Origin of the sequence: Pseudomonas purpurea, assembly GCF_039908635.1 — a bacterium.
GTDB classification, from domain to species: Bacteria; Pseudomonadota; Gammaproteobacteria; order Pseudomonadales; family Pseudomonadaceae; genus Aquipseudomonas; species Aquipseudomonas purpurea.
In genome coordinates this window covers 4,201,549-4,316,891 of record NZ_CP150918.1, presented here as the reverse complement: position 1 = coordinate 4,316,891, position 115,343 = coordinate 4,201,549, and the positions used below count along the sequence as shown (strand labels likewise).

The window sequence follows — 115,343 nt, the reverse complement described above, 5'->3', positions numbered from 1 at the left end:
CAGCAAATCCCACAAGGGACCTTCGGGCTGATCCCAGTGGCGGCTGCACAGCAAAACCAGCTCGCCCAGATGACACATGAACGTGGTGTGCAAGAGCTTGTCGCGCACAAAACCGGCGTCGTCATAAAGGGTCATCAGCGGGTCATGCAACAGCAGGTCCAGGCCTTGGTGGTGCAAAGTCTGGCGTTGGATCCGGATGTCGCCGAAGTCGCGGATCAGCAAACGATCCAGGCGCCCGGACGCGTCCATGACCATGAAGCTGTTCTGCTGATGGGCCTCCAGTGCCACGCCATACAGCAGGTACAGGCCGAGCAGGCTTGGGACGGCAATCGATAGATAGTCCTGGAAAAAACGCAGCATGGCGGGCTGGTCATGAGTGCCTTCGGCCTGCGCCACCCACTGGCGCAACAACGGCTGCCCGTACTCGTCGAGAGAAAACAGGCTGCTTACAGGCACGGCCATTTCGTCGGGATGTAGCAGGCTCAGCGGGTTGTCTCGAAACAGCGCGGCCAGGTGCCGGGCGCGCGGGTCATCCGCAGGTTGCGATGAGTAATGCAGGCCGATGCGCTCGGGAAGGATGCTCAGGCGTTTGCGGATATCGGGTTCTTGCTCAAGTATTTTCAGCAGCAAGGCACTGACCCTGGGCCCCATGCGCGCCGAGCGGGGTGACAGGGTGCGTTGTACGCTGGTCAGGCGAAGCGCCACGGGGAGTTTGACCATCGGCGAGCCCGCATTGCCGCCCGGCATCAGTGTTCGGAAGGAGAGGGTGGGGTGACCGCTGAAGGCGACGATCCTGGTCATCACTAGTAAGTTGTCGGTGATTTCTTGAGCGAATTCGTTGGGCAGCAGTTCATCGGCCTGCCAGGGATGGACGGGGATGGGCAGATAGTTCGCAGGGCTCAGGCCACGTTCACACAAATGCTCAATCAGTTGTTCAGTCGCCAACGGAAAGTGCGCTTGCCACTCACTCACGTAATCCTGGGTGTTTTCCAGCATTTCGACATGGGCGATGTGTCGATGCAGGGCACAGAGGCGCACGGGGACACGAGCCTTGAACTCAGGTGAAAGGGCGATGACCTGTGTAGTGTTCAGGCCCAGTTTGGTCTTGAAATCAGGGTGCCACGGATGACCTTGGGCACCCCATTGTTCCAGTAACGCGGTGGGGTTCACGATTGCGCGGGTGGTTCTGAGCCAGGCGAGCAGCGTGGTGCTTCCCTCACGTTTGGCGAGTTCGCGCAGGTGCTGGCTCCAGCCAAGGTGAAAGGCCTGGCAGAGTGTGGCATTAGCGAGGCTGTCATCGAGTTCAAGCACCAGGCGCTGTTCGACTTCCATAGAGGGTGGAGGCTCAAGCAAAGGGCCAAGCAACGTCAGCAGCCGGGAGGGGAACAGCAGCTTTTGCGGGTCATGTCCCTGACGATGCAGCGTGATGCTGCCCTGGATGTCCCAACTGCCCATTCTTGTGGGGATGAGGTGTGAGAAACACAGACGGGCACCATCGGGCAATGTCAGCCAATGATGCGAACCATCGGGTTCCAGCCTGTTGAGGTCCAGCAGCCCTTCACGGAGCAGTGCCTGCAACAGCCGCTGGAAGCTTTGTTGAGCGGCCTGTTCGAAGGTGTCGAGCAAATGACCGAGGGTGATGGTGTGTGAGGTGAAGGCCTCGGTGCCGAGGGCTTCGCTCCAGGATGAGAGCAGTCGCTGCTGTTTTTGCAGTTCTGTGTGCATCGCTTTCGACTCCTTGGGCTTAAAAAAACCAGCTCCAAAAAAACTACGGCAAATGCACAGGAATTGATGGCAAGCGTTTCTGTCTGGTGTGTGGGAAGTGTCTTGGGATCAGTGGGGGGAGATCCGTAGGCGAGTTCGGCACTTAAACCTTCTGGGTCAGTCAGGGGCGAGGCCGATCAGTCTATACGCTGCTCAGGCCGGGTCCGGCAGCGCTGAGGCTGGTAGACCGAAGGTGCGGTCGAACAGCCAGTTGAAGGCAAAGGTGTAGCAGGGAATGAAGACGATCAGCGCCAGGTCCAGCAGAAACGCCTGCACCAGACTGATGTTCATCCACCAGGCGATCAGCGGGATCAGGAACACGACCAGCGTCAATTGGAAACCGACCGCGTGAGCAATGCGGCGCTTGACGGTGCGGGTGCGCGACACCTGGCGACTTTCCCAGCGCTCGAACAGTAAGGTGTAAATGAAGTTCCAGGTCACGGCGATGGTAGTGATGATCACCGCCAAGGGACCGGTGCTGCTGGGCGCCGTGCCTGACAGCAACGCCAGGCCGAGGGCGGAGAAGGTCATGCCGATGATTTCGTACAACGAGACATAGACCAGTTTGCGTTTCACGCCTTGCATGGGGGTTCCTCTTTCGGAATGCATTGGGCGCCAGCGATTTGTTGAGGGGGGCTGGCGAAGGCGGCGAAAGATAGCTTCAATAGGGCTGATAGAAAAAGTCAGTAGATGTCAGTTTTATTGATAGGTAGGTGCATGAGCTTTTCCAGCGACAACATCCACTTGTTCCTCGCCGTGATCGAGCGCGGTTCGTTTTCAGCGGCCGCCCGGTCATTGGGCAAGGTGCCTTCGGCCGTCAGCATGGGGATTGCCAACCTTGAGGCTGAACTGGGTTACCCGCTGTTCGACCGCAGCCATCGCGAGCCGGTGCCGACGGCGATGGCCAGCGCATTGGTGCCCCATGCACGGTTGATCGCCGAGCAACTCAAACAACTGCAAGTGCATGCCGTGGAGTTGTCCTTGGGGCTGGAAAGCAGACTGTCGATCGGTGTGGTGGCTGACCTCGACAAGACGCCATTGCTGGCGGCAATCAAGCACCTCGCCGAGCGTTACCCCTTGCTCGATATCGAAGTGCTCAGTGCGCCGCAGGACGATGTGTTGCAGTTGTTGCACAGCGCTCGCGTCAGCGTTTGCCTGGCGTTCGCCGGGTTGAGCGTGAACGTGCTGGAGCGTTTTCAGTTTGTGGGCACCGAACGGATGATCGCCACCATTTCACCGGACAACGCCGCGTTTCAAACGTTGGGTGAGGCGCCGTACCTGGAAGACCTGGTGCAAGTGCGGCAAATCATCGTCGCCAGCCGTGATTTGCCGATCAGCGAAACCCGGCCGCTGCTTGGCGAGTCTCATTGGCGTACCGATACCCTCGCGATGGCCCTGGAAATGGTCGAAGCCGGTATCGGCTGGGGCAATTTCCCGTTGTCGGTGGCAGGGCCCGCTGCTGGCGACCGGACGGCTCAAGCGCCTGAGTTTCAAGAACATCGAAAATGGCCTGGTGCTGCCCGTGCACGCGGTGTGGCTCAAGAACCAGCCGTTGCAGAAAGCCGCCCTCGCGTTTGTCGAGTTGATGGCCAATCAACCCTGAGCCGCGGGGGCATTGCCCCGCGCACCTGAGGGGTTAATGCTAGGTACTCTCGCGAACCTTCAGCTCGAAACCCATGTCCTGTACCGGTTGGGCGACCTTATTGCCGGCCAGCAAGGTCAGCATCTGCTCGGCAGCGCGGCGGCCGATGGCTTCTCGCGGGGTGCTGATGCTGCTCAGGCGCGGCACCATGTGAGCCGAGGCGGGCAGGTCGTTGAAACCGAGGATAGCCACTTGTTCGGGGATCTTGATCCCGCAGCGCATCGCTTCAAGCAGCGCGCCCTGGGCGAGGTCGTCGTTGCCGAAGAAAATCGCGTCGACCTGCGGATGGCTGGCCATCATTTGCAGAAACAACTCGCCACCCAGGCCGACGGAGGAGGGGCGCGGGGTCAGCAGTTCAAGGTCGGGGTCGTACAGGTCGGCCTGTTGCAGTGCCCGGCGATAGCCTTCGCCGCGCAGCAACGTGCGTTGGTCCAGTTGTGCACCAATGTAGGCCAGGTGCCGCCGCCCTCGTGAGAGCAGATGCCGGGCGGCCGTTTCACCGGCGCTCAGTTGGGAGAAACCGACGCAGTTCACCCCGGCGCCAGCGTCCAGTTCCATCATGTACACGCAGGGAATGTTACTGGTCTCGATCATGCGTCGAGCGCTTTCCGTGCGGTCAAAACCGGTCAGCAGCAGGCCGCGAGGCTGATAGGCCATGTAGTTGCGCAGCAGGTTTTCTTCTTCATCGCGCGAATAGTGGAAGTTGCCGATCAGCACTTCGAAGCCTTTTGGCCGCAGCACCTGATGAATAGCTTCCAGGGTTTCGATGAACAACAGGTTGGACAGCGACGGCACCAGCACGACCACCGAGTGGCTTTGGGCCGAGGCCAGGGCGCGGGCGGCCGGGTTGACCACATAGTTCAGCTCCAGCGCGGCTTTCTGGACTTTCTCCACCAGTTCGGTGGCGACCGTGCTGATACCGCGCAACGCTCGGGAGGCGGTGATCGGGCTGACACCGGCCAGGCGTGCTACTTCATTAAGGGTAGGGCGGCCAGTGGTACGGGTATTTTTATCGTTTTTAGAGGAGGTCATCGGGCGGCTTGCCAAACAAAAATCAAGGCACTAAGGTAGCGCTGTCTCGGCGCAGCTGCAAATGCGTGAGCAGGGCGTGCCTGATCCCTGCTTTTTGGTGTTGAGAAAGAACCCGTTCCAACCCATAAAAATGACAAGAAGGCGTCGGCAATTTCTGCTTTTGCACTAGAGTTTCAAGGAGCAAAGGTAGCGCTGTCTGCGTGCTGAGGTGTTTCATGAGTCAACCCATCACCGCCCTGGTCATCATGGGCGTGGCCGGATGCGGCAAGTCCAGCGTCAGCGAGGCCCTGTGCCTGCTCAGCGGCGCGACGGCCATTGAAGGCGACACGTTTCACCCCGCCGCCAATATCGAAAAGATGAGTGCCGGCATTCCCCTGGATGACAACGACCGCGCCGGCTGGCTCGACAGCCTGTGCGATGAATTGCGCCGTGTCGATGCGACGGGCCAGCGCCCGGTGCTGACGTGTTCTGCACTTAAACGCAGCTACCGCGAACGCCTGCGCAGTGCCTTGCCTGGCCTGGGCTTCGTGTTTCTGGAACTGACGCCAGCCGTGGCCGCCGAACGTGTGGCTCATCGTCCGGGGCATTTCATGCCGTCGACGCTGATCGACAGCCAGTTCGCGACCCTCGAATCCCCCATCGGTGAACCGCTGACCCTGGCGCTCGATGCGAGCACCCAAAGTGTCCAGCACCTTGCTGCGTTGGCCAATGCCTGGTGGCAGGAGCATGGTTTGAAATGCCCGGTTTGAAGTGTGCTTTTACAGATAGCGCTGTCCCGTTGGCAGTCAAATTAAACCCGCTTTTATAAGAACAACAAACAGGAGACACCCCATGTTTGGTTTGGCCCACGATACGTTCCTGCTGCTCGATGCAGTGGTCACCATCATCGGGTTGATCGTGCTGATCACCCGGTTCAAGTTCCACCCCTTCATTGCCCTGATTATTGCGGCCGGTTTCCTCGGGCTGACTTCGGGCATGCCGGTCGGGCAGATCATCAAGGCGTTCCAGGACGGCTTTGGCGGTGTGCTCGGCTTTGTCGGGATCATCCTGGCACTGGGCACCATGCTCGGCAAAATGATGGCCGAGTCGGGCGGGGCGGATCAGATCGCCCAGACCCTGATCCGCGCCTTCGGCAAAGAGCGCGTGCAGTGGGCGATGATGTTCGCGGCGTTCCTGGTGGGGATTCCGCTGTTCTTTGAAATCGGCTTTGTGCTGCTGATTCCGCTGGTGTTCATTGTGGCGCGCCGCACCGGTGTGTCGCTGATCAAGATCGGCATCCCGCTGCTGGCCGGTCTGTCCGCCGTGCATGGCCTGGTTCCGCCTCATCCGGGGCCGTTGCTGGCCATTGGCGTGTTCGGTGCCGACATCGGTAAAACCATCCTTTATGGCCTGATCGTTGCGCTGCCGACTGCCATTATTGCCGGCCCGCTCTACGGCACGTTCATCGCCAAGTACATCCCGGGCCATCCTAACCAGGAACTGGTGGATCAGTTGGCCCGCGAGCCGCAGTCCAACACGTTGCCGAGTTTCAGTATCACGTTGATCACCGTGCTGTTGCCGGTGTTCCTGATGTTGCTCAAGACCTTCGCCGATGTGGCGCTGCCGGAAGGGCATTTCTTCCGCATCTGGATGGACATGATCGGCCACCCGATCACCGCGCTGTTGCTGGCGTTGCTGCTGTCGCTCTACACCTTCGGGCACCGGCAGGGCATTGGCTCCAAGCAGATCCTCAAGTTGCTCGACGCCAGCCTGGCACCCACGGCGGCGATCATTCTGATCATCGGTGCTGGCGGCGGCTTCAAGCAGATGCTGGTGACCAGCGGTGTGGGTGATGTGATCGGCCACATGGCGGTGAACGCGCAGATCTCGCCGATCCTGCTGGCCTGGCTGGTGGCGGCGGTGATTCGTATCGCGACCGGTTCGGCAACCGTGGCTACCATCACCGGCGCGGGCATCGTGGTGCCGGTGGTCGGGATGATTCCGGGCGTCAATCGTGAGCTGTTGGTGCTGGCGACAGGCGCGGGTTCGTTGATTCTGTCTCACGTCAACGATGCCGGGTTCTGGCTGGTGAAGCAGTATTTCAATATGACCGTGGCCGAAACCTTCAAGACCTGGACGGCCATGGAAACCATCCTGTCCATCGTCGCGCTGGGGTTCATCCTGCTGCTGTCGCTGGTGGTCTGACGTACTGCGGATGCCCGCGCCTTGTGCGGGCATCTGGCCGATTTTCGGGCCGCAAGCGCCCGTGTTTTTGGCTTGCCAGCGACAGCGACGCAATGCGCTGATCGCCTGTAACACCTTCGTAGATGGGCTTCTCTCTCCCGCTACCGTTCGTCGCTACTGTCAACTTTGACAGGTAGGCGCAGTGTCGTGTCCGGCGTAAAAGTGGCGCATGACGTTGTGCCCACGTCATGGGTGGCTCTTGTGCGGTGATCCAGAAACTGCCCGGCTGAAGCACCTCGATGCTGGGCATTCTTCGCCACTCACTTGAACGTGCAGGGAGAGAAATCATGACCGCCAAAGAAAAGGGAATCACAAACGTGGGTCGGGAGGGCAGGGAGAGCAAACTTGTTTTTCCATCAGATCCGGGGACGAAAGTGGGTGCAGGCACGGTTAACTGGGGTGTCGGTGCGGCTGAAAAGACCTATGTCGTCAATGGGTTCTCTCCCAGTACCAAAGATGATCAGTTGTCCTGGACCCCAGGGCGGGTGACAAAGAACCTCTTCAATCAGTATGAAAAAAACGAATTCGAGTCGTTCTGCTATTACAGCGATTGGGGGATCGGTGATCCTCGCTACGGTAATGGTCCATCAGAACCTGATCCAAGTTATGCCATCGGAGGGCGCGGCACCGACATCATGAGGCTGTTTGGCAAAACGGGGACCTTTGACAAAATCGTGCTTGGTTTTGCAGCCATTGTCGGAGACCTGGGCGTCAATAAAACCGTCATCGCCAGAGCGGCACACTACTGGGACCATGAACCGGTGCCAGGCACCCCACCGACTGATGCACAGCTGGAAGCAGCAGAGAAACGCTGGATGTCCAAGGCAATGCTCACCGATCCTTGGGGGGACGTCGGGGCCTACATCAATTGTGGTTTTCCGGGTTATGTCGGCGAAAAATACAATGAGCTATTTGACCCCACCAAGGCACAAGGCACCTTGGGTGCGTTGGTTAAACTCAAAGCAGCCAACAGCGACTTGAAATTTTCCCTCAGCTTAGGTGGCTGGTCGATGAGCCATGGTTTTTACGCGGTTGTGCGTGATTCAGCCAAGCGAGCCATTCTTGTCGATTCCATTGCCGTTATCTTTCAAAAGTTTCCCATGTTCACGGGCATTGATATCGATTGGGAATACCCTGCGGTTTCCGGTAGCGAACCTGGAGAGGGTGAAACCTGGAAGCCCAATGATTACGATGACGACGACCCTGCTTACTTCGCCGTGCTGATCCGCGAGGTCAAGGCCAGGCTGCCCAGTGTAAAAATCAGCATTGCTTCCATCGCCGATCCGGTCAAATTGGCCAAGTCCAATATTCCTCTGCTGATTGAGGCGGGTGTCGAAGGCATTAACTTGATGTGCTATGACTTCTTCGGCACGCCATGGGCAACGAAACTTCAGCACCATTGCAACCTGTACCGCAGTGACCCGACTGATCTTACCGAAAACTCTGCTGATTCCGCCGTGCAGTACTTGTTGGGCCTGGGCGTGGACTCGAGAAAGATTCTCTTGGGGTATGCGGGCTACAGCCGAAATGCCCAACAGGCAAAACTGACCAGTGTTTCTCCTCTGGTAGGGACGTACACCCCACGCGCCGGGATAGTGACGGGAGGTTCATTTGAAAGTGGCGTCACTGAATGGCCAGACATGATTTACAACTACCTGGACCTGGAGACCAAGCAGCCACTTAATGGCTTCATCTTCTACACCGATGAGAAAGCGGATGCCGATTTTCTCTACAACCCGGACACAGAGCTGTTCATTTCTTTCGATACGCCTCGCACGATCAAGGCTAAAGGCGAGTACGTTAAAAAATGGAATCTGGGCGGCCTGTTCAGTTGGATGGGTGATTATGACAACGGCCTGTTGAACAACGCAGCGTGTGAGGGGGTAGGGCGCACGCTGAAAACATCGACTATTGATATGACACCGTTCTACTACAAAGGCGCAACGACGTTGCCTTAGCCCCCATCACTGGAAACGAAAATGCCCCTGTCAGCGCAACACGCTGACAGGGGCATTTCCTTGTTTCGTTCAAAAAATCGCGCTATCAGCCCGCAGCAGCATCCGCCCGGAACATCCCGCGAATCCCGCGCACTGCCTGACGAATCCGGTCCTGGTTTTCGATCAGTGCGAAGCGCACGTGGTCGTCACCGTACTCACCAAAGCCCACGCCCGGCGAGACGCATACCTTGGCGTCGGCCAGCAGTTTTTTGGCGAACTCCAGCGAGCCCATGTGCGCATAAGCCTCGGGGATCTTGGCCCAGACGTACATCGAGGCTTTTGGGTTTTCGACCATCCAGCCCAGTTCATGCAGGCCCTTGACCAGCACGTTGCGGCGTTGCCGGTATTGCTCGGCGATGTCCTTGACGCATTGCTGATCGCCTTCCAGTGCCGCGATGGCTGCGACCTGCAACGGGGTGAACGTGCCGTAGTCGTGGTAGCTCTTGATCCGCGCCAGGGCGTTGACCAGTTCCGGGTTGCCGACCATGAAACCGATCCGCCAGCCCGCCATGTTGTAGCTCTTGGACAGGGTGAAAAACTCCACCGCGATGTCCTTGGCGCCCGGCACCTGCATGATCGACGGCGCTTTCCAGCCGTCGTAGACGATGTCGGCGTAGGCCAGGTCGTGAACCACCAGCACGTCGTACTGCTTGGCGAGGGCGATCACCCGCTCGAAGAAGTCCAGCTCCACGCACTGCGCGGTCGGGTTGGACGGAAAGCCGAGGATCATCATTTTCGGCTTCGGAATAGAACCGCGAATGGCCCGTTCCAGTTCGGCGAAGAAGTCCACGCCCGGAATCAGCGGCACCGAACGCACTTGCGCGCCGGCAATCACTGCGCCGTAGATGTGGATCGGGTAGCTCGGGTTAGGCACCAGCACGGTGTCGCCCTGATCGAGGGTGGCGAGCATCAAGTGTGCCAGGCCTTCCTTCGAACCGATGGTGACAATGGCTTCGCTTTCCGGGTCGATATCGACCTCGTAACGGTCCTTGTACCAACGCGAAATGGCCCGACGCAGGCGCGGAATGCCCTTGGACGTGGAGTAACCGTGGGTGTCTTCGCGCTGGGCAACGGTGACCATTTTTTCGACGATGTGCGGTGGGGTCGGGCCGTCGGGGTTGCCCATGCTCAAGTCGATGATGTCTTCGCCACGACGACGGGCGGCCATCTTCAGCTCGGCAGTGATATTGAATACGTAAGGGGGGAGTCGATCTATGCGCGCAAAGCGGCGCGGCGAACCTTGGTCGGCCATTGTTGCCTCGAATAACGTGAGCGCCCGGAACCGTCCGAGCGACGTTGGCCACTGCGGTGGCCTGCGGCGAAAGATAAAGGCGCGGATGGCCGATTGTCCAGTAGCGGCGTTCAACTATTTTCGACGACACTCGGCGTTTCACTTCAACGATTTTGTCGCATCGCCCGCGTGCGCACGCTTTTTGCTTGAGTCGGCGCTCACTCGAACACGACCCTCAAACAGGATGAAACATGGAGTTTTCCAGCGGATTTTTGCTGAGCCTTTCACTGTGCCTGGACATTGGCGTGGCTAACATTGCGATGATTACCCTGGCCATGCAGCGCGGGTACTTTCAAGGCTTCGCATTGGGGCTTGGCACCTGCGTCGGCGATCTGGTCTACGCGGTGCTGGCGCTGGCGGGCATGACGGTGCTGTTGCAGTACTCGGCGGTGCGCTGGGTGTTGTGGGTGGGTGGCTCGGTGTTGTTGCTGTATTTCGCGGCCAGGATGATCTACTCGGCGATCCATCACAGTGCCGTGTTGGCTGAGGCCGGTGAGGTGAAGGGCGGTTCTCATCGCCGGGAGTTTTTCCGTGGGATTTTTCTGGCGATGTCGTCACCCAGTGCCATTTTGTGGTTCGCGGCGGTGGGCGGGACGCTGATCGCCCGCTCCGGTGGTGGCAGCCTGGCCAGCGCCGGGCTGTTTCTGGCAGGGTTCTTTTGCGCGGGGCTGCTGTGGTGTGTGGCGCTGTGCCTGGCGGCGACCCAGGGTGGCAAGTTGCTGGGCGACAAGCTCCTACGCTACTCTTATCTGGCATCTGCAGCGATCTTCTGCTATTTCGCGGTGTACGTGATTATTTCCGGTTATCAGGAATTTGTCGGGACGAGCGGTGTGGTTGAACTTCCCGGTCTTTGACTGGGGGAATCCGGTTTGGCTTCTATACTCCCAGCCGAACCCTCTTTACTGTCGCAGGAGTCTATTCATGGATGAGCATAAAAAGGGCGCCGTCGCCGCACCGCGCTTCGAAACCGGGCATTTTTTGCTGATCGCGGGCCTGGGCGGGCGGTTCAGTTCCGATACCACGCAAGACATTCCCAAGCTCTGGGACACATTCATTCCGCACATCGGCAAGGTGCCGGGGCAAAAAGGCGATGTGACCTACGGCATCTGCTGCAACCCGGATGGCAAGGGCGGGTTTGAGTACATCGCGGGCGTTGAAATCAGCAAGCTCGATGACCTGCCCGAACTCTATCGCTGGATCGAAGTGCAACCCCAGCACTACGCGGTCTTCACGCATAAGGGGTCGCTGGATACCCTGGCGCAAACCTTTCAGTACATCTGGAAAACCTGGCTGCCGGCATCTGGCCATGAAGCGGCCGATGCGCCGGAGTTCGAGCGTTACAGCGAGGACTTCAACCCGCAAACCGGCGATGGCGTGCTGGAAATCTGGCTGCCGCTCAAGGAACGTTGATCGGTCGCAGTGGCGGGATTGGCTTATGCTACCCGCCCTTTGACCGTCGAGATGCTCAAGCAATGATTACCCGTTGCACCCACCTCCAACAGACCGGCTGGCTGACGTTGCGTCAGGCGCTATGGTCCGACAGCCCCCCGGACCAACACCTTGGGGAAATGGCGAGCATTTTATCCAGCCCCCAACGTTACATCGCCCTGACCTTCAGTGATCAGGCCGGTCAGGTGCTGGGCTTTGCCGAAGCGTCGATTCGCAGTGAATATGTCAACGGCACGCAGACCTCTCCAGTGGGGTTCCTGGAGGGGCTGTTCGTGACGCCAGCCAGCCGCGGGCAAGGTGTCGCCCGCGCGCTGGTGGCGGGGGTGGAACAGTGGTCGCAGGCATTGGGCTGTACGGAACTGGCTTCCGATGCGGCGCTGGACAATCAAGCCAGCCATGCCATGCACCAGGCGCTGGGTTTTGCAGAAACCGAGCGGGTGGTTTATTTCCGCAAGGCTATCGACTGAGCCTCGGGCTTTTTGCCCTTGTTCAATCGTCGTGCGCGCAGCACGTCGACCGACAGGGTGATGAAGCCAAAGGCACTGATGGTGAACAACATAAGAAGGCCGATCTGAACGCTACTCATGGTGAGTTTCCCTATTCATGGAAAAAGACAGGGACACAAATAGTACGAACCGGCGGCCAATGACAGCGGCTATACGCAAGCTTTACGCGGTGGCGGATGATCGATATGCAGGCCTTATTCCTCTATGATCGTGGGCCCTTTTTACTCGTCGAACGTGCCTGCCATGAACTCATCCTCGACCGTCATTCGCCAGGTATTGCCCGCTGACCTGGACCGTTGTTTTGCCATCGAAACCCAGGCCTACGAAGGTGACGAAGCGGCGACCCGGGAAAAGATCGCCGCGCGCATCGCCACCTGGCCTCAGGGCTTTATCGTCGCCGAGGTGGACGGGGTGGTCGCCGGGTTTATCAATTCCGGTGCGGCGTTTGTGGTGGAAATGGCCGATGAAGCCTTCAAGGAGTTGATCGGTCACGACCCGCAAGGCCCGCACGTGGTCATCATGTCGGTGGTGGTGCACCCGGACTTTCAAGGGCAGGGCCTGGCCAGGCACCTGATGCAGGCGTTCATCGCCCGGATGCGCGAGCAGGGCAAGGCGAGCATCCATTTGATGTGCAAGGAGCGACATGTGCCGCTCTACGCCGGGTTTGGTTTCGTCTACCTCAAGGCTTCGGATTCCGACCACGGCGGCATGGCCTGGCATGAGATGGCACTGACACTCTGAATCAGGACAAGGGCTGCTTTGGCAGCCCTTTTTGTTGCGTGCTCAATAGAGGCTGTTCAGCGCTCTGATCGGGGCTTCCCGATCGTAGGCTTCGGCATCGAACTGGCCGTCGTTCAGGCGCTTGTGGAAGGCGCCCGCCGTTGGCAGGGCGGAGCGGTCCAGGTAGTTTTCCGGGTTCCACAAGTCCGAGCGGACGATGGCTTTGGAGCAGTGGAAATACGCCGCTTGCACGGTCACCAGAATCACCGTGCGTGCCGGTTTGCCGTTGACGGCAAAGCTCTCCAGCAGCTCGGGGTCATCGCTGATAGTGGCCGTACCGTTGACCCGCAAGGTTTCGCCGATCCCCGGAATGATGAACAGCAACCCCACCCGTGAATCGACAATAAGGTTGCGCAGGGTGTCGATGCGGTTGTTGCCGGGGCGATCCGGGATGGCCAGGGTCTGGTCGTCGATGATCCGCACGAAACCCGGCGCATCGCCCCGTGGCGACGCATCCATGCCCTCGGGGCTGACCGAACTCACAATCACCAGGGGCGAGGCTCGCACCATGGCCTGGTAGTCCTGGTTCAAAAAGGGGATTTGCTTGCGCACCGCGCGGTCGTGGGGCAGGCCGTAGATGGCTTCCAGTTGTTCAAGGGTGGTCAGCATTGTTCATCTCATCCGTTGAAGATTTGCTGTGGGTTCAGAAGGCCAGGGCCATGCGTCGCTCGTAGCCGATCCGGCCCTTGTAGGCTTCGCCGCGATCAACCCAGCCTTGCTTGAAGTACAGCCCCAATGCCGACTCGTTGTGGGCGTCCACCGACAACTCCAGCCCCTTGATCTGCGGCCAGGCCTGGCGGGCCACGTCGGGCAGGGCTTGCAGGCAGGCTTTGCCCAGGCCCTTGCCTTGCAGGCGATGGTCGACTTGCAGGGCGTGCAGGGTGGCGGTGTCTTCACTGGCCCAGTCCGGCAGGAACGGCGGGCGCTTGAGCAGCAGAAACGCGACGGGAACGTCTTCGTGAAGGAGGGCGAAGCCCTTGATGCTGTCAGTGGGCGTGCCGCCCAGTGAGTGCAGGGCGCCGTGAATGTCACCGGAAAACTGCTTTTGCTGCGGATGGATTTCGATGGCTTCGACTTGCAGGCGCTGAACGGCGTTCAGGTGTTCGTAGGGAACGAGCTGGGTAGTCACTGGCGGTGTCCATGGTCCGACAAAGGTGAGGCACGGATTCTAGCGAGTTTGGCGCGTTGGAATTTATTTTATTTGGGCTGTCGATTGGGCTTTTTGCCAGACGACTAAGGGTGTCTTCACGCTAAAACACTCGGAGTTCCATCATGAATGCGCCAACCGAAAACACTGAAATCCAGGCCCTGATCGAGACCTACCGTCAGGCGGTCATCACCAAGGATGTGGAAAAAGTCATGGGTTTGTACGCCGACAACATCGTGTCTTTCGACGCGGTCTCGGCGCTGCAATTCAAAGGCAAGGTCGCCTATCGGGCGCATTGGGAAGCCTGCATGACGATGTGCCCCGGCCCGCATGTGTTCGAGTTTCATCAGATGGACATCGTCACCGCTCAGGACATGGCCTTCGCCCATTGGCTGGCCCACTGTGGCGGCACTGACGACAAGGGTGAAACCAAGGCCTGCTGGATGCGCGTGACGGCGGGGTATCAGCGGGTGGGCGGGCAATGGCGAATCGTCCATGAGCACTGGTCGGCACCGTTCGACATGGTGAGCGGCGCCGTGCTGTTCGACCTGCACCCCTGATCGTCGGGATGTTCGCCAAACCTCCAATCTGCGGCCATAGTTGATCAGCCTGATCACGGAGACTTTCATGAAATACCTATGCCTGGTCTACAGCGACGAACACCTGCTGCACAGCTTGCCCGAGAGCCCGCATGACGCCGAGTGCATGGCCTACGCCGAGTCGGTCCAGGGCAGTGGGCGGATGCTCGCCGCCGAGGCGCTGGAGTCGGTCCAGACGGCCACCACGGTGCGCATGCGCGGCGGTAAATTGTCGATCACCGATGGCCCGTTCGCCGAAACCAAGGAGCAGTTGGCCGGCTTCTACCTGATCGATGCCAAGGACTTGAACGAGGCGATTCAGGTAGCTGGCAAGATCCCGGCGGCCCGGGTCGGCAGCGTTGAAGTGCGCCCGGTTCGCACGTTGAATCCCTGATAACCGTCATAAACAGGAGTATCGCCATGAGTCTTCCCGGAGCAGGCCGCCAGCCTGCCGAGCATGAGTTGTCCATCAGCCGTTTGATTGATGCGCCGCGCCGCAAACTGTTCCGCGCCTGGACCGAGCCTGCGCTGCTCGCCCAGTGGTGGGGACCTCACGGCATGACCACACCGGAGTGTGAAATGGACCTGTGGGTCGGCGGTCAGTTTCGCACCCTGATGCGTGCGCCGGACGGCAGCGAGTACCCGACCAGCGGCGTGTTTCTGGAGATCGTCGCGCCGCAACGGCTGGTCTTCACCGATGCGTTCACACCAGGCTGGACTCCCTCGGGCAAGCCGTTCATGACCGCCGAAGTGACGTTTGAGGAGGTCGACGGCAAGACCCTCTACACCGCCCGCGCCATGCACTGGAGTGAAGAGGACCGCCAGGCCCACGAAGCCATGGGGTTCCATGAGGGCTGGGGGCAAAGCCTGGACCGCTTGGTGACGCTGGTAACCACGGGCATGCCCGACTGATGCCGGGCGATCCGGTCAGGGCGCTGGTCGAGACGGTTTACCGCAACGAATCGCGGCGCATCCTGGCGACGTTGATTCGTTTGCTGGGCGATTTCGACCTCGCCGAAGAGGCCCTGCATGAAGCCTTCTTCGTCGCGGTCGAGCGCTGGCAGCGCGATGGCGTGCCGGATAACCCGCGTGCCTGGCTGGTGTCCACCGGGCGTTTCAAGGCCATCGACGGTTTACGCCGTCGAGCGCGATTCGCCGCTGCGCAACCGGCGTTGGTTGCGCAACTGGAGGAACTCGAAGACAACGATTGGAGCACCGACGATGTGGAGGACGACCGTTTGCGGCTGATCTTCACCTGCTGCCACCCGGCGCTGGCGGCGGACGCACAAGTGCCGTTGACGCTGCGGGAAGTCTGCGACCTGACCACCGAAGAAATCGCCCGGGCCTTTCTCTCGGCGCCAGCCACCATCGCCCAGCGTATCGTGCGCGCCAAAGCCAAGATCCGCGATGCAAAGATCCCCTATCAAGTGCCGTCCATGGGCGAATTGCCCGAGCGCCTGGACAGCGTGTTGCGGGTGATTTACCTGGTGTTCAACGAAGGCTATTCGGCGTCGGGCGGCAGTGAGTTGACCCGCGAAGACCTGACCCGCGAAGCAATCCGTCTCGGCCGCTTGCTGATGGAGTTGCTGCCGGAGCCCGAGGTGATGGGCCTGCTGGCGTTGATGCTGCTCAATGAGTCGCGTCGCCTGGCCCGGACCTCGGCAAGCGGTGAGTTGATCGTGCTCGATGAGCAGGACCGTTCACTGTGGAATGCCGAGCTGATGGCCGAAGGCTGCGGGTTGGTCGAGCGGGCGCTGAGTACCCGTGGTTTCGGCCCCTACTGCCTGCAAGCCGCGATTTCGGCGGTGCATGCCGAAGCGTCCAGCGCGCAGGAAACCGACTGGCCGCAAATCGTCGGGCTGTACGATGTCTTGTTGCGAGCGGTGCCGTCGCCGGTGATCGAACTCAACCGCGCCGCCGCCCTGGCACGGCGCGATGGGCCGTTGGCAGGGCTGCTGCTGATCGAAGGCATTCTGGCGCGGGGCGACTTGCTCGACTATCACTTGGCGCACTCGGCGCGGGCCGAATTTTGTCGACAGTTGGGGCGCACTGAAGAGGCCCGGGCGGCGTATCGGCGCGCCCTTGAACTGACCCGGCAAGCGCCGGAGCGGCGCTTCATCGAGCGGCGCTTGAGTGAGTTGGCGTAAGCGCAAGGTTGCGACCGTGGCCGTCACTCAAGCATCTTGGCCAGCAACCAACTCCCCGCCGCCCCCGGTGGGTGCAGCCGTGACCAGAGCGCATCGATCGCCACCGGTTTCGGCCAGCCACGCACCTTGAGCTCCAGCAGCGTCCCTGCGCCGAAACGTTCCACCAGCCAGCGCGGCAAGGGTGCCCAACCGAAACCGCCCTGGGCCATTTCCAGCAGCATCAAGTAACTCGGCGCCGACCAGACTCGTCCGCGAGCGCGGGTTTCGTATGGGTTGACGATGGTTGCCAGACGCAACTCGCGGTGCTGTTGCAGGACCTGTTGGTCGATCGTCGCCACGCTCGCCAGTGGATGTTCGCGGGAGACGAACAGGGCGATTTCCGTGCGCTCGTCGAGGGTCGCGCTGTTCAGGTCCGCGGGGTAAATGGCCTGCATTTCGGCAAAGGCGATCTGCGCTCGACCGCGTTGGACCAGCGCCACCAGGTCATCGCACTCGGCAATCAGGCATTCGAGTTCCAGGTCCGGGTAACGCTGTTCGAAGGCGCTGAGTACGGATTCGAAACGGTCCGATTGGTAAGTGTCGGAAATCGCCACGGTCAGTTTCGGTTCGACCCCGCCGGACAGCTGGGCGGCGGTCATTTCCAGGCGGCTGGTGGCGGCGAGGATGTCTTCGGCGCGTTGCAACATGACGTGGCCGGCCGGGGTCAGGCCGGGCTTGCGGCTGCTGCGGTCGAACAGCGTCACGTTCAGGTCGATTTCCAGGCTGGCAACGGCCGCGCTGATGGTCGACTGGCTTTTGCCCAGTTTGCGCGCCGCCGCTGAGAACGAGCCTTGGGTCGCCGCCTGGACGAATGCCAGCAGGACTTCATGTGAGGCCATAAACTATCGCCTTGGTCGATGGTTATTGGTTATGAAGTATCGTCATGGTGCTAGATGATGGCAACCACATTCACCCATGGAGCTTGATCATGAGCACCCAGAAATCTTTTTCCGAACGTGTTTTTCAAGCCATTGGTTTCGAGCTGTTGGCGGTCTTGTTGTGTACGCCGCTGCTGGCGTGGCTGATGGACAAACCCGTGGTCGACATGGGCGTCGCGACGATTGCCATTGGCTTGATCGCCCTGGCCTGGAACGTGGTGTTCAACGGTTTGTTCGACCGTCTGCTCAAACGCCTGGCGCTGGCCCCGAGTGCCTGGACCCGGGTCTTGCACGCCTTGCTGTTTGAAGGCGGGCTGGTGGCGGTCAGTGTGCCGCTGATTGCCTGGTGGCTGAACGTCGGCCTGATGCAGGCGTTGATCCTGGATATCGGTGTGTTGCTGTTTTTCCTGCCGTACACCTACATCTATCACTGGGCGTATGACGTGCTGCGGGCGCGGATGCTGGAACGGCGGATGGCCTGAGGCGGGAGGGTTTGCGCAGGTAGGCAAACAGAGCGGCGCCCGACCCGCTCCCATGGCGGGAGGGGCGGGCGGCTCGGGTTCGATCAAACGTGGAAGTAGCCCACGCAGGAGTCGAATGGCAGGCGCTTGAGTTCGATCTTGTTCAGGTCGAACACTTCGCGCAGGGCTTTGGTTTCGCCCGGGAAGTTGCGGTAGGCCACTTCGTCCAGTACGACGATGGCGCCTTTTGGCATGTAGGGCAGGAAGGTTTCCAGCGCGACTTTGGTCGACTCGTACAGGTCGGTGTCGAGGATCAGCATGGCCACGACCAGGTCCGGACGGGACTTGACCCACTCAGGTGCAGTCTTGCAGATGTCGCCCTTGACCAGCTCGCAACGCGGGATGCGGTTGACCGGACGCAGCAGGTCGTTGGCGTCGATCATGTCCTGGATCAGCGACTGGTCGGTGTCGGAGAACATGGTCTCGTTGACGTCGGCCGGGTCTTCGTCCTTGTTGATGCTCTGGAAGCCTTCGAAGGTGTCGAAGCCGACGATCGAACGGTTGATCGCGTAGGGTTCCAGGATCATCGACAGGTGCATGTAGAGCATCAGCGAGTTGCCCTTGTACACGCCGCACTCGACGATGGCACCCGGGATCTCGGCCACTTTCTTGAACAGTTCCATGCGCGACAACGCGGCAGTCACGCCGATGCGGTTGGCGAACACGAAAGGGGCATCGGCCACGTACTCGGCGTCGACCCGCTTGAGAACGCCGGCGCGGGTTTCGTTGTATTGGGCCTCGGCAGGCGTAATGCGACGCTTGGTCATTATTTGGTTCCTTGGAAATTCGAGAAGTCGTGGGCGTGGAAATAGTCTTTGAAACCGGCGCCGACATCCGGGCACGCGCTGTCGACGTTGATTGCGCCGCGCTTGTGCTTGAGGTCGTCCAGGTGCATCAGGCGGAAGTCCACGCTGAAGCGGGTCTGTTGCGTGTAGTTGGGCACGGTGCCGTGCAGGTGCGAGCCCGAGAAAATCAGCATTTCAGCGGTGTTGCCAGCGATGCGGATTTCCGACGCGGTGTTGATCGCTTCAGTGGGCACCGGGTGCTGGCGCACCTCTTCCTTGACGTTGTCCTTGGCGCGTTGACGTTGCACGTCAATCCAGTCCGACAGGCTCCATTGCGCCGAGGTGTTTTTCACCGGGGCATCGAAGTAGGCCGGGTTGATCATCATGGTCTGGTCAGGCTGAATCGTATAAACCGGCATCCAGGTGTTGATCTGGCAATCGACGCCGCCGTACCAGGTATCGCGATGAGGTTTGTAGGCATAGCTGACGCCCGCGTGCAGGTAGTCGTAGTTAGGCACGACGCGGATACGCGGTACGTCGAAGATGAATTCTTCGGGGGCTGCGCCAATCTCGTCGGTGAAGCTGCGAATGAGCTCTTTGGCACGCAGGCTGTTGGTGAACTGGCCCTTGAGGCGAGTCACCAGTACCACGAATTCTTCCACCGGCATCAGCGTATGCAGCGCCTGGTGGTTGGTTTCGCCGTCAAACGCGGCGGTAATGCTCTCCTGGGCAAAGGCACAAAGCTCTTTGGCCGCGGTGAGCTGGGTATTCAGGAAAATGTCACCGGCGTAGATGGCTTCTTTAAAGTCAGCTTTCTTCTGAAGCTGATTGATGTACAGATTCACGGTTCCCCTCCTGAGTGCATCGAGTCTTATCTAAGTCGGCATGAGGCTAACAAACTGAAGTCCGATTGCTTTTGTGTTGAGTCAATAACGGTCAGGGACAGCGGGTTTTCGACGAAAGGCCGGCGTTGGCTTTTCGACGGCGCAAAAAAATCCCGGGGCGGTGCTCCTTCCCGGGATTTTCCAATGGGGCGCAGTTTAAAGCAGTTGCGTGAACAGGTGCAGCTTGCCAGTGGTGTCGGCGCCGAAGTGGTCGACCTGGTTCTTGTCCGTCAAACGGATGGTTTTGCAGCAGGACTACTCAATAATCCTGGCGCTTGCGAAACGCCCAGCGTCCCGCCAGCACGGTGAAGGTCGCCACCAGCGCGACCAGGATCCAGAAGCCTTGTGGGTCGCCGGAAAGCGGAATCCCGCCGACGTTCATGCCGAAGAAACCGGCAATGATGTTGATCGGCAGCGCCAGCACGGTGACCACAGTCAGGGTGAACAGCGTGCGGTTGCTCTGTTCGTTGAGGTTGGCGGCAATTTCTTCCTGCAACAGTTTGATCCGCTCACTGAGGGCCGTGAGGTCGTTGATGATCAGCGCAAACTCCTCGGTGGACTTGCGCAGCTCCTTGACGTCGTCCTTCTGCAACCAGGGCGGCGGCCGGTTCAGCAGTCGTAGCAGCGAACCGGGCTCCAGCGCCAGCAACCGCTGCAACCGCACCAGCACCCGACGGTTGGCGCCCAGTTCGGCGCGGTTGGTGGACAGGCGCGAGGACAGCAACTCATCCTCGATCTGATCGACGCTCTGGCTGGTCTTGCGCACAATCTGCGTCAGCACTTCGCCCTGGTCGCGCAGCAAATGCACCAACAATTCCAGTGGCGAGCGAAAGCACTCGCCGGCCTTGACCGAGGAACGCAGCTTGTCCACCGAGTGCAGCGGTTGCAGGCGCGCGCTGACAATCAACCGACTGCGGGCGCAGACCCACAGGGTCGAGACGTCCGAGGACACCATGCTGTTGAGGTTGAACACCACATCGTTGACCACCGCGAGCAACGCGGAATCGACGTGTTCAATGCGGGTTGAACGTGAGCCTTCGTGCAGCGCCTCGAAGAATTCGTCCGGCAGCGCCAGGTGGCTTTTCATCCAGCGCTCGCACGCAGCGTGGGCCAGGTTCAAATGCAGCCAGAGGAACTGCTCGGGGTCGTCCGGGGCCTGCAAATACTGCAACGCCTTGGCCGAATCGATCTCGCGGCCGCGCTCGCCAGGGCGAAAACTGAAGCCGTAAAGCAGGCCGAACAGGTCAGAATCGCGGTGACGGTGGTCAATGCTGTGGTTCATTGAGTCTCGCTGGCAGGAAGTGCCTGTCAGAACGTTCACAGGCTCACTTGAGCCGCATCATTGCAAGGCTGTTTGACCGTTTTGTGACAGTTTGACGGCGCCGGTAAATTGCCTTCGACCGGTGGTCGGATGGCCTCAAGAAAGCCCCCGCAGCGCCGATGGCATAGACGTTAACTTGCGCGCTCTTGGCCGTGGGCCAGAGCGTTGCTGACAGGGATGTCCGGACACTTTGCATGCCCGTGCGGTGCGTGCCTCATCCCTGTCATGAGTATCACTCGATGTTTTTGCACAAATCCCTGAGAGCTCAAATCCTGGCACTGCTCAGCGGCAGCCTGTTTGCGATGCTGTTGATCGCATTGGCCTGCTTTCACTTCCTCTCCAACGGGGTGCAGAGCTATAGCAACCTGATCGAAGGCCCGCTGCATACCTCGCAACTGATCGATGAGGCCAACCTGCAATTCAAGGCCCAGGTTCAGGAATGGAAAAACGTCCTGCTGCGCGGCAAGCAGCCGGCCGAGCGGGACAAATACTGGAAGCAATTCGAAGAGCGCCAGGCGGATGTCCAGAAGATCCTCGGTGAGCTGACCCGCGAGCGGGGCATCGACGCTTCACTCAAGAATCGCCTGGAAAGCCTGCGTGAAGCCCACCGTGTGTTGGGTGGCGCGTACCAGAAGGGCCGTGACGCTTACGTGGCCGCCGGTGCCGACGCAGCAGTCGGGGACAATGCCGTCAAAGGCGTGGACCGTGCTGCCAGCGAACAGATGAGTGAATTGGTCCTCGACCTGCGCAAACAAGGTGTCGAGCAATCGGCGTTGATCCGTGCCAGTGCCGACCGCACCGTGCTGCTGGGCGTCGTCGTGATGCTTGTCTCGGGCCTGCTGATTGGCCTGCTCAGCCTGTGGCTGGTCAACCGTCAACTGGTCGAGCCGATTCGCAAGCTGATCGAGTACGTCGCGCAACTGAGCCAGGGCCGTTTCGCCGAGCGCGTGAGCAGCGACCGTCAAGACGAACTGGGCCGGTTGGCCGTTGCCGCCAACACTCTGCGTGATTTCCTGGCCGAAACCTTCAGCCGTCTGCAGCGCAGCGCCACCGACCTGAACAGCGCCAGCGGTGAGTTGAACTCGATTGCCGGGCTGATGGCCAGCGGCACCAACGAGCAGTTCAACCGCACCGACCAGGTGGCCACGGCAATGAACGAGATGTCTGCCACCGCCCAGGAAGTGGCGCGGCATGCGGCCGACGCGGCGAAAGCGGCCGACGACGCCGACCATTCGGCCCAGCAGGGCGAAAAGGTCATGCAGGGGACGATTTACACCATCACCCAGATGCGCGGCGAAATCGCCAACACCGCCACGGTCATCCGTCGTCTGGAAGCCGACAGCGGGCGTATCGGCAAGGTGCTGGAAGTGATCCGCGGGATCGCCGAGCAGACCAACCTGCTGGCGCTGAATGCCGCCATCGAAGCCGCCCGGGCCGGTGAAGCCGGACGCGGGTTTGCCGTGGTGGCCGATGAAGTACGCAGCCTGGCCCAGCGCACGGCGGCGTCGATCATCGAAATCAACCAGATCATCCAGAGCGTACAGACCGGCGCCGTGGACGCGGCGCAGGCCATCGAAAGCGGTCAGTCGCGCAGTGAAGAAAGCGTCGAGCAGGTGACAGAGGCCGGCGCCATGCTGGAGCGCATCACCGCGTCGGTGGAAGCGATTCGCGACATGAACCGTCAGATCGCTACAGCCGCCGAAGAACAGACCTCGGTCGCCGAAGACATTTCGCGCAACCTGACCGAGATCACCAGCATCGCCAGTACCAATCTGAACAACGTGCAACGCACCGAGGCCGCCAGCCATAACCTGCAAGGCTTGTCGGGGCAGTTGAACGAAGTGACGGCGCGCCTGAGCGCCTGATTCAACCCGCCTGCGCCATCGTGTAGCGACCCGTTTGCGCGTCGCTACACGATGACGCTCAAGCCCGGAACCAGCCTCGGGTTCATCGCAGGTGTCTACCGCCGAGTTGCAAAAAAGCCGCGAGACCCGAAGGTCACGCGGCTTTTTGTCGGGCGCGTTACTTGTCTTGCTTGTTGCTCAGTACCTGGCCGGTCTTGGCGTCCAGTTTCACGTCCCACTTAACATTCTTGGCGTCACGGATTTCGACTTCGTAGGCATAAGCGCCAGTCGTGGCGTTGTGCTCGAGTTCGGTGTCGGTGATGTTTGCCGCTGTAGCGCCAGGGTGCTGGGCCAGGGCGGCCTCATTGAGCTTCTGCATGTCCATGATGATGCCGTCCTTGAGCAGGCCCGGGATCAGGTCCGGACGCACATCGGCCATGGCGAAACCGGCGGTCAGGGTCAGGGCAGCGGCGGTGAACAGGGTGGTCAATGTCTTCATGGGGTCAGTCCTTGTGTGAGCTGTTTAAGTGGCCTCAGGTTAGCCTGCGCAACTTAATTCATCCTTAACATTGCCCGAACCCGGCGGACAGGTAGGTGATGCCGGTCAGTAAACGATTGCTGGGCGACGGATCGCCGGGCTTGCCCGCGATGGGAACACCTCGGTGTAACGGATACACCGCGTTATTGTTCTTCGCGGGCAAGGACTGGGCGTCCACCGTTCTCCTACGGAAAGCGACACACCCAGCCCGCACGCCCGTGACGCTCCCGCATGGGAGCGATCAAACAGCGGGCGACACCTCAATAACCGTTTTTCTCAAGCAACTGCGCAACGCTGGCGGTGGCCGGGCGCTGGTAATACTTGAGCAGCTCCGAGGCACGGTTGGTGAAGATACCGTCGACGCCTGCGTCCATCACTTTCTTGTAATCCACGGCATCGTCGATGGTATAGACGTGCACCAGCATGCCCTTGTCGTGGGTGTACTGGTTCATCCAGGGTTTTACCAGGTCGAAATAGCTTTGATCGCCGCCGTTGGTCAGCGCTGCCGAAGGACCGGTGCCGATGGCGCCCTGTGCCTTGGCGTAGTCGACCCACTGCTCGAACTCAGCCTTGTCCTTGGGTTCCTGCCTGGCGTAGTAGGCGGCTTTGTCCTTGTCACCGGATTCGGCGAAGCTCACCTTCGACTTCGGTTCCATGCCACCTTCACCGACCCACAGCAGCAGGATTTTCGGCACTTGCGGCATTTCTTTTTGCAACAGCTCCAGGCTGCTCTTCTCGAAAGTCTGCAGGATTACCTTGCCTTTGCCCTGGCCGACGGCCAGTTCACTCTTGGCCAGTTTGGAACCGGCCGGGCTCAGCCAGCCGCGGTCTTGCAATTTGTCCTTGAGGTCACGTTCGAGGCCGGGAAACTGCTTCGCCTCCTTGGTTTCGATGTACAGGCCAGGCTTGTGCTGCGGGTTGCCCTGGGCGATGTCGATGATCTCGTCCAGGGTCAGGATTTGCAGGCCAGCGTACGCAGGGCGGGCACGGTCCGGGTGGGCGGCGTTGAACCAGCTGCCGGCGTCCAGGGTTTTCAGTTCTTTGATCGTGAACTCGTTGGCCGGGCTGTCCTTGCGCTCAGGGAATTTGGTCGCGACGTCGGTGGTGCGTTGCAGGTTGTTGTCGTGCAGGGCGAACAGCACGCCGTCCTTGCTGCGTTGCAGGTCCATTTCCAGGTAATCGGCACCCAGGTCGCGGGCCAGCTTGTAGGCGGCGGCAGTGGATTCCGGTGCATCGAAGGACGCGCCACGGTGGGCAATTACCGCTGGGTGCGGGATGCCGTTGAGGCTGGCCAGAGCGTTCTGGGTCGGCTGGCTGGCGGCCTGTGCCTGGCCGAGGCCGAGCAACAGGCTCAGCAGCAGGGCGCTTTTGGTGTAGGTGACAGGCATGGTCGAGGTCCTTTTCTGGAGGGCGATTTTAAAGGAGTACCTTTTAACAATTGAGCGCCGCTTGTGCTATCGCCAGACCGACATAAACGTGCGTAATGCCTCTTTTTTCAGCACATTTGTGCGGTTCTTTGCAGTACTCTTGCCTCCAGCAGTTTCCCCGCCAGAGGGAAACCCCAGAACAGTCGACATCCAGCCCTGCGTGTAAACCATCGATCCGCGGTCCCTTGGGACCCTTCCGTGAGGTTTACCATGCGCATCACTTCCCAGCTTATCTGCCAGGCTGCCGACCAACTCAAAGGCTTCGTCGGCCTGAACCGCAAGACCGGCCAATACATCGTACGTTTCAGCGAAGATTCCTTCGGCATGGACGTGGCCGATGACGGCATCATCCCCACCAGCGAGTTCGTCTGGGCCGCGCAGGACGGCCAGACCATGACCCTCAAGCGCGACTTGATCCAGTTGCTGCTGGACCAGAATATCGACGACCGCATCAACATCACCGAACCCTTGCGGGTCTACATGAACCGGCGAGAAGTGCCGGAGATCGCGGCGATGAGGAGCCTGGTACAGAGTTGAATTTTTGTGTTGGTGCTGGCCGCTTTCGCGAGCTTGATTCGGGCGTCGATCCGACGATAGCGGCCAGAAGCGCATCACAACGGTTACTGCTCAAACCCATACGCCCGTTCGACTTTGCACACCCGTGTATGACAGGACGAGTACCAGGTCGAACGCCCGCGCTCACGAATCGCGCTGTGCTCGGGATGGTGCTTCCAGGCCAGGATCGCCGCTTCGCTGGCCCAGTAAGAAACGGTAATCCCGAGCCCGTCCGCGCCCCGGGCTGACTCCACTCCCAGGAAGCCGGGTTGCTCACGGGCCAGTTCCACCATGCGCTCGGCGGCTTCCTCGTAACCGTTATCGCCGTGGGTGCGTAGCGAGGTGAAAGTCACGGCGTAATAAGGGGCTGCGGGTGTGCGGGCGATCATGTGCGGTGCTCCGCGCAGGCGTTGAAAAAGGCACGGACCAGTGGCGGCAGTGTGCCGGCCAGTGCTGCCCGTTCTGGCTGGAACAGCGTGGCGACGAAGAACGGATGACCACGCAGTTCGACGGCGCGCAGCTCGCCTTGGGCATCATGCCCGCAAGCGCGCAGGGACTGCTTAAACAGTGCGTGCTGGAAGTCTGGATTGACCCCGTATCGGCAGTGATAGCCTTCGCTGATCTCCCGCGTGCCGTAGGCCTTGGCCATCAACGAACCACCCTGCAAACGAATGCGGTCGACCGCCTCCACCAGTGAACACGACAGCGGTGTGAGCAGTGCGCGGGTTGCGTCAGGTGCGGTCTCGCCATGTTCGGCATCGGCCCAGCCCAAAACGTTGCGCGCATATTCCAGAACCGCGTGTTGAAAACCGCCGCAGGTGCCAAGGAACGGGCGTTGCTGTTCGCGAGCGTAACGGATCGCGAGCAGTGCGCCTTCGGCGTTGCGATAAGGGCTGGCGGGTACGCACCAGATGCCGTCGAAGCCTTTCATTTGCACGGGTGAGGTCAGCGAGTCGGTCGCCAGCCAGTGGTATTCGACCTTGAGCCCGGCGTGGGTCGCGGCCATGTCCAGAGCAAGGGGAATGGCCTGGTGGGCGGTGACTTGAGGGTCGTAATCGCCAATCAAGGCAATGTGAACGCTGGGTCTGACAACAGTTGGCTGCATGGCGATGTCCTTGCGGGGATGGCTTGTCGATTCCTGGTGCGGACTATAGATTGGCGTTCACGCAATCAATATTGGCATCAGCCCAAATGTTCAATGCAGCCACGCACTATCAATTGGAATACGCTGACCTTTCGCTGATCCTCGCGCTGGTGCGTGGCGGCGCTCTGGCACGGGCGGCGGCGTTGTTGAAGGTCGATGTCTCGACGGTGTTTCGCGGCGTTCGACGGCTGGAAGCGTCGCTGGGGCAACCGCTGTTCGAAAAAAGCCGCGCCGGTTATCTGCCGACCACCCTGGCGCAAGCCTTGGCCGAGCAGGCCGAGCGCGCCGAACAGGCGTTGGAAGCGGCGCGGATCGGGGTCGAGCAGGGCGGCGAAGTCATCAGTGGCACCGTGCGCCTGACGTGCAGCGATTCAGTACTGCAAGGTTTGCTGCTGCCGGCCCTGGCGCAGTTCATGCCCGGCTATCCGGCGCTGAACCTGGAACTGAGCACCTCCAACGACTTCGCCAACCTCAGCCGCCGTGACGCCGATATCGCGTTGCGCCTCACGCGGACACCGCCGGAACATCTGGTCGGACGTTGCCTGGGGACGGTCTCCTACCGGGTGTGTGCCAGTGCGGCGTACCTGGAGTCAGTCGACGCCAGTGATCTGGCGCGGCTGAACTGGATCGCCCCGGATGACTTTCTACCCGACCATCCCACCGTCGTCTGGCGTCGCCAGCAGTGGCCCGGCGTGGTGCCCGGCTATCGCTGCAACAGCATGCTTTCGGTCACTGAACTGGTACGCGCCGGGTTGGGCGTTGCGGCGCTGCCGGACTTTCTCATCGGCGACAGCCAAGTGCTTGAACCCTTGAGCGCGCCGCTGGCCGGTTATGACACCGCGCTGTGGCTGCTGACCCGGCCGGACTGCCGCGCCCTGCGCTCAGTGGTGACCTTGTTCGATGAGTTGGCCCGTTGCGTTCGATTGCCTGAGTAACGCGCCTACGTCTGGGGGGCATTCTTGCGCACAAAATGCTGATGCATTTCGCTCGTCAGATTTTCGATGCGCTCGGTGAGGGTTTTGGTCATTTCGGTCAGACGCGTGTTTTGTTCAAGCAATGTCATTAACTGTGCGGTGTTCTGCGCCGCCTGTGCCTGACGTTCGCTGTTGGCAACGGCCAGGGCTTCGCGGTGTCGCGCATCGGCGTCGGACTGGGCTTTGTCGCGCGCGGCCTGACGGGTTTGCGCCAGCAGAATCAGTGGCGCCGCATAAGCCGATTGCAGGCTGAATGCCAGGTTGAGCAGGATGAACGGGTAAACGTCGAAATGCGTCACGCCGAACAAGTTGAGGCAGACCCAGACCACCACGATCAGGGTTTGCGCGCCAAGAAAGGTCGGTGTGCCGAAGAACCGTGCAAACGCCTCGGCGCGCAGGGCAAAACGGTCATTACCGAAAGTCGGTTCGAGGTGGGCGTGAGGACGATGGAAACGCAGGTGGTCGACGGGGGCGGCAGGTTCGTTTTCGGGTTTGGTGGAATTCATGGGGATCTCTGCAACAGGCTGGGACTGAGTTTCACTATAGCCCCGCCAGCCTTTGCGCGACGCCGGTTCCGGCGCCGCGTGTACAGTGGCTCAGCGAGGAGCCTGCATTCGTACAGACCTCATTAAACGGGTACGAAAAAAAGGCTTTCTGTCGATTCGTGTAAGGCGTTCATGCGGGAAGGGCCAGTGCCGATTCGGCAAACGGCTCGTTCATCGCGATGTTGATTTTGTTGCGGCCGGTTTTTTTGGCGGTGTACAGCGCTTTGTCCGCTTCATTGAGCCAACTGGCGGCGTCCTCGAAGGTCGGCTGGTAGGTGGCCAGGCCTATGCTCAAACTGACTTGCAGCTGCGGCACGTTCGGGTTGCGATAGTTGCTGAACACGTGACGCAAGCGCTCCATCACCTCCCGGGCCTGCTCAAGGGGCATGTCCGGCAGGATCACGCAGAACTCATCGCCGCCGTATCGCCCGGCCAGGTCGCTTTCGCGTAGGTTGCGCTTGAGTTCGGCGCTCAACTTGCGCAGCACCGAATCGCCCACGATGTGTCCGTAGGTGTCATTGATGGCCTTGAAGTGATCAATGTCGATCAACGCGATGGTCGCTTGAATCTGTTGCTGCTGGCACAGGTGAAACTTGATGTGCAGCAGGTCTTTCCAGGAGCCGTGGTTGAGCAGGCCGGTCAGGCTGTCGGTACGGCTCAACGCGCTCAGCGCCCGTTTGTGTTCCGAAAGCTTGATCGCCAGTTGATAGCAGACCATGCCCACCGCCAGTGGATACAGCGTGAGCATCGGCAGGCATGCGTACACCTGAATCTGTGTGACTGTGGTCGTAAACGCCGCACCGAACAGCAGCCATGAAAGCAGCACGCCGCCGAATTGGGCGAGGATGCCGCGAACAAAGAGTCGGTAGCCGCCCGCGGCGACGTTGTTCATGGCCATCATCGAAATGATCGTGACCGTCGTAAGCGGCGTGAACTGCATGGTCGCGACCCAGAAGCCGCCCAACAGCGAATCGTAAAGCAGGTTTCGACGCTCGGCATGGTAGGGGAAGGTTGCGCGGGTCGACAACTGGTAGGCCACGTGGGGCCAGATGAAACCGTTGAACAGCAACAATGCCCAAATCCACAGGGGCATTTGCAATGGGTACAGCGCAGCAAACACGCTGATGCAGCCAATACCCAGGCCGATAATCCTTGGCATGTAAATACGTTTGGCAAAGGACAGCCCTTTGCCGCGTTTGTTTTCCATATATCCCTGCACCAGATGGGTTCCGAACACTTCGTTGTGTTTTTTTATCGCCGTTCATCGGATCAATTGCGTGAATATTGTCATTTATTCCACGCGCAATAATCAGTGTCCTTCGAAGCCATTTATTGGGAACAGAGGGCTTGGGCCGTCGCGGCGACCGTGCGTTGCCGCATTCCCAGGCAGGTTTCAACAGCCGCAGATGTTCAGGGCTTGAGCTGGTAGCAGGCCAGGAACATGTCCAGCGCCGACTCGATCACCTGGGTCTGCTGGTCGACATCAAGGGCCGCCTGCCCCATGGAGACTTGCGGCCAGAACGCAAAGGCCTTGAGCAACCCCTGCACCTGCTGGGCGGCGAAACCCGGGTCGACGGCCTTGAGTTTTCCGTCGGCCTGGGCGGCGCGAATCCACAGGGCGAGGCCTTCTTCACGTTCGCCTAACCGGGCGACCATATCCCGGGCGCGCTCCGGTGAATGGATCGTGGCGGCAATGGCTACGCGGGCCAGGTCGAGAAAGTTGTCGTCCGCCAGCATCTGCAACTTGGCCAGCAACACCTGTTGAAGCTGTTCGCGCAGCGGCAGGTCGCTGCGGTAGGTGTTTTCCTGTTGGGCGGTAATGCCGCACCAGAGTTTGTTGAGGATCTCGGCAAACAACTCTTCCTTGCTGGGAAAGTGGTTGTAGACCGTGCGCTTGGACACACCAGCGGTCGCTGCGATCTTGTCCATGCTGGCAACGTCGAAACCGCAGGCGCGGAACTCAGTGATTGCTGCCTGGACAATGGCGTGGCGTTTACGGTCGGTCAGGCGCTGTGGAGCTGTCATAAATAGGCTTCGGTAAAGTAGGCAGGAATTACACTCGGCAGTTTACTTGTCCGAGGATTTGTTGCAATCTCGGAACTACACTGTGCAGTGTAGTTGTTCGGTGCCCAAAAAATATGTTCCCGGCTGATGCGTGCGTGCCTTGGCCATTTATTGTCCTGATAACAAAGCCGCGACCTCCGCGGTTTTGCTGGAGCCTCCCAATCATGGCCATTTACTTGACCGGCGCTAGTCGCGCCCCTGAGCTTGAATCGTCCCGGCAGGAGCAAGGGCACTTCCGCAATCATGCTGCCGTCCGGCGCGAGGGATTGGGCAAGACCTTGCGGATCTTCTGGAACATGGTCTTTCACAAACCGCGCAACACTCGGCCGAGCGGGGTGATTCCGGTTCAGGCACTCACCCGTGAACAATTGCTGGCGGCGGCTGATGGCAGTGTATTTCGCCTGGGCCATTCCACGGTGCTGCTCAAGTTGCGTGACAAGTTCTGGCTGACCGATCCGGTCTTCGCCGAACGCGCGTCGCCGGTGCAGTGGGCCGGCCCCAAGCGTTTCCATCAGCCGCCGATCAGTCCGGAGGCATTGCCACCCATTGAGGCGGTGATTCTGTCCCACGATCATTACGATCACCTGGACCATGAGTCCATTCTCAAACTTGCCGACAAGGCCCGTTTTTTCCTCGCGCCGCTAGGTGTCGGCGACACCTTGATCAAGTGGGGAGTGGATGCCGACAAGGTCCGGCAACTCGATTGGTGGCAAGGCACCGAGGTGGAGGGCATTCGTTTCATCGCCACGCCGTCGCAGCACTTTTCCGGCCGGGGTCTCTTCGATGGCAACAGCACGTTGTGGGCCTCATGGGTGATGATTGATGGGGGCAGGCGAATCTTTTTCAGTGGCGACACCGGCTATTTCGATGGTTTCAAGCGGATCGGCGAGCGCTATGGCCCCTTTGACCTGACACTCATGGAAACAGGTGCCTACAACGTCGACTGGCCCCATATCCACATGCAACCGGAACAGACCCTGCAAGCGCACATCGACCTGAAAGGTCGCTGGTTGCTGCCGATTCATAACGGTACGTTCGACCTGTCGATGCATGCCTGGCACGAGCCGTTCGACCGCATCCTGGCGTTGGCCTGGGAGCGTAATGTTTCCATCACCACGCCACAGATGGGGGAGGCGTTCAACCTGATGCAACCTCAGCGTGGTGGTGCCTGGTGGTTTGAGGTTGAGCATCAGGTATCTGAAGGTCAGCACAGCGTCGGGTGATGTCACTGTAGATGGCGTCGAAAAGTCGAGAGCATAATGGCCCGGCATCGTTTGCGTGAACCTGTGGGTCAAGGCCGACAGGTTCACGAACATCAGCCATTGGCATGAGCCCGATTTCTTCGTTATGACGCCTCGCTTTCGGGCTCACTCGATCATGGCGTAATCCGCTCGTTCAAGAGGGCTGGGCGTTGAGCCTCGCACGTTCATGCCTCTACCCGGCGCAAAGCCTGGAAAGAACACCAGCCCCTCGGCCTCAAGCCGAAACGCGAGGGCCAGGCGGGTGACGTCGAGCAAATCACCTCCCGCCTCAAATCGTGCAATGGCCTGTGCGGAAACGCCCGACTCTTCGGAAAACCGTTCCAGGCTCCAGCCCAGCAGCTCACGGGCCTGTGCACTGTGAGTGGAGGTGAATTGAAAAAGGGCGATACGTTCCAGGGTGATTTTCATCGCGAGAGAGGCCATGGTTTTCTCCGGGCTCGAGAGTGGAAATTCAAATGACTGTGTTTTTGTACAGTTGTTTTGTGCCCGGATCAAACTCATTTTTTTGATTGGTTCGGCAGGGTTTCTGTCTGTTAGGTTGTCGGTGCATCCACAGGGCTATCGCGACCGAATACTCCAGGGCGGGCTTCACCTGGCAGGCGCAGCAGCTTCCATGCTCGGCTTGTCGATTCCCGTCATCAACCTCGTCATAATCCGCCACCGTTTCCACTCGGGCAGTGTCTGGCTTCTGGTTTCGATGCTGCTTTGTCTTCACTCAAGGACTGTTCAATGTTCAAAGGATTGTTGCGTCTGGCAGGCTCGGTTGCACTGTTGTTCAGCGTGTTGTCGAGCGTGGCGTTTGGCGAGGATGACCGTTTTTTCACTGGTACCCTGGGCAAGATGCCGATTGTGCTGGAGATGAACTTGGGGGCGCCGAGCAATGTCAGCGGTCGCTATCTCTACCAAAAGTATCACCGCGATATTCCGCTCTCGGGCGCGTTTGATGGCCAGACACTGGTGCTCAACGAGGGTCAAGAGCGCTACGGTGAAGACACGCCGCGACCGGAGTTACGCCTGCAAGAAACCCCCAACGGCTGGCAAGGCGAGTGGCGCAGTCCCAAAGGTAAAACCCTTAAAGTCAGCCTGGTCAACGCCCGGCTTCCTCCCGTACCCGCGGACGCGGTGCCTTACATCGCCTCGCTGCGTAACACCGCGCCGTACGACTACTTGCGTCTGCAAGGCCTGACACTCAAACCCGGCAAAAAACAGGACTTCATGGGCTACACGCTGCAATGGTGGTCTGAGCCTGAGTCGAAGATCTCACTGTTCGAGATCGTTTCAGGGTATTCGCCTCAGGAGCGCAAACGGCTGAATCAGCAACTGATGGGACGGTTGTGGCAGGAGGTGACGAGTTATCACAATTGTCTGTTGGGTAGCGCTCAATGGGCGTATGTCAATTTGGTTGCTCAGCCGCAGCTGCTGACGTCCAGCGTCGTCAGCATCAACATCAGCATGGAATACAGTTGCGGTGGCCAGCACCCGGACTACAGCGAAAAGCCGCTTAACCTGGATGCCAAAACCGGTAAAGTCTTGACCCTGGAAGACGTGCTCTGGGTAGGGCAGGGTAAGCCGTTGCATTACGAGGAACGTTTGGGTGACTCCGATGAACAAAGCCCGGAGTTACGCGAGGCTTATTCCACTTATCGTCGGCAAGAATTTGCCCCCTGGCTGATCCGGCAGTTCACGGTCCTGCACCCGACAGAGATGCAGGCGTCCGGTACGGACGATGGCATGTGTGTCTACGCCAATGCAGAACCTTGGCAGTACGCGTCCTGGTACTTCACCGATCAAGGTATTTACCTGAACCCCTATTTTCCCCATGCCCTCGCACCGTGCAGCAGCACCGAATGGAGCGTCTTGCCTTACAACCTCATCAAGCAACAGCCGGGCGGCGTGAGACTGCAATTGCCTTGACCGGGTCCGTCAGCGCGAGGCGCGCAGGTCACTGCGCCTCCAGCCCTGGTACTTCGCGGATGATGAAGTGATCCAGGTTCTCGATATCCCCACTGAACACCCCGAACGTCTGCTCGGGATTCTTTTTGCTTGGCACCTGCTTCAACTCGGGTGTCACGCCATAGAAGAAACAATAGAGTTCCCGCTCGCTGCCGATGGCACTTTTGATTTCTTCCAGGAACGCTTTGCGCTTGCGGTAGTTCTCGATCAGGCTTTTGCTCAGGTAGACATTGACTGAGTAAGACTTCTTGTCGAGCCAGACCTTCTTCTCGAAATCAATGCGGAAGCTGGTTTTGTAGTCCTTGATCTCTTTGATCTTGCCCCAGTAAATCAGCCCCTTGTTGTCTTGCAGGTACTCGATTTTCTTGAAGAACGCGCCGTAAGACGCCGTGTGCTCGCCGATTTTGAGCGGCATGCGTTTGAGCAAGTCTTTGTCATCGAAGTTCGACACAAAGCACTCGACCGGGTGCGCGAAGACACTGGTTTTGTCCGGTGCCGACTCGCGGGTCGGGTGCTCAACGGTTTTGGTTGCTGTTGCAGGTTTTGGTTCTTCCCCAGGTGCGTCAACCTGAGAGGCCGGGGCAGGCGACTTGCGCACATACTCACGCCGGGTCAGCAACAACTCCGACGGGAAATGCTCTTCCGGTCCGTCATCCGCTTCCGCGCCTTCTGCCGCCGCAGCCCTGAGACTGACATAAGGGCAGCCCTCGACATGCTGGGTGCCGGGCAGGTTCTTGAAGTGCGGTGTACGCACATAGTTGACGTTCTTGGCATTGAAGGTGCCCAGCCCGTTGGTTTCATCGAATGCTGCCCGGCAACCATCGTTGGGGCACTGGAAGCGTTCTTTCGCCGAATCGAAGTCCATGATTTCGTCGAAGTTCAGGTCGCGCACGTCATAGATCGACAGCTTATCGTCGAGACTGATGCAGTAGGCGGTGTCGAATTTCATAAACGCTCAGGTCCTTGAGAGTGGGGTGGCGTATTAATAGCCGGTGACGCGCTCTGGCGCACGCATTCATTCACGTTCGTCGCTTGATCACACCTCTGCGTTGGACAAGTGCCCAGGGCCTGACTAGCGTTGTGGGACAGGTCGTGTGAGGTGCCGTTCCGGGCTGACTGCTTGTTTTGCCGTTCACCGCGTGTACAAGGAGGTCAGGGTGTTTGGATCGGTCGTTCTGGATACGATTATCGGGATGCTGGCGCTGTTCACCGTGCTGGGCATTTGCGTCACCACGCTGACTGAAATCGTTCTGTCGTTCTTTCAGAGAGTCAGGGCGCGTTACTTGTATGAGGCGTTGGAGTTGCTGTTTGTCGGCAAGTTGAAAACGCTGGGCACCCAGGACGCCGAGTTCCTGCAACAGGTGCTCGATCATCCGGTGATCAAAGCCATGGCGCCGCCCGGCCAGCGCCCCAGCTACCTGGACCCGGCCATGCTGGCGCAGGTGGTGATTGATCTGCTATTGCGCAAGGACGATGCCACGCCCCTCGATATTTCCCTCGAAGAACTCAATGCGGCCCTGGCCAAGGGCATTGCGCTGATCCCCTCTGAACACCTGCGTCGTGCTCTCTCGAGCCTGCTGGCCGCCGCCCAGGCCAAGGTCACCACGACTCAGGATTTGCTCTGCGCGTTCAAAACCCGGCTGGAGCGCTGGATCAACGCGGTCATGGACCGCGCCGAAGGCTGGACGCGGCGTCATGCCAAAGCCGTGTCGCTGGGTTGTGCACTGCTGCTGTGTCTTGCCCTCAACGTCAACGGTTTCGACCTCATGAAAGGCATGGTGCGAGGCGATGCCCTGCATGAAGTGAGCATGAAGATGGCCGCGGACCTGGTGAAAAACGGTCCCGGACTGAATCAAGGGCAAGCCTGCGCCGACAACAACGACAAGTCCCAATGCCAATTCAATGCCGCCCTGAACAGTTTGCAGGCGTTGCCTCAAGGCGCAATCGGCTGGAACACCCTGCCGATGTTCTTGCAGAAAGATCAGCCCAACGCGCCTGCATGGTTCCTGTATTGGTTGTTTGGGGTCATGGCCGCGGCGCTGGCCGCCTCGTTGGGCGGCGACTACTGGTTCAAGATACTGAGCCAGGTCATTCGCCTGACCGGCAGTAAAACACCGCCGGACCCCAAGCCATGAGCCATTGTTGTTCCGCGAGCTCCCCGTCCCGTCCTGACAACCACCGTTAGCTCTTGCATAGGCCTCTTGGGCCATGGAGGCAAACATGTCCAACAATTGGCCTGCCGATATCAAGCATGTCGTTGTACTGATGATGGAAAACCGTTCGTTCGATCATTTGCTGGGCGACTATAGAAACAAAGTCGACAGCGCCTGCGAAGGTATCGGTTCTGTGCCCACACCCAGCAACTCGGTGACGCTGGCCAGTGGCGGCAGCGTGGTGATTACCCAGCAGCAAGAGAGCACCGACGACTTCAGTTTATGGGCACCTCCACCGCCGCCACTTCCGGCCAAACCCGCCAAGGACAGTGAAGGCTTCGACCTGGGCCATGAGTTCGACGACGTAGTGGTACAGCTGGACGTAACCGGCGTTGACAGCCTCACCGCGCCATTGATGAACGGCTTTGCGCAAAATGCCTACACCAAGGCGCGCGCAGACCTGAAAACCTACAAGACCTACGCCCAGTCCATGGCCCAACGGGCGATGAACTACATCCCATTCGGTGAAACGCCTGCGGGTGATCCGCTGCCGGCGATTCAGGGGTTGGCCCGTCATTACACGGTGTGTGATCGCTGGTTTTCCTCGGTGCCCGGACCGACCTGGCCGAACCGGTTTTTTGCCATGCTCGGCAGTTGCAACGGGCATCTGCTGATGCCCGATGTCAAAAACAAAACCGTGGTTTCCGGGATCAAAAGCCTGATTGCCCAGTTCACCAGCGAGAGCATTTTCTCGCTGCTCAGAAGCCACGGCCATGATGTGCGGATCTATTCCGACGGCGCCATTCCACTGGCTGCGCTGGTCAGGGGAGGGCGACAACACTCCAGTATCAAGAGCTTCAAGCAGGACATTCACGATCAGGCACTGCCGGCGCTGTCCTGGATCGAACCCAGCTACGGCCTGCTCAACGGGACCCTGGGGCCGAACGTGTCCCATCATCCCCCGGAGGACATTCGTTTTGGCGATCAGTTTGTCGGTGACGTGTTCAATGCGTTGTCCGCCAACAAAGCCGTGTGGGACAAGACTCTGTTCGTGTTGCTCTATGACGAGCATGGCGGTTTCCACGATCACGTCGTGCCACCTGCCGCGGTGCAAACCGACACGACGTCGGATGTGAACTGGAACAATCCATTTACCCTGTTGGGCGTTCGCGTACCGGCGATCTTTGCCTCGCCCTGGCTCAAACCCGGGCTGGTGCCTTGGGCATCGAGTTCTATCAACCGGCAACATTACGACCACACCAGCCTGCTGGCGTTTCTCTGCGACCACTTCAATGTGCCGCGCAGTGCCCTCGGCCCGCGGGTGGTGGCAGCCGATCACTTCGGTAACGCGCCGATCTGGCGGAACGCGCCACTCACGGCGCCGATCCAGCTCGACGCCACTGCCGTACCTTCGCGTGACGGATTGCCATTGACGGAGTCCGGGCTGGCGACCCTCAGCCGGCAAGTGGTGGACACGGCCACGGGCTACCTCAATGGTCTGGACCCGGTGCAGATCTGGCAAAACAGCGCCCACAATGTCCGAGCCTTCCTGGCGGAGCACATGCGAGGTCTCGCGGCCCCCGCCGATACCGTGACGCTTGCAGCCCCTGGCGAGGACAACCTCGAAGCCAAACTGCGCAACCTGCAAGACCTGATGGACACGGCTTACCCGTTGCCGGCCGCCACCACGTTGCCGAGAGCGACGAGGGCCTTGTTGGCCGAGCGACAGCAAGCCACTGCGCCTCTGAAAGTGCTGTGCTTGCCCGGTGTGGGCTATACGCAGGCGTTCAATGAACAGGGCGGCACAGACGCGAACTGGCAGGACCAATGGCGCTCGCTGATTCACGGTCAGTTGGCGCAAAACGGTCGCCATGTCGAAGGTGACGACATCGAGTTTCTGTCCTTCGACGATCAGCTCAAGGGGGGGCCAGACTTCGCCCAGATCACCCGTGGGCTTGCGATTTTGCGCGCCGACGCCACCGACAAGGACAATGAGGTCTTCGGCAGCTGGGGCCTGCCGGTCAATCAGATGCTGCGCACCACGGTGGGTGCCACCGTGCAATGGATCGAAGACCCCGACTTGCGCACCGATCTGGTCCAGCATTTGCTGGAAAAAATCGACGAGTTCGACCCGCAGATCATCTTTGCCCAAGGGCTGGGCAGCCTCATCGGTTATGACGCCTTGCGTCGTTCGGTGGCCAAAAAAGGCTCGGCGCTCAAGCGCATCGACGGCCGGGTATTCGTCAGCTTCGGCTCACCCATCGCGCTGCCGTTGGTGATGCGCGAAGTGTGGGGCGGGCGCGTCATGCGCTTGAACGATAACGGCCGGGGCATTCGTCGCTGGTTCCACCTGTACAACCCGAACGACGGCTTGCTGACCCGGCCGATCACTTCGCCGGACTCTGCGCGCATCGACCTGCAAACCGAATTCACCGTGCCGCTGCGCGATGACCTGCTGGACCTCAATCATGCGGCCCAGGCCTACTTGTCGTCACCCACCAGCCAGACCGGCCTCTGGCCACAACTGGCCCGTGACGTGGTGGCGGCGCGGATTCTTGAAGTTCCGGCATTCCTGTCCCGTACCGGTCAACGCAAACGCCGCGCACTGGTGGTCGGCATCAACGACTACCCGGACCCGGGCGCACGCCTGGATGGCTGCATCAACGACACCTACCTCATCAGCCGCATGCTTCAGGAAAGCGGCTACGACGCCGGGGACATACGCCTGCTGCACAACGAACGGGCGACACGGGCAAACTTCGTCGAACGCCTGGAATGGTTGGTGGAAGGCGCGAGAGCGGGCGACGAACGGATGCTGTTCTATTCCGGCCACGGTACTCAACTGCCAGCCTACGGCGCGAGCCAGGAAGCCGACCGCATGGACGAAACCCTGGTGCTCTACGACTTTGACTGGGATGACGAAAACACTCACTTCACCGACAAACTGTTCCGACAGTTCTACAGCCACTTGCCCTTCGACCCGGACGGCCACGGCGCCAAACTCACCGTCATGCTCGACTGCTGCAACGCGGGCGGCATGACCCGCGGCGCCGGCCGCGTGCGCGGCATCACCCCGCCCAGCGACATCCGCCACCGTTTGCTGCGCTGGGACCCTTACGCCGGCGACTGGGACCGCCGCCCCTACGCCGCCGACAGCGATGGTCGCGACTTCAGCGCCCACGCCGACAGCAGCAAACCCCAGGCGCTCACCCGGACCCGCCGCGCCCAAGGCGCCTGCATCGGCCTACGCCCCGACAGCACCGCCCAACTCCTGCGCCAAGGCAAACTCTACGGCCACCACGGCCCGTACATGCCCCTGATGCTCTACGCCGCACGGGAAAATGAAAAAGCCAGCGAATACCAGGTCGGCGCCAACACCTACGGCGCCTTCACCTACGCCATGGTCGAACAACTGCGCAAACTGCACCAGGAGGACGCGAAGCTGGGCTTTGACGAACTGATCAAACGGATTGGCGGCGTACTGAACGCCCGGTCACTGGGCCAAACCCCAGAGATCGTCGGGCCGAGCGGGGTGAGGGAGGCGGTGTGCCCGTGGCAGATAAGCGGGTTGGGGCGCTGAGCCAGTAGCCTTGTTACAACCAAAGAAAAGGGCCGCAGGACAAACCTGCGGCCCTTTCAACACCGCAATTCCCAAACCTGCCGCAGATCCCCTGTGGGAGCGAGCTTGCTCGCGATGGCGATCCCCCAGCCAACGACAACCTCAACATGTGCAATGGGGCCGAACAGCGGACGACTATTACTCGGGTCTCAACCGCTCCACCTTCGTATAAAGCGACAAGGTGAACTCATCTTTATCGCTCGAATGATGACAACGCCGATGACAATTCGGGCAGAGTGCCACGGAATTGCTAATCCGATCCGAACCGTTCTGCGCCAAACGCTTAACGTGGTGAACTTCAAGAAACGGCAAACCGTTGATTTGCTTGAATGGCGCGAGTTCGCCGCAGCCTTCGCATTTCCCCTCAGCGTTTTTTAGTACCCAGGCTTTTACCAACGGGTCACGTAAAAACGAAGAGGCAGTGCCGTTTACTCGTTGAGGTTTTTCGATACCACGAGGGGTGCCCAACAAGCCTTGCTGTTCAAGCTTCAGAACCTTGGCGTCCAGAGCTTGATCATCCGCAGTAGGTGCGTAGTCGTCAGGATTGAAAGCACCTTTTGCAATCAACGCCGCACGTATGCGCGGGGCGACACCGGGGCCAAGATGTTTGGCCGGTAAATAACCAATAATGTACGGCAGACACAAATCATTGAATTCGGTGGAGATATTACGCATTCGGAATTCGATGGAGCCTCTGCTGCGTTTGTTCAACACTCCCTCGCGTAACAGACGGTTCTCGTGGGCCTTGTTGAGCTTCTGGCCACTTCTTTCAATCGCCAGCATCTTCAAATATCCGTCAACCGCAGCTTCTAGCTCCGCGTCACTCCAGTCGTTTTTTTCGTTTTCAGTGTCCATACAGTCGCCGAGGGTTGGAAACCCTCGGACGATACTGAGTGGCCATTACGACGTCTACGAAATTTCCTACAGGAAAGACCAATTTTTCGCTTGGTTGGTCCTACGCAAGACTCCGTCGCCTAACCCGCCGAAGCTTTGGACCACTGAAACCAATCCACCACCTTCCGCCACCAAGGCCGAACCACCGGTACCCGCCGCCGAGTCCGGTTAAGCAGCAAATAAGGCATATCCCGCAACCGAATCCAGCCTTCATCTTGCCAATGCAACAGACTCAACGACATCTCCGGCCAATCCAACAAACTCAACATTGGTCGATCTGCGTTTTTCGACTGCCGCGCATCACGCATCGCTGGCACCACCTGATGAGTCAACCACTCGCGTAACAATCGATGCCCCGGCGCGTAGTGATACACCAACAATGCATACACCCCGGACTCGCTGAGCATTAGCCTTTTCTCCGGCTGCCCGTGGTAACGAATCGTCAGCGTATGCCGCTGATCCTCGTCCAGCTTGCTGACTATCCGTTCGTTCAGATCAACGCCCATCAACCGACCCAGATCGCGGGCGCAGAACCATGGTTGGTTTTCCAGGAGGAGGGCATGAAGGTGGAGGTTGTGGCGAGTGAAGACTAGGGGAGTGTAGGGGTCAGACATGGCGAGCCTCCTGGGATGGAAGCGCATGGACTGTGAAGCTGTAGCAGCAAAGCACCTTCGGTGAGAAGGAGAGATTTTTAGGCATTTCTTTTTACCTCTGTGTGATGTCAGCTTTCTTAGGGCTGGGTGCCGGGAGTTAAGAAACCCCACACAGAGGGCCGGACATATTCCCCTTTCGGGTCTTGTATTAGCCCACTCCCGGCATAACAGAGATCTTTTGATGCGCACGGGGAAACCGTAGGCACAAAAAAGCCGCTACTGTCGGGGGCGGTCAGTCCGCTGTGTGAGGTGTTTCTTAGGCACCGGCACGGAGACTATGATTTTTTTCGGTGATAAGTCAATCATTAGATGTTTCGACATGTTGTTGATTGGGTAAAAAAACAGATGAGCAAGCGTGTAAAAATAAAGTAGGCTTTGTTGTGTCCTCAGTCGCTGCTGGCGATTTCAGATTTTTAGGCCAAAAAAATATTAAAAGGAGTTGGTATGTTGAATTGGAAGTGTCTTTTAAATGATGGGCGCCGTAAAACTAAAGGGCAGAAGAGTGGAGGGGGCGAAAGTGGAAGGTTTGAGTTTGAGCGTGATTATGATCGAATTCTATTCGCTGCTCCAACCCGGCGTTTAGCAGATAAAACACAAGTGTTTCCATTAGATCGAAATGATAGTGTCCGTACGAGGCTGACCCACTCTCATGAAGTCTCAACTTTGGCAAGAAGTATCGGTTTAAGATTGGTTTATGAGAAGGAAAGCATTTTTGAGGGTGCGGAACGTGGTCCGTTTCTTCAGCGTGGTATACCCGCGATGCTCGCTGCTATTGGGCTAGTGCATGATTTGGGTAATCCTCCGTTTGGGCATCAGGGTGAATATGCAATTCAAAGTTGGTTTAAAAGTAAGTCGGAAATATTTTTAAATGGAATGAGTGCTGACGAGGCAGGAGACTTTTTTGCTTTTGATGGTAACGCGCAAACCGTCAGGCTTGTTACAAAGTTGCAAATATTAAATGATAAATTTGGCTTGAATCTTACTTATGGAACTCTCGCTGCACTAATAAAGTATCCAGTTTCTGTTTGTGGTGTTGACGAAAAAGAATGGAAAAAGCAAGGGTTTTTTAAGTCTGAGCAGGAAATAGTAGAGGATATTTGGAGCGAGACAGGGCTTTCTCATGGGGTGAGGCATCCGCTTACTTATGTAATGGAGGCCTGTGATGATATTGCCTACTCTGTTCTAGATGCAGAGGATACCGTTAAGAAGGGGTTGGCATCTTACTATGATTTGTTGCGTTACCTTAAGAGTGCGTGTGGAGACGATGAGGTAGCGAAAGACGTTTTTGCGAAATCTGAGCACAGTAGTTCTTCTTTTGAGGTGTCAGGATTGAGCCCTCAGGAGCTAAATGAGTGTTCAATGCAAATGTTTAGAGTTTTCTCGATAACCGCAATGGTTAACTCTGTCGTGGATGAGTTTTCGAGCAAAGTAGACTCACTGATAAGTGGTGGAAGCCTTTATAAAGGTTTAATCAGTGTCTCTGGCTCGGCCGTTCTGTGTAAGGCGCTAAAGAAATTTGACCTTGAATATGGGTTTAAGCATAAAAGCGTGCTTGAGTTGGAGTTGCGAGGGAATACATATATCACTGAAGTAATGGATATGTTGTGGGTAGGAGTGTATGGGCGGCTTGATAAAACTCAGGAGTCTGACAAGCCATTTGGGAAGTATGTTTATTCGAAGATATCAGAGAATTACCGAAGGATTTTTGAGGATGATAAAAATGAGCTTCCTGTTAGATATAAGGAAGCACAATTGTTAGCTGATTCTATATCTGGTATGACTGATAGTTATTTGATTGCTTTGCACTCGGAGTTAAAGCCTTTGTATGATAGCCATTGCAAGTAATTTGGAAGCCCTGAAGAAGAGAGTTATAAGGTTCTTTGATTCTCCAAAACGATTGGAGGTGAAGAACTTTATAAGGATTCTTTCCGGAAGTGGGGAGGTCTTGGTCTTTGGAGGGCTGCTAAGAGATATTGCTCTGTATGGTAGTGGAGAGTTTAACTCTGATATTGATTTGGTTGTAGATTGTTCGCCTGAGACTCTGTTTTATTTCTTTCAGGAACGAGGAGCCCTTTCAGGGCGGAATCACTTTGGCGGGTACAGAGTTAAAGTTGGGGGGTGGAGTATAGATGTTTGGCCTATGAGGGAGACCTGGGCATTTGCTAGTGGGAATGTAGAGTTTGTGGACAGAAGAAGTTTGCTTCTTACTACTATAACGAATTGGGATTCGGTAGCATTTTCATTTATGGATAATGCGCTGATTTCTGATCTTTATTATGTGGATAGCCTGAAGCGAAGAGAGCTAGATATCGTGCTTGTTGAGAATCCTAATAGGCTTGGGGCTTTGTTAAGAGTGCTTAAGTTGATTTTTGACAAGCAGGTTGAGGTATTGCTTCCCAAAGCTTTGATGTATTTGAAAGATGGCTTTTCTGAGTTTTCATCAGCGGATCTTTTTAGATTTCAGATAAAAGCTTTCAATAAAATTTACTTTTCTGAGCAGGAGCTTGAGAGTTTTCGGATGGAAATTTACTCTCTCGATCCCAGTCTTTTTGGGCGTTCGATTTGTCTAAAAGGGACTACATTTGATATTGGCTTTGATTAGTTTGAAGATCGGTACTGTATTTTTTCGCTAATAAAAAAGCCCTGCATATATGCAGGGCTTTTTTATCTGGAAAAAATAAAAGTTAATCCCAGCTCAAAGCCCCACCCGTCTGATACTCAATAACCCGAGTCTCAAAGAAATTCTTCTCTTTCTTCAAGTCCATGATCTCGCTCATCCAAGGGAACGGGTTAGTCGTCCCCGGATACTCTTCCTTCAGACCAATCTGGCTCAAACGACGGTTAGCGATGAACTTCAGGTAGTCCTCCATCATCGCCGCATTCATGCCCAACACCCCACGAGGCATGGTGTCGCGGGCGTATTCAATCTCCAGTTGAGTGCCTTGCAGGATCATCTGCGAAGCTTCTTCCTTCATTTCAGCATCCCACAAATGTGGGTTTTCGATTTTGATCTGGTTGATCACGTCGATGCCGAAGTTCAGGTGCATGGATTCGTCGCGCAGGATGTACTGGAACTGCTCGGCGACGCCGGTCATTTTGTTGCGGCGACCCATGGAGAGAATCTGGGTGAAGCCGCAGTAGAAGAAGATGCCTTCCAGTACGCAGTAGTAGGCGATCAGGTTGCGCAGCAACTCTTTGTCGGTGTCGACGGTGCCGGTTTCGAACTTCGGATCGGAGATCGAACGGGTGTATTTCAGGCCCCAGGTGGCTTTTTTAGCGACCGACGGGATCTCGTGGTACATGTTGAAGATCTCGCCTTCATCCATGGCCAACGATTCGATGCAGTACTGGTAGGCGTGGGTGTGGATCGCCTCTTCGAATGCCTGGCGCAGGATGTACTGGCGGCATTCCGGGTTGGTGATCAGGCGGTACACGGCCAGTACCAGGTTGTTGGCAACCAGGGAGTCGGCGGTGGAGAAGAAGCCCAGGTTGCGCATCACGATGCGGCGCTCGTCGTCGGTCAGGCCTTCCGGGTCTTTCCAGAGGGCGATGTCGGCGGTCATGTTGACTTCTTGCGGCATCCAGTGGTTTGCGCAGCCGTCCAGGTACTTCTGCCAGGGCCCAGTCGTATTTGAACGGGACGAGTTGGTTGAGGTCGGCGCGGCAGTTGATCATGCGCTTTTCGTCAACGGCTACACGGGCGGAGGCGCCTTCGAGTTCAGCCAGGCCTTCGGCGATGTCGAGGTTGTCCAGGGCAGCCTTGGCGCGAATGATCGCGGCGGAGTCGGTGGCGGTTACGGCACGGGCTTCCAGTGCGGCGGCACCACCAGCGGTGTCGAGGCGGTCCATGTTGGCTTCGGTCGCGTGACCGGCATTGGCGCCTTTGGCGACAACTTCGCCGTCTTCTTTGTCGAATTCGTCCCAGCTCAGCATGACGTGTCGTCTCCTGCGTGAGGGCCAGTCGTCCGTGTGAAAACTCTGAAAGTCGGTTTTTCACACGGCCTGGTGGCCGCGTTGGATCTAAAGGAATCGTTTTGATGCGTAAAACGCAGGCAAAAAACAGAAATGTCTACGGGTGTCCTGAAGTCGCTGAAGGGCGGAGTTGACGTGGTCAGCTCCTGCGGAGACTTCAGCATGGCTTTCATCCTCCTGTAAGGGGATGTTGCAGGCCCGATTTACCGGCGCATTATAGGTGTTTTTTCATGCTTGTGGTGCGGCGAAATGGCTCAGCGATCCCTTCGCAGGGGACGTTTTCGCGGCGGACCAAGGGTTTGCAGGGCTTTGGCCGATGAAGATTTTTTTTGTGCTGGCGTGGGTGGTTTTTGGCGGCGGGGGAGTGCTGATGCGCTCGACGTTAGCAGGTAAGGCGGTGTAACCCCGATGGGGCGGGACTTGCAGCGGTATCGAGGCGGTTTTGTGGGCAAAATTGTGTTCAGTTTTGAGTGGACATTGTCGATGGGCTTTTCTGTTCAAAAAATAGCCAAAAAACGGGTTTTTCACTACATGTTGTGTTTTTGATCATGTTTCGATGGTCGTGGACACAACGCAGTGCTGGCCTGATGAGTCCATCAAGGTTGGCGAAAAAGAGGTGGGTTGGGGCGATCGTCGAGCGATGCAGGGCAATGATCCCTGTAGGCATCATTGCCGCAAGAATGATTTCTTGCGGCCGGCAATGAGAGAGGCTTCAGCGTTGAGTATCAGCCGTTAGAGCAGCCATTACCCATGATGCTGTAACGCAGAATGTGCCGTTGCCCTGTCGAGTCTTCGTATTCCATTCGCGCCGGTACAACTTCGCAAACATTCGGAACTTCGCTCATGGAGATCACTTTGGCGATGTCCAGGTGAGTGGAGTAAGTGTATTCCTCTACCGGTACTGCTTTGCTGGCGACATCAGTCGGGACCTCGTTTGCCATGGCGGTTGCGCACAGACTGCTGAGGGCCAGAACCAATAAAGCTTTCATTTCAAATTTACCTTTCTGAGGTCGAATGGGGTCACGCAACCTTTTTGGGGTTGCGTGTGGAACTTGATTAAAGGGTCTTGGATTAACTGCCTTCGTGGGGGCTGCAACTGGGTTAATCACATTGCCTGGTTGGCGAGGCTGATTTTAGGCGTCGGGGTGACACGCATATAGGCGTGCTTTTGATAAAGACTATTGGCATATCTTGTAACAATCCCTCGAAAACGACCTCCAGCGCTTCAAAGCCACCTTTCTTGAAAGGGCTACAGCCCGCTTAAACCGAGGCCCCTGGGCCATTTCGCCGGTAATCGCAGCGTTTTGTAGGGGCTTGTTACTACCATCGTCGAATGGTTCTATAGCCCCGGCCCGGCTACAACGAGGTCATACAAAAACAACTATTTCACCGAGGTAAGAAAGATGAGTGCGGCTTCTCTGTATCCCGTTCGTCCCGAGGTTGCGGCTACCACGCTGACTGATGAGGCGACCTACAAGGCCATGTATCAGCAGTCGGTCGTCAACCCGGACGGCTTCTGGCGCGAACAAGCCAAGCGCCTCGACTGGATCAAACCTTTCACCACGGTGAAGCAGACGTCTTTCGACGATCACCACGTCGACATCAAGTGGTTTGCCGACGGCACCCTGAACGTTTCCTACAACTGCCTCGACCGCCATCTCGCCGAGCGCGGCGATCAACTCGCGATCATTTGGGAAGGCGACGACCCTGCCGAGAGCCGCAACATCACCTACCGCGAGCTGCACGAAGAAGTCTGCAAGTTCGCCAACGCCTTGCGCGGCCAGGATGTGCATCGCGGCGACGTGGTGACTATCTATATGCCGATGATTCCCGAAGCCGTGGTCGCCATGCTGGCCTGTACCCGGATCGGCGCGATTCACTCGGTGGTGTTCGGCGGTTTCTCGCCGGAAGCCCTGGCCGGCCGGATCATCGACTGCAAATCGAAAGTGGTGATCACCGCGGACGAAGGCCTGCGTGCCGGCAAGCGTATCCCGCTCAAGGCCAACGTCGACGACGCACTGACCAACCCGGAAACCAACAGCATTCAAAAGGTCATCGTGTGCAAGCGCACGGGTGGCGACATCAAGTGGAACCAGCATCGCGACATCTGGTACGAAGACCTGATGAAAGTGGCGGGCACCGTGTGTGCGCCGAAAGAGATGGGCGCCGAAGAAGCGTTGTTCATCCTCTATACCTCCGGCTCCACCGGCAAGCCGAAGGGCGTGCAGCACACCACCGGCGGTTACCTGTTGTACGCCGCGCTGACTCACGAGCGCGTGTTCGACTACCGTCCGGGCGAAATCTACTGGTGCACCGCCGACGTCGGTTGGGTCACCGGCCACACCTATATCGTCTACGGCCCCGCTGGCCAATGGCGCGACCACTTTGCTGTTCGAAGGGGTGCCGAACTACCCGGACATCACGCGGGTGGCTAAGATCGTCGATAAGCACAAGGTCAACATCCTCTACACCGCACCGACCGCGATCCGCGCCATGATGGCGTCGGGCACCGCAGCTTGTGAAGGCGCTGATGGCAGCAGCCTGCGTCTGCTGGGCTCGGTGGGTGAGCCGATTAACCCGGAAGCGTGGGACTGGTACTACAAGAACGTCGGCCAATCCCGTTGCCCGATCGTCGATACCTGGTGGCAGACCGAAACCGGCGCCACGCTGATGAGTCCACTGCCGGGCGCTCACGCGCTCAAGCCGGGCTCGGCGGCGCGGCCGTTCTTCGGGGTGGTGCCGGCCTTGGTGGACAACCTGGGTAACATCATCGAGGGCGTTGCCGAGGGCAACCTGGTGATTCTCGATTCGTGGCCAGGTCAGGCGCGCACGCTGTATCGCGATCACGACCGTTTCGTCGACACCTACTTCAAGACCTTCCGTGGCATGTACTTCACCGGTGACGGTGCTCGCCGCGATGAAGACGGTTACTACTGGATCACTGGGCGTGTGGATGACGTGCTCAACGTATCCGGCCACCGCATGGGCACCGCCGAGATCGAAAGCGCGATGGTTGCGCACCCGAAAGTCGCCGAAGCGGCGGTGGTCGGTGTGCCGCATGACATCAAGGGGCAGGGCATTTATGTCTACGTCACCCTCAACGGTGGCGAAGAGCCGAACGAAGCGCTGCGCCTGGAGCTGAAAAACTGGGTGCGCAAAGAGATCGGTCCGATTGCTTCGCCGGATGTCATTCAGTGGGCGCCGGGCCTGCCGAAAACCCGCTCGGGCAAAATCATGCGTCGCATCCTGCGCAAGATTGCCACGGCTGAGTATGACGGGTTGGGTGATATCTCCACCTTGGCTGATCCGGGTGTGGTGCAGCATCTGATAGATACTCACAAGACCATGAATGTCGCGTAAGCGTTAATTCAGAGTCACTGAAAGCCCCGTCGGGTGTTGAGTCCGGCGGGTTTTTTTGTGTCTGGGATTTGTGTTGGTTGTGCGGGCCTCATCGCGGGCAAGCCCGCTCCCACAGATTTTGTGGTGTGGTTCAGATTGCATACACACCACAAATCCTTGTGGGAGCGAGCTTGCTCGCGATAGCGATCTGTCAGACACCGCTTAAACACCGGCCAATAATTATCGGCTTCCTCCGTAGGAGCATTCCTACTGTTACCCACGATCGTTCAAGTTACTGAATGTGTAACCGCGCTGCGCCGAGACGGGGCGTAGGGAAACGCAAAGGCCCGTTTTCAGGGCTTTTCAGGGTTGCTGAAAAATAAGGGATAACGCTGCGCTTGCCGGATTAGAAGGGTTTGCGAATAATAGGCCCGCAATTTGCAGCATAGATCGGTTCATCGTCTTTTGCTCTTGCATGAATTTCAAGGGCTGTCAATGTGCTTGGGCGGGTTTCTCAGTGCTTCTGTAATTTGTTGTCGCATTGAAGAAATATCGGCTTCGGGCCTGTCGTTAGAATGCCGATCACTCGCTCGTCGTTGCCTGCTTTGAAATCAGTGTTGAATTCAACGCAAGAGTCCTAGGACGCTGCGCCGCTTTCCGGTTTCACCCATTCGCATATTGGGCTGTCGCTCACTCTGCCGTTTTCGCCCTTTACCGATGGAGTCCTAAGATGAAGAAACTCGTGCTTCTTGGCGCCCTGGCACTGTCCGTGCTGTCCCTGCCGACATTTGCCGATGAAAAGCCTCTGAAAATTGGTATCGAAGCGGCGTACCCTCCGTTCGCCTCCAAGGCCCCGGACGGCAGCATCGTTGGTTTCGACTACGACATTGGCAACGCCCTGTGCGAAGAGATGAAGGTCAAGTGCGTGTGGGTCGAGCAAGAGTTCGACGGTCTGATCCCGGCACTCAAAGTGCGCAAGATCGACGCGATCCTGTCGTCCATGTCGATCACCGATGATCGCAAGAAGTCCGTGGACTTCACCAACAAGTACTACAACACCCCGGCACGTCTGGTGATGAAGGCTGGCACGTCGGTCAGCGACAACCTGAGTGAGCTCAAGGGCAAGAAAATCGGCGTACAGCGTGGCTCGATCCACAACCGTTTCGCTGAAGAAGTCCTGAAGCCGCTGGGTGCTGAAATCAAGCCGTACGGCTCGCAGAACGAAATCTACCTGGACGTGGCTGCCGGTCGCCTCGATGGCACCGTGGCTGACGCCACCCTGCTGGATGACGGCTTCCTGAAAACCGACGCCGGCAAAGGTTTCGCGTTCGTTGGCCCTGCGTTCACCGACGTCAAATACTTCGGCGACGGCGTAGGCATCGCGGTGCGTAAAGGCGACAAGGCCGAGCTGGACAAAATCAACGCTGCCATCGCGGCCATCCGCGAAAACGGCAAGTACAAGCAAATCCAGGACAAGTACTTCAACTTCGATATTTACGGCAAGTAAATCGTCGCAGCTGTCTGTCCGAAATGGCGCAAGCAACAGGATCTCTGAGGTTTGCGCCATTTTTTCATCCCAATTTTCGAGGACCTGAATCATGTTGAAAGGCTACGGGGCTGTCATCCTCGATGGCGCATGGCTGACGCTTCAGCTCGCCTTGTCGTCCATGGCCCTGGCCATTGTTCTGGGTCTGATCGGGGTCGCGTTGCGCCTGTCGCCGGTACGCTGGCTGGCCTGGCTGGGCGACCTGTATTCCACGGTCATTCGCGGTATTCCTGACCTGGTGCTGATCCTGCTGATTTTCTACGGCGGTCAGGACCTGCTCAACCGCGTGGCGCCGTTGCTTGGCTATGACGACTACATCGACCTGAACCCGTTGGTGGCCGGTATCGGCACCCTGGGCTTCATCTTCGGTGCGTACCTCTCGGAAACCTTCCGCGGGGCGTTCATGGCGATTCCCAAAGGTCAGGCCGAAGCGGGCGTGGCGTATGGCATGAGCAGTTTTCAGGTGTTCTTCCGGGTATTGGTGCCGCAGATGATTCGCCTGGCGATTCCGGGCTTCACCAACAACTGGCTGGTATTGACCAAGGCGACCGCGCTGATTTCGGTTGTCGGTCTGCAAGACATGATGTTCAAGGCCAAGCAGGCGGCAGATGCCACCCGCGAGCCTTTCACCTTCTTCCTCGCAGTGGCGGCGATGTACCTGGTCATCACCAGTGTCTCGTTGCTGGCATTGCGTCACCTTGAGAAGCGCTACTCGGTAGGCGTAAGGGCGGCTGATCTATGATCTTCGACTACAACGTCATTTTCGACAGCCTGCCGCTGTACTTCGGCGGTTTGCTGACGACTCTGAAACTGCTCGCGCTGTCGCTGTTCTTCGGTTTGCTGGCGGCCCTGCCGCTGGGGCTGATGCGCGTTTCCAAGCAGCCGATCGTCAACATGAGCGCCTGGCTGTTCACCTACGTGATCCGCGGCACGCCGATGCTGGTGCAGCTGTTTTTGATCTACTACGGCCTGGCGCAATTCGAAGCGGTACGCGAAAGCTTCCTCTGGCCGTGGCTGTCCAGCGCGACCTTCTGTGCGTGCCTGGCGTTTGCGATCAACACCAGCGCCTACACCGCTGAAATCATCGCCGGCAGCCTGCGCGCCACGCCGAACGGCGAGATCGAAGCGGCCAAGGCCATGGGCATGTCGCGCTACAAGATGTACAAGCGCATCCTGTTGCCGTCGGCCCTGCGCCGGGCGCTGCCGCAGTACAGCAACGAAGTGATCATGATGTTGCAGACCACCAGTCTGGCGTCCATCGTGACCCTGATCGACATCACCGGTGCCGCACGTACCGTGAACGCGCAGTACTACTTACCGTTCGAGGCGTACATCACCGCCGGCGTGTTCTACCTGTGCCTGACGTTCATTCTGGTGCGCCTGTTCAAGTTGGCCGAGCGCCGCTGGCTGGGCTACATGGCCCCGCGGAAACACTGATATGGAACGCATCGATCACGTCTTGCCGTGGAGCCACCTGGGCAGTGAACGCCGGATTTCGGTGTTCCGCTTCGGCCAAGGCGAACGTAAGGCCTACATCCAGGCGAGTCTGCACGCCGATGAGCTGCCGGGGATGCGCACGGCCTGGGAGCTGAAACAGCGCCTGGCCGAACTCGAAGCCCAAGGCGCCCTGAACGGCGTGATCGAGCTGGTGCCGGTGGCCAACCCGTTGGGCCTGGGTCAATTGCTGCAAGGCAATCACCAGGGCCGTTTCGAGGCGGGCAGCGGCAAGAATTTCAACCGTGATTTCGTTGAGTTGAGCGAACCGGTGGCGACGCAACTGGAAGGGCGGCTGGGGGATGATCCTCACGCCAATGTCCGCTTGATCCGCCAGGCCATGAGCGATGCGCTGGTCGCATTGCCGCCCGCCGCCAGTGAGTTGCAAGGCATGCAGCGTGTGCTGCTGAGCCACGCATGCACGGCGGATGTGGTGCTCGACCTGCATTGCGACACGCAAGCGGCGCTGCACATGTACGCCTTGCCGCAACACTGGCCGCAGTGGCGTTCGCTGGCCGCGCACCTGGATATGCGGGTCGGGCTGCTGGCGGAAGATTCCGGTGGCAGCTCCTTCGATGAGGCGTGCTCGCTGCCGTGGTTGCGCTTGTCGCGCCGGTTCCCGGACGCGCAGGTTCCGCTGGCCTGTCTGGCGACTACGCTGGAACTGGGCGGTCAGGCGGACACCACGCGCCCGCAGGCCGAGGCTCACGCCGCAGGCATTCTGGCATTCCTTGCGGAGCAAGGGTTGATCAGCGGCGAATGGCCCAAGCCTGCGCAAGAGCCTTGCGAAGGCGTGCCGTTCGAAGGCACCGAGTTGCTGTTTGCACCGCACCCCGGCGTGGTGAGTTTTCTGCGCGAGGTGGGCAGTTGGGTGGAACCCGGCGAGCCGATTTTTGAAGTGATTGATCCTTTGGCTGATCGGGTCAGCACCGTGTGTGCTGGTACGGCCGGCGTACTGTTTGCCGTGGAGCGGCTGCGGTATGCCCAACCCGGTTTCTGGCTGGCCAAGGTGGCGGGGCGCGAAGCGCTGCGTCACGGGCGCTTGCTCAACGACTGACTGACTGTTTTTGTGAGAACCGACCGCATGTACAAACTTGAAGTCCAAGACCTGCATAAACGCTATGGCAGTCACGAAGTGCTCAAGGGCGTGTCCCTGGCAGCAGCGGCGGGTGATGTCATCAGCATCATCGGCTCCAGTGGCTCCGGCAAAAGTACCTTCCTGCGTTGCATCAACCTGCTTGAGCAGCCGCACGCGGGCAAGATTCTGCTGAACAACGAAGAACTCAAGCTGATCCCGAACAAGGACGGCGCGCTGAAGGCGGCCGACCCGAAACAGCTGCAACGCATGCGTTCGCGCCTGTCGATGGTGTTCCAGCACTTCAACCTGTGGTCGCACATGACCGCGCTGGAAAACATCATGGAAGCGCCGGTCCACGTACTGGGCATGTCCAAGGCTGAAGCACGCGAGAAAGCCGAGCATTACCTGGCCAAAGTGGGCGTGTCCCATCGTAAGGACGCCTACCCTGGGCACATGTCCGGCGGCGAGCAGCAACGTGTGGCGATTGCCCGTGCGTTGGCGATGGAACCTGAGGTGATGCTGTTCGACGAACCGACCTCGGCACTCGACCCGGAGCTGGTAGGCGACGTGCTCAAAGTGATGCAGGCCCTGGCCCAGGAAGGTCGGACCATGGTGGTGGTGACGCACGAAATGGGCTTTGCCCGTGAAGTGTCCAACCAACTGGTGTTTCTGCACCAGGGTGTCGTCGAAGAGAGCGGCAACCCGCGTGAAGTGCTGGTCAATCCGCAATCCGAACGCCTGCAACAATTCCTCTCGGGCAGCCTGAAGTAATCAGGACTGCCGTTGCGCACCGGGATAGTGCATGCTTCGCAGCCTAGAGGCTGGCTCCGACCCCCTGTGGGAGCTGGCTTGCCTGCGATGGCGGTGTGTCTGTACCAGAGATGCAATCTGGCCTACCGCTATCGCAGGCAGCCAGCTCCCACATTTGATCTCTGTTGGTTTTGAGATTTGCGTTCATTTACGGGCTAGCATTGGCCCATGCCTTCATCACTGTTTTCGTTTCGGATTGCCCGCCATGACTGCCCATCGAATTGGTTTCCTGATTTGGCCCAGCACTAAAGCCTTGACGCTGGCGCTGGCCGAGGAGGCCTTGCGTGTTGCTCAGCGCGTGCATCCAGACGTTGTCTACGAACTGTCGTTCTTGCAGGCCGAAGCGCCTGGCGAAGGGGCCTGGCAATTGCCGGGCGAGCCTTGGGCCGGCAAGCTCGAAGGCTTGCAGAAGCTGTTTTTGCTGGCCGATGAGCCACCGACGGCGCTGGCGCCGGCCCTGAGCAGCGCGCTCAAGCAACTGGTTCGCGCTGGTTGCGTGATTGGCGGTTTGTCGGCCGGTGTCTATCCGCTGGCCCAGTTGGGCTTGCTCGACGGTTACCGCGCGGCGGTGCACTGGCGCTGGCAGGACGACTTTGCCGAGCGCTTCCCGAAAGTCATTGCCACCAGCCACCTGTTCGATTGGGATCGTGATCGCCTGACGGCTTGCGGCGGGATGTCGGTGCTCGACTTGCTGCTGGCAGTGCTGGCCCGCGATCACGGCGCCGAACTCGCCGGCGCGGTGTCTGAAGAGTTGGTGGTGGAGCGCATTCGCGAGGGCGGCGAGCGTCAGCGGATTCCATTGCAGAATCGTTTGGGCTCCAGCCACCCGAAGCTCACGCAAGCCGTGTTGCTGATGGAAGCCAACATCGAAGAACCGCTGACCACCGACGAAATCGCCCAGCACGTGTGCGTGTCCCGTCGGCAGTTGGAGCGGATTTTCAAGCAGTACCTCAACCGTGTGCCGAGCCAGTATTACCTCGAGCTGCGCCTGAACAAGGCCCGGCAGATGTTGATGCAAACCAGCAAGTCGATTATCCAGATCGGCCTGTCCTGCGGTTTCTCCTCGGGGCCACACTTCTCCAGCGCTTATCGCAACTTCTTCGGTGCCACGCCGCGTGAAGACCGCAATCAGCGGCGCAGCAGCAGCCCGTTTGAATTGTCGTCAGTCCCTTCAGAGCGCGGTTGATCGAGCCCGTCACCCGGGTTGATAAGTTCTTCAATGCCGAAATGCACGCCTGTGCGTTCGAAGTAGGCAATCAGGTTTTCCAGGCTCTGCCCTGAAAAGCGATTGCCGCTGAAGTTGAAGCCTTCAGCCCTCTCCAAAGGCAGTTCCAGCAGCGTGCCGGGGATTTCGGTGAAGGCGTTGTCACTGAGGTCGACCCATTCCAGTTCCGCCAGGTGAAACACGCCGTGCGGGACTTCCCTGATCCCGGTGTCATTGAGCCGCACGGTGACGAGTGTCGTCATTTGGCTGAGGTCGGGTGCCTGCCCCAAAGGGTTTGAGCCCAGGTCGAGCGTATCGAGCTGTTCCATTTGCGCCAGTGCGGCCGACGTGCGGGATGACAGGCTGATACGGCAGTGCGCCAGTGACAGCGCCCGCAGCTGACTCATCGTGAACAGGGCGTCGGGGAGATTGCCCAGGTTGCAGTCGCGCAGGGTAAGGCTCCTGAGGTTGGGAAAAGCCTCCAGAAAACCTCCGATACCCGTCACGCCCTCGGCACTGTGGACCTCCAGCGCAGAGACGTGGCTGAAGTCGCCTTTCAGGGTTGGCAGGTCGCCATGAATGAGGGTGTTGACGATGAGCTCATAGGTCGGCTCAAGCGCGTCATTGAAGTCGTCCTGCCCGGTTTCGCGCCGCCAGCACTGCTCCAGCCGTTGCTTGAGTGCGCTGCGGTACTCACGCTCGATTCGTTGTTGTGGTGCATTGAAGGGTTCGCCACTGCGCGGATGCAGGGCTGGCAGGTCGGCAACCCAGGCTGACAGGTCATCGCCGAGTTGGGCGAGTTCAGTTTCCAGTCGTTCCAGTTCGAACCGACCGTCCTCCAAAGTACCGGGCAAGTCGTACACAAAATCACTCGCCTGCCTGGGCTCTGTATTGGGGTACAGCGCGGTGACGCGTTCGATGTCCGCCTCGGGGGCGTAGACCCCCACGTCATAGGCGCTGCTGAAATAGTGGTGCTTGATGAGTTCCCGCGCGGAGCTGGAGAGCGGGTTGTGCCCAAGTTGCACGCCGTGTTTGTGGTAAACGGGGCTGTCGAACAGTTCGCTGGGGAGCTCACTGATCTTGTTGCCCGACAGTTTGGCGGTGTTGAGCTTGGGGTGGCGTATTACACCGACAGGAACTTCGGTCAGACCGGTGTGGCTCAGGTCCAGGTGAACCAGTTCGGGCAGCGATTCGAGATTCGGCACCGCAGTGAAAGGATTGCTCGACAGATCCAGCATGACCAGGGTGTTCAAGGAGGCCAATTTCGCCTCGTCGCTCGCATCGAACCGGATGCCGCAATCGCTGAGAATCAGCGTGTCCAGATGGGGCATCCGCGTCACGGCGTCGGGGAAACGTGGCAGGCAAAAACGTCGTAGCTCCAGACGTTGCAGCCCTTTGAAGGACTGGAGAAATTCGGGGACGCCCTGCATCGCCCGACTCCCTTCCAGGGACAGATGCGACACATGGCTGAAATCGGCATTCAGCGTCGGCAAGTCGCCGAGTATCGGTGAGGTGAAATCCAGCGTGTATCGGTCGGCGTCGTCGGGGGTATTGAAATCCCGTTCGGATTGCCGGCGCCAACTGCGCAGGATTTCCTGGGCCAGTAACCGGCGATTGTGTTGCGCGGCCTGGTGTTCCAGATCACTCAGCAGGGCCCGCGTTTCGGGGGGGGCAATGGGGGGCTCGGTCAGCCAGGTGCTCAGGTCTTCGCGCAGTCGGGAGAGATCGCAGGCCCGACGTGAGAGTGCAGCGTGGGGCCCGTTAGGGTCACGTTGCAACTCAAGGGCAATGCGCTGGCGTTCATCCGGCGCAAGGCTGGGGTAAACCTCGCGGACTCTGCTGTCGAGGGTGGGGACCGTGGCGTGATTGCGCGGGTAACCCTGATGGCCGCCCGGCAGGCGCAGGGTCGTCGGATCGTAGAACGGTTTTCGACGGGGATGTTTTGCAAACAGTCGACGCAGTGTCGGTTGATCGGTGATGTGCTGTGCGATGCGTTGCTTGAGGGTTTGTCCTTCGTCGATGGCAAGGTTCGGCTCCACGTACTGCGCGTCGGGTAATGCCTGAAGCAGGGCTGCATAAAAGTCGCCGGGGTGCCGTACGGGTTGATTGCCGTCATAAACCTGGTACGTGGCGTCCTCGGCACGTATCAGAATGCCCAGGGCTGGCGCGTCAATCGGGCCGATGCTGTCGCGCAGCGGGCCGTCATGGGAAAAATCCCGAACTTCGATCCGCAGGTCGGCGGGCCAGCCTGGCAGTGAGTCAAGGCTGTGCAAGGCCAGTCGGTGGGTGTCTGCGGTTTCCAGCGAGGCGCGATAAAAACCCTCGCAGGCTCGCGCGGCGCGCACTGCCTCCATGGCTTTCAGTGCGGCCTCCTTGAGGCGTTGGGGCGCTCGCCCCCCGTGCAGTTGCAGCCATTCGCTGCCGGTTGCATTGCTTAGCAGTTCTTGCGCGATGTCTGTCGGCAATCCCTGGGCTTCGACGAGTAGCGGCTGAACCTTGAGGTCGTGCGTGTTCTCAAGTGCCCGGTATCGGGATTCAAACAGCGATTTGCGCGTGTTCGGGGCGATTGCTGAGTGAAGGTCGCGGTCGAGCCTGAAGCGTTTGATGCAGTCGGTCAGCAGTGAGGGCGGGGGAAGGCTCTCGACGTGCATTTCGCGCAACACGTCGTCGTGGTAGCCACTGATGCACAGGATCTGCTCACGCTCGGCGCTGGAAAACGATTCGACGCTGTGGCCGAGGCGACGCATGACGGTCTCGCGGTCCCAGCTCAACGGTTGCTCGAACTCTGTGTGCCAGGCGCCATGGTGGTTATGCCGCAGGCGAGGTTGACGGGCGTCGGCGCGGCCGGGGTGTTCAATGTGAAACTGGCCGGTGCGGCGGTTCAGGCGCACGGCGTAGAGGCTGCCTTCCAGTGGCAGGAAGTGTTTGCCCAGGTGTTGATACAAACCCAGGGCGTCGGGTTTGGCATCGGTCGGCAAGGTGAGGGGCTGAGCGTATTCGTACAGGTTCATGTGCAGGTTCCCTGGTGTGTGGAGTAGGTCCAAGGAAAACAGGCGCTGATGGGCGCTGTGCGGTACATAGTTGCCGTGTGGCGGCGTGTGTCATGCAGCAAACCCGGCCGGTGCCGGGTTTGTGCAATCGAGCGTTACTGTCGGGTTGTCAGGCCGTGGTCGAGTGGCCTTGGTCGCGTTGGATCATTCGTCGACTTCGCTGCCCTCGGAAGATGAAGTCGCCAGTTCTGCGTTGTCGATGACTTGATCAATGCCGAAATCCTCTCCGGTTCGCTGAAAGTAGGCGATGAACAATTGCAGGCTTTCCTGGGAGAACGGATTGCCCCGAAAGTTAATCGCTTGAGCCACCTCGACCGGCAGTTCCAGGATGTCGCTGGGGATGCCGGTGATGGCGTTGTCGCTGAGGTTGGCGATCTCCAGTTTCGTTCGACTCAGCAGGCCGGGTGCAATGGCTGAAATACCGGTGTCGTGGAGGATCAGGTGCTTGAGTTTCGGCATCTGGCTGACATCGGCAGGCAGCCCCAGCGGGTTGCCGCTCAGGATCAGGCGCTCAAGATGTTCCATGCCGGCCAATGCCGCCTGTGTCTGCGTGGTCAGGGTGATGTCGCAGTCGGGAAGTTCCAGTGTTATCAATTCACTCAGGTAAAAAACTGCCTCGGGAATGGTGCGTAACGCGTAGTCGCTGAGGGTCAGGTGCAGCAGGTTGGGGAAGCAGCGTAAGAATCCCTGGACGTCTGATGTGACGGCCTCTTCACCATCCAGATAAAGACGTGAGACATGACCGAAGTCCGCCGTCAGCGTCGGCAACGTTCCATTGATGATCTCGTCGGTGTACAGCTCGTAGCGGGCCTCGCCTGCTTCATTGAACCCTTCCAGGTCGGACTCGCGCCGCCAGCATTTCTCTACGGTTTCCTTGAACGCGTCACGAGCAAAGTGTTCCTCCGTCAGTTCTTCAAGGGTGAAGGGCTGGCCCGTTCGCGGATGAACGGCGGGAACATTGGATGTCCACACGGCCAGATCGTTGCCCAGCTTGGTGTACTCGGTTTCCAGGCGCGTCAGTTCGGTGCTGCCGGCTTCCAGGTTTCCGGGCAGTTGGTAGATGAAGTCGCTGGCTTCTTCCCTGTCCAGAAGCGGGTATAGCGCCTGGATCCGGTCAATCTCGGCGGGGTTGGCCATGACGCCGAAGTCTTGGCGGTTTTTGCCAAAGTAGGCCTTGATCTGTTCGCGGCTTGTCTGCGAGAGAGGGTTGTTACCAAAGTCCATGCCTTTGCTGATGCGGGTGGGCAGATTGAAAAAACCCGGCGCCAGGTCGGTGATCCGGTTGTCATTGAGAATCGCTGTATGCAACTTCGGGTGGCCGAGGAGGCCCTCCGGCATGCTGCTGATGCCTGTGTTGGAGAGGTCGACGAAGTTGAGTTCAGGCATCCCCCGCAGATTGGGCGAGAACCCCAGCGGGTTGTTGTAGAGATCCAGCGTCACCAGGTTGCCGAGGGATGAAAGCGTTGCCTGCGTCTCGGGTGTCAGGGCGATGCCGCAGTCGCTCAGCAGCAATTGATTGAGCGCGGGCATGGCGGATAGCGCTGGCGGGAGTTCGCCGAGGGCAACATTTCTGAGTTCGAGGCGGGTCAGGCCGCTGAAGTGTTGCAGAAAGCGTGTGATGCCCTGTGGGGCGCCGCTGTCCGTCAGCGACAGCGTCGAGATGCGGCTGAAGTCTGCCGTCACGCTCGGCAATTCGCCCACGAGCGGTTTGGAGAAACTCAACAGGCATTCGACACCGTCAGCGGCGTCGGTAGTGCGGGCAGTGATTTGCCGACGCCAGCCACGCAGCATTTCGGCCCTGAACCCAATGCGCGCTTCTCTGTTCTCCATCACCTGCGCGGCGCTGAACCTGTGACCGGTTTGAGGGTGAAGGTGGGGCAACTGGTTGGCCCAGGCATGCAGCTCATTACTCAGTCGCGTGTATTCGCCTTGCAGCCGGGCAATTTCCATATGGGCGCCAGCGGGGTGGTTGTGCAGTTGGCGGATGACCTCCAGCACTTCTTGCGGGTCGAGCGCCGGGTAGAGCTGACGAACTTGTTGATTGAGCTCCGGCCCTCCTGGCAGCAGGCGATCATAGCCGTCGGCCCCGCCGAGAAGGCGCATGGTGCGTGGGTCATAGGCGGGTTTGAGTATCGGGTTTCGTTCCAGGATGTTGCTCAGTTCACTGCGCTCCAGGGTGTGGTCGTGCAGCATCTGTTTGAGTGTTTGCCCTTGGTGGATATTGATCTTCAGCGCATTGCGTTCAGTGTCTGGCAAGGCATGAAGCAGCGCGCTGTAGAGGTCTGTCGCGCCGCTCAAGTGCAGGCCTTTGTCGTCATAGGCCTCGTACTCTCCATCCTCGCGCTGCACCAGCACTTTGCGAAGGGGGGCGTCTTGTTTGCCGATGCGGGTACGCGTGTGGCCACCGAATGAGTAGTCCTGGAGGTCGATGCGAACATCGGACGACCATCCCGGCAGGCGTTCAAGGGAATGGAACATCAGCAGGTCGGTGTCCGGGTTTTCCAGTGACGACAGGTCAATGCCTTCGTAGGCTCGCGTCACGCGGACCTCTTGCATCGCCCAGCGGGCCAGTTCCTTGAGGCGTTGCGGTACGACCCCGCTATGCATCTGTTGCCGCTCGGAACCACTGGCGTGCTCCAGCAGTTCGGTTGCCACGCTGAGCGGCAGATCCGTGGTGGTGTCGATCAGTTTTTGAACCCTGGCGTCATGGCTGTGTTCAAGGGCGCGGTATCGACGCTCGAACAGCGATGCTCTTTGGCGGGTGGCGGTTCGGGCGAGTTTTTGTCTGAGTGTCGCGGTGCGTGCGCTCAGTGACAGGGGCGGCATGCCCGGGTCTTCTTCCAGCAGGGTTTTCTGCTCGGTTTCGCTCAGGTGGGCCAGCAGGGTTTTGAGCAGGTCGCCGTCGGTCAGCCGGCCCTCCTGAACCTCAATGCCGGTTCTTGCGGGGTTCGTGGTTTCCCAGGCGATGTTCCCCTGTACATCGAGCAGGCTGAGGCCTGTGCTTTCGGGCCATAGGAAATGTTCGGTGAGTAACTGGAGTTGGGTCTTCGCATCGGCGTTTGAGTACTGTTCATGATGCTCGCTGCCGAGGCGCTCGATAAAGGTTTGCAGGTCTTTGTCGATGTTGACCCGTTTGAGGGTGTCGGCCAGCAGCGACGGCAGCGGTTCATGCTCGACATGCATTTTGCGCAGGGTGTTCTCGTGCAGGCCGCAGGCCTTGAGCGCACGCTCGCGTTCGGCAGGGGAGAGCCTTTCGCTCAGAGGCCCCAGGCGACGCAATACGGTGTGGCTGTCCCATTCCAATGGTTGGTCGAGTTCGGTCTGCCAGGCGCCGCTGCCGTTGTGTTTGAGCGCCGGGCGGTAGGCGTCGGGGCGGCTGGGATGCTCAAGGCGATAGTCGCCGGTCGGGTCTTGCCTGACGGCGAAGCGCTTGCCGTCGATGTGCACGAGGGTTTTGCCGTGGTGCTGATGCAGCCCTGACGCATCGGGAATCGAGGGCAGTGGCAGGGCCGCGGTTTGTTCGTAGGGCGCCAGGTCGGGCTTCCAGTAAAGGGTTTTGCCGTTCGGCGCCTGTACCGGTTTGAACCGGTCAATGAAGGCGACAACCTCAGTGGGAAGTGCACTGCGAAACTCCCCGGCGGCGATGACGCCACCTGCGGCGAAGGCCCCCAACTGGACCAGCGACTCAACGACCGTCATCAGGTGCTCGAACGCTTCGACAGTCTGCCCTTGCGCCCAGTCGATGACCCCTTCGAAGGCATCGTTGACCAATTGATAGGCCATGTAGGCCAGCATCAATTCCCCAAGAAACGGCACAAAGGGCAGGGCGACGAACGCGGCGATCTGCACAATGGCGGACACCACGCGGGTAAAGGAATCCCAGAGTGCCCAGCGGGCCTGTCGGTCTGCGGCGGCGGTGGAAACGGCGATGACGCGGGCGTCGTTGAGGATCTTGTTCAGCTGTTCCCGGTAGAGATGGGGCCAGGGGCCGCGATGGATCGGCGTCATGGAAAACTGCAGCTCGGGGCGCTCGACCGGCGTTTCACGCCATGACGGCAGCGGGTCACCGTAGGGGCGTTGATGCCAGGTCACCTGGTCCAGGCGATCAGCCAGGTTGCCAAAAAAATGCCCTCGGTCTTCGTGGGCCACAAAGCGGCTGAAAAACTGTTGGTAATCGGATGTACGCAGTTGGCGGGTGAGGGTTCGCATCAGCTCGGCCGTCGAGGTGTATTCCTTGATCGGGTGTTCCGGGTCATCGGGGAGGTAGGCCACGATGCGTGCGGCATGGCGTGAGCGTTCCAGATTCGGTGCAAACACCACGATGCCCGTCAGTTTGGCGGACATGATCGTCAAGTCGTGGCACAGCAGGGGTTCGTTGCCGAGTTTGATGCCGTGCGCGCCGTCGGCCAGTCTCTGGATCAACTGAAAGAAGTCGTCCTGAATGTCGCCATTCATCCGCGCCAGTTGCAGTGCCGCTTTCAGCGCGGCTTTCTGGCTGGCCTCGATCCGGGGGCGCAGCACCGCCGCGACCACCGGATTGGAGACACCCAGGTTTTCCTCAAGGTAGGTGCGGTACTGGCCGCCAATGTCCAGTTCCCGACACAGGCGGGTAAAGGCCTGGACGGTGATCTTCTGGTTGAGTGCGGGCAGGGTGTCGAACTGTCCGGTCGAAGTCGGCGCGGTGATGAACGTCGAGTCGGGTTCGTAGGCGTCCTTATCGGTTTCCTGCTCTTCGAAGTTGTGCAGCGCTGCATTCAGCAGTGAAACCGTCCAGGTGCGGGCAGCGCCTGACTGGATCGGGAACCAGGGAATGGTCGCGGGGATGTACAGGCGCAAGAAGGTGCTTTTAACGTCCAGGTCCACGCTGAATCGTTCTTTCAGGGCGTTTCTGAGCAGGGGCTCGGCGAAGGCGTAGGCGTCTTGCAGGTTTTCCAGGGTTCGGTCGACAGGGTTCTGGGCCATCCAGTGCGCGGCATTGAGTCGCCCGAGTTCGGCATGTTGCGGGGCCGGGGCCGTGCGCAGTCGATGTGTCAGGAGGGGGCGTGCCTTGCTCAGTGCCAGGCGCCTGGCGGGTGAGGCGTTGCCGAGCCAGTGTGCGAACGTGTGTGCGAGCGGGGGGAAGTGAGTGTCGGTGTGGGCGAAATAGGTCGCGTCAGCCAGGGCTGCGTGCGCCGGTTCGTCGGGTAATTGCATGGTGCTGATCCGTTAGCGCTTAAAGGGCGTCAAAGGAAACAGGATGAGCCGATGGCGGTGCGGTACATATTTAGGCGCGCGGGCATTCATCTCGCGCCAAGCCTGCCGCAAATCCGCGCCAGCAGTTTAAACTGCGCCTTTGCGACGCTATTTGTCGCATTGCCGTAAACCCGGAGAAATCAGGGTTTTGCGCTATAAGAAGTTGTCGCTTGGCGGCAAGGCCGGGCTGAAAACTGTCCTTACAATCCTCACCAAGCCCGCCAGTTTCCGGCGGGTGTTTCTCATCAGGAGACTCCGATGTCCGTTGAGCATGCTGCGGTACAACGCGCCGATTTCGACCAGGTTATGGTTCCCAACTATGCACCTGCCGCTTTTATTCCTGTCCGTGGCGCCGGTTCCCGCGTTTGGGACCAGTCCGGTCGTGAATTGATCGACTTCGCGGGCGGCATCGCGGTGAACGTATTGGGCCACGCGCACCCGGCGCTGGTCGGTGCCTTGACCGAGCAAGCGAACAAGCTGTGGCATGTTTCCAACGTGTTCACCAATGAGCCGGCCCTGCGCCTGGCCCATAAGCTGATCGACGCGACATTCGCCGAGCGCGCATTCTTCTGCAACTCCGGCGCCGAAGCCAACGAGGCCGCTTTCAAGCTGGCCCGTCGTGTGGCTCACGATCGCTTTGGTCCGGAAAAATACGAAATCATCGCCGCGCTCAACAGCTTCCACGGTCGCACCCTGTTCACGGTGAACGTCGGTGGCCAGTCGAAGTACTCCGACGGTTTCGGTCCGAAAATCACTGGCATCACCCACGTGCCGTTCAACGATCTGGCGGCGCTTAAAGCGGCCATTTCCGACAAGACCTGCGCGGTGGTCCTGGAACCGATCCAGGGCGAGAGCGGCGTCATCCCGGCCGAACTTGAATACCTGCAAGGCGCCCGCGAACTCTGCACCGCGCACAACGCGCTGCTGATTTTCGACGAAGTGCAAACCGGCATGGGCCGCACCGGCGAACTGTTCGCCTACCAGCATTACGGCGTGACCCCGGACATTCTGACCAGCGCCAAAAGCCTGGGCGGCGGTTTCCCGATCGCGGCAATGCTGACCACCGAAGACCTGGCCAAGCACCTGGTCGTCGGCACCCACGGCACCACCTACGGCGGCAACCCGCTGGCGTGCGCGGTGGCTGAAGCGGTGATCGACGTGATCAACACACCTGAAGTGCTGAGCGGCGTCAAAGCCAGGCACGACAAGTTCAAGACCCGCCTGGAGCAGATCGGCAGCAAGTCCGGCCTGTTCACTGAAGTGCGTGGTCTGGGCCTGTTGCTCGGTTGCGTGCTGAGCGATGCCTGGAAAGGTCGCGCCAAGGAAATCTTCAACGCCGCCGAGAAAGAAGGCCTGATGATCCTGCAGGCCGGTCCGGACGTGATTCGTTTCGCGCCAAGCCTGGTGGTTGAAGATGCCGACATCGACCAGGGCCTGGAGCGTCTCGAGCGCGCCGTGACCAAACTGACTCAAGCCTGATAGACCTTTCGACGCCTGACTGCTCAGGCGTCGAACCCGATTTTATGTTCCAGACCGGACCAAATGTGGGAGCGAGCAAGCCCGCTCCCACAGTGTTCAGTGGTCTGTCTGGATTATTTCTTATGTGTAATTTTTCAAGAAAGGAGTGACACCATGCTGGTGATGCGCCCCGCGCAAATGGCTGATCTGGGCGAGGTACAGCGTCTGGCTGCGGACAGCCCGATTGGTGTCACTTCCTTGCCGGATGATGTCGAACGCCTGAGCGACAAGATCGCAGCAAGCGAAGCCTCGTTTGCCGCCGAAGTCAGCTTCAACGGTGAAGAAAGCTATTTCTTTGTCCTCGAAGACACCGCCACCGGAAAACTGGTGGGCTGTTCGGCCATCGTGGCCTCGGCCGGTTATTCCGAGCCGTTCTACAGTTTCCGTAATGAAACCTTCGTGCATGCGTCTCGCGAGCTGAAGATTCATAACAAGATTCACGTGCTCTCCCAGTGCCACGACCTGACCGGCAACAGCTTGCTGACCAGTTTCTATGTACTGCCGGAACTGGTGGGTTCGGCCTGGTCGGAACTCAACTCCCGTGGTCGCCTGTTGTTCGTTGCCAGCCACCCGGAGCGCTTCGCCGATTCCGTGGTCACCGAGATCGTCGGCTACAGCGACGAAAATGGCGACTCGCCGTTCTGGGACGCCATCGGGCGCAACTTCTTCGACCTCAACTACGCCGCGGCCGAACGTCTGTGCGGGCTCAAGAGCCGGACCTTCCTCGCTGAGCTGATGCCGCATTACCCGATCTACGTGCCGCTGTTGCCGGACGCCGCTCAAGAAGCGATGGGCCAGGTACACCCGCGGGCGCAGATCACCTTCGACATCCTGATGCGCGAAGGCTTCGAGACCGATCACTACATCGACATCTTCGACGGTGGCCCGACCTTGCACGCACGCGTTTCGGGGATCCGTTCGATTGCCCAGAGCCGTGTGGTGCCAGTGAAGATTGGCGAAACGGTCAAAGGCACCGGTCGTCAGTACCTGGTGGCCAACGCCCAGTTGCAGGATTACCGCGCCGTGTTGCTTGAGCTGGACTATGCGCCAGGCAAACCGGTGACCCTGGACCTGGAAGCCGCCGAAGCCCTGGGTGTTGGTGAAGGTGCCAGCGTGCGCCTGGTCGCGGTTTAACTAGAAAGCAGCGAGTTTCACGGGTGGCGTTAGCGGCCCGTTTGAGGAGATAGCATGATCGTTCGTCCCGTACGCAGCAGCGACTTACCCGCTCTGATCGACCTGGCCCGCAGCACCGGCACCGGCCTGACCACCTTGCCGGCCAACGAAGAGCGTCTGGCGCATCGGGTTGGCTGGGCTGAAAAGACCTTTCGCGGCGAAGCGGGGCGCGGCGACGCGGATTACCTGTTCGTGCTCGAAGACGACAACGGCCGCGTGGTGGGTATTTCCGCCATCGCTGGTGCCGTCGGCATGCGTGAGCCCTGGTACAACTTCCGCGTCGGCCTGACTGTCAGCGCCTCGCAAGAGCTGAACATCTACCGTGAAATCCCGACACTGTTCCTGGCCAACGACCTGACCGGCAACTCCGAGCTGTGCTCGTTGTTCCTGCACGGCGATTACCGCACCGGCCTCAACGGCCGCATGCTGGCCAAGGCGCGGATGCTGTTCATCGCCGAGTTCCCGCAGCTGTTCGGCAACAAAATCATCGCAGAGATGCGCGGTGTGTCCGACGCGGCCGGGCGTTCGCCGTTCTGGGAAAGCCTGGGTCGGCACTTCTTCAAAATGGAATTCAGCCAGGCCGATTACCTGACGGGCGTGGGCAACAAGGCGTTCATCGCCGAGTTGATGCCCAAGTTTCCGCTGTACACCTGCTTCCTTTCGGAAGACGCGCGCAATGTCATCGGCCAGGTCCACCCGGACACCGAACCGGCGTTGGCGATGCTCAAGAGCGAAGGCTTCAGCTACCAGGGTTACGTCGATATCTTTGACGCAGGCCCGGCCGTTGAATGCGAAACCGGCAAGATCCGAGCGGTGCGCGACAGTCAGGCGCTGGTGCTGGCCATCGGCACGCCGGGTGACGACGCCACGCCATTTTTGATTCACAACCGCAAGCGTGAAGACTGCCGGATCACCGCTGCGCCGGCACGCTTTGCTGCCGGTACCCTGGTGGTCGATCCGCTGACCGCCAAACGCCTTCAACTCAACGCCGGCGATCAGGTTCGCGCCGTGCCGTTGTCCGCTGCCCGGGAGTCGAAATAATGAATTCGCTATACATCGCAGGTGAGTGGCTGGCGGGCCAGGGTGAAGCGTTCGAATCGCTGAACCCGGTGACCCAGCAAGTGCTGTGGTCGGGGCAGGGCGCCAGCGCCGCTCAGGTCGACAGCGCCGTGCAAGCTGCGCGTCAGGCGTTCCCGGCCTGGGCCAAGCGTTCCCTGGAGGATCGCATCGGCGTCCTGGAAGCCTTTGCCGCCGCCCTGAAAAACCACGCGGACGAACTGGCTCACTGCATTGGTGAGGAAACCGGCAAGCCATTGTGGGAAGCGGCGACTGAAGTGACCAGCATGGTCAACAAGATCGCCATTTCGGTGCAGAGCTACCGCGAACGTACCGGCGAGAAGAGCGGCCCGCTGGGCGACGCCACCGCTGTATTGCGCCACAAGCCACATGGCGTGGTGGCGGTGTTCGGTCCTTACAACTTCCCAGGGCATTTGCCGAACGGTCACATCGTTCCGGCGTTGCTGGCCGGTAACAGCGTGCTGTTCAAACCGAGCGAGCTGACCCCGAAAGTCGCCGAGCTGACGGTCAAGTGCTGGATCGAAGCCGGTCTGCCGGCGGGCGTGCTGAACCTGTTGCAGGGCGCACGTGAAACCGGGATCGCGCTGGCGGCCAACCCAGGTATCGATGGTCTGTTCTTCACCGGTTCAAGCCGTACCGGCAACCACCTGCATGCGCAGTTCTCCGGGCGTCCGGACAAGATCCTCGCGCTGGAGATGGGCGGCAACAACCCGCTGGTGGTCGATCAGGTCGCGGACCTCGACGCGGCGGTGTACACCATTATTCAGTCGGCCTTCATTTCGGCCGGTCAGCGTTGCACCTGCGCCCGTCGCCTGCTGGTCCCGCAAGGCGCCTGGGGCGATACGCTGCTGGCGCGTCTGGTGGCGGTCAGCGCGACCATCGATGTCGGCGCATTCGATCAACAACCGGCGCCGTTCATGGGCTCGGTGGTGTCTCTGGCGGCTGCCAAAGCGTTGATGGATGCCCAGGAACACTTGCTGGCCAACGGCGCTGTGTCGCTGTTGGAAATGACTCAGCCGCAGGCCAATGCCGCGTTGTTGACCCCAGGTATTCTGGACGTGAGCGCCGTCGCTGATCGTCCTGACGAAGAGCTGTTCGGCCCGTTGCTGCAAGTGATTCGCTACGCTGATTTCGACGCGGCCATCGCTGAAGCCAACGACACCCAATATGGTCTGGCGGCGGGTTTGCTGTCGGATTCCGAGGCGCGTTATCAGCAGTTCTGGCTGGAAAGCCGCGCCGGTATCGTCAACTGGAACAAGCAACTGACGGGCGCTGCGAGCAGCGCGCCATTCGGTGGCGTCGGCGCCTCGGGCAACCACCGCGCCAGTGCCTATTACGCGGCGGACTACTGCGCGTACCCAGTGGCCTCGCTGGAAACCCCGAGCCTGACCTTGCCGACAGCCCTGACGCCCGGTGTACGGATGGCGTAACGCCCATTCGCGAGCAGGCTCGCTCCCACAGGCTTTGCACAATCCCTGTGGGAGCGAGCTTGCTCGCGATGGCCGCGCCGCGGTGTTATTGAACAGTTACTGATGCCTATAACAACAGATTCTCGTGGAGCCTCGCTGATGAAATCCTATGAAGTCAACTTTGACGGTTTAGTGGGGCCGACCCATAACTACGGCGGTCTGTCGTACGGCAACGTCGCGTCCCAGAGCAACAGTCAGCAGTCTTCCAACCCCAAGGAAGCGGCGCTGCAAGGCCTGGCGAAAATGAAAGCGCTGATGGAAATGGGTTTCCAGCAAGGCGTACTGGCCCCGCAAGAGCGCCCGGATGTGGCTGCCTTGCGCAACCTGGGTTTCAGCGGCACCGACGCACAAGTGATCGAGCAGGCTGCCAAACAGGCGATGCCGCTGCTGGTTGCCAGTTGCTCGGCGTCGAGCATGTGGGTGGCCAACGCCGCCACCGTCAGCCCAAGTGCCGACACGGCCGATGGCCGCGTGCATTTCACCGCCGCCAACCTGAACTGCAAATACCACCGCAGCATCGAGCACCCGACCACCAGCCGCGTGCTGGGGGCGATGTTCGCTGACCAGAAGCACTTCGCCCATCACGCCGCGTTGCCGGCAGTGGCGCAGTTCGGCGACGAAGGTGCGGCCAACCACACCCGTTTCTGCCGTGAGTACGGCGAGGCCGGTGTCGAGTTCTTCGTGTTCGGTCGTAGCGCGTTCGATACCCGCTACCCGGCGCCTCAAAAGTACCCGGCGCGTCAAACCCTCGAAGCCTCGCAAGCGGTTGCCCGTCTGCATGGCCTGAGCGATGACGGCGTGGTGTACGCCCAGCAGAACCCTTCGGTGATCGATCAGGGCGTGTTCCACAACGACGTGATTGCGGTCGGTAACGGCGAGGCGCTGTTCTATCACGAGGACGCGTTCGAAGGCACCGAGCAGATGCTGGCAGAGCTCACGACCAAACTGACCAAGTGTGGCGGCAACTTCAAGGCGATCTGCGTCCCGCGCTCCAAGGTCTCGGTCGAAGACGCCGTGCGTTCGTACCTGTTCAACAGCCAGTTGTTGTCGCGCGCCGACGGTTCGATGCTGCTGATCGTGCCGCAAGAGTGCCAGAACAACGAACGCGTCTGGCAGTACCTGCAAGAGCTGACCAGCTCGGGCGGCCTGATCCGTGAAGTGAAAGTCTTCGACCTCAAGCAGAGTATGCAGAACGGCGGTGGCCCGGCGTGCCTGCGGTTGCGCGTCGCACTCAATGAAACCGAACTGGCGGCAGTCAACCCAGGGGTTATCATGACCCCGCCGTTGTATGGCACGCTGACCCAATGGGTCGACAAGCACTACCGTGACCGCATGACCGAAACCGATCTGGCGGACCCACAATTGTTGCTTGAGTGCCGGACGGCACTGGATGAACTGACGCAAATCCTTAAACTGGGCGCGGTTTATCCATTCCAGATCAATTGAAAGAGGGTGCGTCGTTGATGGCGCGCCGCTTTATCTCCAGATGAGAACGTAAAAATGACCGATACCCTGAAGCTGATTCTTGAAGACACCGACGGCACTCAACTGGAAACTTCCTGCACTCGCGTTGCGGTGATGTGGCAGGGCAAAGAGTTGTGGATCCAGCACGATGGCCGTGGTCAGCTGCTGATCGGCGTTGACGTTGAAGAAGGCGATGCTGAATACGCCAACCTGTTGCTGCGCCCATTGGCCACCAACCTGGTCAGCCTGCAACTGGAAATGGAACCGGCTGAAGTCGGCGACGAAGACCACGTGCATGGCCCAGATTGCGCCCACGATCACTAAGGAAGTCGCGCTATGCTCGCCCTCGGCAAACTGCTTGAACTGACCCTCGCCGGTCGTGAACCGGCGGAGAAGACTCAACTGACTGTCGACGGCGTGCGGATGCGCTGGCTGAGCGAAGGTGCGCTGGAAGTCCGGCCACCTGAGGCTCGCGACAATGGCCTGGACCTGCTGCTGTCAGCCGGCATCCACGGCAACGAAACAGCGCCGATCGAGTTGCTCGATCGCCTGTTGCATGACATCGCCCGTGGTGATTTGAAGCCGCGCGCACGTATTCTGTTCCTGTTCGGTAACCCGGCGGCCATGCGCTGCGGGGAGCGTTTCATCGAGCAGGACGTCAATCGGCTGTTCAACGGTCGTCATGAGTTGAGCAGCGGTCCCGAGGCATTACGGGCCTGTGAACTGGAGCGCCTGGCGGCGAGTTTCTTCAGCGTGCCGGACCGTGACCGCCTGCATTACGACCTGCACACCGCAATCCGTGGCTCGAAAATCGAGCAGTTCGCGCTGTACCCGTGGAAGGAAGGTCGCCAGCATTCGCGCCAGCAACTGGCTCGCCTGCGCGCTGCCGGCATGGACGCGGTGCTGTTGCAGAACAAGCCGTCCATCGTTTTCAGTTCCTACACCTACGACAAGCTTGATGCCGAGTCCTTCACCCTGGAGCTGGGCAAGGCCCGGCCATTCGGGCAGAACGAAGGTGTCGACGTTTCGCGTCTTGAAACCCGCCTCAAGCAGATCATCGAAGGCAGCGAACCGTCATTGACCGAGGCGGGCCTGGACGGTTTGCAGCTGTTCAGCGTGGCGCGGGAAATCATCAAGCACAGCGACAGCTTCCACCTGCATCTGCCGGCGGACGTCGAGAACTTCTCGGAACTGGAAGTGGGTTACTTGCTGGCCGAAGACATCGCCCAGACCCGCTGGATCATCGAGGAAGAGGGCGCCCGGATCATCTTCCCGAACCCGAAGGTCAAGAATGGCTTGCGCGCCGGAATCCTGATCGTGCCGACTACCGGTGAAAACCTGGCCTGATCGGGATCCCAAGCCAAACCGAGAACCAATGTGGGAGCGAGCTTGCTCGCGATAGCGGACTGACAGTCACCACCAGGGTTGACTGTGCAACCGCCATCGCGAGCAAGCCGGCTCCCACAGGTTTTGTGTTTAGACGGCTATCGCGCGAGGCTCGCTACGGCGAAAAGTACGCACCTTGTGCAGCGTATCCGCGCAGGTCTTCGCCGCTTCCTCGCCCTTGTGCACGAAATGCTCGAAGAAGAACTTCTGATGTTCTTCGCCGGCGTGGAAGTGGTGCGGGGTCAGTACGACCGAGAACACCGGAACTTCGGTTTCCAGCTGAACCTGCATCAAACCGCTGATCACGGACTGGGCGACGAACTCGTGGCGGTAGATCCCGCCGTCGACGACCAGGCCCGCCGCGACGATGCCGGCATAACGACCGGACTTGGCCAGCAGCTTGGCGTGCAGCGGGATTTCGAAAGCACCGCCGACTTCAAAAAAATCGATATCCGATTCCTGGTAGCCCTGAACGAGCATCTCGGCGACGAAGCCTTTACGGCTCTGGTCGACAATTTCCTTGTGCCAGCAGGCCTGAATGAACGCGACACGTTCGTTTGCGTGGGTTTTGCTTTTGCTGTCGATTGCGGTGGGTTGCATGTGTTCTGACTCCTGTTTGTGTGAAAAACAGGGCATATGAATCGAATGGGATTTAAGGGTGCGCACAGGCCAGGCGCGCAAGTCTCTGCACGAATGTCCACGGGCGGCCCTATGGCGCCAATCCCGTTCTCTCTTCATCCGGACTATGACCGTCGGCCCCGGGATCACACCGGGTCTGCTGACCTTGTCGCTATCCACCGCCAAAGCCGTGAACATCGCCAAGCGCTCGCGGGCTATACGCATTGCGCGCAATTACCGCCGGTGGGGAATTGCACCCCGCCCTGAGAACGTTTGCCGTCAGATTTTCTGGCGGCGCAGCGTTTTTAACACATATTGTTGGGCGATGCATTGCGCCTTTCTGATGATTGTCATCGGTTTTTTCGTTGGCACTCATCGTCTTTTCCTGCATCGAGCCTTGATTAATTGCGCCGATGACCGCAGTAATCCTTATGGACAACACTGTCCCCTTTTGCCGGCGCGGCTGGCGCCCCCTTCCGAGGCCTGATTCATGAGTGTTATCGATCTTCGCAGCGACACCGTCACCCAACCGACCGCAGGGATGCTCGACGCCATGGCCACGGCAGCCACCGGGGACGACGTCTACGGCGAAGATCCAACCGTCAATCGCCTTGAGGCCGAACTGGCCGGGCGCCTGGGCTTTGCTGCCGCGTTGTTCGTGCCAACGGGCACCATGAGCAACCTGCTGGGCTTGATGGCCCATTGCGAGCGCGGCGACGAGTACATCGTCGGGCAGCAGGCCCACACCTACAAATACGAAGGCGGTGGCGCAGCGGTACTGGGTTCGATCCAGCCGCAGCCGCTTGAAGTGCAGGCCGATGGTTCGCTGGACCTGACGCACGTCGCGTCGGCGATCAAACCCGATGACTTTCATTTCGCCCGTACCCGGTTGCTGGCGCTGGAAAACACCATGCAGGGCAAGGTGCTGCCGCTGGAGTATCTGGCGCAGGCCCGCCGTTTTACCCGTGAGCATGGTTTGGCGCTGCACCTGGACGGTGCGCGGTTGTACAACGCAGCGGTGAAACTGGGCGTCGATGCCCGGGAAATCGCGCAGCACTTCGACTCGGTGTCGGTGTGTCTGTCCAAGGGGCTTGGTGCGCCCATCGGCTCGGTGCTGTGCGGTTCGGCCGAGTTGATCGGCAAGGCCCGGCGCTTGCGTAAAATGGTCGGCGGCGGCATGCGTCAGGCCGGCATCCTTGCGGCGGCGGGGCTGTATGCGCTGGATCACAACGTGCAGCGCCTGGCGGACGACCATGCCAACGCGCAGTTTTTGGCCGAAGGATTGCGTGCGGCGGGGTATGAGGTCGAGCCGGTGCAGACCAACATGGTCTACGTGCAAATGGGTGACAAAGCCCATGCGATCAAGGCTTTTGCCGACGAGCGCGGGATCAGGCTCAGCGCGGCCCCGCGCTTGCGCATGGTGACGCACATGGACATCAGCCGGGCGCAGATCGAACAGGTGATCGCGACTTTCGTCGAGTTTTCCAGTCAGTCGCCCCGTAAATGACAATGCAGACCGTCCAATTGACCGTTTCTATCGTATAAACACGCTGTACCGCGCGCGCGGGGCCGATATAATGCGGCCCTTTGCCGTCGCTTCGTCCGTTGACGATTCGCACAGGCCTTTGGCCGCAGCCTCCGTGGAAGAACCTAATGAAAAGCGCAGAAATCCGTGAAGCCTTCCTTCGCTTCTTCGAAGAGCAAGGCCACACCCGTGTAGCCTCCAGCTCTTTGATTCCGGGCAACGACCCAACCCTGCTGTTCACTAACGCGGGGATGAACCAGTTCAAGGACTGTTTCCTGGGCCAGGAAAAGCGCGCGTATACCCGCGCCACCAGCAGCCAGAAGTGCGTCCGCGCCGGCGGTAAGAACAGCGACCTGGAAAACGTCGGCTACACCGCTCGTCACCACACCTTTTTCGAGATGCTGGGTAACTTCAGCTTCGGCGATTACTTCAAGCGCGATGCCATCACTTACGCCTGGACCTTCCTGACCGGCGTGCTGGAACTGCCCAAAGAAAAGCTCTGGGTCACGGTCTATGCCAGCGACGACGAAGCCTATGACATCTGGACCCAGGTCATTGGTGTCCCGGTCGAGCGCATGATTCGCATCGGCGACAACAAAGGTGCGCCGTACGCATCCGATAACTTCTGGACCATGGGCGATACTGGTCCGTGCGGTCCTTGCACCGAGATTTTCTACGATCACGGCGCCGACATCTGGGGCGGTCCGCCGGGCTCGCCGGAAGAAGACGGCGACCGTTACATCGAGATCTGGAACAACGTATTCATGCAGTTCAACCGCACCGCCGATGGCGTGTTGCATCCGTTGCCAGCGCCGTCGGTCGACACCGGCATGGGCCTGGAGCGGATCAGTGCGGTGATGCAGCACGTGCATTCGAACTATGAAATCGACCTGTTCAAGAACCTGCTGAGCGCATCGGCCCAGGCCATTGGCTGCAGCAATGACGACCAGTCGTCGCTCAAAGTCGTCTCCGACCACATTCGTTCGTGCGGTTTCCTGATTGCCGATGGCGTGCTGCCGTCCAACGAAGGTCGCGGCTACGTGCTGCGTCGGATCATTCGTCGTGCGTGCCGTCACGGTAACAAGCTGGGCGCGACCGGCAGCTTCTTCTACAAGATCGTTGCCGCGCTGGTTGCCGAAATGGGCGAAGCCTTCCCGGAACTCAAGCAGCAACAGGCCAACATCGAGCGCGTGCTCAAGGCTGAAGAAGAGCAGTTCTCCAAGACGCTGGAGCACGGCCTGAAGATCCTGGAACAGGATCTGGCTGAACTCAAAGGCACCGTGGTGCCGGGCGACGTAGTGTTCAAGCTGTATGACACCTACGGTTTCCCGATGGACCTGACCGCCGACATCGCCCGCGAGCGCGAGCTGACCATCGACGAAGAAGGTTTCGAGCGCGAAATGGAAGCCCAGCGCGTACGTGCGCGTTCGGCCAGCTCCTTCGGTCTGGACTACAACACCTTGGTCAAGGTCGATGTGGCCACCGAGTTCACCGGTTACTCCGACACTCGCGGCGCGGCAAAAATCGTTGCGCTCTATAAAGAAGGGCAGTCGGTTGATGCCCTGAGCGAAGGCGAAGAGGGCGTGATCGTTCTCGACCAGACCCCGTTCTACGCTGAATCCGGTGGTCAGGTGGGTGATTGCGGCTACCTTCAGGCGGGCAGCGCGCGTTTTGACGTGCGCGACACCACCAAGACCGGCGGCGCGTTCCTGCACCATGGTGTGCTGGCGTCGGGCAGCCTGATCGTGGGCGCACCGGTAGAAACTCACGTGGACGCCGAAGTCCGTCACGCCACCTCGCTGAACCACTCCGCGACTCACTTGCTGCACGCTGCATTGCGTCAGGTGCTGGGCGAGCACGTTCAGCAGAAAGGCTCGCTGGTCGACAGTCAGCGCCTGCGCTTTGACTTCAGCCATTTCGAAGCCATCAAGCCTGAGCAGATCAAGGCGCTGGAAGAAATCGTCAACGCCGAGATTCGCAAGAACTCCGCCGTTGAAACCGAAGAAACCGACATCGAAACCGCCAAGCAAAAAGGCGCCATGGCGCTGTTCGGCGAGAAGTATGGTGACAACGTGCGCGTGCTGAGCATGGGGGGCGATTTCTCCGTCGAACTGTGTGGCGGTATTCACGCCAACCGTACCGGCGACATCGGCCTGTTGAAAATCATCAGCGAAGGCGGTGTGGCGTCTGGCGTGCGACGTATCGAAGCGGTCACTGGCGCGCAGGCATTGGCGTACCTGAACGCTGCGGAAGAGCAACTCAAGGAAGCGGCCAACCTGGTCAAGGGCAGCCGCGACAACCTGATCGACAAGCTGTCGGCTGTGCTTGAGCGCAACCGTCTGCTGGAAAAGCAACTCGAGCAGTTGCAAGCCAAGGCTGCCAGTGCGGCAGGCGACGATCTGTCGGCTTCTGCGCTGGACGTCAACGGTGTGAAAGTGCTGGCCGTGCGTCTCGACGGCCAGGATGGCAAGGCGCTGCTGGCGCTGGTCGATCAACTGAAGAACAAACTCGGCCGCGCAGTGATCCTGCTCGGCAGTGTCCATGAGGAAAAGGTCGTACTGGTTGCCGGTGTGACCAAAGACCTGACTGGCCAACTCAAAGCCGGTGATTTGATGAAGCAAGCCGCTGCAGCAGTGGGCGGGAAGGGCGGTGGTCGTCCGGATATGGCGCAGGGCGGTGGTACTGACGCTGGCGCACTGGATGCAGCACTGGCACTGACCGTTCCATTTGTAGAGCAGGGTTTATAAGGCAGTTTGCCGAGCCCGCAGTCTAGTGGCGGGCCCGGCGGCTGTTTGAGTGATTATTGGGCGCCCTTCATGGGCAGAGGCGGCTTTGAAATGGCTTTGATCGTACAGAAATTTGGAGGCACCTCAGTCGGCACTGTCGAGAGAATCGAGCAGGTCGCCGACAAGGTTAAGAAATTCCGCGATGCCGGCGACGACCTGGTGGTCGTGTTGTCGGCAATGAGCGGCGAGACCAACCGTCTGATCGATCTGGCCAAGCAAATCAGTGGCGACGATCAACCGGTCCCTCGTGAGCTGGACGTGATCGTTTCGACCGGTGAGCAGGTGACGATTGCATTGCTGGCCATGGCGCTGATCAAGCGCGGCGTGCCAGCGGTGTCGTACACCGGTAACCAGGTACGAATTCTGACGGACAGTGCGCACAATAAAGCGCGTATCTTGCAGATTGATGACCAGAAAATTCGCGGTGACCTGAAGGCCGGTCGTGTAGTGGTTGTCGCCGGCTTCCAGGGCGTCGACGAGCACGGCAACATCACGACGCTGGGTCGTGGCGGCTCCGACACCACCGGCGTGGCGCTGGCGGCGGCCTTGAAGGCTGACGAGTGCCAGATCTACACCGATGTCGATGGTGTCTACACCACCGACCCGCGTGTGGTGCCCGTGGCTCAGCGCCTGGACAAGATCACCTTTGAAGAGATGCTGGAAATGGCCAGCCTCGGTTCCAAGGTGTTGCAGATCCGCGCGGTCGAGTTCGCCGGCAAGTACAACGTTCCGCTGCGCGTACTGCACAGCTTCAAGGAGGGTCCGGGTACCCTCATTACTATTGATGAAGAGGAATCCATGGAACAGCCGATCATTTCCGGCATCGCTTTCAATCGCGATGAAGCCAAGCTGACCATCCGTGGCGTGCCAGACACCCCGGGCGTGGCCTTCAAGATCCTTGGGCCGATCAGTGCCGCGAACATCGAAGTCGACATGATCGTGCAGAACGTCGCGCACGATAACACCACCGACTTCACCTTTACCGTGCACCGCAACGACTACCAGGCGGCCCAGGCCGTGCTGGAAAACACCGCTCGCGAGATCGGTGCCCGGGAAGTCGTCGGCGACACCAAGATTGCCAAGGTATCGATTGTCGGCGTCGGCATGCGTTCCCACGCAGGCGTGGCCAGTCGTATGTTTGAAGCCCTGGCCAAGGAAACCATCAATATCCAGATGATCTCGACATCGGAAATCAAGGTTTCGGTCGTGATCGAAGAGAAGTACCTGGAACTGGCTGTGCGCGCCCTGCACACAGCTTTCGAACTGGACGCACCGGCCCGACAGGGCGAGTGATGCGTTGCCCTGGGGGCGCGGTCTGGCCGCGCCCTTTGTTTTTTTGAATGGCGCGACACAAAACTGTTCTTTTGCTCGCGCTAGTCAATACTTAGGCGTGTAGGGCTGCGATCGTTCTGGTTGTAGGTCGAATGCCTTTTTTTTGCAGACTGTTGTCCCTGAACTGAAATGCGTGAGGAGAAAGGTATGCTGATTCTGACTCGTCGGTGCGCAGAAAGCCTGATTATTGGTGATGGCGAAATCACTGTGACCGTGCTCGGCGTTAAAGGAAATCAAGTGCGTATTGGCGTTAACGCACCCAAAGAGGTAGCTGTCCACCGTGAGGAAATCTACCTGCGTATAAAGAAAGAGAAGGACGAAGAACCAAGCCATTAATTTTTATCGTTTTTTATGTTTGCAAACGGGGAAAAGGTTGGTTAAGATACGCCCCGTGTTGCGGAGAGCTGGCCGAGTGGCCGAAGGCGCTCCCCTGCTAAGGGAGTACACCTCAAAAGGGTGTCGGGGGTTCGAATCCCCCGTTCTCCGCCATTATTTTCGTAGTTCGTTGTAATCTGGCTTTTTCGGTAAGTTGTTGAAATTACTAGAAAAAGTGGTTGGAATAGAGATTAGACGGTCTATAATGCGCGGCAACAAATGCACTCGTAGCTCAGCTGGATAGAGTACTCGGCTACGAACCGAGCGGTCACAGGTTCGAATCCTGTCGAGTGCACCATTTAAGAGTTGTTTGCTGTCATGCAGGCAACTTGGCTTCAATCAGTTGTGGTCTGATTTAAAAACACAAATGCACTCGTAGCTCAGCTGGATAGAGTACTCGGCTACGAACCGAGCGGTCACAGGTTCGAATCCTGTCGAGTGCACCATTTAAGAGTTGTTTGCAGTCATGCAGGTAACTTGGCTTCAGCCAGTTGTGGTCTGGTTTAAAAACACAAATGCACTCGTAGCTCAGCTGGATAGAGTACTCGGCTACGAACCGAGCGGTCACAGGTTCGAATCCTGTCGAGTGCACCATACACCAAAAAGCCTGCGTCTAACGCGGGCTTTTTGCTGTCTGGGATTTACCTTTTACACACCCTTTCTCATCGAACACGATTTCGGCACTGCGACCCTTTTTGGTCTCGTAGCGATAACGTGTCGTCGTATCCCGAATATTGATTTTGTCCGGTCTGCCCAAGGCGCTCTCTACGTCTTGCTGGCTCATGCCCCTGATTATTCGCTGGTTGATGATCGCTACGCGCCTCTGTCTGGCATCGATCAGATGTCCGCATGTGTCATCTGGCTGGCCGACAATGGTCGGGGTCTGCTTTTTTACTTTTGTGCCGGATGTTTCTTGGTAGTTGCCACCTGGTGGAGTCGGGTCTTGCCTGAAGAGGCTGGGGCGTTCGATGTTTTGCAGTGAAAGGCTCTGGCCATGACTGCAGTTGAGCGTGGTGAAGGTGATATGGCCGCTGCTGTCCTCACAGCGGTGGATGGTTGTGGCGGCGCTTTGAAGGGGGGTGATCAGTAGCAGGGACAGGGTTAAAGCAGCAAATGCAGTCGGTGGCATTCAGCGTCCTCCGTGACGGTGTGCTCACAGGTTAGCCGCTGCTTTTTGCGGTGGCGGTGTGTTTTCCTTTCAGGATGCGTCGTCGCAGTTGCATGGATTCAGGTGTGGCTCAGATATGTCTCGCAAGCGCTTGTTCTCTCCATGATTTTTTAACGTTTAAAGCCGTCAAGCGGTGTATGATTGCGCCCGTCAGCCCCGCCGGGGCTTGTGGAATACCTCCATGGACTTACCCAGTAGTTACTCATTACCTCGTTTTGCCAATCATGAATTGACTGATTGATCCTTCCGGCGTGCCCCGCTGCTGGGAGTGGAGTTCGCCTATGACCGAAGTTGAAGTAAAGAAAACGCAAGAAAGCCTGCAAGACCGCCTTGCTCAAGTTGTTGAGCTGCTGCAGCGCCAGCGGGTGGTCGAAGACCTGACTCATCGCCAGGAAGGTCCTCATCATGATCGGGTCGAGCACCTGGTCCACCGGCAGAATCTCGTCGAGTTGCAGCGCAAGCTCGATGATCTGCACTCCGCCGACGTCGCCTACATCCTTGAAGCGTTACCACTTGCCGAGCGTCTGACTGTCTGGCAGTTGGTCAAGGCCGAGCGCGATGGCGACATTTTGCTCGAGGTGTCCGACTCGGTTCGTGAAACCCTGATCGCCGACATGGATGATCACGAACTCCTGGCTGCAGCCAAGGAGATGGACGCTGACGAACTCGCTGACCTGGCCCCTGAGCTGCCGCGAGACGTCGTCCACGAGTTGATGGAGACCCTTGATGGTCAGCAGCGTGAGCGCGTCCGCTCTGCGTTGTCCTATGACGAGGAGCAGGTCGGTGCGCTGATGGACTTCGAGATGGTGACGATCCGTGAGGATGTCAGCCTTGAAGTGGTATTGCGTTACCTTCGTCGTTTGAAAGAGCTGCCTGGGCATACCGACAAACTGTTTGTGGTCGATTATGACGGCGTGCTCAAAGGCGTGCTGCCTATCAAGCGCCTGCTGGTCAACGATCCGGATAAGCAGGTTTCGGAAGTCATGGCCAGCGATCCGGTGAGTTTTCATCCGGACGAAGATGCCTATGACGCCGCTCAGGCGTTCGAACGTTACGACCTGATTTCCGCACCTGTGGTGGACAAGAACGATAAGTTGATCGGCCGTCTGACCATCGACGAAATGGTCGACTTGATTCGTGAAGAGAGCGAAAACGAAGTACTCAACATGGCGGGTCTGCGCGAAGAGGAGGATATCTTTGCGTCAGTCTGGAAATCCTTGCGCAACCGTTGGGCGTGGTTGGCGGTCAACCTGATCACGGCCTTCGTTGCTTCCCGGGTCATTGGGCTTTTTGAGGGGTCTATCGAGAAGCTGGTGGCGCTGGCGGCGTTGATGCCGATTGTTGCCGGTATCGGTGGCAACTCGGGTAACCAGACGATCACCATGATCGTGCGCGCCATGGCGCTGGACCAGGTCAGTACGGGTAACACCTCGCGCTTGATGCGTAAGGAGTTGGCGGTAGGCTTGATCAACGGTCTGGTTTGGGGCGGGGTGATCGGCGTCGTCGCTTATCTGTTGTATGGCAGTTGGTCGTTGGGAGTCGTCATGACGGCCGCCATGACACTTAACTTGCTGCTGGCGGCGTTGATGGGGGTTCTGATTCCCATGACTCTGGCGCGCCTTGGCCGCGACCCGGCAATGGGGGCTAGCGTGATGATTACTGCGATGACCGACAGTGGCGGGTTCTTTATCTTTCTTGGGCTGGCGACGATTTTTCTGCTTTGAGTCGCTTTTGCACGACCTTCCAGGGCTAGCGGCCCTGGATTTCCAGGTGTTGAGTGATAGTTCGATGGCGCCCCATGGGCGCCATCGGTGTTTATGGGGCTGAATTGCAGGCAAAAAAAAGCCAGCTTTACGCTGGCTTGAGCTTTCGGGATGAAATCAGGAGGCTTCTGCGGCCATTTCAGCATCGTGCGCGATCAATGAAACGAGCGCGTTTTGCTGGCGGTGGGAAAGTTGACGGAAGCGTTGAAGCAGTTCGCGTTCATGTAGCGACAGCTCGGGGCTGTCCAGTCGCATGCTCAATTCTTCACCCAGTGCGCCTTCCTGAATAAGACTCTGTTCCAGGCGTGCGATGATTTCGGAATTCATGCTGCGGTGATGATTGCGAGCCACCTCGGCAATGCGTTCACGCATTCCGTCTGGCAGACGTACGACGAACTTGTCAGCCGTACGGCTGGAATAAATTGCCTGTTTCAATGGGCGCATATATTTAACCGGTTAGTTCAGGGGAGCGGTTCTCGGAATTGGCCGCAGGATGTTCAGTAGGACAAGCATCGCTGCCAAATGTTCAACCTGAATTGATTTGAGGCCCGCATCATGCCTCAAAATTGCCAGATCATTGGCGTCAATTCTGTGACAAATATTGAACTGGATAAAGGCGTTATGCCAGCACCAATTATCAGAAATGCGGACTGGTTTGAAAAGACCACCCCAGCCTCTATTTCTGACCGCGTCCTGTTACCCGACAGGTGGGTGCCGAAACACTCCTGAGCGTGCATGCTATGCGGATTCGATCTTTGTTCCTTACCTTATACAGGATAGTGGCAAATGGCCGATTTACTAGGTAGCCAATCGACGCGGGGTGATGAGCGGATGCCAGGGCGACTGATTTATCTCATGGGGCCGTCTGGCTCTGGTAAGGATAGCCTTATCGACGCGGCGCGAGATTCTCTGCTTCAGATGAATTGCGAAGTGGCGCGGCGGATCATTACCCGATCGGAAGAGTCCATGGGGGAGCAGGCGCTGGGTGTTTCGCCGGAAGCGTTCCGCAGGCTCAGGGAGGCAGGGCGTTTTGCCTTGAGCTGGCACGCCAATGGCCTCGATTATGGTATTCCTGTCGAGATTGATCAGTGGTTGGGTGCCGGGCGTAACGTGCTAGTCAATGGCTCGCGAGGGTATCTGGCCGAGGCGCAAGCGCGGTTCCCAAAGCTGTTGCCGGTGTTGCTGACAGTCAAAGCCGAGGTTTTGCGTGATCGACTCCAGCGTCGCAATCGCGAAAGTGCCGAAGAGATTGACTCGAGATTGCAGCGCAACTCGCTGTTTTGGGTGCAGGCATCAGGGGGCGGTGCAGAAGGGATTTTAAGATTGGATAACTCTGAGGCGTTGGGAGTAACGGTTGAGCGTTTTCTGGGTTTGCTCAGGCAGGAAGGTCTTGCTGGAAAACTGGAGTCGGTTTGACTTTGCGACACACTGCTTCCGAATTGCTTATCGACCTATGCCTACATTGAAAAAGCCCTGCAGATGACATGACAAAATCAGGTATCGCGTTTAACATGCACGCCGTCTATCGCACCGTATTCTATTGCGGTCACCTGTGTCTCAGTAGCTCAATTGGATAGAGCATCCCCCTCCTAAGGGGAAGGTTGGCAGTTCGAACCTGCCCTGGGACACCATATTTTTCAAGACCTCCAGCAGCTTCTTATTTCTCCGCTTAACTCTCATGGGTGCAGGGTGGGTGCAGTAGGAATGCTTCAGGCAACAAAAAGCCCCGCTTGGGTTATACCTAGTGGGGCTTTTTTATGCGGGCCGAGAATGCGACGGGGTTGCCGTGTGTAAGATGTCCTCCGTGTTCGAGGGCGATTCCGAGAGGGGTAGGTGCATCCGCGCGGGTTGCTGAAAGTAAGCCCCTGTTACTGCTTCAACTGCCAGGCTGTTGAGCTGGCCGCCGCCTTGAACTTGGCGCGATTTTCCGGAGTGGCGGGTGGTTCGGAGTCACCAAAAATCGCCTTGAGCCAGTGCCCGTCAGTAGGGTTCGGGAAGATGATGAACTTGCGGCCGAATTGCTCCTTATCTTCAGTCATCAGGCTATTGCGCTGCTTGACGTCAGCGACGTAGTACTTTCGCTTGAAGTCGTTGAGGTTGTCACCCAGCATCACGACCACGTCATAATTTTTGGCGATTTCTGTTTGTCGTGGTTCTTTGTTAGAGCTGTCACGATAAACCGTCAGGTGCTTTTCATCAGCAAAAGGCAGTTTGTTTTTGCGCAGATTCGCCAAGGCGTACTCATAGGTCTTTTCGCCTTGATCACGACTGGTGACGTAGAAAACGTCTACCCCCTTCGATTGTGCGTAACTCAGAAAATCCAACGCTCCTGGCGTGGCGACAGGGCCATTCTCGGCAACCCATTTGTCCCAGGCATCGTCGTCGAAGAACTCTTTCCCCGAATTGATCATGTAGCCCCAGTAGCTATTGCTACTCAAAACGGTGTCATCGACATCGCTGATGATAGCTAAAGGGAGATCGCCATCTTTGTGGGCTTGGAGCGCTCGATCCAACTGCATTCTCGCCATGTTGAAGCCTTGATAGTAAAGCGCTTCGAACTCGGCTGCTGTTTGCTTCCAGGCGACGGCGGAGGTCAAAAGATTGGATGGAGGGACGGCGGCGACCTGTTCGGCAAAGGTTGGTGCCCCTTGAAGCATCAGAAGCGGGAAGAGCAAGGGGGTGATCAAGGTTTTAGTTATTTTTATTTTCACAGTTGAGCCCTTAAAGCGAGGATTGAGCAGCTTCAACAAACACTGCCAGGGTGTTCTATATCACCCTGCGCTTGCGCTCAATGCAGGTGTCGCGTTTTTAGATCAATGAGGCGTAATTTTCGCCTTATGCTCTGGAATCTAGAAGGGGTAGATGCCAGCTCCGCTCCTGGATTGAAGTATTGAGCTGTCGCTCCACCCAGCACTCAGGTTTGAGCGCGTTAGGATCTGGCGCCCGCTTTCAGTCGAGGGTGTAAAAGTGCATTCATTGGTGAAGGCTGCGATGACGTCCTCAGACGTCATAGAAAGAGGGCTCGGTCCGGCTTGAAACTCAATCGTGTGCTTGTCGAGCCAGTTGCCGGATTCCCAAGAAAAGAATCGAGCCGCCGCAAAGCCGATCGATTGCTTTCTTTCCCCGTTTATATAAAGCAGCGACCTTGGGTTGCGAAAGGGCGATTGCGACCACGCCATACCAGGTCATCGAAACCACAACTGTAACTGCCCGCGTGAACAAGAACGTGCCCTGTGAAACGTGGGTGGGAGCTGCCGCTGAAAAACAGCAGCATATAAAGCTATGGGCTCAGGGGTGGTGATGTTGGTCACGACCCCTTGAGCGAATGACGGCCAGAAAGTTTCTGGCGACACTATTACTACTGGGTACAAGTGGGTTCTTCTCGGCTTTGACCAGCAATCGGCATCCAAACCAGATCAAATAGACCACTCCCATGACCTTCACGGTCAGCGCGGCCCTGGGGACCATCGATCATGTGCGTTCCTTTATGCGCGCCGGTAGGGGGTATCGTTCTTGGCGCCGACAGCTGTTTCCTGGTGCTCTGATAGAAAAGCGTAATTAACCCTTGACGGCAGATTCTGGAAGTCTATAATTCGCCCCACTTCCGGCGCAGTCGAAACGGAAAACTCCTTGGTAAATAAAGAGTTACGCAGTTTTCGGCAGCGGGTTGCTTCAGTTCATCGAAGCCTGGAAGGAGTTGAAAGAGCGGTGTAGTTTGGCTCTTTTAACGGTTCGGTCTTCTCGATCGAAAGCGGAGAAAAAGAGGGGTTGACAACAGCGAGTAACGCTGTAGAATTCGCCTCCCGCTGACGAGAGATCGGAAGCGCAAGTGGTTGAAGTTGTTGAAGAATTCTTCGAAAGCTTCTGAAAATAATCACTTGACAGCAACAGAGGCTGCTGTAGAATGCGCGCCTCGGTTGAGACGAAAGGTCTTAACCAACCGCTCTTTAACAACTGAATCAAGCAATTCGTGTGGGTGCTTGTGCAGTCAGACTGATAGTCAACAAGATTATCAGCGTCACAAGTTACTCCGCGAGAAATCAAAGATGTAACCAACGATTGCTGAGCCAAGTTTAGGGTTTCTTAAAAACCCAAAGATGTTTGAACTGAAGAGTTTGATCATGGCTCAGATTGAACGCTGGCGGCAGGCCTAACACATGCAAGTCGAGCGGCAGCACGGGTACTTGTACCTGGTGGCGAGCGGCGGACGGGTGAGTAATGCCTAGGAATCTGCCTGGTAGTGGGGGATAACGCTCGGAAACGGACGCTAATACCGCATACGTCCTACGGGAGAAAGCAGGGGACCTTCGGGCCTTGCGCTATCAGATGAGCCTAGGTCGGATTAGCTAGTTGGTGAGGTAATGGCTCACCAAGGCGACGATCCGTAACTGGTCTGAGAGGATGATCAGTCACACTGGAACTGAGACACGGTCCAGACTCCTACGGGAGGCAGCAGTGGGGAATATTGGACAATGGGCGAAAGCCTGATCCAGCCATGCCGCGTGTGTGAAGAAGGTCTTCGGATTGTAAAGCACTTTAAGTTGGGAGGAAGGGCAGTTACCTAATACGTAATTGTTTTGACGTTACCGACAGAATAAGCACCGGCTAACTCTGTGCCAGCAGCCGCGGTAATACAGAGGGTGCAAGCGTTAATCGGAATTACTGGGCGTAAAGCGCGCGTAGGTGGTTCGTTAAGTTGGATGTGAAATCCCCGGGCTCAACCTGGGAACTGCATTCAAAACTGTCGAGCTAGAGTATGGTAGAGGGTGGTGGAATTTCCTGTGTAGCGGTGAAATGCGTAGATATAGGAAGGAACACCAGTGGCGAAGGCGACCACCTGGACTGATACTGACACTGAGGTGCGAAAGCGTGGGGAGCAAACAGGATTAGATACCCTGGTAGTCCACGCCGTAAACGATGTCAACTAGCCGTTGGGAGCCTTGAGCTCTTAGTGGCGCAGCTAACGCATTAAGTTGACCGCCTGGGGAGTACGGCCGCAAGGTTAAAACTCAAATGAATTGACGGGGGCCCGCACAAGCGGTGGAGCATGTGGTTTAATTCGAAGCAACGCGAAGAACCTTACCAGGCCTTGACATCCAATGAACTTTCCAGAGATGGATTGGTGCCTTCGGGAACATTGAGACAGGTGCTGCATGGCTGTCGTCAGCTCGTGTCGTGAGATGTTGGGTTAAGTCCCGTAACGAGCGCAACCCTTGTCCTTAGTTACCAGCACGTTATGGTGGGCACTCTAAGGAGACTGCCGGTGACAAACCGGAGGAAGGTGGGGATGACGTCAAGTCATCATGGCCCTTACGGCCTGGGCTACACACGTGCTACAATGGTCGGTACAGAGGGTTGCCAAGCCGCGAGGTGGAGCTAATCCCATAAAACCGATCGTAGTCCGGATCGCAGTCTGCAACTCGACTGCGTGAAGTCGGAATCGCTAGTAATCGCGAATCAGAATGTCGCGGTGAATACGTTCCCGGGCCTTGTACACACCGCCCGTCACACCATGGGAGTGGGTTGCACCAGAAGTAGCTAGTCTAACCTTCGGGAGGACGGTTACCACGGTGTGATTCATGACTGGGGTGAAGTCGTAACAAGGTAGCCGTAGGGGAACCTGCGGCTGGATCACCTCCTTAATCGACGACATCAGCTGCTGCATAAGCTCCCACACGAATTGCTTGATTCATTGAAGAAGACGATAGAAGCAGCCTGTATCGGTTTGTAGCTGAGTTGGTTAGAGCGTACCCCATGCTTTGTGGTAAGGAGCAGGGTGAGGTCGGCCTTAGTAGCTCGAAATTGGGTCTGTAGCTCAGTTGGTTAGAGCGCACCCCTGATAAGGGTGAGGTCGGCAGTTCGAATCTGCCCAGACCCACCAATTTTGTGTGGGAAACGCCTGTAGAAATACGGGGCCATAGCTCAGCTGGGAGAGCGCCTGCCTTGCACGCAGGAGGTCAACGGTTCGATCCCGTTTGGCTCCACCACTTACTGCTGTTTCTGCGTTAGAGCTTAGAAATGAGCATTTCCTTCGGATGAAGGTTAAATGTTGATTTCTAGTCTTTGATTAGATCGTTCTTTAAAAATTTGGGTATGTGATAGAAAGATAGACTGGACGTTACTTTCACTGGTAACGGATCAGGCTAAGGTAAAATTTGTGAGTTGCTCTTGATTAAGAGAGCATGCGAATTTTCGGCGAATGTCGTCTTCATAGTATAACCAGATTGCTTGGGGTTATATGGTCAAGTGAAGAAGCGCATACGGTGGATGCCTTGGCAGTCAGAGGCGATGAAAGACGTGGTAGCCTGCGAAAAGCTTCGGGGAGTCGGCAAACAGACTTTGATCCGGAGATGTCTGAATGGGGGAACCCAGCCATCATAAGATGGTTATCTTAAGCTGAATACATAGGCTTAAGAGGCGAACCAGGGGAACTGAAACATCTAAGTACCCTGAGGAAAAGAAATCAACCGAGATTCCCTTAGTAGTGGCGAGCGAACGGGGACTAGCCCTTAAGTGGCTTTGAGATTAGCGGAACGCTCTGGAAAGTGCGGCCATAGTGGGTGATAGCCCTGTACGCGAAAATCTCTTAGTCATGAAATCGAGTAGGACGGAGCACGAGAAACTTTGTCTGAATATGGGGGGACCATCCTCCAAGGCTAAATACTACTGACTGACCGATAGTGAACTAGTACCGTGAGGGAAAGGCGAAAAGAACCCCGGAGAGGGGAGTGAAATAGATCCTGAAACCGTATGCGTACAAGCAGTGGGAGCCCACTTTGTTGGGTGACTGCGTACCTTTTGTATAATGGGTCAGCGACTTATTTTCAGTGGCGAGCTTAACCGAATAGGGGAGGCGTAGCGAAAGCGAGTCTTAATAGGGCGTCTAGTCGCTGGGAATAGACCCGAAACCGGGCGATCTATCCATGGGCAGGTTGAAGGTTGGGTAACACTAACTGGAGGACCGAACCGACTACCGTTGAAAAGTTAGCGGATGACCTGTGGATCGGAGTGAAAGGCTAATCAAGCTCGGAGATAGCTGGTTCTCCTCGAAAGCTATTTAGGTAGCGCCTCATGTATCACTGTAGGGGGTAGAGCACTGTTTCGGCTAGGGGGTCATCCCGACTTACCAAACCGATGCAAACTCCGAATACCTACAAGTGCCGAGCATGGGAGACACACGGCGGGTGCTAACGTCCGTCGTGAAAAGGGAAACAACCCAGACCGTCAGCTAAGGTCCCAAAGTTATGGTTAAGTGGGAAACGATGTGGGAAGGCTTAGACAGCTAGGAGGTTGGCTTAGAAGCAGCCACCCTTTAAAGAAAGCGTAATAGCTCACTAGTCGAGTCGGCCTGCGCGGAAGATGTAACGGGGCTCAAACCATACACCGAAGCTACGGGTATCACTTAGGTGATGCGGTAGAGGAGCGTTCTGTAAGCCTGTGAAGGTGAGTTGAGAAGCTTGCTGGAGGTATCAGAAGTGCGAATGCTGACATGAGTAACGACAATGGGTGTGAAAAACACCCACGCCGAAAGACCAAGGTTTCCTGCGCAACGTTAATCGACGCAGGGTTAGTCGGTCCCTAAGGCGAGGCTGAAAAGCGTAGTCGATGGAAAACAGGTTAATATTCCTGTACTTCTGGTTATTGCGATGGAGGGACGGAGAAGGCTAGGCCAGCTTGGCGTTGGTTGTCCAAGTTTAAGGTGGTAGGCTGGAATCTTAGGTAAATCCGGGATTCTAAGGCCGAGAGCTGATGACGAGTTACCCTTTGGGTGACGAAGTGGTTGATGCCATGCTTCCAAGAAAAGCTTCTAAGCTTCAGGTAACCAGGAACCGTACCCCAAACCGACACAGGTGGTTGGGTAGAGAATACCAAGGCGCTTGAGAGAACTCGGGTGAAGGAACTAGGCAAAATGGCACCGTAACTTCGGGAGAAGGTGCGCCGGTGAGGGTGAAGGACTTGCTCCGTAAGCTCATGCCGGTCGAAGATACCAGGCCGCTGCGACTGTTTATTAAAAACACAGCACTCTGCAAACACGAAAGTGGACGTATAGGGTGTGACGCCTGCCCGGTGCCGGAAGGTTAATTGATGGGGTTAGCTAACGCGAAGCTCTTGATCGAAGCCCCGGTAAACGGCGGCCGTAACTATAACGGTCCTAAGGTAGCGAAATTCCTTGTCGGGTAAGTTCCGACCTGCACGAATGGCGTAACGATGGCGGCGCTGTCTCCACCCGAGACTCAGTGAAATTGAAATCGCTGTGAAGATGCAGTGTATCCGCGGCTAGACGGAAAGACCCCGTGAACCTTTACTATAGCTTTGCACTGGACTTTGAATTTGCTTGTGTAGGATAGGTGGGAGGCTTTGAAGCGTGGACGCCAGTCTGCGTGGAGCCAACCTTGAAATACCACCCTGGCAACTTTGAGGTTCTAACTCAGGTCCGTTATCCGGATCGAGGACAGTGTATGGTGGGTAGTTTGACTGGGGCGGTCTCCTCCTAAAGAGTAACGGAGGAGTACGAAGGTGCGCTCAGACCGGTCGGAAATCGGTCGTAGAGTATAAAGGCAAAAGCGCGCTTGACTGCGAGACAGACACGTCGAGCAGGTACGAAAGTAGGTCTTAGTGATCCGGTGGTTCTGTATGGAAGGGCCATCGCTCAACGGATAAAAGGTACTCCGGGGATAACAGGCTGATACCGCCCAAGAGTTCATATCGACGGCGGTGTTTGGCACCTCGATGTCGGCTCATCACATCCTGGGGCTGAAGCCGGTCCCAAGGGTATGGCTGTTCGCCATTTAAAGTGGTACGCGAGCTGGGTTTAGAACGTCGTGAGACAGTTCGGTCCCTATCTGCCGTGGACGTTTGAGATTTGAGAGGGGCTGCTCCTAGTACGAGAGGACCGGAGTGGACGAACCTCTGGTGTTCCGGTTGTCACGCCAGTGGCATTGCCGGGTAGCTATGTTCGGAATAGATAACCGCTGAAAGCATCTAAGCGGGAAACTAGCCTCAAGATGAGATCTCACTGGAACCTTGAGTTCCCTGAAGGGCCGTCGAAGACTACGACGTTGATAGGTTGGGTGTGTAAGCGCTGTGAGGCGTTGAGCTAACCAATACTAATTGCCCGTGAGGCTTGACCATATAACACCCAAGCAATTTAGTGACTCGAGAGAGCGCCAGATTGCGGTGTGTGAAGACGAAACGAACCGAAAGTTTGCGATTCACAAAGCACCGAGATCTATCACATCCCCATTCGCTGGAGCGTGAACCGAAAGGCACACGAGCTGGCTACCGAATTTCTTGACGACCATAGAGCATTGGAACCACCTGATCCCATCCCGAACTCAGTAGTGAAACGATGCATCGCCGATGGTAGTGTGGGGTTTCCCCATGTGAGAGTAGGTCATCGTCAAGATTAAATTCCGAAACCCCTATCTGCGTATGCAGGTAGGGGTTTTGTTTTGCCTGCGATAAAGCCATCAGCGGAAATCAACCCTTGCCGGGTTTGACGATTGATCAGGTGCGCCAGCCATACAACAAGCCAGGCTTGTTGAAATGGATGGCGCCTACAGTGCCTGGTCCGCTGCTGAGCTGGTCTTTCTACTTATCGGAGGGTGTGTTCGGAGCTCTCCTACATGCCATCGTCCCCTTCGACTGTGCTCATGGAGGTGGTCACATCAGTCGCACTTCGTTGTCCATTGATCTGATAGCTGCGTTCGCCTGGATCGAACTCCGGTTTGCGAAGTACCAATTGAGCGCCAAGCCCATGTTCGGCGCTGTACCTTCCAAACCAACTCATCATCCTCCCTATGTAACACTGCTTGCCGATCATGACTGGCATATCTGCGACTATTTCGAAGCTGTAGTGTCCGGGCCTGAAACTGTAATACACACTGGGGTCTTCTGCTGTTGGCGGGATGGGGCATAGCGGGCGGCTCTGGTCGCCTATATCTTTCGCCTCGGTTTTGCTCACGTTGGTCAGCGCTTGAGTCAGTGCTTTATGTAGGGCGACGTCCAAGGTTTTGTTCGAACCGCTGGTTTCGTCTTTTTGAGTCCTGGGGATAGACAGCTGATAGCGGTAGTTAACCGTTACAGTGGGTGCTATGCCTATCTTCTTCAGAGGGTTCAGCAGGTAGAGGTGATCAACCCCGTAGTAGCTGTTGCGGTAGGCTGCATAAACACGGCCGCGAACTTTTATCCAGTTGACGGCTTGGTCCGCACCTCGATCATTGATAGAAAGCAGAGCGCTTTCAGAGCTCCACTCGGGATCGAAATCACGTCTTGTTCTGGCGAACGTTTCTCCGTTCCGTCGAAACGTTTCTATGAAAGTGAACAAGCCAGTGCCGCCTGAATAGGTCGCTACAACAAGGTCTCTTAATCCATCGCCGTCCAGGTCCATCAGGCTGTACGAGGTATTACCGAACTCGCCGGCACCCTCAACCTTGGACGCATTCAAGGCCTTCCATTCGTCCTTTGTGACACCTTTGGGGATGACTTTGGGGAAGTGTGCGTCGCTCAGGGCGTTCTCGTCATCGTTGACGTTTGAAAATGTAGTAACCCCTTTCTTTATAGAGAGTTCTTTCAGTGTGCGCTCTAGCGGGAACTCTGCATTGGCGTGGCGTTTTCTGTCGATGGTCTGTCGCAGGTCTTCTGATACTTGCTTGTCTAGTTCATCAGGTTGGTAGGTGAGGGCTTCTGTCCATAAGGGTTTCAATGCCTCTAGGCGCCCGTTGTAGCTAAGCGTGAGGCAGGACTTGTCCTCGGCACACTGATCGCGCTGTCTCATCCAGAGGCGCTGGGCTTCTCTCAATTCAGGATGTGCCTGGGGGTTGGCTTCTACCAGCCCTTGGTAAGCCCAGCCCATGTGTGTATCCAGTCGATACAGTTCGGTATCTGCGCAAATCGTCTTTTCAACAGAGGTGGTTGCTTTTGTACAGTCCATTCCCGATGCAAGTGCGTTCTGGATAGACAGCAGGGCGCAAGCGGACAGAATATGGCGTGCCTTGATGTGCACAGTAATAAATCCTTGTATTAATAACGTCAGTGCAGCGCCAGCATGTTTTGGTGGTTTCCGCTCAGGAAACGACGGCAGCGAAGCAAACACCCTGGGGTCAGGTAGACCGGCCAGTGCAGCGGGTCTTTCGCAAGAAACTGATACCCCCTATAGGGCCGCCTCAAGCGCGATTCTGATTGTGTCATGATCGACGCTAAAGCGTGTCCAGGATCCACTGGCTGCTCTTTCGATCATTTTCCTTGTCTATCCGGCATGACATCTGCGCGTTAGTTCTCGCTATGGGGCTCGGAAACGGCTCGCTACCAATCCGCGGCATCGCAAAATCTGCTTTTATGTCAGTAAATTAGGTAATTGCATGCTCGCTCCCTATAAGGGAAAGCTGCAAGTGGCCGATAACTCGATGAGCCCTAAGCGTGCGGCAGGCAACAGTGATCGCAGGTTTGTGAAATATTGCTTGATAGCCTATGGCTGCTAGCTATCATCTGCGCGCCGAAACGGGCAGCGAAGTTGAGCTCGTCCTTGTATTTGCCTTTGGGTTCATCTTCTTACTTGCCTGGAATCTTCGATGCTGGCGTACCACCAAAAAAGCTTTTTGATCGTCGATGATTTCTCGGATTTCCGTAGTTCGGTCAGGTCGATGTTGCGCGAGCTGGGCGTCAAGGATGTAGACACGGCCGACACCGGCGAGGTGGCGCTGCGCATGTGCGCGCAGAAGCGCTACGACTTCATCCTGCAGGACTTTCACCTGGGCGACGGCAAGAAGAATGGCCAGCAGGTGCTTGAAGACCTGATGGTCGACAAGCTGATCAGTCACGAAAGTGTGTTTGTCATGGTCACGGCCGAGACCAGTCAGGCCATGGTGCTCAGTGCCCTGGAGCATGAGCCGGATGCTTACCTGACCAAGCCTTTCAATCGCTCCGGCCTGGCTCAACGGTTGGAGCGACTGGTGCAGCGCAAGACGTTGCTTAAGCCGATCCTGCAAGCCCTTGATCGTGGCAAGCCTGCCGAGGTGTTGGCAGCCTGCGTTGCGCTTTGCAAGCAGGACCCGCGTTATGCGCCATTGTGTCAGCGCTTTCGGGCTGATGCGCTGCGCGACCTTAATCAGCACGAGGCGCTTGAGCGCTTTCTCAATACCATTCTGGCTGAACGGCCGTTGCCTTGGGCTTACGCAGGTCTGGGGCGCTCGCTGATCAAGCGGGGGCAGGTGACGCAGGCCAAGAATGTGTATGAGGCCGGGTTGAAGGCGTTCCCGATGATGCCGGCGCTGTACGACGGGATGGCGGACGTGCTGATCGCCCAGGGTGACCCCAAGCGTGCGCAGAGTGTTCTGGAAGAGGCCGTCCGGTTGTCGCCCCTGGCTGTTCGCCGCCAGTCGTTGCTCGGCAAACTGGCCTTGGCCAACGAAGATTTCGAGAGTGCCTCCAAGGCTTATCGTCAGGCAGTGGCTCAAGGCGCGCAGTCGCGTTTCAAGGACCCGGAGAGCAATCTCGGCCTGGCCCAGGCGCTGATCAGCAAGGGCAGCGAAAAGGGTCTGGATACCCGGACCCGACTCGAGATCAACCAGACGCTCAGCCTGGTGGCCAAGGAAAACATCAATGACCCTGGCCTGCAGATCCGTGCGCGGTTGATGAAGGCCACCAGCCTGCTGCTCAACGATGCCGAAACCGCCGAAAAACTGACTGAACAAGCCATGGCCAGGCTCGATGGCATGGAGCAGTTCATGAGTGCCGAAGCGGCGCTGCTGGTTGCCAAGCAATTGCAGATGCTGGGGCAGGCTGACGCCGGTGCGTCGATGCTGAAGAACTGTGCAGAGATCTACGGTGACGATCCGGCGGTGATGCAGGGCATCGCCAAGTTGACTGACGACCCGAATATCCTCAACTCCGGTAACGCCGCCGCCGACCTTAACCGTCAGGGCGTGCGCAGCTACAAGGCGGGCACGTTGAGCGAGGCGCGGGAGTTGTTCCGGCGCGCGCTGGCCATGCAGCCAAAGAACATCAGTATTGCCTTGAACATGGCGCAGTCGTTGTTGCACGGCGCCGATGCCGGCCTCGATGGGGCGTTGCTGGAAGAATGTCAGGCCGCGTTGAAAATGGTCGGTCTGATGCCTGACAGCGACCCGCGTTTTGCGCGTTACCAGAAGCTGAAAATCAAGGCGTTCGCGAATGAGTGACGGTCAAAAGGGGCTCGACTTTTCGACGGTGATTGCCTCCACCGTGCACGACATGAAAAATTCCCTGGCCTTGCTCATGCAAACCCATGGGCAATGGCTTTCGCGTTTGCCTGACGGGCAGCGGCAAACCCCTGAGCAGCGTGTGATCGAATACGAGTTCGCGCACCTCAATGGCATGCTGGTGCAACTGCTCGGGCTGTATAAGTTGGGCGTCAACCAATTGCCCTTGCAGCCTGATTACCATGAGCTGGATGACTTTATCGAAGCGCAGTTGGCCGTTCACCGGGACGTGTTCGCCAATCGTGGTATCCGCGCGACCTACGAGGTGGACGACTTCAGTCCCCTTGGCTTCTTTGACCGAGGGTTGGTCGACTCGGTGTTGGCCAACATCATCAACAACGCCTTGCGGTACACGCGGGGTGCGCTGCAGGTCAGTGCGCGCGAGGAGGCCGGGCAGTTGGTGCTGTGCATCAACGACGACGGCGAGGGTTACCCGGCGCAAATGATCGAGCGTCAGGCTGATTATGTGCAAGGCATCAATCAGCACAGTGGCAGTACCGGGCTGGGTCTGTATTTCGCTGCACGTATTGCCGAGCTGCATCAGCGCAACGGTGTGCATGGCCGCATCGAAATCAGTAACGGCGGCCCTTTGGGCGGCGGGCTGTTCTCTCTTTACCTGCCTTGAGCTTGTCGCCAGGCGACTCGTTCAATGAGTCGCCTGCTTCCCCCATGACTCTGAATAAGCGTTTGCACAGTGGCGCGCTGCAGGGTTAATGCCTTGCTGTGCGGCTTTTTGCGTGTCTGTGCTTGAAATCCTGAACGGGTGATGCGTATTTTGTACGGGTCGCCGTTCGCGGCTGTATAACAACAAGGATTGAGTCATGACGACCGATGGCCAGAGTTCACTCGCACAGCGATTGACCGGCATTGATGAGATTGAGTGTGTCACTCCGGACCTTAACGGCGTGCCTCGCGGCAAAGTGATGACGGCTGAGGGTTTCCTCGAGGGGCGGCGGTTGCAGATGGCGCGTGGTGTGCTGCTGCAATGCATCATGGGGGGTTATCCGCCTGCCAGGTTTTACGGCAGCGACGACGGCGATCTGGCGTTGGTGGCCGATCCGCAGCACATTCACCCTTTACCCTGGAGCAAACAGCCCAGAGCCTTGGCGATCTGTGACGCCGACGAGTTGAGCGGCGAAAGCTCCGGGCTCTCGACCCGAGGTCAATTGAAGGCGGTGATTGCGCGGTACGCGGCCCGAGGCCCTGGCGCCAGTGGTGGCAACCGAGTTGGAGTTTTTCGTGTTCGCGCCCAACACCGACCCGACCCAGCCGTTTCAGCCGCCGGTGGGCCTGGACGGCCGACGCGAGGCGGGTTATTCGGCGTTCAGTGTCAGTTCCAACAACGGCTTGCGGCCGTTTTTCAGTGAGGTCTACGCGTGCATGGCGGCGCTGGGCTTGCCCCGCGATACCTTCATGCACGAAATGGGCATCAGTCAGTTCGAAATCAATCTGCTGCATGGCGATCCGCTGTTGCTGGCTGACCAGACCTTCCTCTTCAAGCACTTGCTCAAGGAAGTCGCTCTCAAGCATGGGTTGACCGTGGTGTGCATGGCCAAGCCGTTGGCGCATACGCCGGGCAGTTCGATGCATATTCATCAGAGCATTGTCGAGATCGGCAGTGGGCAGAACGTGTTCAGTGACGCGGCGGGTGAGCCGACGCCGACCTTCTTCCATTTCATTGGCGGTCAGCAGGCCTGCATGGCGGATTTCACTGCGTTGTTTGCGCCGAACGTGAATTCCTATCAGCGCTTGTGCCATCCTTATGCGTCGCCGAACAATGCCTGTTGGTCTCACGACAATCGGGCAGCGGGTTTGCGGATTCCGGCCAGTTCGCCCGTGGCGCGGCGGGTCGAGAACCGCTTGCCGGGTGCCGATGCCAACCCTTATCTGGCGATTGCGGCCAGCCTGGCAGCGGGGCTTTACGGGATTGAAAACGAGCTTGAGCCGGGTGCGGCGATTCAAGGCGAGTTTGAAGTACCGGACAGCTTGTCGTTGCCGTGTACCTTGCATGCCGCTCTTGAGCGTCTCAAGCGTAGCCAGTTGGCCAGGGAACTGTTCGGCAAGGAGTTCATCGAAGGCTACATCGCTTCGAAAACCATGGAGTTGACCAGTTTCTTTGACGAAATAACTCCCTGGGAGCGGCGTGTTTTAGCGGCCCAGGCATAACTGACCCGTCGCCATCGGGCTATCGTTGTCGGTAGCCCGGTACTCACTGCAAGGAGCCGCTCGGAACGCCGATGCGCCAAATCTGGAAATCCTTTCGAGCATTGTATTTCGCCTCGCTGATGATGTTGATCGGCTCGGGCCTTTTGAGTACTTACCTGGCGTTGCGCCTGGCGGCAGACCATGTCGATAGTCTGTGGGTCGGTGCATTGATGGCCGCCAACTATTTCGGTCTGGTGTTGGGCGGAAAGATCGGTCACCGACTGATCGCCCGGGTCGGCCACATTCGTGCTTATGCGGCGTGTGCCGGGATTGTCGGGGCGGCCGTGTTGGGTCATGGCCTGGTCGATTGGCTGCCAGCCTGGCTGGTGCTGCGGGTGATCGTAGGCCTGGGGATGATGTGCCAGTACATGGTCATCGAGAGCTGGCTGAACGAGCAGGCCGAGGCCAAGCAACGCGGCCTGGTGTTCAGCGGCTACATGATCGCTTCCTACCTGGGGTTGGTGCTGGGGCAGTTGATTCTGGTCATGCACCCCTCCCTGGGGCTCGAACTGCTGATGCTGGTCGCGCTGTGTTTTGCACTGTGCCTGGTGCCAGTGGCGCTGACCCGACGGATTCACCCGGCGCCTTTGCACCCGGCACCGATGGAGCCGCGCTTCTTCATCAAGCGTGTGCCGCAGTCGCTGAGTACGGTGCTCGGGGCCGGGTTGATTGTCGGTTCCTTTTACGGTTTGGCGCCGTTGTATGCGTCTCAGCAAGGGCTGAGCACCGAGCAGGTCGGCTTGTTCATGGGTAGCTGCATCTTTGCCGGGTTGGTGGTGCAGTGGCCGCTGGGCTGGTTATCGGACCGCTATGATCGCGCACTGCTGATTCGCTGCTTTGCGTTTTCCCTGGCAGTGGCGGCATTGCCGTTGGCGATTCTGCCGCAGGTGCCGCTGGAGGTGCTGTTCGTTGCCGGGTTCCTGTGTTCGCTGGTGCAGTTCTGCCTCTATCCGTTGGCGGTGGCCTTCTCCAACGACCATGTGGAGGGCGACCGTCGGGTCTCGCTGACCGCGATGTTGTTGGTGACTTACGGCGTGGGGGCGAGCATCGGACCGTTGGCGGCGGGGGTGCTGATGAAGTTGTTTGGCAGCCAGATGCTTTACGCGTTTTTCAGCTTCTTTGCGTTGGTGCTGGTCTGGCGCATCCGGCCGAAGGCCGTGACCAATCTGCATCAGGTCGACGATGCGCCACTGCACCATGTGGCCATGCCGGACAGCATGTCCAGCTCTCCACTGGTGGCCGCACTTGATCCGCGTGTCGACGAGCAGGTCGTGCACGATCAGATGCAGGGCCCCCTTAATTCTGATCCTGAGCTTGAGCCTGATCCGCCGGCGAATCCTGAAGAGCCGAAGCCTGAGCGCACGCAAAGCTTCACCGAGGCCAGGCCCTAGAACGAAAAACGGGCAATCCCCCAAAGGGATTGCCCGTTTTCATGTCTGGCTGCCGGTCAGAGATCGTCGTCTTTATCGAAGCGGCGTGCTTCGCGTTGTAGCTGATAGACGAAGCGTTCCACTTGCCGTTGCACCAGGCCGCTCATGTTGTGAAAGCGCACGCCAGCGAAGGTGGTGGAAATTTTTTCTTCGAAGTGCAGGTAACGCAGCTCGACCGGAGCGGTCATGCTGCCAAATGGCAGGGCTGCGATAAAGCGCTCATAGACCTGGCCCAGTTGCAGTCGATCCGAAATGTCGCCCTCGAAGCGCAGCTTGCAGCCCGTAGCCGAGATATCCAGCAGCTTGCCACTGATTGGGGCCTTGAGTTTTTCGCCACTGAGTTCGATGTTCACCAGTTGCGCCAGTTTCAAGGCTGCGCGGAAGGCATTGCGACGCTGGTGGTAGACCACTTCATCGGGCAGGGTGCCACGGTAGCAGCGGCCGCCGTTGGACTCGTCGATGGTCAGTGTTCCGGTGCATTCCCAGGCAATACGCACGCCATCATGAAAGCCTTCAACCCGGAAGGGTTCACCTGCAAGCAGGAAACGTTCACCGTCGCGAGGGATCATTTCGTCCAGGGCGAGCATGTTGCCGTCTCGGTCCACATCGACCAGGTAGCTTTGGAAGCGCTGGCTGCGCTCGTGGAAAGTGATGATCAGGGGATCATGGCTCTCTTGCAGCTGCCGCAGGTTGCCGGCGATTTCCAGAGGCGTGGTAAGCACCTTGGGTGGCTGCGGAGCATCTTCCGCGTTTAAGGCGTTGAACACGGTTTATCAATCTCCAGACAAAATACGACGACACGCAGAAGCCAGCATTTTGCCAGCATGTTTCGCGCCTTGATAGGGCGCGTTCATTGCGGATTTCAAGCCTGACTGAGCGGGCGCGGTTTCGCCATTTTGGCGGTTGAGCCGCGAGCATCATAAAGGGCAGGGGGTTCGCCGCCGGTGAGGATTTTCAGCTGGTTGGCGGTCGTGGCTTGCTGGACCTGGATCGAGCGGCCGTTGAGTTCGTTGGCGATCTTGCAGTCGGTCAGCAGCTGATTGAGTACATCGCTCTGGGACAGCAGTTCGTCGCCAATGCTGGAGTGCTCGGCCAGTTGTTCCAGGCCGGTGCGATCGGTGGGCAGGTTGAGACTCTGGAGAATCTCGCTGCGCTTGCGACCATGCTGCTCCAGCAGAATGATCAATGCCTGTTTTTGCGCCAGAATTTCTTCCAGCAGCGGCATGTCGCGACCATGCAGGGCGAGGGATTCGGTCTGCAACAACTCCAGCAAATGTTGAGCTGGAGCAAAGTCGTCGGTGATCAACTGCAGTAAATTAGTGTCGTGCATGGCTGGCCTTGGGTTTTAAGCGTCCAAAAGCCTGGCGCAGGCCTTTGCCTAGCGCTGGGCTTCGAAGTTGAGCAGTTTGCTGGCTACACGGTTGCTGTCGACTTTATAGCTGCCATCGGCAATCGCTGCTTTCAACTCTGCCACGCGGGCTTTGTCGACGGCAGGTTGATCGCGCAGCTTGTCAGTGACCTTCTGCAACTGTTGAGCCTCATTACTGAGGTGTACCGATTCCCCGCTTTTGACGGTACTGGCCTGTTCGGCCGGGGTATTCAGCGGCGCGGATTTGCCGGTCTCGGCGGTTTCCTTGTTGGCGCTGGTACGCGTACTACCGGTGAGTGTGCTGGGGGCGTTATGCAAACGGCTGAAATCGATGACCATGATGAAAACCTCTGGGTATTTGGACGCTTGCCATGTTTTCGGCCATACCCGGAAAAACTTTAGGCTCATTTATCAGTGAGCGTGCAGGCGTCAGCGGTTGCCCGGTATGCGCCACAGTTTAGGGAACAGTCGAGTGGCGCGCCACTTCTTCACCAACAAAGAGCCCTACATGGCCACTTCCACCTGGCCCGGTGCGATGACCTGGGCCTTGATCACACGCTGCGAGTTGAGGTTTTTCACTCGAATCTGTTCGCTCATCCCTCCATTGGACAGCGCTTCGCCAGGCATCCGCACGCTGAGTGTCCCGCTGCGGGCGGTGATGACGACCTGATCACCCTTGCGTATGACTTCTGCCTGTTCCAGATGGACCAGCGTAATGACCTGATCGGTGACCATTGGTCGGACAAGTTTTTGCCCGATGGCCTGATCGACAGAGGTCAGGTAGCCCTGGTTGATCAGGCTGATATCACGCTCACGCAATGCAACATCCTGGGGCTCGATGATGCCGGCGCGCTTGAGGGGGCGCGTGGTCGTGACAATCTCCCGAAACAGGCGGACTTGAGCGGGCACGAAGACTGTCCAGGGTGAGGCGCCGTCGCAACGAACCCTCACGGTTACCCGTCCCAATGGCCTGGCCGGACTCTCCAGGGTGGCTGTCAATTCCTTGTCGCAAAGTGGCATGCGCAGGCGCGGGTCGAGCTGGTTGACTTCGATTTCGTAGCGGCCCTCGGTTTGACTGGTGGCCAGATAGTCCTCTACGGTGAATTCAAGAAAGCCCTGAGTGACGCCGATAAGTAGATCAGGCAAGGTAACCGAGTCAGCAAGGGCAGGGCTGCCAGCGTTGAAAAGGCAGACGGCTGATACTGCGCACAGCCATTTGCGGCAGGTGGATGTCAGGCGTCGGGAAAATGTCGTTTTTGCGTTCATGACAGTTAAAAAGCAAGCCCCGTGCCGTTTAGCAATGAATGTGCGTCGGAACTTAGGTGTTGGTGTAGGAGTCTGGGCATGGCTGGTGTAATGGATTCGGTAAACCAGCGCACGCAACTGGTAGGGCAGAATCGCCTGGAGCTGTTGTTGTTCCGTCTCGACGGCCAGCAGCTTTACGGGATCAACGTGTTCAAGGTACGCGAGGTGCTGCAATGCCCCAAGCTGACCGTGATGCCCAAATCCAGTCCTGTCGTGTGCGGTGTGGCGAATATTCGTGGGGCGACCATTCCGATTCTCGATCTGGCGATGGCGACCGGGTCCGGCGGTTTGCAGGACCAAAGCAATCCCTTCGTGATCATCACGGAGTACAACACCAAGACTCAGGGTTTTCTGGTTCGGTCGGTCGAGCGCATCGTCAACATGAACTGGGAAGAGATCCATCCGCCGCCCAAGGGCACCGGACGCGATCACTACCTGACGGCTGTGACTCGAGTGGACAATCAGTTAGTCGAAATCATCGACGTTGAAAAGATACTGGCGGAAGTGGCGCCCACTTCGGAAGCGATTTCGGTCGGCGTAGTGGATGTCGAGACGCAGAACAAAGCGGTTTCCCTGCGGGTGCTGACGGTCGATGACTCGTCGGTGGCGCGCAAGCAGGTCACGCGTTGCCTGCAAACGGTGGGTGTGGATGTTGTTGCGTTGAACGACGGTCGGCAAGCGCTGGATTACCTGCGCAAGCTGGTCGACGAGGGCAAGAAGCCGGAAGAGGAATTCTTGATGATGATCTCCGACATCGAAATGCCCGAAATGGATGGTTACACCCTCACGGCCGAGATCCGCAACGACCCACGCATGCAAAAGCTCCATATCATCCTGCATACTTCGTTGTCGGGTGTGTTCAATCAGGCGATGGTGAAGAAGGTCGGTGCCGATGACTTCCTTGCCAAATTCCGTCCTGATGACCTGGCATCCCGGGTAGTCGCCCGGATCAAAGCAGCAGACAACAGCTAAAGGGCCTTTGCCCTTGGCGGTCAATACGATTTAAGAGGCGGCATCTTTGTCTACGGGTAATTTGGATTTCGAACAGTTCCGGGTGTTTCTGGAAAAAGCCTGTGGCATTTTGCTCGGTGAAAACAAGCAGTATCTGGTGTCGAGCCGTCTCAACAAACTGATGGAACAGCAAGGCATCAAATCGTTGGGTGAGTTGGTTCAGCGCATCCAGACCCAGCCGCGCAGTGGTTTGCGCGAGATGGTTGTGGACGCGATGACGACCAACGAAACCCTGTGGTTTCGTGATACCTATCCGTTTGAAGTGCTCAAGAACAAGGTGCTGCCCGAAGCGATCAAGGCCAGCCCTGGCCAGCGTTTGCGGATCTGGTCGGCGGCGTGTTCGTCGGGGCAGGAACCATATTCGCTGTCGATGTCGATCGACGAGTTCGAGCGCGTCAACATGGGTCAGCTGAAAATGGGTGTGCAGATCGTTGCCACCGATTTGTCCGGCACGATGTTGAACAACTGCAAGACCGGCGAGTACGACAGCCTGGCCATCGGTCGCGGTTTGTCGTCGGAGCGCTTGCAGCGTTACTTCGACCCGAAAGGGCCGGGGCGCTGGGCGGTGAAGGCGCCGATCAAGAGCCGCGTCGAGTTTCGCTCGTTCAACCTGCTGGACAGCTACGCCAGCCTGGGCAAGTTCGACATCGTGTTTTGCCGCAACGTGCTGATCTACTTCTCCGCCGAGGTGAAGAAAGACATCCTGATGCGCATCCACAGCACGCTCAAGCCGGGTGGCTATCTGTTCCTTGGTGCTTCCGAGGCGCTGAACGGTTTGCCGGATCACTACCAGATGGTGCAATGCAGCCCTGGGATCATCTATCAGGCGAAGTGATTCGCCGATAACGGGTGTTGCATGAAAACGGGAGTCCTCAGGGGCTCCCGTTTTTTTTGCCTGCAAGATCACCACGCTTTGGTAGGCGCCGAGCTGGCTCCAAGAGCTGTCATTGCCAGGGAGAGGCGGCAGAAAAGCGGCAGGCGACGGAAAACGGTTGCCGCTTTTCTGGCATTGCCGCGTTGCCGCTGCCCGCAAAGCCCCGGTTTATGGGGTTTTAAAAACTGGCACGCCACTTGCTATGTTCAGGTTACGAAAAATCAGGTCACCCGAAGGTTTCCGACATGAGCATCAGCTTCGATAAAGCGCTCGGTATCCATGAAAAGGCATTGGGCTTTCGCGCACAGCGCGCCGAAGTCCTGGCCAACAACATCACCAACGCCGACACCCCGAACTATAAGGCTCGGGATCTGGACTTCTCGGCTGTGCTGGCCGCACAGAACGACAAGCACAAGAACGGCACTATCGCTTTGAACATGACCAATAACCGTCATATCGAAGCGCAAGGCCTGGGCAATGGTGACGAGTCGTTGATGTATCGCACGCCGATGCAGCCGTCGATCGACCAGAACACCGTGGACGCCCAACTGGAACAGTCCAACTACGCGGAAAACGCAGTGGGCTTCCAGGCCAGCTTCACGCTGCTCAACAGCAAATTCAAAGGGCTGGTTTCAGCCCTGCGCGGGGAGTAATTCATGTCTCTATCCAGTGTTTTCAATATTGCCGGTAGTGGCATGAGTGCCCAGACCACTCGCTTGAACACCGTCGCCAGTAACATCGCCAACGCCGAGACCGTCTCTTCGAGCATCGATCAGACCTATCGCGCCCGTCACCCGGTGTTCGCCACCATGTTCCAGGGCGGCCAAAGCGGCGGCAGCAATTCGCTGTTCCAGAACCAGGACGCCGCCGGCCAGGGCGTGCAGGTGCTGGGCGTGGTCGAAGACCAGAGCAACCTTGAAGCGCGCTACGAGCCGAACCATCCGGCCGCCGACGCCAAGGGCTACGTCTACTACCCGAACGTCAACGTGGTCGAAGAAATGGCCGACATGATTTCCGCCAGTCGTTCTTTCCAGACGAACGCGGAAATGATGAACACCGCCAAAACCATGATGCAGAAGGTCCTGACCCTCGGTCAGTGATAAGGGGCGACTCAGATGAGTATTACCGATACCACCACCGCGCCGAGTCTCAAGGACATTCTGGCGGCTTCTTCGCAGAAGACGCCGGCCACCACCAGCGCTGACGGCCTGGCTGCGGCCACCAACAGCAAGACCGGTAGCAAGTCGCTGGGCAAGGACTCGTTCCTGCAACTGCTGGTGACCCAGCTGAAAAACCAGAACCCGCTCGATCCGCAGGACAACAGTGCATTCGTTGCACAGTTGGCGCAGTTCAGCAGCCTGGAAGGCATCACGACCCTGAACACCTCGGTGAACTCGATCTCCGGCTCGTTCAAGTCGTCGCAGGCCCTTGCAGGCCTCGTCGCTGGTTGGTCGCTCGGTGATTGCCCAGACCGACAAGGCCCAGGTCGATCCGAACAAGAGCCTCACCGGTTCGATCTCGGTGCCGAGCTCGGTGGCCAGCGTCACGGTGAAAATCACCGACAAGGACGGCAAGACCGTCAAGACCATCGATCTGGGCAGTCAGAAGGCCGGTTCCGCCAGTTTCGTCTGGGACGGTACCGATTCGGCCGGCGTCAAGGTTCAGCCGGGCACGTACACCTTCGCGGCGAACAGCAAGATCGATGACAAAAATACCTCGCTGGTGACCTACCTGCCGGCAACAGTCAATAGTGTGACGATGAGTCAGAACGGGGGGGAGATGATGCTCAACCTCGCAGGCCTGGGCCCTATTGCCCTGTCCAAAGTTCAAACCATTGGTATATAGAGCCGGCTAACGCGGCAACAAGGAGTGGATTATGTCTTTCAATATCGGCCTTAGCGGTCTCTATGCAGCCAACAAACAGCTGGACGTGACCGGCAACAACATCGCCAACGTCGCGACCACCGGTTTCAAATCGTCCCGCGCAGAATTCGAAGATGTTTACTCGGCGACCAAGCTGGGTACTGGCAGCAAGACCATTGGTAATGGTGTGCGCCTGGCCAACGTTTCCCAGCAGTTCACGCAGGGCGACGTCAACAACACCGGTAACGTACTGGACATGGGTATCCAGGGTTCGGGCTTCTTTGTGTTGAGCGACAACGGCTCGCTGACCTTCACCCGTGCCGGTACCTTCAAGGTCGACAAGGATGGCTTCATCACCAACAGTGCGGGCACCGCTCGCCTGCAAGGTTACGGTGTGGATGCCAGCGGCAAGATCATGAACGGTGTTCTCAGCGACCTGAAAATCGATCAGTCGAACCTGGCGCCGAAGACCACCAGCGCGATCTCGGCCAGCATCAACCTGAGCTCGACGGAGCCAGACATCGATCCGGTTGCCACGCCGTTCGATCCGAGCAAGCTCGCGACTTACACCGATATGTTCAGCACCCCGGTTTTTGACAGCCAGGGCAACGAGCACAGAATGGACCAGTATGTGGTCAAGACCGGTGCAAACAGCTGGCAGACCTACACGCTGGTTGATGGCCGTAACCCCAATGGTAGTGCTTATACGCCTGCGGTCGCTGCCATCCCGGGGCCTCCGGTCATTCCTGCGGTACCAAGCAACCAGGCACCGATGACAATGACCTTCGGTTCCGATGGCAAGCTGCTGGGGATCGCGCCTCCGGTGCCGGCAACTGGCTCCCCGTTCACTGTCGCCAACAACTCCATCGTCATGGGGCCAGGTGTCTGGACGCCGGGTACAGTCACCAACGGTGTCTGGAAGGCCAACGGCGCGGCAGGCAATGCCACGGGCGTGAGCAACGACCTGACCAAAACCACTCAGTTCAACACCGACACCAACCGTACGACCGCGACCCAGGACGGTTATGCCACTGGCCAGATCACCAACCTGACCATCGACGGCACCGGTACGCTGTTCGCCAACTTCAGCAACAGCAAATCCAAGGCGATCGGTCAGATCTCCCTGGCTAGCTTCACCAACGAGCAAGGCCTGCAACCGGCGGGCGGCACCAACTGGAAGCAAACCTACGATTCCGGTTTTGCGGCGTACGACACCCCGCAAACCGGCACCCTGGGTTCGATCAAGTCCAACTCCCTGGAAGACTCCAACGTCAACCTGACCAACGAGCTGGTCGACCTGATCAAGGGGCAGAGTAACTACCAGGCCAACGCCAAGACTATCTCCACTCAAAGCACCATCATGCAGACCATCATTCAGATGGCCTGATGTTGGCTGGCGGGTAGCGATACACAAAGAGCCCCTCGAAAGAGGGGTTTTTTGTGGCCGGGATTTAGGGCAATTAATCGGTTTTGGTTGTCTGTGCTGACGCCATCGCGAGCAAGCTCGCTCCCACAGTTGATCGTAATTCTCTGACCGATCTCGGTCACCTGTGGGAGCGAGCTTGCTCGCGATGAGGCCTGAACGGCCACCGCTATTCCTCCAGACAAAAGAAAACCCCCGACAATCCAGAGGACCGGTCGGGGGTTTTCGAGCAAGCGCCTTGCGGCGCCTGCCAGCTCAGCTTATTGGCAAGCTTCGCAATCCGGCTCGTCGATGGCGCAGGCCTTCGGCACTGGCGCAGGACCGGCTGGAGCAGCCAGGACCGAGTCGTCACCGTGGTTGCCGCCGCTGGAAACAGCGTTCAGCTTGCCGGTGTTGATGGTCGACTTCTCGGTGCTGGTCGCGGCCAGAGCGCGGAGGTAGTAAGTGGTTTTCAGGCCACGGTACCAAGCCATGCGGTAGGTTACGTCGAGCTTCTTGCCCGATGCGCCGGCGATGTACAGGTTCAGCGACTGAGCCTGGTCGATCCACTTCTGACGACGGCTGGCCGCGTCAACGATCCACTTGGTGTCCACTTCGAATGCGGTCGCGTAGAGCTCTTTGAGTTCTTGCGGGATGCGTTCGATCTGCTGCACGGAACCGTCGTAGTACTTCAGATCGTTGATCATGACCGAGTCCCACAGGCCGCGAGCCTTGAGGTCGCGAACCAGGTACGGGTTGATCACGGTGAATTCGCCCGACAGGTTCGATTTCACGTAGAGGTTCTGATAGGTCGGTTCGATCGACTGCGATACGCCAGTAATGTTGGCGATGGTCGCGGTTGGTGCGATGGCCATGATGTTGGAGTTACGAATACCTTTCTGTACGCGAGCACGAACCGGTGCCCAGTCCAGGGTTTCGTTCAGGTCAACGTCGATGTACTGCTGGCCACGTTGCTCGATCAGGATCTGTTGCGAATCCAGCGGCAGGATGCCTTTGGACCACAGCGAACCCTGGAACGTCTCGTAAGCGCCACGCTCGTCAGCCAGGTCGCAGGACGCCTGGATCGCGTAGTAGCTGACCGCTTCCATCGACTTGTCGGCGAACTCGACGGCAGCGTCGGAACCGTAAGGAATGTGCTGCAGGTACAGCGCGTCCTGGAAGCCCATGATGCCCAGGCCGACCGGACGGTGCTTGAAGTTGGAGTTCTTCGCTTGCGGCACCGAGTAGTAGTTGATGTCGATCACGTTATCGAGCATGCGCACGGCGGTGTTGACGGTGCGTGCAAGCTTCACGGTGTCCAGCTTGCCGTTGACGATGTGGTTCGGCAGGTTGATCGAGCCCAGGTTGCAAACGGCGATCTCGTCCTTGTTGGTGTTCAAGGTGATCTCGGTGCACAGGTTCGAGCTGTGAACCACGCCCACGTGCTGCTGCGGGCTGCGCAGGTTGCACGGGTCTTTGAAGGTCAGCCATGGGTGGCCGGTTTCAAACAACATGGACAGCATTTTGCGCCACAGGTCTTTGGCCTGGATGGTCTTGAACAGCTTGACCTTGCCCGGGTACTCGGTCAGGGCTTCGTAGTACTCGTAACGCTCTTCGAAGGCCTTGCCGGTCAGGTCGTGCAGGTCCGGTACTTCGGATGGCGAGAACAGGGTCCACTTGCCGTCATCGAAGACGCGCTTCATGAACAGGTCAGGGATCCAGTTGGCGGTGTTCATGTCGTGGGTACGACGACGGTCATCACCGGTGTTCTTGCGCAGCTCGATGAACTCTTCGATGTCCATGTGCCAGGTTTCCAGGTAGGCACATACAGCGCCTTTGCGCTTGCCACCCTGGTTAACGGCAACGGCGGTGTCGTTCACGACTTTCAGGAACGGAACAACGCCCTGGGATTTGCCGTTGGTGCCCTTGATGTACGAACCCAGTGCACGAACCGGCGTCCAGTCGTTGCCCAGGCCACCGGCGAATTTCGACAGCATGGCGTTGTCGTGGATCGCGTGGTAGATACCCGACAGGTCATCCGGGACGGTGGTCAGGTAGCAGCTGGAAAGCTGTGGACGCAGGGTACCGGCGTTGAACAGGGTAGGGGTCGAGGACATGTAGTCGAAGGACGACAACAGGTTGTAGAACTCGATCGCACGGTCTTCCTTGTTCTTCTCCTCGATCGCAAGACCCATGGCCACGCGCATGAAGAAGATCTGCGGCAGTTCGAAGCGCACGCCATCCTTGTGGATAAAGTAACGGTCGTACAGGGTTTGCAGGCCCAGGTAGGTGAACTGTTGGTCGCGCTCGTGGTTGATCGCCTTGCCGAGTTTCTCAAGGTCGAAATCAGCCAGTACCGGGTTCAGCAATTCGAACTGGATACCCTTGGCGATGTACGAAGGCAAGGCCTTGGCGTACAGGTCGGCCATTTCGTGGTGGGTCGCGCTTTCAGCGACTTCCAGGAAGCTCAGGCCTTCGGCGCGCAGCGTGTCCATCAACAGGCGGGCAGTCACGAACGAGTAGTTCGGCTCGCGCTCGACCAGCGTACGGGCGGTCATGACCAGGGCGGTGTTGACGTCTTTCAGTGCCACGCCGTCGTAGAGGTTTTTCAGGGTTTCGCGCTGAATCAGGTCGCCATCGACTTCTGCCAGGCCTTCGCAGGCCTCGGTCACGATGGTGTTCAGGCGGCCCATGTCCAGCGGCGCCAGGCTGCCGTCGGCACGAGCGATGCGGATCGACGGGTGAGCGTTTACCGCTTCCTCGGCAGGGGCGCGGGTGGCGCGTTCCTTGGAGCGACCGTCACGGTAGATCACGTAGTCGCGAGCCACTTTCTGCTCGCCGGCACGCATCAGGGCCAGTTCGACCTGGTCCTGGATTTCTTCGATGTGGATGGTGCCGCCCGATGGCATGCGACGCTTGAAGGTCGCGGTGACTTGTTCGGTCAGGCGGGCAACGGTGTCGTGGATTCGCGACGAAGCGGCAGCGGTGCCGCCTTCAACTGCGAGAAACGCTTTGGTGATGGCGACGGTGATTTTGTCATCGGTGTAAGGAACGACAGTGCCGTTACGCTTGATCACACGCAATTGGCCAGGCGCGGTAGCCGACAGATCCGAATTCGAATCAGCAGCTTGCTGCGCGGTGCCCTGCGGGTTCTCGCGAGTTGTGTCGGTTTGCATGGGTGTCTCCACGTTCTCTATGTTTGATTGGGCACCATCACGGTGCCCACCGTTCCGTCCTGAAGCACTACAGCCAGCAAGCGCCGGGCATAACGACCTCGGGACAGTTTCAGGAAGGGGCGCTTGCGCCGCTTCCCTGCCGAAGTCTTTGGTTTCAGGCCGTGAGCCTGAAACCGAATTTCTGGTGGGTGACAGTTTTCGACTGCAACACCCGTACCGTTTTCACTTCCTGGTGAAGGAAAACAGCAGCCATCCGCGCACGCGGTTTGGTCTTCTAAAAAAGAGTTTGGTTCAACCGAACAGGAGCAAGAAAAGCGCTTGAATTTCTTGTCTGATTTGTGTTTGGTTCTTGGCGTAAAACCCTACATGTAGGGTTTTTTTGTCGCCGGGCTACAAGATAATGCGTTTTAGGGGGCGATTGCAACGTGCTACCTGTGGATAAAGCTGTGCGTAATTTGTGTATGAAACTCGCAAACATCGTGTAGGCCACGACCCTGCTGGATCGGACCGCTTGTCACAGTTTTTTGCTCTCGAATTTAGCCGGAAGCGGATTTTTGCGGGCGCGAACCCTATCACAAAAATGGCCGGTTACCGAGCGCATTTACTGGCTTGTGTTCGCAAGGGGGGCCGTTGCTACAATCGGCTTCCTTTACGCTGTCTTATCCGCCCCGATCATGACAAAAAACGGGTGGACCCTTCCTTAATAGAAATATTGGCAAGCAGAGGTCACCCGTGGAGCAAGAAGCCTGGCAGGTATTGATCGTCGAGGATGACCAGCGTCTGGCTGAGTTGACCCGCGAATACCTGGAGAGCAACGGCCTGAGCGTGACCATCGAGGGCAATGGTGCGCTGGCGGCGGCGCGGATTATTGCCGAGCAGCCGGACCTGGTGATCCTCGACTTGATGCTTCCCGGCGAAGACGGCCTGAGCATTTGCCGCAAGGTGCGCGACCGCTACGACGGACCGATCCTGATGCTCACCGCCCGTACTGACGACAGCGACCAGATCCTTGGCCTGGACCTGGGCGCCGACGATTACGTCTGCAAACCGGTGCGCCCGCGCTTGCTGCTGGCGCGGATCCAGGCGTTGCTGCGCCGCAGCGAGAGCCCTGAGCCGGTGGCGCCGGAAAAGCTGCGGCGTTTGCAGTTCGGCCCCTTGGTGGTGGACAACGCCCTGCGCGAAGCCTGGCTGCAGGACAACGGTATCGAGCTGACCAGCGCCGAGTTCGACCTGCTGTGGCTGCTGGTGGCCAATGCCGGGCGAATCTTGTCGCGCGAAGAGATCTTCACCGCACTGCGGGGCATCGGTTACGACGGCCAGGATCGCTCGATTGATGTGCGCATTTCGCGCATCCGGCCGAAGATTGGCGATGACCCGATTCACCCGCGGCTGATCAAGACCATTCGCAGCAAAGGCTATTTGTTCGTCCCCGAGGCCTGTGTAGATCAGGCACTGTGAACTCGATCTTCCTGCGCATTTATGGCGGCATGTGCGCGGCGCTGATTCTGGTGGCGGTGCTTGGGGTGCTGGCCTTGCAGGTGCTCAACCAGGTGCGCAGCGAGCAATACCGCGAGCGGCTGGCCCATGGCACGTTTTCGTTGATGGCCGACAACCTGCAACCGATGAGCGACATCGAGCGTCGCCGGGCATTGGCGGTGTGGGAGCGGCTGCTGGGTATTCCGCTGGCGTTGCAGACGTTCAGCCAGACCGGCCTGGACCTCGGCCAGCGCAACCGCGTACAGCGCGGCCAGGCGCTGGTCGAACAGACCGGCCCACACGCGGCAAAGGTTTACCGCTTGGTCAGCGACAAAGAGCAATTGGTGCTGACCGGCGAGGTGCAGCAAATCAGCGAGCAACTGGCGCGAGCAACCATCTACCTGCTGGCCGATGAACTGGTGCGCTACCCGGTGGCCGAGCAGCCGCAACGGTTGGCGGCGCTCAAGCAGGCGAAGGGGTTCGGCTTCGACATGACGCTGGTCACCCTCGAACAGGCCGACATGGACGAAGACCAGAGCCGTCGGGTGGCCGAGGGCGACACCGTCATGGCGCTGGGCAAGGGCGGTGATTCGATTCGGGTGCTCGCCGGCATGGTTGGCACACCCTGGGTGCTGGAAATCGGCCCGCTGTATCAGATGAATCCCTATCCGCCCGAGTGGCTGGTGTCGATTGCCGCGTTGGGTTTGAGCCTGATCGGCTTGATCGTTTATCTGCTGGTGCGCCAACTGGAGCGCCGCTTGCGCGGGCTTGAAGCGGCGGCCACGCGCATCGCCAAGGGTAGCCTGGAAACCCGCGTGCCGGCACGCGGCGCCGATTCCATCGGGCGGCTGGCGGCGGCGTTCAACGGCATGGCCGAGCACTTGCAGCAGTTGCTGGCGATTCAGCGCGAACTGGTGCGGGCGGTGTCCCACGAGCTGCGCACGCCGGTGGCGCGCTTGCGCTTTGGCCTGGAGATGATCGGCACAGCGAGTACGCCCCAGGCGCGGGAGAAATACCTGGCGGGCATGGATCACGACATCCAGGACCTCGACGGGCTGGTGGATGAAATGCTCACTTACGCGCGACTGGAGCAGGGCTCACCGGCGCTGAATTTTCAACGGGTCGACCTGGACGCCTTGCTCGATCAGGTGATCGGCGAGTTGGCGCCGTTACGCGCCGACGTCACGGTGCAACGCGGGTTGTGCCTGTCGGCTGCCGATTGCGATGACGCGTGGGTCGAGGCCGAGCCGCGTTATCTGCACCGGGCGCTGCAAAATCTGGTGGGTAACGCCATGCGCCACGCGCAGTCGCAGGTGTGCGTCAGTTATCAGGTGGGTCAGCAGCGCTGTCGCGTGGACGTCGAAGACGATGGCCCCGGTGTGCCGGAACAGGCCCTGGGAGAAGATCTTCACGCCGTTCCTGCGCCTCGATGACAGCCGAACCCGCGCCTCGGGTGGGCATGGGCTGGGGCTGTCGATTGTGCGGCGGATCATTCACTGGCATGGCGGCCGGGCGTTGATCGGCAAGAGCAAGACCCTGGGCGGGGCCTGTTTCAGCCTGAGCTGGCCGCGCAATCAAGAGAAGGATTGAGAGGGTTGTCAGGTGCTGAAAGTCTTCAGGCCTTGATGCTGACCAGGCTCAGCAACTGCCCGTCGTGCACCGAAAATTGCGCGTCCAGCTCACTGCCGTGGCGCCATTCGCTGGACAGATCGGTCAGCAGGCGAAGGCGCACATGGCCGCTTTCGTTCCATTCCAGCACTTCGGCGTGTTCGAAGTAAAAACGCTGTTGGACGATGGGGTAGAGCGCTTTGAACAGGCTTTCTTTCACCGAAAAGGTCAGGGTCACCCACAGTGCGATTTGCTCTGGGGCACCCGCGGCCATGCGCTGGAGTTCGGCGGCGGTGAGGATTTCCCCGGCCAGGCGTTCGGCGCGCTCGGCGCTCAGCAGGTTTTCCAGGTCCATGCCCAGGCCGCGCCAGTGGTCCTTGCGCGCCACAATGGCTGCGGCATGGCCGGTGCTGTGGGTGATCGAACCGCAGATATGTGCCGGCCACACCGGCGCACGATCCTCGCCAATGGCCGGGATGTAATTCAGCTGTTCCAATTGTTGCAAGGCTGCGCGGGCGCAGACGCGACCGGCGAGAAACTCGGCCTGACGCTTGGCCACCGAGCGCTGGATACTCGCCGGCCGTTCGACCGCGCTGCGCTGGAAGTCGTCGATTGCCAGGTGTGACGGGTTGAAACGGGTGCTGAGCAACACCGTGCCGGGCAGCGCAAATGGCAGCGGCCAATGGGCGTCGAGCGGGGTGCAGCAGGTGGGGAGTGTGGGCAGTGGATTCATGCGGGGCATTTTGCCGGGTTGGGTTGATGCTGGGTAGTGCTCACAACAAGAACCCAGGTTGAAAGAGAACCTGTGGCGAGGGAGCTTGCTCCCGCTCGGCTGCGAAGCAGTCGTAAATCCTGCAGTCGCGGTGCATCTGACGAACCGCGTGGGCAGGTATTGGGGCTGCTACGCAGCCCAGCGGGAGCAAGCTCCCTCGCCACAAAGGTGACTGACCAACCCAGGTTTCTGGTGTCAACCAAAGATCTTCTTGAAGAACGCCTGCATGTCCGCCCATGAGCTGTCGTCGGCGGCCTTGTTGTAGCCGATGTCCGGCCCGCCGTGTTCGCCGTGGCTCAAACGGTCGGCGTCGGGGTTGCTGAAGCCGTGCTTGGCGCCTTCCAGGCTGACGAAGCGATAGTCGGCCCCGGCCTTGTCCATCTCGGCCTTGAACGCCGCGACCTGATCAGGGGTGACCATGCTGTCCTGGGCGCCGTGTTCCACCAGCACCCTGGCCTTGACGCTGCCCGCTGTCGCCGGGGCGTTGGTCACCAGCGCGCCGTGGAAACTCACCACGCCCGCCAGTGGCACACCCTGGCGCGCCGCGTCGAGGACGATCTTGCCGCCGAAGCAGTAGCCGATGGCGGCCAGTTTGTTCGGGTCGGTCTGGGGTTGTTTTTTCAGCAGATCGAGCCCGGCGGTGAAACGTGCATTGGCAGCCGCGCTGTCCTTCAGGGCTGCCTGCATGAACGCCATGGCGTCAGCCGGGTGTTCAGTGTTCTTGCCGTCGCCATACATGTCGATGGCCAGTGCGCTGTAGCCCAGTGCGGCGAGGTCGCGGGCGCGGCGCTTGGCGTAGTCGTTCAGCCCCCACCATTCATGCACCACTACCACGCCGGGGCGGGCGCCCTTGAGGCTGTCGTCGTAGGCGTAGTAGCCGATCAGCTGTGTCCCGTCGGGGCTTTGGTAGGGGATTTCCTGGGTCTTGATCGCGGCCTGAGTCAGGCCGCTCAGGGTCAGTAATGCCAAGGCAAGGAATACACGCATGGTCAGTTCTCCATTAAAAGACGTCCGCTGATCCTAGACGATTTGATTCAGGTCAGGTTCAGAGAGTGTTCAGGGGGAGTTCAGGGGTTGGTCGGTAAGCTCTTCCCATACCCCAAAGCGCACAAAGCATGAGGAAGACCCCTATGACTGCATTCAAAAAACTGATGCTGGCCGTGACCGTTCTCGGTGCCAGCGCTGCGGCCCAGGCGGCCGACAGCAACTTCGCCAGCCTGACGTTCGGCCAGACCAGCGACAAGGTGAAAAAATCCAATTCGCTCAACAGCAACCTCGATCATCCGAACGCCGACGGTGTGATTGGCAAGGACAATACCTGGGGCCTGCGCCTCGGGCGGCAAAACGATGAGGCGCGCTACTACGCCACGTATGACAATGTGTCCGGCAGCCACAATGGCATCAAGTTGCGCCAGGAAAACCTGCTGGGCAGTTATGATCTGTTCCTGCCCGTGACCAGCAGCACCAAGCTGTTCGGCGGCGGCACGGCCGGCCTGACCAAGCTGACCCAGGACTCGCCGGGCTACAGCCGCGACAGCGACATCGGGTATGCGCTCGGCGTACAGGCCGGCGTGTTGCAGCAAGTTTCGCAGAACACCTCGGTTGAACTGGGTTACCGTTACCTGCGCAGCAATGCCAGCACTGAAATGAGTCAGCGTGGCGTCGGCAAGCAGGGCTCACTGGACCTGACCAGCAGTGCTCAAACTTACGTGTCGGCCAACTACGCTTTTTAAGCGCGCGTTCAGAGTCGGCCCGCGCCGGATCAGCCTTGGGGCGATCCGGCGTCGTCGTGTTAGTCATCAGGGCACTGACGGTGCCCGTGGAGGCGTTGCCTTGCCTGGGAGAGCGTTATGAAACTGCTGGTCGTCGAAGATGAAGCGCTGCTGCGCCATCACCTGCAAACCCGTCTCACTGACAGCGGCCATGTGGTCGAAGCCGTGGCCAATGCCGAGGAGGCGTTGTATCAGGTCGGGCAGTTCAACCATGACCTGGCGGTGATCGATCTCGGTCTGCCGGGCATGGGCGGGCTGGAACTGATCCGCGCGTTGCGCACCCAGGGCAAGAGCTTTCCGATCCTGATCCTGACCGCGCGCGGCAACTGGCAGGACAAGGTCGAAGGCCTGGCCGCCGGTGCCGACGACTACGTGGTCAAACCGTTTCAGTTCGAAGAGCTCGATGCGCGCCTCAATGCGTTGCTGCGCCGCTCCAGCGGTTTTACCCAGTCGACCATCATTGCCGGGCCGTTGCTGCTGGACCTCAACCGCAAGCAGGCGTCTCTCGACGAGCAGCCTCTGGCGCTGACCGCGTACGAGTACCGAATCCTCGAGTACCTGATGCGGCATCACCAGCAAGTGGTGGCCAAGGATCGCCTGATGGAGCAGCTCTACCCCGATGACGACGAGCGCGATCCGAATGTGATCGAGGTGCTGGTCGGCCGCCTGCGGCGCAAGCTCGAAGGGCCGGCCGGTTTCAAGCCGATTGAAACCGTGCGTGGCCTGGGCTACTTGTTCAACGAGCGCTGCCGGTGATTCGTTCTCTGCGTGTGCGGTTGATGCTCGCTGCCACCACCCTGGCGGTGCTGTTCATGCTGGCGTTGTTGCCAGCCATGCAGGGCGCGTTCAGCCTGGCGCTGCAAGATTCGATCGAGCAGCGCCTGGCCCTCGGACGTGACCACGCTGATCTCCGCGGCGCGGGTCGAAAACAACCGGTTGCAGATGCCGACACAGTTGCCGGATGAGCGCTTCAACCTCACCGACAGTCGGCTGCTGGGCTACATCTATGACCGCGAAGGGCATCTGGTCTGGCGTTCACGGGCGACCCGGGACGAGGACATCAACTACACGCCACGCTACGACGGACGCGGCAATGAGTTCGCCCGCATCCGTGCGGCCAACGGGCAGGAATTCTTCGTCTATGACGTGGAGGTCAAGCTGCTGGGCGGCAAGAGTGCGGCGTTCAGTATCGTGGCGCTGCAACCGGTGCGTGAGTACCAGCAGACCCTGGAAGGCCTGCGGGAGAATCTGTATCTGGGGTTCGGCGCCGCGTTGCTGGTGTTGCTCTCGCTGCTGTGGATCGGCCTGACCTGGGGCTTGCAGGCGCTGCGCCGCTTGAGCCAGGAACTGGACCAGATCGAAAGTGGTGCCCGTGAAAGCCTCAGTGAAGAACACCCCCGCGAACTGCTGCGCCTGACCGGCTCGTTGAACCGTTTGCTGCGCAGCGAGCGGGAGCAGCGCAGCCGTTACCGCGACTCGCTGGATGACTTGGCCCATAGCCTGAAAACCCCGTTGGCGGTGCTGCAAGGGGTCAGTGAAGACATGGCCCGACGCCCGCAGGATCGGGATCAGGCCTGGGTGTTGCAAAGTCAGATCGAGCGCATGAGCCAGCAAATCAGCTACCAGTTGCAGCGTGCCAGCTTGCGTAAAAGCGGTCTGGTGCGCCATCAGGTGCGCTTGCGTCCGGTGCTGCAAAGCCTGTGCGACACGCTGGACAAGGTCTATCGCGATAAAGCGGTGCGCGTTTCGTTCGACTTGCCGGAGCATTGCTACGTGCCGATCGAGCAGGGGGCGCTGCTGGAAATGCTCGGCAACCTGTTGGAAAACAGCTATCGCCTGTGCTTGAGCCAGGTG

Annotated in this window: 88 protein-coding genes, 7 tRNA genes, 3 rRNA genes, 7 pseudogenes and 1 riboswitch (2 of these 106 only partly in view); of the genes and pseudogenes, 67 read left to right on the top strand and 38 right to left on the bottom strand. The window is 58.5% G+C overall.

The genetic code is table 11. From position 1 onward, the window contains the following. Positions 1-1,725, bottom strand: the 5' portion of a protein-coding gene (locus tag AABM54_RS19360) for an IucA/IucC family protein (RefSeq protein ID WP_347901595.1). It extends 183 nt beyond the left edge of the window; 1,725 of the gene's 1,908 nt are visible here — the first part of the coding sequence; its start codon is at positions 1,723-1,725; its stop codon lies off the left edge, out of view. A gap of 192 nt (positions 1,726-1,917) precedes the next feature. Then, positions 1,918-2,349: a PACE efflux transporter gene (locus AABM54_RS19355; RefSeq protein WP_347901594.1), complete on the bottom strand. Its 432-nt coding sequence runs from the start codon at positions 2,347-2,349 to the stop codon at positions 1,918-1,920. Between the two features lie 132 nt (positions 2,350-2,481). On the opposite strand from AABM54_RS19355, the pseudogene AABM54_RS19350 reads away from it, so the two are divergent. After that, positions 2,482-3,367: pseudogene (locus AABM54_RS19350) on the top strand (LysR family transcriptional regulator). A gap of 39 nt (positions 3,368-3,406) precedes the next feature. Here AABM54_RS19350 and AABM54_RS19345 read toward each other — a convergent pair. Beyond that, entirely contained in the window at positions 3,407-4,438 is a 1,032-nt protein-coding gene (locus tag AABM54_RS19345) for a LacI family DNA-binding transcriptional regulator (protein ID WP_347901593.1), read from the bottom strand. Between the two features lie 215 nt (positions 4,439-4,653). Between AABM54_RS19345 and AABM54_RS19340 the strand changes: the two genes are divergently transcribed. The 3 genes from AABM54_RS19340 to AABM54_RS19330 all read left to right on the top strand — a co-directional run bounded on the left by AABM54_RS19340 (position 4,654) and on the right by AABM54_RS19330 (position 8,619). After that, the gene (locus AABM54_RS19340) at positions 4,654-5,187 is read left to right on the top strand and encodes a gluconokinase (protein WP_347901592.1); all 534 of its coding nucleotides are present in this window, start codon (positions 4,654-4,656) and stop codon (positions 5,185-5,187) included. An 82-nt stretch (positions 5,188-5,269) separates the two neighbouring features. After that, positions 5,270-6,622, top strand: coding sequence for a GntP family permease (locus AABM54_RS19335; RefSeq protein WP_347901591.1), 1,353 nt, complete (start codon positions 5,270-5,272; stop codon positions 6,620-6,622). A 326-nt stretch (positions 6,623-6,948) separates the two neighbouring features. Beyond that, positions 6,949-8,619, top strand: a complete 1,671-nt coding sequence (locus AABM54_RS19330; RefSeq protein WP_347901590.1) for a glycosyl hydrolase family 18 protein — start codon at positions 6,949-6,951, stop codon at positions 8,617-8,619. Positions 8,620-8,704: 85 nt separating this feature from the next. On the opposite strand, the gene alaC is transcribed toward AABM54_RS19330, so the two are convergent. After that, positions 8,705-9,910 carry an alanine transaminase gene (gene alaC / locus AABM54_RS19325; RefSeq protein ID WP_347901589.1) on the bottom strand — a complete coding sequence of 402 codons (1,206 nt, stop codon included), beginning with the start codon at positions 9,908-9,910 and terminating at the stop codon, positions 8,705-8,707. 230 nt (positions 9,911-10,140) lie between these two features. On the opposite strand from alaC, the gene AABM54_RS19320 reads away from it, so the two are divergent. From AABM54_RS19320 to aac(6'), 3 genes are all read left to right on the top strand, one after another. After that, positions 10,141-10,803 (top strand): LysE family transporter, encoded by a 663-nt coding sequence (locus AABM54_RS19320; protein WP_347901588.1) that lies wholly within the window; start codon positions 10,141-10,143, stop codon positions 10,801-10,803. A 67-nt stretch (positions 10,804-10,870) separates the two neighbouring features. Further along, entirely contained in the window at positions 10,871-11,359 is a 489-nt protein-coding gene (locus AABM54_RS19315; protein WP_347901587.1) for a GyrI-like domain-containing protein, read from the top strand. 62 nt (positions 11,360-11,421) lie between these two features. Further along, positions 11,422-11,865 (top strand): aminoglycoside 6'-N-acetyltransferase, encoded by a 444-nt coding sequence (aac(6'), locus tag AABM54_RS19310; protein ID WP_347901585.1) that lies wholly within the window; start codon positions 11,422-11,424, stop codon positions 11,863-11,865. Here aac(6') and AABM54_RS19305 read toward each other — a convergent pair. Beyond that, positions 11,841-11,984: a hypothetical protein gene (locus AABM54_RS19305; protein WP_347901584.1), complete on the bottom strand. Its 144-nt coding sequence runs from the start codon at positions 11,982-11,984 to the stop codon at positions 11,841-11,843. The two genes, aac(6') and AABM54_RS19305, sit on opposite strands and share 25 nt — an antisense overlap. Before the next feature lie 163 nt (positions 11,985-12,147). Here AABM54_RS19305 and AABM54_RS19300 point away from each other — a divergent pair, with 163 nt between their 5' ends. After that, positions 12,148-12,645: an N-acetyltransferase gene (locus AABM54_RS19300; protein WP_347901583.1), complete on the top strand. Its 498-nt coding sequence runs from the start codon at positions 12,148-12,150 to the stop codon at positions 12,643-12,645. Between the two features lie 42 nt (positions 12,646-12,687). On the opposite strand, the gene AABM54_RS19295 is transcribed toward AABM54_RS19300, so the two are convergent. Together AABM54_RS19295 and AABM54_RS19290 are read right to left on the bottom strand one after the other, a co-directional pair. Beyond that, complete coding sequence (locus tag AABM54_RS19295) at positions 12,688-13,293, bottom strand: pyridoxamine 5'-phosphate oxidase family protein (protein WP_347901582.1); 606 nt, start codon at positions 13,291-13,293, stop codon at positions 12,688-12,690. Positions 13,294-13,327: 34 nt separating this feature from the next. Next, on the bottom strand, positions 13,328-13,813 hold the full coding sequence (locus AABM54_RS19290) for a GNAT family N-acetyltransferase (protein WP_347901581.1): 486 nt from the start codon (positions 13,811-13,813) through the stop codon (positions 13,328-13,330). A 143-nt stretch (positions 13,814-13,956) separates the two neighbouring features. Between AABM54_RS19290 and AABM54_RS19285 the strand changes: the two genes are divergently transcribed. From AABM54_RS19285 to AABM54_RS19270, 4 genes are all read left to right on the top strand, one after another. Continuing rightward, positions 13,957-14,391, top strand: coding sequence for an SgcJ/EcaC family oxidoreductase (locus AABM54_RS19285; RefSeq protein ID WP_347901580.1), 435 nt, complete (start codon positions 13,957-13,959; stop codon positions 14,389-14,391). A gap of 67 nt (positions 14,392-14,458) precedes the next feature. Beyond that, on the top strand, positions 14,459-14,803 hold the full coding sequence (locus AABM54_RS19280; protein ID WP_347901579.1) for a YciI family protein: 345 nt from the start codon (positions 14,459-14,461) through the stop codon (positions 14,801-14,803). 26 nt (positions 14,804-14,829) lie between these two features. Next, positions 14,830-15,321 carry an SRPBCC family protein gene (locus AABM54_RS19275; protein ID WP_347901578.1) on the top strand — a complete coding sequence of 164 codons (492 nt, stop codon included), beginning with the start codon at positions 14,830-14,832 and terminating at the stop codon, positions 15,319-15,321. Beyond that, positions 15,321-16,556 carry an RNA polymerase sigma factor gene (locus AABM54_RS19270; protein WP_347901577.1) on the top strand — a complete coding sequence of 412 codons (1,236 nt, stop codon included), beginning with the start codon at positions 15,321-15,323 and terminating at the stop codon, positions 16,554-16,556. Before AABM54_RS19275 ends, AABM54_RS19270 begins: the two co-directional genes overlap by 1 nt. Positions 16,557-16,579: 23 nt before the next feature. Here AABM54_RS19270 and AABM54_RS19265 read toward each other — a convergent pair whose 3' ends face one another. Then, positions 16,580-17,434 carry a LysR family transcriptional regulator gene (locus AABM54_RS19265; RefSeq protein ID WP_347901576.1) on the bottom strand — a complete coding sequence of 285 codons (855 nt, stop codon included), beginning with the start codon at positions 17,432-17,434 and terminating at the stop codon, positions 16,580-16,582. 89 nt (positions 17,435-17,523) lie between these two features. On the opposite strand from AABM54_RS19265, the gene AABM54_RS19260 reads away from it, so the two are divergent. Continuing rightward, positions 17,524-17,955 carry a multidrug/biocide efflux PACE transporter gene (locus AABM54_RS19260; RefSeq protein WP_347901575.1) on the top strand — a complete coding sequence of 144 codons (432 nt, stop codon included), beginning with the start codon at positions 17,524-17,526 and terminating at the stop codon, positions 17,953-17,955. Positions 17,956-18,038: 83 nt separating this feature from the next. On the opposite strand, the gene AABM54_RS19255 is transcribed toward AABM54_RS19260, so the two are convergent. The 3 genes from AABM54_RS19255 to AABM54_RS19245 all read right to left on the bottom strand — a co-directional run bounded on the left by AABM54_RS19255 (position 18,039) and on the right by AABM54_RS19245 (position 20,945). Then, positions 18,039-18,761, bottom strand: coding sequence for a TylF/MycF/NovP-related O-methyltransferase (locus AABM54_RS19255; RefSeq protein ID WP_347901574.1), 723 nt, complete (start codon positions 18,759-18,761; stop codon positions 18,039-18,041). Then, entirely contained in the window at positions 18,761-19,624 is an 864-nt protein-coding gene (locus tag AABM54_RS19250; RefSeq protein ID WP_347901573.1) for a hypothetical protein, read from the bottom strand. The genes AABM54_RS19255 and AABM54_RS19250 overlap by 1 nt, the downstream gene beginning before the upstream one ends. Before the next feature lie 298 nt (positions 19,625-19,922). After that, a complete protein-coding gene (locus AABM54_RS19245) occupies positions 19,923-20,945 on the bottom strand; it encodes a transporter (protein WP_347901572.1) in 1,023 nt (340 codons plus the stop codon). Between the two features lie 278 nt (positions 20,946-21,223). On the opposite strand from AABM54_RS19245, the gene AABM54_RS19240 reads away from it, so the two are divergent. Further along, positions 21,224-22,849, top strand: coding sequence for a methyl-accepting chemotaxis protein (locus AABM54_RS19240; protein WP_347901571.1), 1,626 nt, complete (start codon positions 21,224-21,226; stop codon positions 22,847-22,849). A 157-nt stretch (positions 22,850-23,006) separates the two neighbouring features. Here AABM54_RS19240 and AABM54_RS19235 read toward each other — a convergent pair whose 3' ends face one another. Next, positions 23,007-23,327, bottom strand: a complete 321-nt coding sequence (locus tag AABM54_RS19235; protein WP_347901570.1) for a PepSY domain-containing protein — start codon at positions 23,325-23,327, stop codon at positions 23,007-23,009. Between the two features lie 299 nt (positions 23,328-23,626). Beyond that, positions 23,627-24,754 carry a glycerophosphodiester phosphodiesterase gene (locus tag AABM54_RS19230; protein WP_347901569.1) on the bottom strand — a complete coding sequence of 376 codons (1,128 nt, stop codon included), beginning with the start codon at positions 24,752-24,754 and terminating at the stop codon, positions 23,627-23,629. 249 nt (positions 24,755-25,003) lie between these two features. On the opposite strand from AABM54_RS19230, the gene AABM54_RS19225 reads away from it, so the two are divergent. After that, positions 25,004-25,330, top strand: a complete 327-nt coding sequence (locus AABM54_RS19225) for a DUF2025 family protein (RefSeq protein ID WP_347901568.1) — start codon at positions 25,004-25,006, stop codon at positions 25,328-25,330. Positions 25,331-25,413: 83 nt separating this feature from the next. On the opposite strand, the gene AABM54_RS19220 is transcribed toward AABM54_RS19225, so the two are convergent. Together AABM54_RS19220 and AABM54_RS19215 are read right to left on the bottom strand one after the other, a co-directional pair. Next, positions 25,414-25,737, bottom strand: coding sequence for an antibiotic biosynthesis monooxygenase (locus AABM54_RS19220; RefSeq protein ID WP_347901567.1), 324 nt, complete (start codon positions 25,735-25,737; stop codon positions 25,414-25,416). Then, positions 25,734-26,453, bottom strand: a complete 720-nt coding sequence (locus AABM54_RS19215) for a CTP synthase (RefSeq protein ID WP_347901566.1) — start codon at positions 26,451-26,453, stop codon at positions 25,734-25,736. Before AABM54_RS19215 ends, AABM54_RS19220 begins: the two co-directional genes overlap by 4 nt. A gap of 23 nt (positions 26,454-26,476) precedes the next feature. On the opposite strand from AABM54_RS19215, the gene AABM54_RS19210 reads away from it, so the two are divergent. Next, complete coding sequence (locus AABM54_RS19210) at positions 26,477-27,427, top strand: LysR family transcriptional regulator (RefSeq protein WP_347901565.1); 951 nt, start codon at positions 26,477-26,479, stop codon at positions 27,425-27,427. 5 nt (positions 27,428-27,432) lie between these two features. Here the strand turns inward: AABM54_RS19210 and AABM54_RS19205 are convergent, their stop codons facing one another. From AABM54_RS19205 to AABM54_RS19195, 3 genes are all read right to left on the bottom strand, one after another. Then, on the bottom strand, positions 27,433-27,972 hold the full coding sequence (locus tag AABM54_RS19205; protein ID WP_347901564.1) for a DUF1003 domain-containing protein: 540 nt from the start codon (positions 27,970-27,972) through the stop codon (positions 27,433-27,435). A 169-nt stretch (positions 27,973-28,141) separates the two neighbouring features. Then, entirely contained in the window at positions 28,142-29,218 is a 1,077-nt protein-coding gene (locus AABM54_RS19200) for a diguanylate cyclase (RefSeq protein WP_347901563.1), read from the bottom strand. Positions 29,219-29,421: 203 nt separating this feature from the next. Next, positions 29,422-30,036 (bottom strand): TetR/AcrR family transcriptional regulator, encoded by a 615-nt coding sequence (locus AABM54_RS19195; RefSeq protein WP_347901562.1) that lies wholly within the window; start codon positions 30,034-30,036, stop codon positions 29,422-29,424. Between the two features lie 203 nt (positions 30,037-30,239). On the opposite strand from AABM54_RS19195, the gene AABM54_RS19190 reads away from it, so the two are divergent. After that, positions 30,240-31,298 carry an MBL fold metallo-hydrolase gene (locus AABM54_RS19190; protein ID WP_347901561.1) on the top strand — a complete coding sequence of 353 codons (1,059 nt, stop codon included), beginning with the start codon at positions 30,240-30,242 and terminating at the stop codon, positions 31,296-31,298. Positions 31,299-31,442: 144 nt separating this feature from the next. Here AABM54_RS19190 and AABM54_RS19185 read toward each other — a convergent pair whose 3' ends face one another. Further along, entirely contained in the window at positions 31,443-31,760 is a 318-nt protein-coding gene (locus AABM54_RS19185; RefSeq protein WP_347901560.1) for a helix-turn-helix transcriptional regulator, read from the bottom strand. A gap of 306 nt (positions 31,761-32,066) precedes the next feature. On the opposite strand from AABM54_RS19185, the gene AABM54_RS19180 reads away from it, so the two are divergent. Next, complete coding sequence (locus AABM54_RS19180; protein ID WP_347901559.1) at positions 32,067-33,251, top strand: hypothetical protein; 1,185 nt, start codon at positions 32,067-32,069, stop codon at positions 33,249-33,251. A 28-nt stretch (positions 33,252-33,279) separates the two neighbouring features. Here AABM54_RS19180 and AABM54_RS19175 read toward each other — a convergent pair whose 3' ends face one another. Further along, positions 33,280-34,239 (bottom strand): hypothetical protein, encoded by a 960-nt coding sequence (locus AABM54_RS19175; RefSeq protein WP_347901558.1) that lies wholly within the window; start codon positions 34,237-34,239, stop codon positions 33,280-33,282. A 208-nt stretch (positions 34,240-34,447) separates the two neighbouring features. Between AABM54_RS19175 and AABM54_RS19170 the strand changes: the two genes are divergently transcribed. Both AABM54_RS19170 and AABM54_RS19165 read left to right on the top strand, forming a co-directional pair. Beyond that, complete coding sequence (locus tag AABM54_RS19170) at positions 34,448-35,425, top strand: hypothetical protein (protein WP_347901557.1); 978 nt, start codon at positions 34,448-34,450, stop codon at positions 35,423-35,425. 85 nt (positions 35,426-35,510) lie between these two features. Then, complete coding sequence (locus AABM54_RS19165) at positions 35,511-39,023, top strand: alkaline phosphatase family protein (protein ID WP_347901556.1); 3,513 nt, start codon at positions 35,511-35,513, stop codon at positions 39,021-39,023. 177 nt (positions 39,024-39,200) lie between these two features. Here AABM54_RS19165 and AABM54_RS19160 read toward each other — a convergent pair whose 3' ends face one another. Together AABM54_RS19160 and AABM54_RS19155 are read right to left on the bottom strand one after the other, a co-directional pair. Next, a complete protein-coding gene (locus AABM54_RS19160; RefSeq protein ID WP_347901555.1) occupies positions 39,201-39,917 on the bottom strand; it encodes an HNH endonuclease in 717 nt (238 codons plus the stop codon). 119 nt (positions 39,918-40,036) lie between these two features. Next, positions 40,037-40,570: a Bro-N domain-containing protein gene (locus tag AABM54_RS19155; RefSeq protein WP_347901554.1), complete on the bottom strand. Its 534-nt coding sequence runs from the start codon at positions 40,568-40,570 to the stop codon at positions 40,037-40,039. A gap of 483 nt (positions 40,571-41,053) precedes the next feature. Here AABM54_RS19155 and dgt point away from each other — a divergent pair, with 483 nt between their 5' ends. Together dgt and AABM54_RS19145 are read left to right on the top strand one after the other, a co-directional pair. Then, positions 41,054-42,454 (top strand): dGTP triphosphohydrolase, encoded by a 1,401-nt coding sequence (gene dgt / locus AABM54_RS19150; RefSeq protein WP_347901553.1) that lies wholly within the window; start codon positions 41,054-41,056, stop codon positions 42,452-42,454. Next, complete coding sequence (locus AABM54_RS19145; protein WP_347901552.1) at positions 42,435-43,211, top strand: hypothetical protein; 777 nt, start codon at positions 42,435-42,437, stop codon at positions 43,209-43,211. Before dgt ends, AABM54_RS19145 begins: the two co-directional genes overlap by 20 nt. An 82-nt stretch (positions 43,212-43,293) precedes the next feature. Here the strand turns inward: AABM54_RS19145 and AABM54_RS19140 are convergent. Further along, a pseudogene (locus tag AABM54_RS19140) lies at positions 43,294-44,542 on the bottom strand (ribonucleotide-diphosphate reductase subunit beta). A gap of 764 nt (positions 44,543-45,306) precedes the next feature. Further along, the gene (locus tag AABM54_RS19135) at positions 45,307-45,570 is read right to left on the bottom strand and encodes a DUF2790 domain-containing protein (RefSeq protein ID WP_347901551.1); all 264 of its coding nucleotides are present in this window, start codon (positions 45,568-45,570) and stop codon (positions 45,307-45,309) included. A gap of 414 nt (positions 45,571-45,984) precedes the next feature. On the opposite strand from AABM54_RS19135, the pseudogene acs reads away from it, so the two are divergent. From acs to argR, 7 genes and pseudogenes are all read left to right on the top strand, one after another. Next, a pseudogene (gene acs / locus AABM54_RS19130) lies at positions 45,985-47,941 on the top strand (acetate--CoA ligase). Positions 47,942-48,650: 709 nt separating this feature from the next. After that, entirely contained in the window at positions 48,651-49,427 is a 777-nt protein-coding gene (locus tag AABM54_RS19125) for an ABC transporter substrate-binding protein (protein ID WP_347901550.1), read from the top strand. A gap of 91 nt (positions 49,428-49,518) precedes the next feature. Continuing rightward, positions 49,519-50,208: an ABC transporter permease gene (locus tag AABM54_RS19120; protein ID WP_347901549.1), complete on the top strand. Its 690-nt coding sequence runs from the start codon at positions 49,519-49,521 to the stop codon at positions 50,206-50,208. Next, positions 50,205-50,903: an ABC transporter permease gene (locus AABM54_RS19115; protein ID WP_347901548.1), complete on the top strand. Its 699-nt coding sequence runs from the start codon at positions 50,205-50,207 to the stop codon at positions 50,901-50,903. Before AABM54_RS19120 ends, AABM54_RS19115 begins: the two co-directional genes overlap by 4 nt. Before the next feature lies 1 nt (position 50,904). Beyond that, positions 50,905-52,017: a succinylglutamate desuccinylase/aspartoacylase family protein gene (locus tag AABM54_RS19110; protein WP_347901547.1), complete on the top strand. Its 1,113-nt coding sequence runs from the start codon at positions 50,905-50,907 to the stop codon at positions 52,015-52,017. A gap of 27 nt (positions 52,018-52,044) precedes the next feature. Further along, positions 52,045-52,809 (top strand): ATP-binding cassette domain-containing protein, encoded by a 765-nt coding sequence (locus tag AABM54_RS19105; RefSeq protein WP_347901546.1) that lies wholly within the window; start codon positions 52,045-52,047, stop codon positions 52,807-52,809. Between the two features lie 244 nt (positions 52,810-53,053). Next, the gene (argR, locus tag AABM54_RS19100) at positions 53,054-54,034 is read left to right on the top strand and encodes a transcriptional regulator ArgR (protein ID WP_347901545.1); all 981 of its coding nucleotides are present in this window, start codon (positions 53,054-53,056) and stop codon (positions 54,032-54,034) included. On the opposite strand, the gene AABM54_RS19095 is transcribed toward argR, so the two are convergent. Both AABM54_RS19095 and AABM54_RS19090 read right to left on the bottom strand, forming a co-directional pair. After that, positions 53,977-57,063 (bottom strand): hypothetical protein, encoded by a 3,087-nt coding sequence (locus tag AABM54_RS19095; protein ID WP_347901544.1) that lies wholly within the window; start codon positions 57,061-57,063, stop codon positions 53,977-53,979. The two genes, argR and AABM54_RS19095, sit on opposite strands and share 58 nt — an antisense overlap. A 183-nt stretch (positions 57,064-57,246) precedes the next feature. Further along, the gene (locus tag AABM54_RS19090; protein ID WP_347901543.1) at positions 57,247-62,295 is read right to left on the bottom strand and encodes a DUF6543 domain-containing protein; all 5,049 of its coding nucleotides are present in this window, start codon (positions 62,293-62,295) and stop codon (positions 57,247-57,249) included. Between the two features lie 297 nt (positions 62,296-62,592). On the opposite strand from AABM54_RS19090, the gene AABM54_RS19085 reads away from it, so the two are divergent. From AABM54_RS19085 to astE, 7 genes are all read left to right on the top strand, one after another. Beyond that, positions 62,593-63,813 (top strand): aspartate aminotransferase family protein, encoded by a 1,221-nt coding sequence (locus AABM54_RS19085; RefSeq protein WP_347901542.1) that lies wholly within the window; start codon positions 62,593-62,595, stop codon positions 63,811-63,813. 153 nt (positions 63,814-63,966) lie between these two features. Further along, complete coding sequence (gene aruF / locus AABM54_RS19080; RefSeq protein WP_347901541.1) at positions 63,967-64,986, top strand: arginine/ornithine succinyltransferase subunit alpha; 1,020 nt, start codon at positions 63,967-63,969, stop codon at positions 64,984-64,986. A gap of 54 nt (positions 64,987-65,040) precedes the next feature. Continuing rightward, a complete protein-coding gene (gene astA / locus AABM54_RS19075) occupies positions 65,041-66,066 on the top strand; it encodes an arginine N-succinyltransferase (protein WP_347901540.1) in 1,026 nt (341 codons plus the stop codon). Beyond that, entirely contained in the window at positions 66,063-67,532 is a 1,470-nt protein-coding gene (astD, locus tag AABM54_RS19070; RefSeq protein ID WP_347906260.1) for a succinylglutamate-semialdehyde dehydrogenase, read from the top strand. Before astA ends, astD begins: the two co-directional genes overlap by 4 nt. A 138-nt stretch (positions 67,533-67,670) precedes the next feature. Beyond that, positions 67,671-69,017 (top strand): N-succinylarginine dihydrolase, encoded by a 1,347-nt coding sequence (gene astB / locus AABM54_RS19065; RefSeq protein WP_347901539.1) that lies wholly within the window; start codon positions 67,671-67,673, stop codon positions 69,015-69,017. 54 nt (positions 69,018-69,071) lie between these two features. Further along, positions 69,072-69,359 carry a topoisomerase II gene (locus tag AABM54_RS19060; RefSeq protein ID WP_347901538.1) on the top strand — a complete coding sequence of 96 codons (288 nt, stop codon included), beginning with the start codon at positions 69,072-69,074 and terminating at the stop codon, positions 69,357-69,359. 12 nt (positions 69,360-69,371) lie between these two features. Beyond that, a complete protein-coding gene (astE, locus tag AABM54_RS19055) occupies positions 69,372-70,382 on the top strand; it encodes a succinylglutamate desuccinylase (protein ID WP_347901537.1) in 1,011 nt (336 codons plus the stop codon). A gap of 129 nt (positions 70,383-70,511) precedes the next feature. On the opposite strand, the gene AABM54_RS19050 is transcribed toward astE, so the two are convergent. After that, the gene (locus AABM54_RS19050; protein WP_347901536.1) at positions 70,512-71,021 is read right to left on the bottom strand and encodes a 6,7-dimethyl-8-ribityllumazine synthase; all 510 of its coding nucleotides are present in this window, start codon (positions 71,019-71,021) and stop codon (positions 70,512-70,514) included. A gap of 121 nt (positions 71,022-71,142) precedes the next feature. Next, a riboswitch (FMN riboswitch) is annotated at positions 71,143-71,314 on the bottom strand. Positions 71,315-71,529: 215 nt separating this feature from the next. On the opposite strand from AABM54_RS19050, the gene ltaE reads away from it, so the two are divergent. From ltaE to AABM54_RS19010, 8 genes are all read left to right on the top strand, one after another. Further along, positions 71,530-72,546, top strand: coding sequence for a low-specificity L-threonine aldolase (gene ltaE, locus AABM54_RS19045; protein ID WP_347901535.1), 1,017 nt, complete (start codon positions 71,530-71,532; stop codon positions 72,544-72,546). Between the two features lie 146 nt (positions 72,547-72,692). After that, positions 72,693-75,311 carry an alanine--tRNA ligase gene (alaS, locus tag AABM54_RS19040; RefSeq protein ID WP_347901534.1) on the top strand — a complete coding sequence of 873 codons (2,619 nt, stop codon included), beginning with the start codon at positions 72,693-72,695 and terminating at the stop codon, positions 75,309-75,311. A 90-nt stretch (positions 75,312-75,401) separates the two neighbouring features. Continuing rightward, complete coding sequence (locus AABM54_RS19035) at positions 75,402-76,643, top strand: aspartate kinase (protein WP_347901533.1); 1,242 nt, start codon at positions 75,402-75,404, stop codon at positions 76,641-76,643. A 186-nt stretch (positions 76,644-76,829) separates the two neighbouring features. Then, on the top strand, positions 76,830-77,018 hold the full coding sequence (csrA, locus tag AABM54_RS19030; RefSeq protein ID WP_002554426.1) for a carbon storage regulator CsrA: 189 nt from the start codon (positions 76,830-76,832) through the stop codon (positions 77,016-77,018). A 62-nt stretch (positions 77,019-77,080) separates the two neighbouring features. Then, a tRNA-Ser gene (locus tag AABM54_RS19025) sits at positions 77,081-77,171 on the top strand. A 107-nt stretch (positions 77,172-77,278) separates the two neighbouring features. Continuing rightward, positions 77,279-77,355 (top strand) — tRNA-Arg (locus AABM54_RS19020). Between the two features lie 71 nt (positions 77,356-77,426). Continuing rightward, positions 77,427-77,503: transfer RNA gene (locus tag AABM54_RS19015), tRNA-Arg, on the top strand. 71 nt (positions 77,504-77,574) lie between these two features. Continuing rightward, positions 77,575-77,651, top strand: a tRNA-Arg gene (locus tag AABM54_RS19010). A gap of 19 nt (positions 77,652-77,670) precedes the next feature. Here the strand turns inward: AABM54_RS19010 and AABM54_RS19005 are convergent. Continuing rightward, a complete protein-coding gene (locus AABM54_RS19005; RefSeq protein ID WP_347901532.1) occupies positions 77,671-78,186 on the bottom strand; it encodes a cell envelope protein SmpA in 516 nt (171 codons plus the stop codon). Between the two features lie 320 nt (positions 78,187-78,506). On the opposite strand from AABM54_RS19005, the gene mgtE reads away from it, so the two are divergent. Beyond that, positions 78,507-79,949 carry a magnesium transporter gene (gene mgtE / locus AABM54_RS19000; protein ID WP_347901531.1) on the top strand — a complete coding sequence of 481 codons (1,443 nt, stop codon included), beginning with the start codon at positions 78,507-78,509 and terminating at the stop codon, positions 79,947-79,949. Between the two features lie 156 nt (positions 79,950-80,105). Here mgtE and AABM54_RS18995 read toward each other — a convergent pair whose 3' ends face one another. Then, a complete protein-coding gene (locus tag AABM54_RS18995) occupies positions 80,106-80,432 on the bottom strand; it encodes an Arc family DNA-binding protein (protein ID WP_347901530.1) in 327 nt (108 codons plus the stop codon). 387 nt (positions 80,433-80,819) lie between these two features. On the opposite strand from AABM54_RS18995, the gene phnN reads away from it, so the two are divergent. Next, complete coding sequence (gene phnN, locus AABM54_RS18990; RefSeq protein WP_347906259.1) at positions 80,820-81,404, top strand: phosphonate metabolism protein/1,5-bisphosphokinase (PRPP-forming) PhnN; 585 nt, start codon at positions 80,820-80,822, stop codon at positions 81,402-81,404. Between the two features lie 138 nt (positions 81,405-81,542). Continuing rightward, a tRNA-Arg gene (locus AABM54_RS18985) sits at positions 81,543-81,619 on the top strand. A gap of 237 nt (positions 81,620-81,856) precedes the next feature. Here the strand turns inward: AABM54_RS18985 and AABM54_RS18980 are convergent. Beyond that, complete coding sequence (locus tag AABM54_RS18980) at positions 81,857-82,699, bottom strand: 5'-nucleotidase, lipoprotein e(P4) family (RefSeq protein ID WP_347906258.1); 843 nt, start codon at positions 82,697-82,699, stop codon at positions 81,857-81,859. Between the two features lie 1,392 nt (positions 82,700-84,091). On the opposite strand from AABM54_RS18980, the gene AABM54_RS18975 reads away from it, so the two are divergent. The 5 genes from AABM54_RS18975 (at position 84,092) to rrf (ending at position 89,394) form a co-directional block, all read left to right on the top strand. Next, positions 84,092-85,630 (top strand): 16S ribosomal RNA (locus tag AABM54_RS18975). A gap of 162 nt (positions 85,631-85,792) precedes the next feature. Further along, a tRNA-Ile gene (locus AABM54_RS18970) sits at positions 85,793-85,869 on the top strand. A 30-nt stretch (positions 85,870-85,899) separates the two neighbouring features. After that, positions 85,900-85,975 (top strand) — tRNA-Ala (locus tag AABM54_RS18965). 253 nt (positions 85,976-86,228) lie between these two features. Next, positions 86,229-89,120, top strand: a 23S ribosomal RNA gene (locus AABM54_RS18960). A 158-nt stretch (positions 89,121-89,278) separates the two neighbouring features. Beyond that, a 5S ribosomal RNA gene (gene rrf, locus AABM54_RS18955) occupies positions 89,279-89,394 on the top strand. The 16S, 23S and 5S rRNA genes sit together here with 2 tRNA genes alongside, the layout of an rRNA operon. Positions 89,395-89,610: 216 nt before the next feature. On the opposite strand, the gene AABM54_RS18950 is transcribed toward rrf, so the two are convergent. After that, positions 89,611-91,083, bottom strand: a complete 1,473-nt coding sequence (locus AABM54_RS18950) for a lysozyme inhibitor LprI family protein (RefSeq protein WP_347901529.1) — start codon at positions 91,081-91,083, stop codon at positions 89,611-89,613. 475 nt (positions 91,084-91,558) lie between these two features. Between AABM54_RS18950 and AABM54_RS18945 the strand changes: the two genes are divergently transcribed. The 4 genes and pseudogenes from AABM54_RS18945 to AABM54_RS18930 all read left to right on the top strand — a co-directional run bounded on the left by AABM54_RS18945 (position 91,559) and on the right by AABM54_RS18930 (position 96,822). Beyond that, entirely contained in the window at positions 91,559-93,166 is a 1,608-nt protein-coding gene (locus tag AABM54_RS18945; RefSeq protein WP_347901528.1) for a response regulator, read from the top strand. After that, on the top strand, positions 93,159-93,851 hold the full coding sequence (locus tag AABM54_RS18940; RefSeq protein ID WP_347901527.1) for a HAMP domain-containing sensor histidine kinase: 693 nt from the start codon (positions 93,159-93,161) through the stop codon (positions 93,849-93,851). The genes AABM54_RS18945 and AABM54_RS18940 overlap by 8 nt, the downstream gene beginning before the upstream one ends. A gap of 196 nt (positions 93,852-94,047) precedes the next feature. Further along, a pseudogene (locus tag AABM54_RS18935) lies at positions 94,048-95,392 on the top strand (glutamine synthetase family protein). 71 nt (positions 95,393-95,463) lie between these two features. Then, a complete protein-coding gene (locus AABM54_RS18930; RefSeq protein ID WP_347901526.1) occupies positions 95,464-96,822 on the top strand; it encodes an MFS transporter in 1,359 nt (452 codons plus the stop codon). Between the two features lie 56 nt (positions 96,823-96,878). On the opposite strand, the gene AABM54_RS18925 is transcribed toward AABM54_RS18930, so the two are convergent. The 4 genes from AABM54_RS18925 to flgA all read right to left on the bottom strand — a co-directional run bounded on the left by AABM54_RS18925 (position 96,879) and on the right by flgA (position 99,496). Further along, positions 96,879-97,628, bottom strand: coding sequence for a flagellar regulator YcgR PilZN domain-containing protein (locus AABM54_RS18925; protein WP_347901525.1), 750 nt, complete (start codon positions 97,626-97,628; stop codon positions 96,879-96,881). 95 nt (positions 97,629-97,723) lie between these two features. Beyond that, a complete protein-coding gene (locus AABM54_RS18920; protein WP_347901524.1) occupies positions 97,724-98,191 on the bottom strand; it encodes a flagellar protein FlgN in 468 nt (155 codons plus the stop codon). A gap of 48 nt (positions 98,192-98,239) precedes the next feature. Continuing rightward, positions 98,240-98,569: a flagellar biosynthesis anti-sigma factor FlgM gene (flgM, locus tag AABM54_RS18915; RefSeq protein ID WP_347901523.1), complete on the bottom strand. Its 330-nt coding sequence runs from the start codon at positions 98,567-98,569 to the stop codon at positions 98,240-98,242. Positions 98,570-98,734: 165 nt separating this feature from the next. Further along, the gene (flgA, locus tag AABM54_RS18910) at positions 98,735-99,496 is read right to left on the bottom strand and encodes a flagellar basal body P-ring formation chaperone FlgA (RefSeq protein WP_347906256.1); all 762 of its coding nucleotides are present in this window, start codon (positions 99,494-99,496) and stop codon (positions 98,735-98,737) included. 78 nt (positions 99,497-99,574) lie between these two features. Here flgA and AABM54_RS18905 point away from each other — a divergent pair, with 78 nt between their 5' ends. From AABM54_RS18905 to flgE, 6 genes and pseudogenes are all read left to right on the top strand, one after another. After that, the gene (locus AABM54_RS18905; RefSeq protein ID WP_347901522.1) at positions 99,575-100,507 is read left to right on the top strand and encodes a chemotaxis protein CheV; all 933 of its coding nucleotides are present in this window, start codon (positions 99,575-99,577) and stop codon (positions 100,505-100,507) included. 46 nt (positions 100,508-100,553) lie between these two features. Further along, a complete protein-coding gene (gene cheR, locus AABM54_RS18900) occupies positions 100,554-101,381 on the top strand; it encodes a protein-glutamate O-methyltransferase CheR (RefSeq protein WP_347901521.1) in 828 nt (275 codons plus the stop codon). A 284-nt stretch (positions 101,382-101,665) separates the two neighbouring features. Beyond that, entirely contained in the window at positions 101,666-102,073 is a 408-nt protein-coding gene (gene flgB / locus AABM54_RS18895; RefSeq protein WP_347901520.1) for a flagellar basal body rod protein FlgB, read from the top strand. A gap of 3 nt (positions 102,074-102,076) precedes the next feature. Beyond that, on the top strand, positions 102,077-102,520 hold the full coding sequence (gene flgC / locus AABM54_RS18890) for a flagellar basal body rod protein FlgC (protein WP_054593596.1): 444 nt from the start codon (positions 102,077-102,079) through the stop codon (positions 102,518-102,520). A gap of 15 nt (positions 102,521-102,535) precedes the next feature. Continuing rightward, positions 102,536-103,265: pseudogene (flgD, locus tag AABM54_RS18885) on the top strand (flagellar hook assembly protein FlgD). Positions 103,266-103,296: 31 nt separating this feature from the next. Then, positions 103,297-104,670 carry a flagellar hook protein FlgE gene (gene flgE, locus AABM54_RS18880; RefSeq protein WP_347901519.1) on the top strand — a complete coding sequence of 458 codons (1,374 nt, stop codon included), beginning with the start codon at positions 103,297-103,299 and terminating at the stop codon, positions 104,668-104,670. Positions 104,671-104,966: 296 nt separating this feature from the next. Here flgE and AABM54_RS18875 read toward each other — a convergent pair whose 3' ends face one another. Then, a complete protein-coding gene (locus AABM54_RS18875) occupies positions 104,967-107,861 on the bottom strand; it encodes a ribonucleoside-diphosphate reductase subunit alpha (protein ID WP_347901518.1) in 2,895 nt (964 codons plus the stop codon). 732 nt (positions 107,862-108,593) lie between these two features. Here AABM54_RS18875 and AABM54_RS18870 point away from each other — a divergent pair. Then, positions 108,594-109,319, top strand: coding sequence for a response regulator (locus tag AABM54_RS18870; protein WP_347901517.1), 726 nt, complete (start codon positions 108,594-108,596; stop codon positions 109,317-109,319). After that, a pseudogene (locus tag AABM54_RS18865) lies at positions 109,316-110,927 on the top strand (ATP-binding protein). The gene AABM54_RS18870 and the pseudogene AABM54_RS18865 overlap by 4 nt, the downstream one beginning before the upstream one ends. A 25-nt stretch (positions 110,928-110,952) precedes the next feature. On the opposite strand, the gene AABM54_RS18860 reads toward AABM54_RS18865, so the two are convergent. Then, complete coding sequence (locus AABM54_RS18860; protein ID WP_347901516.1) at positions 110,953-111,678, bottom strand: 4'-phosphopantetheinyl transferase superfamily protein; 726 nt, start codon at positions 111,676-111,678, stop codon at positions 110,953-110,955. 234 nt (positions 111,679-111,912) lie between these two features. Further along, on the bottom strand, positions 111,913-112,704 hold the full coding sequence (locus AABM54_RS18855) for a dienelactone hydrolase family protein (RefSeq protein WP_347901515.1): 792 nt from the start codon (positions 112,702-112,704) through the stop codon (positions 111,913-111,915). A gap of 143 nt (positions 112,705-112,847) precedes the next feature. On the opposite strand from AABM54_RS18855, the gene AABM54_RS18850 reads away from it, so the two are divergent. The 3 genes and pseudogenes from AABM54_RS18850 to AABM54_RS18840 form a co-directional block, all read left to right on the top strand. Next, entirely contained in the window at positions 112,848-113,450 is a 603-nt protein-coding gene (locus AABM54_RS18850) for a hypothetical protein (RefSeq protein ID WP_347901514.1), read from the top strand. 117 nt (positions 113,451-113,567) lie between these two features. Beyond that, the gene (locus AABM54_RS18845) at positions 113,568-114,245 is read left to right on the top strand and encodes a response regulator (protein ID WP_347901513.1); all 678 of its coding nucleotides are present in this window, start codon (positions 113,568-113,570) and stop codon (positions 114,243-114,245) included. Then, positions 114,242-115,343, top strand: a pseudogene (locus tag AABM54_RS18840) (ATP-binding protein) (it continues 246 nt past the right edge of the window). The gene AABM54_RS18845 and the pseudogene AABM54_RS18840 overlap by 4 nt, the downstream one beginning before the upstream one ends.

Coding starts and splice junctions, on each gene's coding strand:
- AABM54_RS19355 (WP_347901594.1), bottom strand. CDS start 2,349: ATGCAAGGCGTGAAACGCAAACTGGTCTATGTCTCGTTGTACGAAATC.
- AABM54_RS19345 (WP_347901593.1), bottom strand. CDS start 4,438: ATGACCTCCTCTAAAAACGATAAAAATACCCGTACCACTGGCCGCCCT.
- AABM54_RS19340 (WP_347901592.1), top strand. CDS start 4,654: ATGAGTCAACCCATCACCGCCCTGGTCATCATGGGCGTGGCCGGATGC.
- AABM54_RS19335 (WP_347901591.1), top strand. CDS start 5,270: ATGTTTGGTTTGGCCCACGATACGTTCCTGCTGCTCGATGCAGTGGTC.
- AABM54_RS19330 (WP_347901590.1), top strand. CDS start 6,949: ATGACCGCCAAAGAAAAGGGAATCACAAACGTGGGTCGGGAGGGCAGG.
- alaC (WP_347901589.1), bottom strand. CDS start 9,910: ATGGCCGACCAAGGTTCGCCGCGCCGCTTTGCGCGCATAGATCGACTC.
- AABM54_RS19320 (WP_347901588.1), top strand. CDS start 10,141: ATGGAGTTTTCCAGCGGATTTTTGCTGAGCCTTTCACTGTGCCTGGAC.
- AABM54_RS19315 (WP_347901587.1), top strand. CDS start 10,871: ATGGATGAGCATAAAAAGGGCGCCGTCGCCGCACCGCGCTTCGAAACC.
- AABM54_RS19305 (WP_347901584.1), bottom strand. CDS start 11,984: ATGAGTAGCGTTCAGATCGGCCTTCTTATGTTGTTCACCATCAGTGCC.
- AABM54_RS19300 (WP_347901583.1), top strand. CDS start 12,148: ATGAACTCATCCTCGACCGTCATTCGCCAGGTATTGCCCGCTGACCTG.
- AABM54_RS19295 (WP_347901582.1), bottom strand. CDS start 13,293: ATGCTGACCACCCTTGAACAACTGGAAGCCATCTACGGCCTGCCCCAC.
- AABM54_RS19285 (WP_347901580.1), top strand. CDS start 13,957: ATGAATGCGCCAACCGAAAACACTGAAATCCAGGCCCTGATCGAGACC.
- AABM54_RS19280 (WP_347901579.1), top strand. CDS start 14,459: ATGAAATACCTATGCCTGGTCTACAGCGACGAACACCTGCTGCACAGC.
- AABM54_RS19275 (WP_347901578.1), top strand. CDS start 14,830: ATGAGTCTTCCCGGAGCAGGCCGCCAGCCTGCCGAGCATGAGTTGTCC.
- AABM54_RS19270 (WP_347901577.1), top strand. CDS start 15,321: ATGCCGGGCGATCCGGTCAGGGCGCTGGTCGAGACGGTTTACCGCAAC.
- AABM54_RS19265 (WP_347901576.1), bottom strand. CDS start 17,434: ATGGCCTCACATGAAGTCCTGCTGGCATTCGTCCAGGCGGCGACCCAA.
- AABM54_RS19260 (WP_347901575.1), top strand. CDS start 17,524: ATGAGCACCCAGAAATCTTTTTCCGAACGTGTTTTTCAAGCCATTGGT.
- AABM54_RS19255 (WP_347901574.1), bottom strand. CDS start 18,761: ATGACCAAGCGTCGCATTACGCCTGCCGAGGCCCAATACAACGAAACC.
- AABM54_RS19245 (WP_347901572.1), bottom strand. CDS start 20,945: ATGAACCACAGCATTGACCACCGTCACCGCGATTCTGACCTGTTCGGC.
- AABM54_RS19240 (WP_347901571.1), top strand. CDS start 21,224: ATGTTTTTGCACAAATCCCTGAGAGCTCAAATCCTGGCACTGCTCAGC.
- AABM54_RS19235 (WP_347901570.1), bottom strand. CDS start 23,327: ATGAAGACATTGACCACCCTGTTCACCGCCGCTGCCCTGACCCTGACC.
- AABM54_RS19230 (WP_347901569.1), bottom strand. CDS start 24,754: ATGCCTGTCACCTACACCAAAAGCGCCCTGCTGCTGAGCCTGTTGCTC.
- AABM54_RS19225 (WP_347901568.1), top strand. CDS start 25,004: ATGCGCATCACTTCCCAGCTTATCTGCCAGGCTGCCGACCAACTCAAA.
- AABM54_RS19220 (WP_347901567.1), bottom strand. CDS start 25,737: ATGATCGCCCGCACACCCGCAGCCCCTTATTACGCCGTGACTTTCACC.
- AABM54_RS19215 (WP_347901566.1), bottom strand. CDS start 26,453: ATGCAGCCAACTGTTGTCAGACCCAGCGTTCACATTGCCTTGATTGGC.
- AABM54_RS19205 (WP_347901564.1), bottom strand. CDS start 27,972: ATGAATTCCACCAAACCCGAAAACGAACCTGCCGCCCCCGTCGACCAC.
- AABM54_RS19200 (WP_347901563.1), bottom strand. CDS start 29,218: ATGGAAAACAAACGCGGCAAAGGGCTGTCCTTTGCCAAACGTATTTAC.
- AABM54_RS19195 (WP_347901562.1), bottom strand. CDS start 30,036: ATGACAGCTCCACAGCGCCTGACCGACCGTAAACGCCACGCCATTGTC.
- AABM54_RS19190 (WP_347901561.1), top strand. CDS start 30,240: ATGGCCATTTACTTGACCGGCGCTAGTCGCGCCCCTGAGCTTGAATCG.
- AABM54_RS19185 (WP_347901560.1), bottom strand. CDS start 31,760: ATGGCCTCTCTCGCGATGAAAATCACCCTGGAACGTATCGCCCTTTTT.
- AABM54_RS19180 (WP_347901559.1), top strand. CDS start 32,067: ATGTTCAAAGGATTGTTGCGTCTGGCAGGCTCGGTTGCACTGTTGTTC.
- AABM54_RS19175 (WP_347901558.1), bottom strand. CDS start 34,239: ATGAAATTCGACACCGCCTACTGCATCAGTCTCGACGATAAGCTGTCG.
- AABM54_RS19165 (WP_347901556.1), top strand. CDS start 35,511: ATGTCCAACAATTGGCCTGCCGATATCAAGCATGTCGTTGTACTGATG.
- AABM54_RS19160 (WP_347901555.1), bottom strand. CDS start 39,917: ATGGACACTGAAAACGAAAAAAACGACTGGAGTGACGCGGAGCTAGAA.
- AABM54_RS19155 (WP_347901554.1), bottom strand. CDS start 40,570: ATGTCTGACCCCTACACTCCCCTAGTCTTCACTCGCCACAACCTCCAC.
- dgt (WP_347901553.1), top strand. CDS start 41,054: ATGTTGAATTGGAAGTGTCTTTTAAATGATGGGCGCCGTAAAACTAAA.
- AABM54_RS19145 (WP_347901552.1), top strand. CDS start 42,435: ATGATAGCCATTGCAAGTAATTTGGAAGCCCTGAAGAAGAGAGTTATA.
- AABM54_RS19135 (WP_347901551.1), bottom strand. CDS start 45,570: ATGAAAGCTTTATTGGTTCTGGCCCTCAGCAGTCTGTGCGCAACCGCC.
- AABM54_RS19125 (WP_347901550.1), top strand. CDS start 48,651: ATGAAGAAACTCGTGCTTCTTGGCGCCCTGGCACTGTCCGTGCTGTCC.
- AABM54_RS19120 (WP_347901549.1), top strand. CDS start 49,519: ATGTTGAAAGGCTACGGGGCTGTCATCCTCGATGGCGCATGGCTGACG.
- AABM54_RS19115 (WP_347901548.1), top strand. CDS start 50,205: ATGATCTTCGACTACAACGTCATTTTCGACAGCCTGCCGCTGTACTTC.
- AABM54_RS19110 (WP_347901547.1), top strand. CDS start 50,905: ATGGAACGCATCGATCACGTCTTGCCGTGGAGCCACCTGGGCAGTGAA.
- AABM54_RS19105 (WP_347901546.1), top strand. CDS start 52,045: ATGTACAAACTTGAAGTCCAAGACCTGCATAAACGCTATGGCAGTCAC.
- argR (WP_347901545.1), top strand. CDS start 53,054: ATGACTGCCCATCGAATTGGTTTCCTGATTTGGCCCAGCACTAAAGCC.
- AABM54_RS19095 (WP_347901544.1), bottom strand. CDS start 57,063: ATGAACCTGTACGAATACGCTCAGCCCCTCACCTTGCCGACCGATGCC.
- AABM54_RS19090 (WP_347901543.1), bottom strand. CDS start 62,295: ATGCAATTACCCGACGAACCGGCGCACGCAGCCCTGGCTGACGCGACC.
- AABM54_RS19085 (WP_347901542.1), top strand. CDS start 62,593: ATGTCCGTTGAGCATGCTGCGGTACAACGCGCCGATTTCGACCAGGTT.
- aruF (WP_347901541.1), top strand. CDS start 63,967: ATGCTGGTGATGCGCCCCGCGCAAATGGCTGATCTGGGCGAGGTACAG.
- astA (WP_347901540.1), top strand. CDS start 65,041: ATGATCGTTCGTCCCGTACGCAGCAGCGACTTACCCGCTCTGATCGAC.
- astB (WP_347901539.1), top strand. CDS start 67,671: ATGAAATCCTATGAAGTCAACTTTGACGGTTTAGTGGGGCCGACCCAT.
- AABM54_RS19060 (WP_347901538.1), top strand. CDS start 69,072: ATGACCGATACCCTGAAGCTGATTCTTGAAGACACCGACGGCACTCAA.
- astE (WP_347901537.1), top strand. CDS start 69,372: ATGCTCGCCCTCGGCAAACTGCTTGAACTGACCCTCGCCGGTCGTGAA.
- AABM54_RS19050 (WP_347901536.1), bottom strand. CDS start 71,021: ATGCAACCCACCGCAATCGACAGCAAAAGCAAAACCCACGCAAACGAA.
- ltaE (WP_347901535.1), top strand. CDS start 71,530: ATGAGTGTTATCGATCTTCGCAGCGACACCGTCACCCAACCGACCGCA.
- alaS (WP_347901534.1), top strand. CDS start 72,693: ATGAAAAGCGCAGAAATCCGTGAAGCCTTCCTTCGCTTCTTCGAAGAG.
- AABM54_RS19035 (WP_347901533.1), top strand. CDS start 75,402: ATGGCTTTGATCGTACAGAAATTTGGAGGCACCTCAGTCGGCACTGTC.
- csrA (WP_002554426.1), top strand. CDS start 76,830: ATGCTGATTCTGACTCGTCGGTGCGCAGAAAGCCTGATTATTGGTGAT.
- AABM54_RS19005 (WP_347901532.1), bottom strand. CDS start 78,186: ATGCCACCGACTGCATTTGCTGCTTTAACCCTGTCCCTGCTACTGATC.
- mgtE (WP_347901531.1), top strand. CDS start 78,507: ATGACCGAAGTTGAAGTAAAGAAAACGCAAGAAAGCCTGCAAGACCGC.
- AABM54_RS18995 (WP_347901530.1), bottom strand. CDS start 80,432: ATGCGCCCATTGAAACAGGCAATTTATTCCAGCCGTACGGCTGACAAG.
- phnN (WP_347906259.1), top strand. CDS start 80,820: ATGCCAGGGCGACTGATTTATCTCATGGGGCCGTCTGGCTCTGGTAAG.
- AABM54_RS18945 (WP_347901528.1), top strand. CDS start 91,559: ATGCTGGCGTACCACCAAAAAAGCTTTTTGATCGTCGATGATTTCTCG.
- AABM54_RS18940 (WP_347901527.1), top strand. CDS start 93,159: ATGAGTGACGGTCAAAAGGGGCTCGACTTTTCGACGGTGATTGCCTCC.
- AABM54_RS18930 (WP_347901526.1), top strand. CDS start 95,464: ATGCGCCAAATCTGGAAATCCTTTCGAGCATTGTATTTCGCCTCGCTG.
- AABM54_RS18920 (WP_347901524.1), bottom strand. CDS start 98,191: ATGCACGACACTAATTTACTGCAGTTGATCACCGACGACTTTGCTCCA.
- flgM (WP_347901523.1), bottom strand. CDS start 98,569: ATGGTCATCGATTTCAGCCGTTTGCATAACGCCCCCAGCACACTCACC.
- flgA (WP_347906256.1), bottom strand. CDS start 99,496: ATGAACGCAAAAACGACATTTTCCCGACGCCTGACATCCACCTGCCGC.
- AABM54_RS18905 (WP_347901522.1), top strand. CDS start 99,575: ATGGCTGGTGTAATGGATTCGGTAAACCAGCGCACGCAACTGGTAGGG.
- flgB (WP_347901520.1), top strand. CDS start 101,666: ATGAGCATCAGCTTCGATAAAGCGCTCGGTATCCATGAAAAGGCATTG.
- flgC (WP_054593596.1), top strand. CDS start 102,077: ATGTCTCTATCCAGTGTTTTCAATATTGCCGGTAGTGGCATGAGTGCC.
- flgE (WP_347901519.1), top strand. CDS start 103,297: ATGTCTTTCAATATCGGCCTTAGCGGTCTCTATGCAGCCAACAAACAG.
- AABM54_RS18875 (WP_347901518.1), bottom strand. CDS start 107,861: ATGCAAACCGACACAACTCGCGAGAACCCGCAGGGCACCGCGCAGCAA.
- AABM54_RS18860 (WP_347901516.1), bottom strand. CDS start 111,678: ATGAATCCACTGCCCACACTCCCCACCTGCTGCACCCCGCTCGACGCC.
- AABM54_RS18855 (WP_347901515.1), bottom strand. CDS start 112,704: ATGCGTGTATTCCTTGCCTTGGCATTACTGACCCTGAGCGGCCTGACT.
- AABM54_RS18850 (WP_347901514.1), top strand. CDS start 112,848: ATGACTGCATTCAAAAAACTGATGCTGGCCGTGACCGTTCTCGGTGCC.
- AABM54_RS18845 (WP_347901513.1), top strand. CDS start 113,568: ATGAAACTGCTGGTCGTCGAAGATGAAGCGCTGCTGCGCCATCACCTG.